Source organism: Streptomyces sp. CA-250714 (genome assembly GCF_050936705.1).
Taxonomy (GTDB): domain Bacteria; phylum Actinomycetota; class Actinomycetes; order Streptomycetales; family Streptomycetaceae; genus Streptomyces.
Genome location: NZ_JBNJMI010000002.1, coordinates 1469908 through 1582694 on the forward strand (window position 1 = coordinate 1469908; position 112787 = coordinate 1582694).

At 71.1% G+C, this 112787-nt stretch carries 108 protein-coding genes, 1 pseudogene and 1 riboswitch (1 of these 110 running past the window's edge); of the genes and pseudogenes, 47 read left to right on the forward strand and 62 right to left on the reverse strand.

Annotation, left to right across the window (positions count from 1 at the left end):
- The first annotated feature begins 61 nt into the window (after positions 1-61).
- Complete coding sequence (locus ACQEU8_RS25475) at positions 62-898, forward strand: hypothetical protein (protein WP_433104952.1); 837 nt, start codon at positions 62-64, stop codon at positions 896-898.
- 39 nt (positions 899-937) lie between these two features.
- On the opposite strand, the gene ACQEU8_RS25480 is transcribed toward ACQEU8_RS25475, so the two are convergent.
- The 4 genes from ACQEU8_RS25480 to ACQEU8_RS25495 form a co-directional block, all read right to left on the reverse strand.
- Positions 938-1177: a chaplin gene (locus tag ACQEU8_RS25480; RefSeq protein WP_433104954.1), complete on the reverse strand. Its 240-nt coding sequence runs from the start codon at positions 1175-1177 to the stop codon at positions 938-940.
- A 158-nt stretch (positions 1178-1335) separates the two neighbouring features.
- On the reverse strand, positions 1336-1974 hold the full coding sequence (locus ACQEU8_RS25485) for a response regulator (protein ID WP_433104956.1): 639 nt from the start codon (positions 1972-1974) through the stop codon (positions 1336-1338).
- A complete protein-coding gene (locus ACQEU8_RS25490) occupies positions 1967-3136 on the reverse strand; it encodes a GAF domain-containing sensor histidine kinase (protein ID WP_433104958.1) in 1170 nt (389 codons plus the stop codon). The genes ACQEU8_RS25485 and ACQEU8_RS25490 overlap by 8 nt, the downstream gene beginning before the upstream one ends.
- A 156-nt stretch (positions 3137-3292) precedes the next feature.
- Complete coding sequence (locus ACQEU8_RS25495) at positions 3293-5971, reverse strand: FHA domain-containing protein (protein ID WP_433104960.1); 2679 nt, start codon at positions 5969-5971, stop codon at positions 3293-3295.
- A 317-nt stretch (positions 5972-6288) separates the two neighbouring features.
- Here ACQEU8_RS25495 and serB point away from each other — a divergent pair, with 317 nt between their 5' ends.
- The gene (gene serB, locus ACQEU8_RS25500) at positions 6289-7530 is read left to right on the forward strand and encodes a phosphoserine phosphatase SerB (RefSeq protein ID WP_433104962.1); all 1242 of its coding nucleotides are present in this window, start codon (positions 6289-6291) and stop codon (positions 7528-7530) included.
- 112 nt (positions 7531-7642) lie between these two features.
- Here the strand turns inward: serB and ACQEU8_RS25505 are convergent, their stop codons facing one another.
- From ACQEU8_RS25505 to ACQEU8_RS25520, 4 genes are all read right to left on the reverse strand, one after another.
- Entirely contained in the window at positions 7643-8158 is a 516-nt protein-coding gene (locus ACQEU8_RS25505) for a SixA phosphatase family protein (protein ID WP_433104964.1), read from the reverse strand.
- A gap of 142 nt (positions 8159-8300) precedes the next feature.
- Positions 8301-8549 (reverse strand): hypothetical protein, encoded by a 249-nt coding sequence (locus ACQEU8_RS25510; protein WP_433104966.1) that lies wholly within the window; start codon positions 8547-8549, stop codon positions 8301-8303.
- 209 nt (positions 8550-8758) lie between these two features.
- Positions 8759-8875: an SGM_5486 family transporter-associated protein gene (locus ACQEU8_RS25515; RefSeq protein WP_433104968.1), complete on the reverse strand. Its 117-nt coding sequence runs from the start codon at positions 8873-8875 to the stop codon at positions 8759-8761.
- Between the two features lie 17 nt (positions 8876-8892).
- Positions 8893-10311, reverse strand: coding sequence for a CynX/NimT family MFS transporter (locus ACQEU8_RS25520; protein WP_433108705.1), 1419 nt, complete (start codon positions 10309-10311; stop codon positions 8893-8895).
- Positions 10312-10340: 29 nt separating this feature from the next.
- On the opposite strand from ACQEU8_RS25520, the gene ACQEU8_RS25525 reads away from it, so the two are divergent.
- A complete protein-coding gene (locus ACQEU8_RS25525; protein WP_433104970.1) occupies positions 10341-11051 on the forward strand; it encodes a FadR/GntR family transcriptional regulator in 711 nt (236 codons plus the stop codon).
- 41 nt (positions 11052-11092) lie between these two features.
- On the opposite strand, the gene fabI is transcribed toward ACQEU8_RS25525, so the two are convergent.
- Both fabI and fabG read right to left on the reverse strand, forming a co-directional pair.
- Positions 11093-11872 carry an enoyl-ACP reductase FabI gene (fabI, locus tag ACQEU8_RS25530; RefSeq protein WP_433104972.1) on the reverse strand — a complete coding sequence of 260 codons (780 nt, stop codon included), beginning with the start codon at positions 11870-11872 and terminating at the stop codon, positions 11093-11095.
- Between the two features lie 2 nt (positions 11873-11874).
- Complete coding sequence (gene fabG / locus ACQEU8_RS25535; RefSeq protein ID WP_433104974.1) at positions 11875-12579, reverse strand: 3-oxoacyl-[acyl-carrier-protein] reductase; 705 nt, start codon at positions 12577-12579, stop codon at positions 11875-11877.
- Positions 12580-12788: 209 nt separating this feature from the next.
- Here fabG and tyrS point away from each other — a divergent pair, with 209 nt between their 5' ends.
- From tyrS to ACQEU8_RS25550, 3 genes are all read left to right on the forward strand, one after another.
- Positions 12789-14207: a tyrosine--tRNA ligase gene (gene tyrS, locus ACQEU8_RS25540; protein ID WP_433104976.1), complete on the forward strand. Its 1419-nt coding sequence runs from the start codon at positions 12789-12791 to the stop codon at positions 14205-14207.
- A gap of 218 nt (positions 14208-14425) precedes the next feature.
- A complete protein-coding gene (locus ACQEU8_RS25545; RefSeq protein WP_433108707.1) occupies positions 14426-14815 on the forward strand; it encodes a DUF3099 domain-containing protein in 390 nt (129 codons plus the stop codon).
- A gap of 192 nt (positions 14816-15007) precedes the next feature.
- A complete protein-coding gene (locus tag ACQEU8_RS25550) occupies positions 15008-15253 on the forward strand; it encodes a hypothetical protein (RefSeq protein WP_433104978.1) in 246 nt (81 codons plus the stop codon).
- A 106-nt stretch (positions 15254-15359) separates the two neighbouring features.
- Here ACQEU8_RS25550 and moaA read toward each other — a convergent pair whose 3' ends face one another.
- The 3 genes from moaA to ACQEU8_RS25565 form a co-directional block, all read right to left on the reverse strand.
- Positions 15360-16349 carry a GTP 3',8-cyclase MoaA gene (moaA, locus tag ACQEU8_RS25555; protein ID WP_433104980.1) on the reverse strand — a complete coding sequence of 330 codons (990 nt, stop codon included), beginning with the start codon at positions 16347-16349 and terminating at the stop codon, positions 15360-15362.
- Between the two features lie 770 nt (positions 16350-17119).
- Entirely contained in the window at positions 17120-18766 is a 1647-nt protein-coding gene (locus ACQEU8_RS25560; RefSeq protein WP_433104982.1) for a solute symporter family protein, read from the reverse strand.
- Positions 18763-19200 carry a DUF485 domain-containing protein gene (locus ACQEU8_RS25565; protein WP_433104984.1) on the reverse strand — a complete coding sequence of 146 codons (438 nt, stop codon included), beginning with the start codon at positions 19198-19200 and terminating at the stop codon, positions 18763-18765. The genes ACQEU8_RS25560 and ACQEU8_RS25565 overlap by 4 nt, the downstream gene beginning before the upstream one ends.
- Before the next feature lie 257 nt (positions 19201-19457).
- Between ACQEU8_RS25565 and ACQEU8_RS25570 the strand changes: the two genes are divergently transcribed.
- Positions 19458-21008, forward strand: a complete 1551-nt coding sequence (locus ACQEU8_RS25570) for a S8 family peptidase (protein WP_433104986.1) — start codon at positions 19458-19460, stop codon at positions 21006-21008.
- A gap of 30 nt (positions 21009-21038) precedes the next feature.
- On the opposite strand, the gene ACQEU8_RS25575 is transcribed toward ACQEU8_RS25570, so the two are convergent.
- The 5 genes from ACQEU8_RS25575 to ACQEU8_RS25595 form a co-directional block, all read right to left on the reverse strand.
- Complete coding sequence (locus ACQEU8_RS25575) at positions 21039-21965, reverse strand: sterol desaturase family protein (protein ID WP_433104988.1); 927 nt, start codon at positions 21963-21965, stop codon at positions 21039-21041.
- A 100-nt stretch (positions 21966-22065) separates the two neighbouring features.
- Entirely contained in the window at positions 22066-23319 is a 1254-nt protein-coding gene (locus ACQEU8_RS25580; protein ID WP_433104990.1) for an amidohydrolase family protein, read from the reverse strand.
- Positions 23316-24599 (reverse strand): amidohydrolase family protein, encoded by a 1284-nt coding sequence (locus tag ACQEU8_RS25585; RefSeq protein ID WP_433104992.1) that lies wholly within the window; start codon positions 24597-24599, stop codon positions 23316-23318. The genes ACQEU8_RS25580 and ACQEU8_RS25585 overlap by 4 nt, the downstream gene beginning before the upstream one ends.
- A gap of 79 nt (positions 24600-24678) precedes the next feature.
- On the reverse strand, positions 24679-25563 hold the full coding sequence (locus ACQEU8_RS25590) for an SDR family NAD(P)-dependent oxidoreductase (protein ID WP_433104994.1): 885 nt from the start codon (positions 25561-25563) through the stop codon (positions 24679-24681).
- Positions 25563-26426: an acetoacetate decarboxylase family protein gene (locus tag ACQEU8_RS25595; protein WP_433104996.1), complete on the reverse strand. Its 864-nt coding sequence runs from the start codon at positions 26424-26426 to the stop codon at positions 25563-25565. The genes ACQEU8_RS25590 and ACQEU8_RS25595 overlap by 1 nt, the downstream gene beginning before the upstream one ends.
- 115 nt (positions 26427-26541) lie before the next feature.
- On the opposite strand from ACQEU8_RS25595, the gene ACQEU8_RS25600 reads away from it, so the two are divergent.
- From ACQEU8_RS25600 to ACQEU8_RS25615, 4 genes are all read left to right on the forward strand, one after another.
- On the forward strand, positions 26542-27219 hold the full coding sequence (locus ACQEU8_RS25600) for a TetR/AcrR family transcriptional regulator (protein WP_433104998.1): 678 nt from the start codon (positions 26542-26544) through the stop codon (positions 27217-27219).
- Positions 27220-27277: 58 nt separating this feature from the next.
- Entirely contained in the window at positions 27278-28333 is a 1056-nt protein-coding gene (locus ACQEU8_RS25605; protein ID WP_433105000.1) for a DEDDh family exonuclease, read from the forward strand.
- A gap of 25 nt (positions 28334-28358) precedes the next feature.
- A complete protein-coding gene (locus tag ACQEU8_RS25610) occupies positions 28359-29141 on the forward strand; it encodes an SURF1 family cytochrome oxidase biogenesis protein (protein ID WP_433105002.1) in 783 nt (260 codons plus the stop codon).
- Positions 29142-29489: 348 nt separating this feature from the next.
- Positions 29490-30269, forward strand: a complete 780-nt coding sequence (locus tag ACQEU8_RS25615) for an SDR family oxidoreductase (RefSeq protein ID WP_433105004.1) — start codon at positions 29490-29492, stop codon at positions 30267-30269.
- A 30-nt stretch (positions 30270-30299) separates the two neighbouring features.
- On the opposite strand, the gene amaP is transcribed toward ACQEU8_RS25615, so the two are convergent.
- From amaP to ACQEU8_RS25640, 5 genes are all read right to left on the reverse strand, one after another.
- A complete protein-coding gene (amaP, locus tag ACQEU8_RS25620) occupies positions 30300-30896 on the reverse strand; it encodes an alkaline shock response membrane anchor protein AmaP (RefSeq protein ID WP_433105006.1) in 597 nt (198 codons plus the stop codon).
- Positions 30897-30906: 10 nt separating this feature from the next.
- Entirely contained in the window at positions 30907-31647 is a 741-nt protein-coding gene (locus ACQEU8_RS25625; RefSeq protein ID WP_433105008.1) for a DUF6286 domain-containing protein, read from the reverse strand.
- The gene (locus tag ACQEU8_RS25630; protein ID WP_433105010.1) at positions 31644-32039 is read right to left on the reverse strand and encodes an Asp23/Gls24 family envelope stress response protein; all 396 of its coding nucleotides are present in this window, start codon (positions 32037-32039) and stop codon (positions 31644-31646) included. The genes ACQEU8_RS25625 and ACQEU8_RS25630 overlap by 4 nt, the downstream gene beginning before the upstream one ends.
- Before the next feature lie 4 nt (positions 32040-32043).
- The gene (locus ACQEU8_RS25635; protein ID WP_433105012.1) at positions 32044-32232 is read right to left on the reverse strand and encodes a hypothetical protein; all 189 of its coding nucleotides are present in this window, start codon (positions 32230-32232) and stop codon (positions 32044-32046) included.
- Positions 32233-32323: 91 nt separating this feature from the next.
- Complete coding sequence (locus tag ACQEU8_RS25640; protein ID WP_433105014.1) at positions 32324-32833, reverse strand: Asp23/Gls24 family envelope stress response protein; 510 nt, start codon at positions 32831-32833, stop codon at positions 32324-32326.
- Between the two features lie 208 nt (positions 32834-33041).
- Here ACQEU8_RS25640 and ACQEU8_RS25645 point away from each other — a divergent pair, with 208 nt between their 5' ends.
- Positions 33042-33842, forward strand: a complete 801-nt coding sequence (locus ACQEU8_RS25645; RefSeq protein WP_433105016.1) for a hypothetical protein — start codon at positions 33042-33044, stop codon at positions 33840-33842.
- 134 nt (positions 33843-33976) lie between these two features.
- On the opposite strand, the gene ACQEU8_RS25650 is transcribed toward ACQEU8_RS25645, so the two are convergent.
- The 5 genes from ACQEU8_RS25650 to ACQEU8_RS25670 all read right to left on the reverse strand — a co-directional run bounded on the left by ACQEU8_RS25650 (position 33977) and on the right by ACQEU8_RS25670 (position 39896).
- Positions 33977-34756: an enoyl-CoA hydratase/isomerase family protein gene (locus ACQEU8_RS25650; protein WP_433105018.1), complete on the reverse strand. Its 780-nt coding sequence runs from the start codon at positions 34754-34756 to the stop codon at positions 33977-33979.
- Between the two features lie 76 nt (positions 34757-34832).
- Positions 34833-35054, reverse strand: a complete 222-nt coding sequence (locus ACQEU8_RS25655) for a helix-turn-helix domain-containing protein (protein WP_019358282.1) — start codon at positions 35052-35054, stop codon at positions 34833-34835.
- A gap of 347 nt (positions 35055-35401) precedes the next feature.
- The gene (locus tag ACQEU8_RS25660; protein WP_433105020.1) at positions 35402-37000 is read right to left on the reverse strand and encodes an ABC-F family ATP-binding cassette domain-containing protein; all 1599 of its coding nucleotides are present in this window, start codon (positions 36998-37000) and stop codon (positions 35402-35404) included.
- A gap of 192 nt (positions 37001-37192) precedes the next feature.
- Positions 37193-38458, reverse strand: coding sequence for a hypothetical protein (locus tag ACQEU8_RS25665; RefSeq protein ID WP_433108709.1), 1266 nt, complete (start codon positions 38456-38458; stop codon positions 37193-37195).
- Between the two features lie 280 nt (positions 38459-38738).
- Positions 38739-39896: an alpha/beta hydrolase family protein gene (locus ACQEU8_RS25670; protein WP_433105022.1), complete on the reverse strand. Its 1158-nt coding sequence runs from the start codon at positions 39894-39896 to the stop codon at positions 38739-38741.
- Between the two features lie 335 nt (positions 39897-40231).
- Between ACQEU8_RS25670 and ACQEU8_RS25675 the strand changes: the two genes are divergently transcribed.
- The 9 genes and pseudogenes from ACQEU8_RS25675 to cobC all read left to right on the forward strand — a co-directional run bounded on the left by ACQEU8_RS25675 (position 40232) and on the right by cobC (position 50567).
- Positions 40232-41560, forward strand: a complete 1329-nt coding sequence (locus ACQEU8_RS25675) for an anion permease (RefSeq protein ID WP_433105024.1) — start codon at positions 40232-40234, stop codon at positions 41558-41560.
- Between the two features lie 18 nt (positions 41561-41578).
- Positions 41579-41791, forward strand: coding sequence for a hypothetical protein (locus ACQEU8_RS25680; RefSeq protein ID WP_433105026.1), 213 nt, complete (start codon positions 41579-41581; stop codon positions 41789-41791).
- Positions 41792-41929: 138 nt separating this feature from the next.
- A riboswitch (cobalamin riboswitch) is annotated at positions 41930-42114 on the forward strand.
- A 92-nt stretch (positions 42115-42206) separates the two neighbouring features.
- Positions 42207-43198: pseudogene (locus tag ACQEU8_RS25685) on the forward strand (cobalamin biosynthesis protein).
- Positions 43195-44772: a cobyric acid synthase gene (locus ACQEU8_RS25690; RefSeq protein ID WP_433105028.1), complete on the forward strand. Its 1578-nt coding sequence runs from the start codon at positions 43195-43197 to the stop codon at positions 44770-44772. Before ACQEU8_RS25685 ends, ACQEU8_RS25690 begins: the two are co-directional and overlap by 4 nt.
- Positions 44773-44830: 58 nt before the next feature.
- On the forward strand, positions 44831-46933 hold the full coding sequence (locus ACQEU8_RS25695; RefSeq protein ID WP_433105030.1) for a putative cobaltochelatase: 2103 nt from the start codon (positions 44831-44833) through the stop codon (positions 46931-46933).
- Positions 46933-47541: a cob(I)yrinic acid a,c-diamide adenosyltransferase gene (cobO, locus tag ACQEU8_RS25700; RefSeq protein ID WP_433105032.1), complete on the forward strand. Its 609-nt coding sequence runs from the start codon at positions 46933-46935 to the stop codon at positions 47539-47541. Before ACQEU8_RS25695 ends, cobO begins: the two co-directional genes overlap by 1 nt.
- 34 nt (positions 47542-47575) lie before the next feature.
- A complete protein-coding gene (locus tag ACQEU8_RS25705; protein ID WP_433105034.1) occupies positions 47576-48988 on the forward strand; it encodes a cobyrinate a,c-diamide synthase in 1413 nt (470 codons plus the stop codon).
- Entirely contained in the window at positions 48985-49461 is a 477-nt protein-coding gene (locus tag ACQEU8_RS25710) for a cobalamin biosynthesis protein (protein ID WP_433105036.1), read from the forward strand. The genes ACQEU8_RS25705 and ACQEU8_RS25710 overlap by 4 nt, the downstream gene beginning before the upstream one ends.
- Positions 49458-50567, forward strand: coding sequence for an Rv2231c family pyridoxal phosphate-dependent protein CobC (cobC, locus tag ACQEU8_RS25715; RefSeq protein ID WP_433105038.1), 1110 nt, complete (start codon positions 49458-49460; stop codon positions 50565-50567). The genes ACQEU8_RS25710 and cobC overlap by 4 nt, the downstream gene beginning before the upstream one ends.
- Positions 50568-50670: 103 nt before the next feature.
- Here cobC and ACQEU8_RS25720 read toward each other — a convergent pair whose 3' ends face one another.
- From ACQEU8_RS25720 to ACQEU8_RS25735, 4 genes are all read right to left on the reverse strand, one after another.
- Positions 50671-51078 (reverse strand): DUF1992 domain-containing protein, encoded by a 408-nt coding sequence (locus tag ACQEU8_RS25720; RefSeq protein ID WP_433105040.1) that lies wholly within the window; start codon positions 51076-51078, stop codon positions 50671-50673.
- Positions 51075-51830 (reverse strand): DsbA family oxidoreductase, encoded by a 756-nt coding sequence (locus tag ACQEU8_RS25725; protein WP_433105042.1) that lies wholly within the window; start codon positions 51828-51830, stop codon positions 51075-51077. Before ACQEU8_RS25725 ends, ACQEU8_RS25720 begins: the two co-directional genes overlap by 4 nt.
- A 28-nt stretch (positions 51831-51858) precedes the next feature.
- The gene (locus ACQEU8_RS25730; protein ID WP_433105044.1) at positions 51859-53313 is read right to left on the reverse strand and encodes a carboxyl transferase domain-containing protein; all 1455 of its coding nucleotides are present in this window, start codon (positions 53311-53313) and stop codon (positions 51859-51861) included.
- A gap of 233 nt (positions 53314-53546) precedes the next feature.
- On the reverse strand, positions 53547-54647 hold the full coding sequence (locus ACQEU8_RS25735) for an amidohydrolase family protein (RefSeq protein ID WP_433105046.1): 1101 nt from the start codon (positions 54645-54647) through the stop codon (positions 53547-53549).
- A 526-nt stretch (positions 54648-55173) separates the two neighbouring features.
- On the opposite strand from ACQEU8_RS25735, the gene ectA reads away from it, so the two are divergent.
- The 4 genes from ectA to thpD all read left to right on the forward strand — a co-directional run bounded on the left by ectA (position 55174) and on the right by thpD (position 58661).
- Positions 55174-55689, forward strand: coding sequence for a diaminobutyrate acetyltransferase (gene ectA, locus ACQEU8_RS25740; protein ID WP_433105048.1), 516 nt, complete (start codon positions 55174-55176; stop codon positions 55687-55689).
- A gap of 91 nt (positions 55690-55780) precedes the next feature.
- Complete coding sequence (gene ectB, locus ACQEU8_RS25745; RefSeq protein ID WP_433105050.1) at positions 55781-57049, forward strand: diaminobutyrate--2-oxoglutarate transaminase; 1269 nt, start codon at positions 55781-55783, stop codon at positions 57047-57049.
- Between the two features lie 138 nt (positions 57050-57187).
- A complete protein-coding gene (locus ACQEU8_RS25750; protein WP_209237934.1) occupies positions 57188-57589 on the forward strand; it encodes an ectoine synthase in 402 nt (133 codons plus the stop codon).
- 172 nt (positions 57590-57761) lie between these two features.
- On the forward strand, positions 57762-58661 hold the full coding sequence (gene thpD / locus ACQEU8_RS25755) for an ectoine hydroxylase (protein WP_433105052.1): 900 nt from the start codon (positions 57762-57764) through the stop codon (positions 58659-58661).
- Positions 58662-58777: 116 nt separating this feature from the next.
- Here the strand turns inward: thpD and ACQEU8_RS25760 are convergent, their stop codons facing one another.
- Entirely contained in the window at positions 58778-59842 is a 1065-nt protein-coding gene (locus ACQEU8_RS25760) for an aminotransferase class V-fold PLP-dependent enzyme (RefSeq protein WP_433105054.1), read from the reverse strand.
- 48 nt (positions 59843-59890) lie between these two features.
- Positions 59891-61399, reverse strand: coding sequence for an aldehyde dehydrogenase (NADP(+)) (locus tag ACQEU8_RS25765; RefSeq protein WP_433108711.1), 1509 nt, complete (start codon positions 61397-61399; stop codon positions 59891-59893).
- 174 nt (positions 61400-61573) lie between these two features.
- On the opposite strand from ACQEU8_RS25765, the gene ACQEU8_RS25770 reads away from it, so the two are divergent.
- The 5 genes from ACQEU8_RS25770 (at position 61574) to ACQEU8_RS25790 (ending at position 67007) form a co-directional block, all read left to right on the forward strand.
- The gene (locus ACQEU8_RS25770; RefSeq protein WP_433105057.1) at positions 61574-62344 is read left to right on the forward strand and encodes an IclR family transcriptional regulator; all 771 of its coding nucleotides are present in this window, start codon (positions 61574-61576) and stop codon (positions 62342-62344) included.
- Between the two features lie 118 nt (positions 62345-62462).
- Positions 62463-63440 (forward strand): hypothetical protein, encoded by a 978-nt coding sequence (locus ACQEU8_RS25775; RefSeq protein WP_433105059.1) that lies wholly within the window; start codon positions 62463-62465, stop codon positions 63438-63440.
- Positions 63441-63468: 28 nt separating this feature from the next.
- The gene (locus tag ACQEU8_RS25780) at positions 63469-64788 is read left to right on the forward strand and encodes a sensor histidine kinase (protein WP_433105061.1); all 1320 of its coding nucleotides are present in this window, start codon (positions 63469-63471) and stop codon (positions 64786-64788) included.
- Positions 64785-65444, forward strand: a complete 660-nt coding sequence (locus tag ACQEU8_RS25785; protein ID WP_433105063.1) for a response regulator — start codon at positions 64785-64787, stop codon at positions 65442-65444. The genes ACQEU8_RS25780 and ACQEU8_RS25785 overlap by 4 nt, the downstream gene beginning before the upstream one ends.
- Positions 65445-65534: 90 nt before the next feature.
- A complete protein-coding gene (locus tag ACQEU8_RS25790) occupies positions 65535-67007 on the forward strand; it encodes a penicillin-binding transpeptidase domain-containing protein (RefSeq protein WP_433105065.1) in 1473 nt (490 codons plus the stop codon).
- 58 nt (positions 67008-67065) lie between these two features.
- Here ACQEU8_RS25790 and ACQEU8_RS25795 read toward each other — a convergent pair whose 3' ends face one another.
- The gene (locus ACQEU8_RS25795; RefSeq protein WP_433105067.1) at positions 67066-68328 is read right to left on the reverse strand and encodes a hypothetical protein; all 1263 of its coding nucleotides are present in this window, start codon (positions 68326-68328) and stop codon (positions 67066-67068) included.
- Positions 68328-69323 carry a 5-dehydro-4-deoxyglucarate dehydratase gene (locus ACQEU8_RS25800; protein ID WP_433105069.1) on the reverse strand — a complete coding sequence of 332 codons (996 nt, stop codon included), beginning with the start codon at positions 69321-69323 and terminating at the stop codon, positions 68328-68330. Before ACQEU8_RS25800 ends, ACQEU8_RS25795 begins: the two co-directional genes overlap by 1 nt.
- A gap of 268 nt (positions 69324-69591) precedes the next feature.
- On the opposite strand from ACQEU8_RS25800, the gene ACQEU8_RS25805 reads away from it, so the two are divergent.
- The 3 genes from ACQEU8_RS25805 to ACQEU8_RS25815 all read left to right on the forward strand — a co-directional run bounded on the left by ACQEU8_RS25805 (position 69592) and on the right by ACQEU8_RS25815 (position 71809).
- Complete coding sequence (locus tag ACQEU8_RS25805; protein ID WP_433105071.1) at positions 69592-70452, forward strand: NAD-dependent epimerase/dehydratase family protein; 861 nt, start codon at positions 69592-69594, stop codon at positions 70450-70452.
- Positions 70453-70621: 169 nt separating this feature from the next.
- Positions 70622-70903 carry a GlsB/YeaQ/YmgE family stress response membrane protein gene (locus ACQEU8_RS25810; protein ID WP_433108713.1) on the forward strand — a complete coding sequence of 94 codons (282 nt, stop codon included), beginning with the start codon at positions 70622-70624 and terminating at the stop codon, positions 70901-70903.
- 429 nt (positions 70904-71332) lie between these two features.
- Positions 71333-71809 (forward strand): SSI family serine proteinase inhibitor, encoded by a 477-nt coding sequence (locus ACQEU8_RS25815; RefSeq protein WP_433105073.1) that lies wholly within the window; start codon positions 71333-71335, stop codon positions 71807-71809.
- 28 nt (positions 71810-71837) lie between these two features.
- Here the strand turns inward: ACQEU8_RS25815 and ACQEU8_RS25820 are convergent, their stop codons facing one another.
- Positions 71838-73064, reverse strand: coding sequence for a TerD family protein (locus ACQEU8_RS25820; protein WP_433108715.1), 1227 nt, complete (start codon positions 73062-73064; stop codon positions 71838-71840).
- A gap of 239 nt (positions 73065-73303) precedes the next feature.
- On the opposite strand from ACQEU8_RS25820, the gene ACQEU8_RS25825 reads away from it, so the two are divergent.
- On the forward strand, positions 73304-73963 hold the full coding sequence (locus tag ACQEU8_RS25825; protein WP_433105075.1) for a TetR/AcrR family transcriptional regulator: 660 nt from the start codon (positions 73304-73306) through the stop codon (positions 73961-73963).
- Here ACQEU8_RS25825 and ACQEU8_RS25830 read toward each other — a convergent pair.
- Complete coding sequence (locus tag ACQEU8_RS25830; RefSeq protein WP_433105077.1) at positions 73905-74573, reverse strand: class I SAM-dependent methyltransferase; 669 nt, start codon at positions 74571-74573, stop codon at positions 73905-73907. The genes ACQEU8_RS25825 and ACQEU8_RS25830 overlap by 59 nt on opposite strands.
- Before the next feature lie 54 nt (positions 74574-74627).
- Between ACQEU8_RS25830 and ACQEU8_RS25835 the strand changes: the two genes are divergently transcribed.
- Together ACQEU8_RS25835 and ACQEU8_RS25840 are read left to right on the forward strand one after the other, a co-directional pair.
- Complete coding sequence (locus ACQEU8_RS25835) at positions 74628-74843, forward strand: hypothetical protein (RefSeq protein ID WP_433105079.1); 216 nt, start codon at positions 74628-74630, stop codon at positions 74841-74843.
- Positions 74844-74894: 51 nt separating this feature from the next.
- A complete protein-coding gene (locus ACQEU8_RS25840; RefSeq protein WP_433105081.1) occupies positions 74895-75464 on the forward strand; it encodes a DUF1648 domain-containing protein in 570 nt (189 codons plus the stop codon).
- Here the strand turns inward: ACQEU8_RS25840 and ACQEU8_RS25845 are convergent.
- The 3 genes from ACQEU8_RS25845 to ACQEU8_RS25855 form a co-directional block, all read right to left on the reverse strand.
- Positions 75451-76998, reverse strand: a complete 1548-nt coding sequence (locus ACQEU8_RS25845; protein WP_433105083.1) for an MFS transporter — start codon at positions 76996-76998, stop codon at positions 75451-75453. The genes ACQEU8_RS25840 and ACQEU8_RS25845 overlap by 14 nt on opposite strands.
- Positions 76999-77192: 194 nt before the next feature.
- Positions 77193-78470 carry a YeeE/YedE family protein gene (locus tag ACQEU8_RS25850; protein ID WP_433105085.1) on the reverse strand — a complete coding sequence of 426 codons (1278 nt, stop codon included), beginning with the start codon at positions 78468-78470 and terminating at the stop codon, positions 77193-77195.
- Between the two features lie 572 nt (positions 78471-79042).
- Positions 79043-80704, reverse strand: a complete 1662-nt coding sequence (locus tag ACQEU8_RS25855) for a hypothetical protein (protein WP_433105087.1) — start codon at positions 80702-80704, stop codon at positions 79043-79045.
- A gap of 277 nt (positions 80705-80981) precedes the next feature.
- On the opposite strand from ACQEU8_RS25855, the gene ACQEU8_RS25860 reads away from it, so the two are divergent.
- The gene (locus ACQEU8_RS25860) at positions 80982-82901 is read left to right on the forward strand and encodes an endonuclease/exonuclease/phosphatase family protein (protein WP_433105089.1); all 1920 of its coding nucleotides are present in this window, start codon (positions 80982-80984) and stop codon (positions 82899-82901) included.
- A gap of 95 nt (positions 82902-82996) precedes the next feature.
- Here the strand turns inward: ACQEU8_RS25860 and ACQEU8_RS25865 are convergent, their stop codons facing one another.
- The 12 genes from ACQEU8_RS25865 to ACQEU8_RS25920 all read right to left on the reverse strand — a co-directional run bounded on the left by ACQEU8_RS25865 (position 82997) and on the right by ACQEU8_RS25920 (position 92854).
- A complete protein-coding gene (locus tag ACQEU8_RS25865; protein WP_433105091.1) occupies positions 82997-83938 on the reverse strand; it encodes an EI24 domain-containing protein in 942 nt (313 codons plus the stop codon).
- Between the two features lie 126 nt (positions 83939-84064).
- On the reverse strand, positions 84065-85057 hold the full coding sequence (gene dapD, locus ACQEU8_RS25870; protein WP_433105093.1) for a 2,3,4,5-tetrahydropyridine-2,6-dicarboxylate N-succinyltransferase: 993 nt from the start codon (positions 85055-85057) through the stop codon (positions 84065-84067).
- A 64-nt stretch (positions 85058-85121) separates the two neighbouring features.
- On the reverse strand, positions 85122-85700 hold the full coding sequence (locus ACQEU8_RS25875; RefSeq protein ID WP_433105095.1) for a TetR/AcrR family transcriptional regulator: 579 nt from the start codon (positions 85698-85700) through the stop codon (positions 85122-85124).
- Positions 85700-86020, reverse strand: coding sequence for a DMT family transporter (locus ACQEU8_RS25880; protein ID WP_433105097.1), 321 nt, complete (start codon positions 86018-86020; stop codon positions 85700-85702). Before ACQEU8_RS25880 ends, ACQEU8_RS25875 begins: the two co-directional genes overlap by 1 nt.
- Positions 86021-86140: 120 nt before the next feature.
- A complete protein-coding gene (locus ACQEU8_RS25885) occupies positions 86141-86470 on the reverse strand; it encodes a metal-sulfur cluster assembly factor (protein ID WP_209237910.1) in 330 nt (109 codons plus the stop codon).
- Entirely contained in the window at positions 86467-86970 is a 504-nt protein-coding gene (gene sufU, locus ACQEU8_RS25890; RefSeq protein ID WP_433105100.1) for a Fe-S cluster assembly sulfur transfer protein SufU, read from the reverse strand. Before sufU ends, ACQEU8_RS25885 begins: the two co-directional genes overlap by 4 nt.
- A 9-nt stretch (positions 86971-86979) precedes the next feature.
- Complete coding sequence (locus ACQEU8_RS25895; protein ID WP_433105102.1) at positions 86980-88236, reverse strand: cysteine desulfurase; 1257 nt, start codon at positions 88234-88236, stop codon at positions 86980-86982.
- Entirely contained in the window at positions 88233-88997 is a 765-nt protein-coding gene (gene sufC, locus ACQEU8_RS25900; RefSeq protein WP_099879447.1) for a Fe-S cluster assembly ATPase SufC, read from the reverse strand. The genes ACQEU8_RS25895 and sufC overlap by 4 nt, the downstream gene beginning before the upstream one ends.
- Positions 88998-89004: 7 nt before the next feature.
- Positions 89005-89331, reverse strand: a complete 327-nt coding sequence (locus ACQEU8_RS25905; protein ID WP_433105104.1) for a non-heme iron oxygenase ferredoxin subunit — start codon at positions 89329-89331, stop codon at positions 89005-89007.
- On the reverse strand, positions 89328-90509 hold the full coding sequence (sufD, locus tag ACQEU8_RS25910; protein ID WP_433105106.1) for a Fe-S cluster assembly protein SufD: 1182 nt from the start codon (positions 90507-90509) through the stop codon (positions 89328-89330). The genes ACQEU8_RS25905 and sufD overlap by 4 nt, the downstream gene beginning before the upstream one ends.
- A gap of 69 nt (positions 90510-90578) precedes the next feature.
- A complete protein-coding gene (gene sufB, locus ACQEU8_RS25915) occupies positions 90579-92000 on the reverse strand; it encodes a Fe-S cluster assembly protein SufB (RefSeq protein WP_433105108.1) in 1422 nt (473 codons plus the stop codon).
- On the reverse strand, positions 91997-92854 hold the full coding sequence (locus ACQEU8_RS25920) for a helix-turn-helix transcriptional regulator (RefSeq protein ID WP_433105110.1): 858 nt from the start codon (positions 92852-92854) through the stop codon (positions 91997-91999). The genes sufB and ACQEU8_RS25920 overlap by 4 nt, the downstream gene beginning before the upstream one ends.
- A gap of 217 nt (positions 92855-93071) precedes the next feature.
- Here ACQEU8_RS25920 and ACQEU8_RS25925 point away from each other — a divergent pair, with 217 nt between their 5' ends.
- The 4 genes from ACQEU8_RS25925 to ACQEU8_RS25940 all read left to right on the forward strand — a co-directional run bounded on the left by ACQEU8_RS25925 (position 93072) and on the right by ACQEU8_RS25940 (position 96215).
- Positions 93072-93998 carry an ABC transporter ATP-binding protein gene (locus tag ACQEU8_RS25925; protein WP_433105112.1) on the forward strand — a complete coding sequence of 309 codons (927 nt, stop codon included), beginning with the start codon at positions 93072-93074 and terminating at the stop codon, positions 93996-93998.
- Between the two features lie 28 nt (positions 93999-94026).
- The gene (locus tag ACQEU8_RS25930; protein WP_433105114.1) at positions 94027-94806 is read left to right on the forward strand and encodes an ABC transporter permease; all 780 of its coding nucleotides are present in this window, start codon (positions 94027-94029) and stop codon (positions 94804-94806) included.
- 67 nt (positions 94807-94873) lie between these two features.
- Entirely contained in the window at positions 94874-95884 is a 1011-nt protein-coding gene (locus ACQEU8_RS25935) for a COX15/CtaA family protein (protein WP_433105116.1), read from the forward strand.
- 10 nt (positions 95885-95894) lie between these two features.
- On the forward strand, positions 95895-96215 hold the full coding sequence (locus tag ACQEU8_RS25940; protein ID WP_433105118.1) for a hypothetical protein: 321 nt from the start codon (positions 95895-95897) through the stop codon (positions 96213-96215).
- A 143-nt stretch (positions 96216-96358) separates the two neighbouring features.
- Here the strand turns inward: ACQEU8_RS25940 and ACQEU8_RS25945 are convergent, their stop codons facing one another.
- The gene (locus ACQEU8_RS25945) at positions 96359-97318 is read right to left on the reverse strand and encodes a heme o synthase (RefSeq protein ID WP_433105120.1); all 960 of its coding nucleotides are present in this window, start codon (positions 97316-97318) and stop codon (positions 96359-96361) included.
- Positions 97319-97784: 466 nt separating this feature from the next.
- On the opposite strand from ACQEU8_RS25945, the gene tkt reads away from it, so the two are divergent.
- The 5 genes from tkt to pgl all read left to right on the forward strand — a co-directional run bounded on the left by tkt (position 97785) and on the right by pgl (position 104485).
- Positions 97785-99860, forward strand: a complete 2076-nt coding sequence (gene tkt, locus ACQEU8_RS25950; RefSeq protein ID WP_433105122.1) for a transketolase — start codon at positions 97785-97787, stop codon at positions 99858-99860.
- A 92-nt stretch (positions 99861-99952) separates the two neighbouring features.
- Complete coding sequence (gene tal / locus ACQEU8_RS25955; protein ID WP_433105124.1) at positions 99953-101071, forward strand: transaldolase; 1119 nt, start codon at positions 99953-99955, stop codon at positions 101069-101071.
- A 5-nt stretch (positions 101072-101076) separates the two neighbouring features.
- Positions 101077-102612 carry a glucose-6-phosphate dehydrogenase gene (zwf, locus tag ACQEU8_RS25960; protein ID WP_433105126.1) on the forward strand — a complete coding sequence of 512 codons (1536 nt, stop codon included), beginning with the start codon at positions 101077-101079 and terminating at the stop codon, positions 102610-102612.
- Entirely contained in the window at positions 102609-103724 is a 1116-nt protein-coding gene (gene opcA / locus ACQEU8_RS25965; RefSeq protein ID WP_433105128.1) for a glucose-6-phosphate dehydrogenase assembly protein OpcA, read from the forward strand. The genes zwf and opcA overlap by 4 nt, the downstream gene beginning before the upstream one ends.
- The gene (gene pgl, locus ACQEU8_RS25970) at positions 103721-104485 is read left to right on the forward strand and encodes a 6-phosphogluconolactonase (RefSeq protein ID WP_433105130.1); all 765 of its coding nucleotides are present in this window, start codon (positions 103721-103723) and stop codon (positions 104483-104485) included. Before opcA ends, pgl begins: the two co-directional genes overlap by 4 nt.
- A 52-nt stretch (positions 104486-104537) precedes the next feature.
- Here pgl and ACQEU8_RS25975 read toward each other — a convergent pair whose 3' ends face one another.
- Positions 104538-104993 carry a hypothetical protein gene (locus ACQEU8_RS25975; protein ID WP_433105132.1) on the reverse strand — a complete coding sequence of 152 codons (456 nt, stop codon included), beginning with the start codon at positions 104991-104993 and terminating at the stop codon, positions 104538-104540.
- Between the two features lie 296 nt (positions 104994-105289).
- Between ACQEU8_RS25975 and ACQEU8_RS25980 the strand changes: the two genes are divergently transcribed.
- Positions 105290-105886 carry a hypothetical protein gene (locus tag ACQEU8_RS25980; protein WP_433105134.1) on the forward strand — a complete coding sequence of 199 codons (597 nt, stop codon included), beginning with the start codon at positions 105290-105292 and terminating at the stop codon, positions 105884-105886.
- 41 nt (positions 105887-105927) lie between these two features.
- Here the strand turns inward: ACQEU8_RS25980 and pgi are convergent, their stop codons facing one another.
- From pgi to whiA, 7 genes are all read right to left on the reverse strand, one after another.
- Complete coding sequence (gene pgi, locus ACQEU8_RS25985) at positions 105928-107583, reverse strand: glucose-6-phosphate isomerase (protein ID WP_433105136.1); 1656 nt, start codon at positions 107581-107583, stop codon at positions 105928-105930.
- Between the two features lie 216 nt (positions 107584-107799).
- Positions 107800-108135, reverse strand: coding sequence for an RNA polymerase-binding protein RbpA (locus ACQEU8_RS25990; RefSeq protein WP_076971064.1), 336 nt, complete (start codon positions 108133-108135; stop codon positions 107800-107802).
- A gap of 266 nt (positions 108136-108401) precedes the next feature.
- Positions 108402-108632, reverse strand: coding sequence for a preprotein translocase subunit SecG (gene secG / locus ACQEU8_RS25995; protein ID WP_433105139.1), 231 nt, complete (start codon positions 108630-108632; stop codon positions 108402-108404).
- Positions 108633-108778: 146 nt separating this feature from the next.
- Entirely contained in the window at positions 108779-109555 is a 777-nt protein-coding gene (gene tpiA, locus ACQEU8_RS26000; protein WP_433105141.1) for a triose-phosphate isomerase, read from the reverse strand.
- 96 nt (positions 109556-109651) lie between these two features.
- Entirely contained in the window at positions 109652-110863 is a 1212-nt protein-coding gene (locus ACQEU8_RS26005) for a phosphoglycerate kinase (protein ID WP_433105143.1), read from the reverse strand.
- Positions 110864-110980: 117 nt separating this feature from the next.
- Positions 110981-111985, reverse strand: coding sequence for a type I glyceraldehyde-3-phosphate dehydrogenase (gene gap, locus ACQEU8_RS26010; protein WP_433105145.1), 1005 nt, complete (start codon positions 111983-111985; stop codon positions 110981-110983).
- Between the two features lie 199 nt (positions 111986-112184).
- On the reverse strand, positions 112185-112787 hold the 3' portion of the coding sequence (whiA, locus tag ACQEU8_RS26015) for a DNA-binding protein WhiA (RefSeq protein ID WP_016468208.1). Its footprint extends 375 nt past the window's final position; 603 of the gene's 978 nt are visible here — the last part of the coding sequence; its start codon lies off the right edge, out of view — the gene reads right to left on this strand; it ends in the stop codon at positions 112185-112187.

The window sequence follows — 112787 nt, forward strand, 5'->3', positions numbered from 1 at the left end:
CACATTCCCCAGGGGAAAACCTACGCCACCGTGTGCGAAGCCTGTTCCCTAGGCTTGGTTCATGCTCACAGAACCTCGCTCGGGGCGGCTGGCCGCCTGGGGAAACGCACTGCTCGCCGGACTCGTCTCGCCGGACGAGGCGGCCGAGCGCATCGCGGAACAGGATGCGCGGCACCGCGTAGTGCTGCCGGGGGACGACGGTGACCCGGTGGGGCTGACGCTGGCGCTGGGGCGGCTGCGGTCGCTGGGTGCCGTGGGGCTGCGGGTGGCGCTGCCGGTGCCCGGCCATCCGCTGGGGCTCAGCGGGCCGCCGGAGTTCAACGCGCGGGCGCTGGAGGCCGAGGAGGCGGTGCTGGTGTACGGCACCGCGCTCGGTCTGGTGCCGGAGGTGTACGAGGCGGGGCCGGCGGACGCGGATCCGGAGGACGTGCATACGGAGGTGCTGTGGGAGTGCCTGCCGGTGCGGGAGGCCCCGCCGGCCGATGTGCCCTCGCTCGCGGAGGCGGAGCGGGAGCTGGCGGAGGCGATGCGGGAGGCCACTCAGGTGCTGACGCGGCTCGATGTGGCGGGCTCGGGCCCGGTGGCCGACGCGGCGCTGGAGGCGTACCGGGCGCGGATGGAGGCGGGCCGGCAGCTGCTGGCGCCGGGCTATCCGCCGCGCGCTGTGCGGGTGCTGGAGCTGGCCCAGCGGGTGGGAGCGCTGGTCTCGATCGCGTACGGGGACGGGGGTGCCGCCGGTGACGGGAGGGAGCACGGGGGCGCGGTGAGCGCCGCGGAGATGGCGGCCCGCGCCGAGGCGCTGCGGCCGGTGGAGCGTACGGCGCGGCGGGCGCAGGTGGCCGCGTACAACGCCTATGCGGAGGAGCTGGAGCGGCGGCGGGAGGGCGGGCAGGCCTGAGCGGTGCCGCCCGCCCTCCCGGCGTGCCGGCCCCGCGGGTCAGTTGTGCGTGTGGTTGCCGAAGGCGGGGTTGAGGACGCCGACGACGTTGACCGAGTTGCCGGTGAGGCGCACCGGGACGTCGACCGGCACCTGCACCAGGTTGCCCGAGCCGACGCCCGGCGAGTTGACGGCCTTGCCCTGTGCGACGGCGCTGTCGGCGCACGCGGAGCCGGCCGAGGCGCCGGCGGCGACACCGGCGGCGGCGATGACGAGGGCGGCCTTCTTGGCGGTGTTCATGGGGGTTCTCCCTGTGGTTCTGCTGAACGGTGCCGCGGCCGACCGCCGCGGGCACGCCATGGAGAACGGAGCACCCGTCGCGAGGGTGCGCAGAAAAGATGACGACCACACGACGGTATGAATTGCCGTACGGAGGGGAACGCCTGGCCGGTTCCCCGTCAGCCCGTCACCCCGTGGCGGACCGCCCACAGGGCCGCCTGGGTGCGGTCGGCCAGGTCGAGCTTCATCAGGATGTTGGAGACATGGGTCTTGACCGTCTTCTCCGACAGCACGAGCGCGCGGGCGATCTCGCGGTTGGAACGGCCGTCGGCTATCAGGCCGAGCACCTCGCGTTCCCGCTCGGTCAGCGAGGGGCCGCGCCCCGCGGCACCGCTCTGGTCGTCGGAGAGCAGCGCCCCGGCGACCTCGGGTTGCAGCAGTACGTGACCGGCGTGCACCGAGCGGATGGCTCCGGCCAGCGCTTCGGGGTCGACGTCCTTGAAGACGTACCCCGCGGCACCGGCACGCAGTGCGGGGACGACGGTGCGCTGCTCGGTGAAGCTGGTGACGATCAGCACCCGCGCCGGGTTGTCGCGATCACGCAGCGTACGCAGCGCCTCGACGCCGTCGGTCCCGGGCATCTTGACGTCCATCAGGACGACGTCGGGTCGCAGCTCCTCGGCGCGGGCCACGCCCTCGGAGCCGTCCGACGCCTCCCCCACGACCTCGATGTCGTCCTGCACCTCGAGAAAGGTGCGCAGTCCGCGCCGTACGACCTGGTGGTCGTCGACGAGCAGCACACGGATCGGGTCAGCCACCGGGCACCTCCAATTCGACAACTGTGCCCTTGCCGGGCTCCGACTGGACGGTCAGCGTGCCGCCGACGCCGGAGGCCCGGTCGCGCATCGAGACGAGGCCGAGGTGGCGGCCCGCCGAGCGCACGGCGCCGGGGTCGAAGCCCGTGCCGTCGTCGGTGACGGTGAGGACGACGGACGGCCCGCGGCGGACGAGGGCGACGCGGACGTGCGTGGCGTCCGCGTGCCGCAGTGCGTTGTGCAGTGCTTCCTGGGCGACGCGCAGCAGGGCCTCCTCCTGTGCCGAGGGCAGCGCCCGGACGCCCTCGCACACGAAGTCCACCTCGGCGCTGTGCGCGCGGTCGAGGACCTGGGCCTGGGTGCGCAGGGTGGCGACGAGGCCGTCCTCGTCCAGTGCGGCCGGCCGCAGTTCGACGACGGCGGCGCGCAGTTCGTCGGCTGCCTCGCCGGACAGCCGGGCCACCTCGTGCAGTTCGGCCTTGGCGCGCTCCGGATCGCGGTCCACCAGGGCCGTGGCCGCCTGCGCCGTCAGCCGCAGGGAGAAGAGCTTCTGGGCCACCGCGTCGTGGAGTTCGTGGCCGATGCGGGTGCGCTCCTCGGCGATGGTCAGCTCACGGCTGCGCTCGTACAGCCGCGCGTTGGTGAGTGCGATGGCGGCGTGCTGGGCGAGCAGCCGCAGCAGTTCCTCGTCGTCCTCGGTGAAGGCGCAGGCCCGTTCCCTGGAGGCCGGGCGGCGCTGTTCCCGCGTGGCCGGGTCGCAGCGCTTGTTGGCGAGGAAGAGGGCGCCGAGCACCTGCTCGCCGTCGGCGATGGGCATGCCGAGGAAGTCGGCCATCGAGGGGTGCGCGGAGGGCCAGCCGCCGAAGCGGGGGTCCTTGCGGACGTCGGCGAGGCGCTGCGGGGTGGCGTCGTGCAGCATCGCGGCGAGGATGCCGTGCTGGCGCGGCAGCGGGCCGATGGCCTTCCACTGCTCCTCGCTGACTCCGGCGACGACGAACTGGGCGAAGCCGCCGTGGTCGTCGGGTACGCCGAGCGCCGCGTACTCGGCGTCGAGCAGGTCGCGGGCCGAGGCGACGATCGTCTGGAGGACGTCGCGCACCTCGAGCCGGCGGTTCATGGCGAGCAGCGCCGCACTGACCGCGGCGAGCCCGGAGCGGGGGACCATGCGATCACCGTACTCGCGCCGCCGCCGGCGCGGGATCGGGCCGCGGCCAGGGGCGGGAGGGTCCGGTGGACCTAGGTCCGACGTCCTACGGGCCCTCCCAAGCGCAGCAAAGGGGCCCCCTCATGCGAGGGAGCCCCTTCCCTGCGTTTCAGGCCCTCACTTGCGCATGATCTCCGGCTCGTGCCGCCGCAGCAGCCGGATGATGACGAAGTAGCACAGCACGCCCATCGCGACGAGGATGCCGATGTCCATCGTCCACTGGTCCAGCGAGTGGTCCCACAGCGGGTCGGTGTTGGTCGGGTCCTTGTCGTCCTGCGGCATCAGGCGCCCCAGCTCGATCGTCGTACCCAGGGCCGCCATCGCCCACCGGGACGGCATCAGCCAGGCGAGCTGCTCCACACCGGGGCTGTCGAAGAGCTTGAAGAGCACACCGGTGAAGACGACCTGTACGACCGCGAAGAGCACGAGCAGGATCATCGTCTTCTCGGAGGTCTTCACCAGCGAGGAGATGATCAGGCCGAACATCATCGAGGTGGCGCCGAGCGCGATCATCACCAGGGCCATCTCGATGGCCGGGTTGGAGGCGAGCAGGCCCTCCTCGGGAAGGTCGCGCGGGTAGAAGCCGACGACGCACATCAGCACGCCCTGGATCGCGGCGACCACGGCCAGGACGATCACCTTCGACATCAGATAGGCCGACCGGGACAGCCCGGTTGCCCGTTCGCGTTCGTAGATGACCCGTTCCTTGATCAGCTCACGCACCGAGTTGGCCGCACCCGAGAAGCAGGCGCCGATGGCGAGGATCAGCAGGATGGGACCGGCGTCGCCGTTGGTCTTGCGCGGTGGTGCCGTCAGTCCGTAGTCGGACGGCATCAGGGTGCTGACCAGGCCGAGGAGCAGCGGGGTGACGAAGGACAGCACCAGGAAGGAGCGATCCGAGGCGATCACCGAGACATAGCGTCTGATCAGCGTCCACAGCTGGCTGCCCCAGCTCTGCGGCTTCTGGAGCCTGGTCGGCTGCATCGCCTGCTGGTGTGCCGCGTACGGGTCCTGCTGCGGCATCTGCTGGTCGATGTCGGCCGCGTACATCTGGTAGTGCTGCGAGCCCTGCCAGCGACCCATCCAGTCGTAGTCGCGGTAGTTCTCGAAGGCGGAGAAGACGTCCGCCCACGAGTCGTAGCCGAAGAAGTTCAGCGCCTCCTCGGGCGGGCCGAAGTAGGCCACGCCGCCGCCCGGCGCCATCACCAGGAGCTTGTCGCACAGCTGGAGCTCGGCCACCGAGTGGGTGACGACCAGCACGGTGCGGCCGTCGTCGGCCATGCCGCGCAGCAGCTGCATCACGTCGCGGTCCATGCCCGGGTCGAGGCCCGAGGTGGGCTCGTCCAGGAAGATCAGCGACGGCTTGGTGAGCAGCTCCAGGGCGACGGAGACGCGCTTGCGCTGGCCGCCGGAGAGGGAGGTGACGCGCTTGTCCGCGTGGATGTCGAGCTTGAGCTCGGCCAGCACCTCCTCCACCCGGGCGTTGCGCTCGGCCTCGGCGACGTCGCCGGGGAAGCGCAGCTTGGCCGCGTAGCGCAGCGCGGTGCGGACCTTCAGCTCCTTGTGCAGGATGTCGTCCTGCGGGACGAGACCGATGCGCTGCCGCAGCTCGGCGAACTGCTTGTAGAGGTTCCGGTTGTCGTAGAGGACCTCGCCCACGTCGGCCGGGCGGTAGCCGGTGAGCGCCCGCAGCAGTGTGGACTTGCCGGAGCCGGACGGGCCGATCACGCCGACCAGCGACTTCTCGGGCACGCCGAAGGTGACGTTGTTGAGGATGACCTTGCCGCCGTCGACCTTCACCGTCAGATGGCGGGCCGAGAAGGAGACCTCACCGGTGTCGACGAACTCCTCCAGCCGGTCCCCGACCAGCCGGAAGGTGGAGTGGCCGACACCGACGATGTCCTGCGGCGTGATGGCGACCGTGCCCGAGCGGGGTATCGGCTGGCCGTTGACGTAGGTGCCGTTGTGGCTGCCGAGGTCGCGGATCTCGCAGCGGCCGTCGGGCGAGGCGTGGAACTCGGCGTGGTGCCGGGAGACCTGGAGGTCGGAGACGACCAGTTCGTTCTCCAGCGCACGGCCGATGCGCATCACCCGGCCGAGGGAGAGCTGGTGGAAGGTGGTCGGGCTGCGGTCGCCCGCGGGCTGCGGGGCCGCACCGCCCTGACCGCCCGGCATCCCGCCTCCGCCGGGTCCGCCCATGCCCTGCTGTGGCATGTGCTGCTGCGGCGGCTGCTGCGCGTACTGCTGCGGCGGTGCCTGCTGCATCTGCTGCGGCATCTGGGGCTGCTGCTGCCAGCCCGGGGGTGGCTGCTGGGGCTGCTGACCCCAGCCGGGACCCCCCTGGCCGCCGACCTGCGGCTGCTGGGTCGGGGCGCTGTGCTGGGCGGCGGCCTGCGCCGCCTGGGGCTGCCCGTGCTGCTGATGCTGACCCTGCTGCTGCGGCGCCGTCTGACCGCCGTACATGTCGGCAACCGGCGCCTGGCCACTGCCGGCCCCGCCGGAGAAGCCGAGCCGCGGGCCGTCGGTGGCGTTGCCCAGATGGACGTTCATGCCGGGGGCGAGCTCCAGCTGCTGGATCCGCCGCCCTTGCACATACGTACCGTTGGTGCTGCCGTGATCCTCAATGACCCAGGCGCGCCCTCCCCAGCGCACCGTGGCATGCCGCCAGGAAACCCTGGCGTCCTCGATCACCACGTCGCCCTGCGGATCGCGGCCGAGGGTGTAGGCCCTGGACTGATCCAGCGTCCAGGTCTGTCCGTTCAATTCCAGTACGAGTTCCGGCACTCCATGCCCCACAAAGTTGTCCCCCGAGGTACCCCCTTCGGAGAGGGAGTCTAGGGATGGCGAACATCGTGAGGAACTATTTCAGGCTCGGCCGCCGGACAGGAAGCCGGGCCAGCGCTAGGGACCAGGCTGTGACCGTTCTGGCCAGGGAATGTCGGAGAGAAAGGGGCCTCGCTGCGGATGCCCCCACGGATCGCCACCGATCACGACTGATACGGACAAGAGTGGTGCGCGGCGGACACGGAGCGCAGGTGGGGCGGGTACGGCGCACGGACGCGGTCGGGCCCCGACAGGGCTGACGGGCCTGGCGGCGGTAGTGTGAGAGGACCATGAGCACACCTGTGGCGCACCCTCCGTCGTACGCCGAAACCCCGACCCTGCTGGTCAAGATTTTCGGCAAGGACCGGCCCGGCATCACCGCCGGCCTCTTCGACACCCTGGCGGCCTTCGCCGTCGAGGTCGTCGACATCGAGCAGCTCGTCACCCGTGGCCGCATCACGCTGTGCGCCCTGGTGACGTCACCCACCACCGGCACCGGCACCGAGGGGGAGCTGCGCGCGACCGTGCACAGCTGGGCGGAGTCGATGGGGCTGACCGCCGAGATCATCTCCGGTACGGGCGACAACCGGCCGCGCGGCGTCGGTCGTTCGCACGTCACCGTGCTGGGCCACCCGCTCACCGCGGAGTCGACCGCCGCCATAGCGGCCAGCATCACCTCCACGGGCGGCAACATCGACCGCATCTTCCGGCTCGCCAAGTACCCGGTCCTCGCCGTGGAGTTCGATGTCTCGGGTACGGAGACGGCGTTGCTGCGTACCTCGCTGGCGCTGGAGGCGGCGAAGTACGGCGTCGACGTGGCCGTTGTCGCCTCGGGGCTCCAGCGGCGGGCGCAGCGGCTGGTGGTGATGGATGTGGATTCCACCCTCATCCAGGACGAGGTGATCGAGCTGTTCGCGGCCCATGCGGGCTGCGAGGCGGAGGTCGCCGAGGTGACGGCGCGGGCGATGCGCGGCGAACTCGACTTCGAGGAGTCGCTGCACGCGCGGGTCGAACTGCTGGCGGGGCTCGATGTGTCGGTGGTCGAGAAGGTGCGCGAGGAGGTGCGGCTCACTCCGGGGGCGCGCACCCTGATCCGTACCCTCAAGCGGCTCGGCTTCCAGGTGGGCGTCGTCTCCGGCGGCTTCACGCAGGTGACGGACGCGCTTCAGGAGGAGCTGGGGCTGGACTTCGCCTCCGCCAACACGCTGGAGATCGTCGACGGCAAGCTGACGGGAAAGGTCACCGGGGAGATCGTGGACCGCGCGGGCAAGGCGCGGCTGCTGCGGCGGTTCGCCGACGAGGCGGGGGTGCCGCTGGCGCAGACCGTCGCCATCGGTGACGGCGCCAACGATCTGGACATGCTCAACACCGCGGGGCTCGGCGTCGCCTTCAACGCCAAGCCCCTGGTGCGGGAGGCCGCTCACACCGCGGTGAACGTGCCGTTCCTGGACACGGTGCTCTATCTACTGGGCATCACGCGCGAAGAGGTCGAGGCCGCGGACGGGCCCGAGAAGCCCTTCGAGAGGGTCTGAGCTCCCTCCCGACGGCCCGGCCTCTGGACGGCCGGACGTTTCGCGCCCGACCGGCTCGCGCTCTCCGCCGACGAGCTCATAGCTGCCGACGAGCTCGTAGCTGGCGACGGCCTCATTCGTGCGGCGACCAGAAGTGGGTCAGCTCCGCGCTGCCGGGCTGCACCGATTTCCACGAGCCGGTGTACCGCAGGATGGCCACCGCCGCCGTGGGGAAACCGCGGGCCATCCGCTCCTGCGCTTCCTGGTCGGCGGCCCCGGCGAGCACGTCGGCGACCGACTGCATACCGGGGTTGTGGCCGATGATCAGCAAGTCCCGCACTTCGTCGGCGACTTCGTTGATGACCTCGATGATCTGGCCGGGCGGCGCCTCGTAGAGACGCTCCTCGTAGACCGTCTTGGGCCGCTGTGGGAGATGTGAGACGACCAGCTTCCATGTCTCGCGGGTGCGGGTCGCTGTCGAACAGAGGGTGAGTTGCGGGGTGATGCCCTGACCGGCGAGCCATTCGCCCGCCGCTGGGGCGTCCAGGCGGCCTCGCTCCGCGAGGGGCCGCTCGTGATCCGCCACCTGGGGCCAGTCCGCCTTGGCGTGCCGGAGAAGGACGATACTGCGGGGCACATCGACGCTCATGTGTCCCAGCTTCGCATGAAACCCGCTGACAGGCGCGGGGTGTTGGACGGTCGGTCCCCCATGGGTGACGGACGGTGATGCACCGCTCACCCGGCACCGCTCCCCTCACCGCTCCCCGTCACCGGGACGGCTCAGCCCGGCCTCAGCCCGTGAGGGAACCCCACAGATGGGTGAGGAAGGACAGCAGCGGGCTGTCCGCGGCACGCTGGGCTGCGTCCGCCTGTCCCCCGCCCATCAGGAGGACCAGCAGCAGGGCGAAGCCGAGTATCGGGAGCAGCACTCCCCACCAGGGCAGCCGCGTCTGTGCGACGTCCGACTGCCTCGGTCGTGCGGCGCCCTGGGCCGGGCGGTTCCTGCTCCGGTCCGATGTCAGGTGCGCGGGGGCCGTCATGGGCTTCGCCTCCGGATTCCGTGGGCCTTGCTCGTTCTCGTATGCCTCGACGGTACGGAGGACGGGAGAGCGATCCCATCCGGTGAGCCACCCAGTTACCCCTGACGCCAACCCCCTAGGGGATGGTGGTGCCAGCTACACCCCCGGGCGGACTCCCGACGGACGACAGACGGGCGACCGGCGGGACCCGGCGGGGGTGCGGAGCGGTGTCAGCCGGCGGCGATGCTGGCGATCACACCGATGACGACGGTGACGGCCATCATCGCGCCGAAGATCATCAGCAGCTTCTTCTGCGGTTCCGGGGGGTTCGGTTCGAGCACTGGCATGTGAGCCAGTGTCGCACTCAGCGTCCTTCCTCGATGACCCGGTCCCTGCCCGCCAGCAGCCCCGTCGCCATCTGCGCGAACATCAGCAGGGCCATCAGCAGGAGCGGCAGGTGCCAGTCACCGCTGAGGTCGTGCAGCGAGCCGACGAGCAGCGGGCCCGGGATGGAGATGAGATAGCCGGTGCTCTGCGCGAAGGCGGAGAGCTTGACGACCCCGGCGTTGGACCGGGAGCGCATGCCGATCATGGTGAGGGCCAGCGGGAAGGCGCAGTTGGAGACGCCCAGCACCAGGGCCCACGCCCAGGCACCGGCGGCGGGGGCGAACCACAGGCCCGCGTAGCCGACCAGGCCGCAGACGCCGAGGGCGAGCACCAGCGGGCCCTGATGCCGCATCCGGGCGGCCAGCTTCGGCAGGACGAAGGAGAGCGGGACGCCCATGCCCATCGTCACCGCGAGCATCACACCGGCCGCCGAGGCGGAGACCCCGGCGTCCCGGAAGATCTGCGGCAGCCAGCCCATGGTGATGTAGGCGGCGGACGCCTGGAGGCCGAAGAAGACAGCGAGCGCCCATGCGGTGGGCGACTTGGTCATACGCAACGCGGGCGCACCGCCCCCGCGCCCCCCGGAGCCGCCCCGTACGGAGCCGGAGCCCGCCTGCGTACGGCCCCTGGTGCGGGACTCGGTGGTGGCCTCGCCCTCGACGGTCTGTTCGGGCACGGCCTCCTGTACGGCCTCCGGCTCGGGGGTGTGGGCCGCACGGTGCCGGGAGACCACTGCCCACGGGACGACGGCGACGGCGGCCAGCGCCGCCCAGCTGCCCAGGCCGACCCGCCAGCTGCCGCCGAGCGCGTCGGTCATCGGCACGGTGACGGCTGCGGCGCCGGCCGTGCCCAGGGCGAGCGCCATCGAGTAGAGCCCGGTCATGGAGCCGACCCGGTCGGGGAACCAGTGCTTGACGATGACGGGCATCAGGACGTTGCTCACCGCGATCCCGGCGAGGGCGAGCGCGGTGGCGGCGAGGAAGGTGGCCGTGCCGCCCGCCAGTGGCCGCAGGGCGAGGCCGAGGGTGATGGCGACCATGCCGGCCAGCACCACGGGGGCCGGGCCGCGGCGGCGGGCCAGCCGGGGGGCGAGACCGCCGAAGACGGCGAAGCACAGCGGCGGCACGGAGGTCAGCAGCCCCGCGACGGTGCCGCTCATGCGCAGTCCGTGCCGTACCTCCTCCAGCAGCGGACCGAGCCCGGATATGGCGGGGCGCAGATTGAGCGCCGCGATCACCATTCCGGCGGCGATCAGACCGAACAGCCAGCGGGGCACCGCGGGGCCCGCGGCAGCGGGGTCGGGGGTCGGGGCCTGGGTCCCGGTGGGGCGCTCGGGGACGGTACGGGTCCCCAGATCGGTAGCGGGTGCGAAGTTCCTGCTGTCGTCGTCTGCCATTGCCATGCGACCCATCATAGAATCATGGGATGAATACTGCCCAACCAATTGATCCGCCCTCGCTCCCCGCGCTCTCCGCCCTGCACCGCGCCCCCCTGGCCGCCCAGGTGATCGCGACACTGCGGCAGCAGATCACCTCCGGGGAGTGGCCGGTGGGCAGCCGTATCCCGACCGAGCCGGAACTGGTCGAGCAGCTCGGCGTGGCCCGCAACACGGTGCGGGAGGCGGTGCGCGCCCTCGCGCACAACGGGCTGCTGGACATCCGGCAGGGTTCGGGCACCTATGTGGTGGCGACCAGTGAGCTGGCCGGGGTGATGCACCGCAGATTCGCGGGCGCCGATCTGCGGCATGTGGCGGAGCTGCGCTCCGCGCTGGAGACGGCGGGCGCGCGGCTGGCGGCACGCCGCCGTACGGACGCCGACGTGGAGCAGCTCGACGGGCTGCTGGCGCGGCGCGAGGCGGCCTGGGACTCGGGGGACGTCGAGCACTTCATCGACGCCGACCGGAGCCTGCACATGGGCGTCGTCTCCGCCTCGCACAACGAGGTGCTGGCAGCGCTGTACGCCGACCTCGGCGAGGTGCTGCGGGCCTACCTCCGGCAGGACGTGGGCGAGGAACTGCGCCCGGAGAACTACATGGACCACACCCGGCTGCTGGATGCCATCCGCGCCCAGGACGCGGAGGCCGCCTCCGAAGAGGCGGCCTCGCATACGGCGGAATGGGGCGACGGCGCGCTGTAGCCGTCCGGCGGCTCCCCCATGGGTGTATGCCGCTCGTTCGGTCAGGCGCCCATCATGTGGACGCCGCCGTCGACGTGGACGATCTCTCCCGTGGTCTTGGGGAAGAAGTCCGAGAGCAGGGCCACGACGCCGCGGCCGGCCGGCTCGGGGTCGGTCAGGTCCCAGCCGATGGGGGCACGGGTGCTCCACACGTCGGACAGTTCCTCGAAGCCAGGGATGGACTTGGCGGCCATCGACTTGATCGGGCCGGCCGAGACCAGGTTGCAGCGGATGTTCTTGTGCCCCAGGTCGCGCGCGAGGTAGCGGGAGGTGGCCTCCAGCGCGGCCTTGGAGACGCCCATCCAGTCGTACTTCGGCCAGGCCAGCTGCGCGTCGAAGTCCATGCCGACGACGGAACCGCCGCGCTTCTCCAGCAGCGGCAGCAGCGCCATCGTCAGCGACTTGAGCGAGTACGCCGAGACCTCGACGGCCGTGGCGACCGACTCCCACTCGGTGTTGAGGAAGTTGCCGCCGAGCGCGTCCTGCGGGGCGAAGCCGATGGAGTGCACGACGCCGTCGAGCGCGGTGTCGTCGCCGAAGTGCTCGACGACCTTCGCGGCGAGCCCGTCCAGGTGCTCCTTGTTCTGCACGTCCAGCTCGATGACCGGCGCCTCCTTGGGGAGCCGCTTGGCGATGCGCTCCACCAGTGACAGCCGGCCGAAGCCGGTCAGTACGACCTCGGCGCCCTCCTCCTGGGCGACCTTTGCCGCGTGGAAGGCGATCGAGGAGTCGGTCAGCACGCCGGTGATCAGGACGCGCTTTCCAGCGAGGATTCCGCTCATGTTCAGTGACCCATGCCCAATCCGCCGTCCACGGGAATGACGGCTCCGGTGATGTACGCGGCCTCGTCGGAAGCCAGGAAGCGGACCGAGGAGGCGACCTCCTCCGGCGCGGCGTAGCGGCCCAGCGGGACCTGCTTGACGATGTCCTCGCGCTGTTCGTCGCTGAGCGCGCGGGTCATGTCGGTGTCGACGAAACCGGGCGCGACGACGTTGCAGGTGATGTTGCGGGAACCCAGCTCGCGGGAGAGCGAACGGGCGAAGCCCACCAGACCGGCCTTGGAGGCCGCGTAGTTGGCCTGGCCCGCCTGTCCCATCAGTCCGACGACCGAGGAGATCAGCACGATACGGCCCTTGCGGGCGCGCAGCATGCCGCGGGAGGCACGCTTGACCACCCGGAAGGTGCCGGTGAGGTTGGTGTCGAGCACCGAGGTGAAGTCGTCCTCGGACATCCGCAGCAGCAGCTGGTCGCGGGTGACACCCGCGTTGGCGACGAGTACCTCGACCGCGCCCTGCTTCTCCTCGATCTCTTTGTACGCCTGCTCCACCTGCTCCGGCTCGGTGATGTCGCACTTGACGCCGAGGAAGCCCTCGGGCGGCTCTCCGGAGCGGTAGGTGACGGCGACCTTGTCGCCTGCCTCGGCGAAGGCACGGGCGATGGCGAGGCCGATGCCGCGGTTCCCTCCGGTCACGAGCACTGAGCGGCTCACTGTGTGACCACCCTTTCTGCTTCTGCTGTCGCGGTCTGTCGCAAAGAGAACCTATCCGGCGCCGCCAGGTCACGAGCACTCGGGCACGGACAGGGGCACCTGCGGCCTCCTGTGGAGTCCCTACAGAAACGCCGAGGGCGATCGGTGTCGGTGCGGGCGCATAGACTTCCCGTGACCGTATTCAGCAACCACCACACCAGGACAGTGACGTGACACGCCTCGGCGACTCCGTACAGCGCGCCAGTGAGCTGCTGGCCCAGGACCTCTCCTCCGACACCAACGTCGAGCGACTGCTCGCGGAGACCGGGGCGCGGCGCTATCTGGACCTGAGCGATCTACCGGCCGAGGAGCAGGCCGAGCTGATCGGGGCGCGGTCGGTCGAGCTGCTGCCGTCGGTGGAGAAGCTCGCCGAGCGGATCGAGGAACGCGCGGCCCAGGGCAAGGGCCTGCACATCAAGCTGGGCATCGACCCGACGGCGGCGGATGTGCACCTGGGGCACACGGTGCCGATGATCGTGCTCAGCCGCTTCCAGCGGATGGGCCACGATGTGACGCTGATCATCGGCGACTTCACCGCCAAGATCGGCGACCCCTCGGGGCGTACGGCCGAACGTCCGCCGCTGACCGACGAGGACATCGCGCGGAACCTGTCCGGCTACCAGGAACAGGTGCGGCCCTTCTTCGACTTCGAGAAGGTGCGTTTCGCGCACAACAGCACATGGCTGGCCCCCTTCACGCTGCCGAAGCTGCTGGGACTGCTGGCACAGGTTCCGGTCTCCTCCCTGCTCCAGCGCGAGGACTTCCGCAACCGGCTCTCGGAGGGCTCGGGGCTGACGATGTCCGAGCTGCTCTACCCCGTCGCGCAGGCCCTCGACTCCGTCGAGCTGGACTGCGACGTGGAGCTGGGCGGTGTCGACCAGCTGCTCAACCTCCAGATGGGCCGCCGGGTGATGGAGGCGTACGGGCAGCAGCCGCAGCTCGTGGTCACCATGCCGCTGGTCGAGGGCACGGACGGCTCCGGCGCCAAGATGTCCAAGTCCAAGGGCAACTACGTGGGCCTGGGCAGCGCGCCCGACGAGGTGTTCGGCAAGATCATGTCGATCCCCGACCGGCTGATGGTCCCCTACCTGCGGGCCTGGACCGAATGGACGGACGCGGAGATCGAGCAGGCCACGGCCCGGATCGCGGCGGGTTCGCTGCACCCGATGGATCTGAAGAAGGTCCTGGCGGGCGAGGTCGTCGCGGCCCTGCACGGCGTGCCCGCTGCGATGGCGGCCCGTGCCCACTTCGTGGCGCAGTTCTCCAAGAAGTCCTTCTCCGACGTGGACACGCTGCCCTTCGTGACGGTGGCCGAACACGGCGAGGAAGGCGTCGCCGCGGTGCTGACGAAGGTCCTGGAGTTCACCCCGAGCGCGTCGGCCGCCCGCAGGATCGCCAAGCAGAACGGGCTGCGGCTGATCGTCGAGAAGGGCGGTCAGGAGCAGCAGGCCGTCGTGCTCTCCGAGGCGGAGGCGCTGCGCCCGCTGGCCGAGGTCGCCCGGGAGGCGGTGGCCGCGCAGGCAGGCGGCGCGGCCGACGCTGTGTACCTGAAGGCGGGCCGCAAGGTCGCCGAGATCCGCGGTCTGTGACGGTGCGCGGCGGGCCGGCGGGCCATGTCGTACCCGGCTCTCCAGCCGGGGTACGCAGCCTGCCGGACCCGCCGTGCCGCCGTCGTACGCAGGACGGCCGGTCCGGTACGCGCAGCGCCCCGGTCTCGTAGCGGACGCATCCGGGGCGTACCGTGGAAAACGTCCGGATCTCCGTGCAAGGCCACGGAGAACGGCAGGTGAGCAGGTGGTGGAATGTGATGCGGAAGCAGCACCAGCCGGAGGTTTTCCGGATCACCGGGGCCCGTCAGGGGCTGCAGGAGGATGTGCGCGGGAGGCAGCGCCGCTATGTGATCTCCATGCTGATCCGCACGGTTGCCGTCCTGCTCACAGTGGTGTTGTGGAACGTCCAGCGTCCGCTGGCGGTGGGGACGCTGGTGCTCGGACTGATTCTTCCGTACATCGCGGTGGTGATCGCCAACGCGGGCCGGGAGAACGCTCCTTCCGCTCCCCCGACGGTGCTGGCCACTCCTCCGCGCGAGCCGCTGGAAGGCTCGCGGGTGACGAAAGCGGAGGGGGAGACCGCCCCCGAAGAGGCTCCGGAAGGGGCTGAGTCGGCCCCGAACGGCACATCGAGCGACCGCAGTTGATCTGGCTCTTCGCACAAAGCTCAAGAAAACCTCAGATCAATCCTGCGGTTCCGGTGCACTGCGGCCGCTCCCGCATGCCATACTTCATGTGCGCTCCGCATCCCCCGTCGGAGCGATGGACCGACGCCGGGCGGCTCCCCCCGTGGCTGCCCGGCGTCGCTTAATGTCCGGACGGTGAGGGAAGATGGGGGCGTGATCCCTTCCGCCTCCCCCTCCGCCGAGGGGCCCGACACCCCGATCTGCTCCGCCAAGGGCTGCCGTGAGCCGGCCGTGTGGGTGCTCGCCTGGAACAACCCGAAGCTGCACACCCCCGAGCGCCGCAAGACCTGGCTGGCGTGCGAGGAGCACCGCGAATATCTGTCGAAGTTCCTCGGCGTCCGCGGCTTCCTGAAGGACACCGTGCCCCTGGCGGAGTGGGAGTCGGCCGACGGGGCGTAGGGCTTGTGCGGGATCAGCCGCTGACGGGGCTTTTGTCCCGGATCAGTCGCTGAGCGGGAGCTTGGGCTTACCCCGGATCAGCCGTCGGCCGGGCCTTTGTCCCGGATCAGCCGCCGATCGCCGACATCGGGCGCTGCGGCTGGACGAACGAGGGGTCGTCGATCCCCGCTCCCGCCTTCTTGCCCCACATCGCCTTGCGCCACAGCGCCGCGACCTCCGCGTCGGAGGCGCCGCCGCGCAGCGCGCCCCGCAGATCGGACTCCTCCGTGGCGAACAGGCAGGTGCGCACCTGTCCGTCCGCCGTCAGCCTGGTGCGGTCACAGGCCCGGCAGAACGGCCGGGTGACCGAGGCGATGACGCCCACCCGCTGCGGGCCGCCGTCCACCAGCCACCGCTCGGCCGGGGCCGAACCACGCTTCTCCTGCCCCTCCGCGGTGAGGGTGAAGCGGGTACGCAGCGACGCCAGGATGTCACCGGCGGTGATCATGCCTTCGCGCTGCCAGCCGTGCTGGGCGTCGAGCGGCATCTGTTCGATGAAGCGGAGCTCATAGCCCTCTTCCAGCGCCCACGCCAGCAGGTCGGGGGCCTCCTCGTCGTTGAACCCCGGCATCAGCACCGCGTTGACCTTCACCGGCGTCAGGCCCGCGTCCCGTGCCGCGGCCAGGCCGCGCAGCACATCGGCGTGCCGCTTGCGGCGGGTCATGCGCTGGAACGTCTCCGGGTCCAGGGTGTCCAGCGAGACGTTGACCCGGTCCAGACCCGCCTCGCGCAGCGCCTCCGCGGTGCGCTCCAGACCGATGCCGTTGGTGGTCAGCGACATCCTGGGGCGGGGCTCCAGCTCCGCGCAGCGCGCCACTATGCCGGTCAGCCCCGGGCGCAGGAGGGGCTCGCCGCCGGTGAAGCGGACCTCGGTGACGCCGAGGTCGGTGGTGGCGATGCGGATCAGACGGACGATCTCGTCGTCCGTCAGCAGCTCGGGTTTGGCGAGCCACTGCAGGCCTTCTTCCGGCATGCAGTACGTGCAGCGCAGGTTGCAGCGGTCGGTCAGCGAGACGCGCAGGTCGGTGGCGACCCGGCCGTAGGTGTCGAGCAGCATGCTGACGGGCCTCCCAGGTGCGTGAGCTGCTTCGCAGCGTAGGTCACGCCTGTGACATTCGAACAGCGCCAATTGTTACCCCCTCGCACCTGAGAGGGCCCCACCGCTTGAGGGCCCGCATCCGCGGGGGGCGCCGGGGGTGGGTGGGGACCGGAGCGAGGGTGGGGTGGCGCTGGGAGGGCGGGGAGGGGTGGTCGCGGCGCAGGGTGGGTGGGTGGGGGGTGGGGGTTGGGGGACGGCCCCCCGCCTGCCGCCGGGCCCGGCTGGCTTGTGGGGGCACGCCCCCTTTGTATTTCGGCTGCCGCCGACAGGTCGTGTCGGGGGGCTCCGCCCCCCAACGGCCCCCCGCTAGGTGGGCTTCGCCCCCCTAGGACCCCCCTTCCGCAAGACCGCCACCTATTGACGTAAGAGCAGACCGCTTCAGGGCTACTGCCCTTTGTCTGCGGGTGGCGCCCATATCTGGGGTTGGAGCAATGGGCGCTCTCATCCACCCCAGATATGGGCGCCACCCGCAGCGAATAGTCCTGGAGCAGGGGCGGAGGACGAATTGTCCAGACGGAGGCATTGGGTCGGGGGGGGCTCCTAGGGGGGCGGAGCCCCCGTAGCGGGGGGCAGTTGGGGGGCGGAGCCGCCCCAACGCCCGTCCGGCGAGGACCGGGGGTTTGGGGGCAGCGCCCCCAACACGAGAGGGGACCCGGGGGTGGGGCCCTCAACCCACCACCCCCACCCACCCGGCCCAACTACGTACCCGGTTACAACCGGCGGAGCCCTCAGTGGGCGCCCACGCCCGTCATGGAGCGCACCTCCAACTCGGCGTACTTGGCGCCGCCAGCGCCCTCATCCTTGGAGACCAGCGACCCGACCCACCCGAGCAAGAACCCCAGCGGAATGGAGATGAGCCCCGGATTCTCCAGCGGGAACCACGCGAAATCGGCGTCGGGGAACATGGAGGTCTCCTTGCCGGTGACCACCGGCGAGAAGAACACCAGCACCACCGACGAGAGCAACCCACCGTAGATCGACCACAAGGCACCCGCGGTGGTGAAGCGCTTCCAAAAAAGGCTGTACAGCAGCGTGGGCAGGTTCGCGGAAGCGGCGACCGCGAAGGCCAGGGCGACCAGTCCCGCGACGTTGAGCTTGCCCGCGAAGATGCCCAGCCCGATGGCGACGGCGCCGATGATGACGGCGGAGACGCGGGCCGCCTTGACCTCCTCCTTCTCGCTGGCCCTGCCCCTGCGGATGACGTTGGCGTACAGGTCGTGGGCGAAGGAGGACGAGGAGGCGAGCGTCAGCCCGGCGACGACCGCGAGGATGGTGGCGAACGCGACCGCGGAGATCATCGCCAGCAGCACGGCGCCGCCGGTCGAGTCCGCGCCGCCGCCGATCTCCTGGGCGAGCAGTGGTGCCGCGGTGTTGCCCGCCTCGTTGGAGTCGGTGATCGTCTTCGGGCTGAGCAGCGCGGCGGCGCCGAAGCCGAGCGCGATGGTCATCAGGTAGAAGACGCCGATGATGCCGATGGCCCAGTTCACCGACTTCCGGGCCGCCTTGGCGGTGGGCACGGTGTAGAAGCGGATGAGGATGTGCGGCAGCCCGGCGGTGCCGAGGACGAGCGCGATGCCCAGCGAGATGAAGTCGATCTTCGAGGTCGTCGTGACGCCGTACTTCAGTCCGGGTTCGAGGAACGACGCGCCCTTCCCGCTGTTCTCGGCGGCAGCGCCGAGCAGTGAGGAGAGGTTGTAGTTGAACTTGTGGAACACCAGGACGGTGATGATGACCGTGCCGCCGATCAGCAGGCACGCCTTGATCATCTGGACCCAGGTGGTGCCCTTCATACCGCCGATCGTCACGTAGAGGATCATGATGACGCCGACGAAGACGACGATCAGGTTCTTGCCCACCTCGCCTGTGATGCCCAGCAACAGCGCGACGAGCGCCCCGGCGCCGACCATCTGGGCGAGCAGGTAGAAGATCGAGACGACGATGGTGGAGACGCCGGCCGCGGTCCGGACGGGGCGCTGCCGCATCCGGTAGGCCAGTACGTCGCCCATGGTGTAACGGCCGGAGTTGCGCAGCGGTTCGGCGACCAGCAGCAGGGCCACCAGCCAGGCGACGAGGAAGCCGATGGAGTAGAGGAATCCGTCGTATCCGGCCAGCGCGATGGCTCCGGCGATGCCGAGGAACGACGCGGCCGACATGTAGTCGCCGGAGATGGCCAGCCCGTTCTGGAAGCCGCTGAACTGCCGCCCACCTGCGTAGAAGTCGGTGGCGTCCTTCGTTTTGCGGCCTGCCCAGACGGTGACGGCGAGGGTGGCGACGACGAAGAGGGAGAAGAGGGTGATGATCAGCGGGCGGTGCTCGCTGGCGCCGTCGGCCGCCAGCTGGGTGGCGGGCGCCGCGAACTGGTGGGTGAGACTCATGCGTCGTCCTCCTTGCCGGTGAGCTCGCCCTTGTCCTTGCCGAGGCGGTCGGCCTGGTGGCCGATCCCGCCGCCGGCGGCCCGCTGGAGGTTCTCCGCCTCCAGCCGCGTCTTGAGCGCTTCCGCCTTGGGGTCGAGCTTGGCGGCGGCGAACCGCGAGTACCACCAGGCGATCAGGAAGGTCGTCAGGAACTGCGCGAGACCGAAGACGAAGGCGACATTGATGTTGCCGACGACCTTGGTGCCCATGAACCCGCCCGCGTAGTTGGACAGCAGGACATAGAGCAGGTACCAGACGATGAATCCGACGGTGAGCGGGAAGACGAACGAACGGTAGCCGCGCCGCAGCTCACCGAACTCGGCGCTGTGCTGCACGTCCGTGTAGTCCCGGGGGCCCGGGGGGCCGGAACTCGCGTGCTCTGGGGCGGTGTCCACAGTGACTCCAGACGGAACGTGAGGAACGTGTTGGGGGACGGTACGGAAGAAATTGTGACCCACGTCTCAATAGACGCACAGTGCGCGCATCGTAGATCGTGTGTCGGCCCGACAACAGGGGTCGGTAGTTGAAACGGATAAGACCGATCACGGTTGTGCACAGCCTTCGGACTTTCTTCATCAATCCATTGCAGTTACCTGGCCCACAGGGATAACTTCCGTCGTCTGTGGACAACTTCAGACGACATGGAGACCGCATGGATTCGAGACCATCCAGACGGCGGCGCGCCCTCGCGGTGCCGTTGGGACTGGTACTGACCGCCTCCCTCGGTCTGGCGGGCGCGGCTGCCGCGAACGCGCAGACCACCGAGAGGGCCGCAGCCGCTGACGCGGCGCCCAAGGCGAAGTCCGGCGAGAAGCTCAGCTACATCGTCAACACCGAAACCGGCGGCGGTACCGTCGAACGGGTCAAGAAGGAAATACGTGAGGCTGACGGCAAGGTCGTCGCCACGTATCAGAAAATAGGCGTCATCGTCGCGCACTCCAGCAACCCGGAGTTCGGCGAGACGATGCGCGCGGTCGACGGCGTCGACTCTGCGGGTGCCACCCGCACCGCCCCGCTCAAGGCCGCCACCACCACCGAGGTGGGCAAGCCGGACTTCGTCAAGGAGCCCAAGGCGAAGTCCGCTCTGGCGAAGGCGAAGGCCAAGGAGCAGGAGCCGCTGGAGTCCCTGCAGTGGGACAAGCGGGCCATCAAGGCCGACAAGGCAGCCAAGGTCGACGAGGGCAGCAGGAAGGTCACCGTCGGCGTCATCGACACCGGTGTGGACGACACCCACCCGGACCTGAAGCCCAACTTCTCCGCGAAGCAGTCCGCGAACTGCGTCGGCGGCAAGGCCGACACCACGCCCGGTGCCTGGCGTCCGTACAACCCGGACGGGGACTACCACGGCACCCACGTCGCGGGCATCATCGCCGCTCCCCGTAACGGGGTCGGTATCGCGGGCACCGCGCCCGGCGTGAAGATCGCCTCTCTCAAGGTGAGCGAGCCGGAGACCGCGCTGTTCTACAGCGAGGCCGTCGTGTGCGCGATGGTCTACGCGGCCGACCACGGCATCCAGGTCACCAACAACAGCTACTACGTCGACCCGTGGCTCTACAACTGCGACGACCAAGCGGACCAGAAGGCCATCGCCGAGTCGGTGCAGCGTGCCATCAGGTACGCGCAGGGCAAGGGCGTCACCACCGTCAGCTCGGCGGGCAACTCCTCGCACGACCTCGCGGCGAGCGAGATCGTGGACGAGACCAGCCCGGACGACAGCACGCCGGTCAAGCGCACGATCAACCCGGCCACCTGCCCGGACGTGCCGACGATGCTGAACGGTGCGACCTCCGTCTCCTCGACGGGTCCTGAGGATCTGAAGTCGTACTACTCCAACTACGGCCGGAACCAGATCGACGTCACGGCTCCCGGCGGTGACCGGTCGTTCCAGACGCCGGAGGAGCCCGCCAAGGACGGCGGCGTGCTGTCCACCATGCCGAACGGCGAGTACGCCTACCTCCAGGGCACCTCGATGGCCGGACCGCAGGTCGCGGGCGTGGCGGCGCTGCTCAAGAGCAAGCACCCCAAGTCCAGCCCGCAGGAGATCTCCTGGCTGCTGAAGGCGCAGGCGCAGACCCTGCCCTGCCCGGAGAAGTACGACCCGGGCAACCGCGGCACCTACGCCGCGAAGTGCACCGGTGTGAAGGGCAACAACAGCTTCTACGGCCACGGGCTCGTGGACGCGCTGGCGGCCGTCACCAAGTGACGACCGCCGGCTGTTGAGGCAGCCCCGCTGTCAGGACAGCTGCCGTGAGGGGCCGGACCGCGAATCCAGCGGTCCGGCCCCTTCCGTCGTGTGCCCGCCCGGGCCGGCGGGCTGCGCGGTGTCCGTGGCCGGCTGCCAGCCGGGGCCGTGGAAGATCCGCCCGGCACGCTCGCGCCAGCCGCGCGCCGCGCGGAGGTCGCGGGCGATGGCCGCGTACTCGTGGGTGGCGACGCGCAGCGGGTTGTAGGTCTTGATGTTCTTCGTCAGCCCGAAGACACAGGCGTCGGTCTCCGGCACGAACGAGCCGAAGAGCCGGTCCCAGACGATCAGGATGCCGCCGAAGTTACGGTCCAGATAGCTGCCCTGCGAGGCGTGGTGCACCCGGTGGTGCGAGGGCGTGTTGAAGACGAACTCGACGGGCCGGGGCAGCTTCCCGATCCGCTCGGTGTGGATCCAGAACTGGTAGACGAGGTTGGTGGAGGAGCAGAACGCGAGGGCCGCCGGATGGACGCCGCAGGCGATCATCGGCACGTAGAACGGCCACACGGTCCAGGTCGTCCACGGCTGGCGCAGCGCGGTGGTGAAGTTGAACTTCTCGCTGGAGTGGTGCACGACGTGGCAGGCCCACAGGATGCGGATCACATGGTGGCCACGGTGCGACCAGTAGTAGAAGAAGTCCTGCGCGAGCAGCATCAGGGGCAGGGTCCACCAGAGGATCGGCACGCGCAGCGGGGTGAGTTCGTAGATCGCCGCGTAGATCGCGACGATCGGTATCTTCCACAGCGCGTCGAACACCAGGCTGCCGAGCCCCATGGTGATGCTGGTCGCGGCGTCCTTCACCTCGTACCCGGCGGAGTCTTCGTCCGGATGCAGCCGGTAGCTCACCATTTCGATGACGGTGAGCAGGACGAAGGCGGGGATGGACCACAGGACGACATCGGGCAGGCTAGACGGCATGTCAGCAAGGTAAAGCCGGTGACGGCGCCGCGCCAGGGGTTGTTACCGCCGGGTATGAAGTTCTTGCGTCACCCGCGCAAGGCTCCCTCGTCTCGCTGCCTCACCACACCCGCACGCTCCCTCCCGGCGCGAAGGCGGGGCTGGTGGCGTCGGCCGGGACCTCGGTCAACGGTTCGGCGATCTCGGCGACCGTGGGGCCGACCCGGGCGGCGATCGGGTCGAGCAGCCCCGCGTCGAACCCGTACACCCGCGCCGCGTTGCCCCCCACCATGGCGGCGACCTCCTCGCGCGGCAGCCCCGCGAAGGCGATCCGCAGTCCCTCCCGTGAATAGGGCTGGGTGCCCTCGTCATGGGGGTAGTCGCTGCCCCACATGATCTTGTCGCGGCCGATGCGCTCCCGCAGCGGCACCTCGTGCGGACGCATGAAGCTCGCCCCGACGAAGCAGTTCTCCTGCCACACCGCGCTGGGACGCCGCCCCATGGCCTCAGCGAGACCGGCGCCGAACTTGGACTCGGCGGTGGCAGCCGACCGGCCCGCCGCTGAGACCAGCCGCTCGTGGTAGTAGTCCAGCATCTCCAGCACGCCGGGAATCCATCCGGACCCCTGTTCGGTCAGCACGAGCCGCAGCGAGGGATGGCGGCGGAAGGCCCCGCCGAAGATCAGATGCCACAGGGCGCGATGCGAGAACCACGTCGTCTCCACCATGAAGACGGCACGTGCGGCGGGCTCGTCGCCCAGCGGCGGTGAGGCGGAGCCGCCGTGGTGGTTGACGGGAACGTCCAGTTCCGCGCAGACGGCCCACAGCGGGTCGTAGACCTCCGAGTACAGTTCGGGGATCCCGGAGCCCGGCGGTGCGCCCGGCAGCAGTACGCCACCCGTCAGCCCCGCATCGCGGGCCCAGCGCACTTCGCGTACGGCCTCCTCGACATCGTTGAGGAGAATCTGTGCGACACCGGCCCGCCGTCCCGGCGCCTCGGCGCAGAAGTCGGCCAGCCAGCGGTTGTGGGCGCGCAGCCCGGCCCAGCGCCGGTCCAGATCCTCCCGGGTGGGCACGGGCGCCATCAGGGAGGCGGACGGGAAGAACGGCGGGATGGTGTTGGGGAAGACGACCTCGGCGACGATGCCGTCGGCCTCCATCTCGGCCAGCCGCCGCTCGGAGTTCCAGTTGCGGTCGGCGGTGTCGGCGAGCAGGTCCTCGTACGGGTTGACGTAGTCGGCCGCCCAGGCGTCGAAGTCGTCGTGGTACCGCTGCGCCAGATACGGCTTGTAGTCGAGGAGGTCGGCGCCCGCGTGGCAGTCGGCGGAGATGACGGTGTAGCGGTCGGCGGCGCTGTGGCCGGTGTCGGTGCTCATGGTGCGTCCACCCCCACGAACGGGAAGTCGGCTCCGGTCAGCCAGTGCCGGCCCGTCTCGCGGGCGCGGCGCCAGGACTCCTCCACCGGCCGCTGGTCGGCGGGCTGCCCCAGCTCGGCGGGGGTGGGGCCGATCCGGCGGGCGAGCGGTGCCAGCGCCGCGGTGTCGAAGCCGAACACCTCGGCCGCCGCCTCGCCCAGCATCCGGCGCGTCTCGGCCACCGGGATGTCGTGGAAGGTGTCGCGCAGCCACTCCCGGGTGCGGGGCCAGGTGCCCTCGGGGTGCGGGAAGTCGCTGCCCCACAGGATGTTGTCGACGCCGATCTCGTAGCGCTGGGCCAGCTCGCGCCGCTTGGTGTTGGTGGCGCAGACGAAGACCTGCCGGTCGAGGTACTCGTGCGGCGGGCGCTTCAGCTCGGCGAACGGCGAGAGTTTCTTGCCGCCGTGCGCACCCAGATAGAGCCGGTCCATGAACCACAGCAGGTTCGGCAGCCACCAGCAGCCGGACTCGGCGACGCCGAACCGCAGCCCCGGGTGCCGCTCGAACGCGCCGGACCACAGCAGGAACCACAGCGGGCGCGCCGGCCACCAGGTGACTTCGCTGACGTAGATGCCCAGATGGTCGCCGTACTCGTGGCGGGGTGCGGCACCCGAATGAGTGACGACCGGCATGGCCGTCTCCGCCGCTGCCGCCCACACCGGGTCGTAACGGCGGTCGTGGTAAGGGGCTTTGTCCACCCACATGGACGGGATCATCAGCGCCCCCAGTCCGGATTCTCGCGCGCGGTGGATCTCGGCGACAACGCGTTTCACCTCGCCGGTGACCGGTAAGAGGGCGACGCCGCAGTGCCGTTCGGGGTGCGCGGAGCAGAACTCGGCCAGCCAGCGGTTGTGCGCCTGTGCGCCGGCCATGCCCAGCTCAGGGTCCTGGTCGCCGCTCAGGCCCAGGCCGACGCCGAAGGGGGCCGCGGTGCCACTGTCGACGGCGTCGGCGTCCGGGAAGACCACCTCGCCTGCCACCCCGTCGCCGTCGAGCTCTTTGACGCGCTGCGCCGCGTCCCAGCCGCCGCGCAGCCCCTCCTCGTTGTCCTCGAACCACTTGCGGGCGAAGGTCTCGTTGCGGATGCCGAGGCGGGTGGACTCCTCGATCCGGGCGTCGCGCTGGGCGAGGAAGTCGTCGAACTCCCGGTGGAACTTGCTCTCCAGGTAGGGCCGGTACCGCTCGGTGGGCAGTCCGGCGTGGCAGTCGGAGGAGATGATCAGGTACGGGTCGTCACTCACGGAAGACACCTCAGTCCAGTACGCTGCAACCCCCCGGGGGACAACCCCCGTACCCCCCGGCCGAATCACAGCTGGGCTCTCAATCCAGTACGAAGCTCTCCAAATAGCCCGGGTTTGCGCGCTCCAGCATGGAGCGGGCGCGGGCGCGGATCTGGGCGTCGCTGTGCTCGCTGGGAGGGAGCATCCAGAAGCTGTCGTTCCGGATGCCCGCCACGACGAGTTCGGCGACGTCCTCGACGGGTGTGAAGCGCACCTCCTGCCCGGACTCGCGCATGGCCGCCTCCCACTGGTCGAGTGTGCGGTAGGGCGTCCTGCGCGGGCGGGTCTTGGCGTAGCGCGCCGGGCGGTTGCGGTACGACTCCCACAGGCCGGTGCGCAGCATGTGCGGGCCGGGGAAGAGCACCGAGGCCCCGACCGCCGCGGACTCGGCGCGCAGGTGGGCGTAGAGCGATTCGGTCATGGTGACCACGGCCGACTTGGTCACCGCGTACACCGACGCAGTGGGCAGCGGCGCGATTCCGCCGTCACTCGACGAGGTGTTGACGACATGTCCGGGCTCGCCGGACTCCAGCATGCGGGGCACGAACGCCCGGATGCCGTGGAAGACGCCCCAGACGTTTACCGCGAACGCCCATTTCCAGTCGTTGAGTTCGTGCTCCCACATCCGGCCCTCGGCCCCGGAGCCGACGCCCGCGTTGTTGCACAGCACATGAACGGCGCCGAACGCCTCCCAGGCGGCCTCGGCCAGCGCCTCGACCGAGTCGGGCTCGCTGACGTCGGTGATGTGCGCCAGCACCCGCGCACCGTCAGCGCGCAGTTCACCGGCGGCCTTCTCCAGCGGGGCGCGCTCCACATCGGCGAGGACGACATGCAGTCCCTCGGCGGCGAAACGGCGCGCCATGGCGAGGCCGATGCCACTGGCGGCGCCGGTGACGACAGCCGTCTGGCCCGCGTACAGCCGCATCAGGCGCTCCCCTCCGCTGTCGCGCCTGCCTGCTGTACGGGGACGGCTGTCTGCTGCGGCGGTGTGTGGGCCGTCGGTGGAGGTGCGTCGTGCGCCTGTGCCGCGTCGTCGTAGCGCTGGTGGACGTAGGGCAACAGGGCCTCGGCATCGACGCGTTGGGCGACCCGGCCGCGCTGGTCGCCGGTCTTCTCGCCGAGGGTGATCTCGACCAGCCGCCGTACGGGCAGATCGGCCACCGGGTCGTACGGCGAATCGCGCAGGGTGACCTCGCCGGTGACGGACTCCAGTCTGCGGACCTTCTCATGGCGCAGGCAGTGCACCAGCAGGGGGTCGCCGTCGAAGCCACTGCCGTCCACGGCGGGCAGGAACTTGAAGTAGAAGTCGAGCTTGCCGGTGGGCTCCGGCAGCGGGAGGGCCGCGCCCACCGTGCCGGTGACCTCGACGAAGGTGATGCCGTGCCGGGCAAGGCTCGCCCGTACCGTGCCGTGCGGGCCGCGCTCCAGTGTGACGTCGCCGAGCTTCTTGGGTTCGCCGAAGACCTCGCGGCCGCCGATGAGGGCGCGCTCATGGGTCATGGGCATCACCAGCGGGTACCAGCCGTCGGTGCCCGCATGGCGCGCTGCCACGGCAACGGAGCCCGCGCCCAGCGGAAATCCGGGCAGCTGCACCTGGCTGATGTTGGCCCGCATCAGGGGGCGTTCGGCGGGTTCGAGGGGCGGCGGGAGCACGGCGGCCACCGCGTCGGGATCGGTCTCCCAGACGGCCAGCACACCGGTGGACCAGATGTCGGGGAGCTCGGCGCCTGCCTTGCTCGCCCGCCTGATCTCGGTCTCGTCGCGTGGGCCGTACCGGACACGTGCCATCTGCGACACCTCCAAGGGACAGCGCATCGGACAGCGCTGCGGCTTGCGTCTGTAACACCGTTACAGCAGACTCCGCGAAGGGTGAAGAGACATGCACCGGCCAGAATGGGGAAACATGCCGAGCCCGCAGCCCAGCGCCGACCCGCAGCCCACCCGGTCCCCCCTCACCCGGGAAGCGGTACTGGAGGCCGCCGCATCCCTGGTGCAGCAGCACGGCCCGCAAGCACTCACCATGCGCAGGCTCGCCGCCGAACTCGGCACCGCCGTGACCGCCATCTACTGGCATGTGGGCAACCGCGAGTCGCTGCTGGAGGCACTGGTCGAGCGGACCGTACGGGAGTTGGGCGAGATCCGGGCGTACGGCAGGACGCCGCAGGCCCGGATGGTCTCCATCGCGCGCACGCTGCGGCGCGAACTGCTGGCGCGGCCCCACCTGATCGCGATGGTGCACGAACGCGGCCTGACGGAACGGATGTTCCTCTCCGCGCAGCGGGCGCTCGTGAGGGAGGCGCACGCCGCCGGGCTGCGCGGGGCGCGCGCGGCGGAGGCGGTACGCGCCGTGCAGTTCTCGGTCGTCGGTCACGTCCTGGTCGAACGCAACCGGGAGCGCGCCCCTGTACAGTCCCCCGGCGAGCCGGAGCTGTGGCAGAGCGACCAGGAGACGGACGACCCGGCGCTGGTGCGCGCACTGGCCACACCGCCGGATGCCGGAAAGGTGTTCGCATCGACGATACGGGCGCTGGTCGACGGCCTGCTCCAGGTGCCCGATTCGCCCGCACAGCTGGAGCTTTGAGGCTTCTCCAGCGGCTGCTGCGGAGCGCTGTCAGTACCGACCCGTATTCTCTGTGACCATGCTCGAAGACCAGACGGCACGCACGGATGGGTCGTCCGCGCGCATCCCCGCGCAGCCCGCCGCCGACACCCGGCCACCCCTCAGCTGGCCGGCCGGATACCCGGACGGCTACGCGGTGGTGGACGTGGAGACCACCGGCCTCGCACGGGACGACCGGATAGTGTCCGCAGCCGTCTACCGCCTGGACGCACGCGGCGAGGTCCAGGACCACTGGTACACACCCGTCAATCCGCAGCGCGACCCAGGCCCCACGTGGATCCACGGGCTGACGGCCGAAGCCCTGGCCGACGCGCCGCTCTTCGAGGAGATCGCCGACGACTTCGCCACCCGGCTGGCGGGCCGGGTGCTGGTCGCACACAACGCCATCTTCGACTGGTCGATGATCGCGCGGGAGTACGCACGGGCCAAGCGCGAGGCCCCGGTGCGCCAGCGGCTGTGCACCATCGCACTGTCCAAGGAGCTGTCGCTGCCGCTGCCCAACCACAAGTTGGAATCCCTCGCCGCGCACTACGGCGTCATCCAGCAGCGGGCACACCACGCGCTGGACGACGCGCGGGTGCTGGCCGAGGCGTTCCGCCCCAGCCTCCATCTGGCGGCGCGGCAACAGGTGCGGCTGCCGCTGCTGGCGTGCCAGCCGCTCAGCGAGTGGTCCGACGCGGTGGTGCCGCGCCGTGCCGGAGGCGGGGCGAGCACCGGATCCGGCTCCCGCTCGTACGGGCACGGGTACGGCACCTGGCGCCCCTCACGGAAACGCCCCGCCTGCCCGTATCCGAACCCGGGGCGGTACGAACCGGAGGGGCGGCTGGTGCAGGGGATGCGGGTGGCCATCTCCGGCGACACCTCCGTGGACCGGGAGCTGCTGGAGGACCGGGCCATCGAGGCGGGGCTGCACATCGCGAGCAGCGTCTCGCGGCTGACCAGTCTCCTGGTCACCAACGATCCGGACTCCCCCACGTCGAAGGTGGTGAAGGCCCGCACCTACGGCACACCCGTCATCGACGAGGCCGCCTTCACGCAGCTCCTCCAGGATGTGGCCCCCGCTCCGGAGGGCTGAAAGGCGCGGGGTACCGTCAGTAGGCGTGTACCGCTTCCTGTTGTCCCGGCAGTGGGTGATCCTCACCCTGCTCGGCCTCGTGCTGATCCCCACGATGATCGAGCTGGGCTTCTGGCAGCTGCACCGTCATGAGAACCGGGTCGCGCGCAACGAGGAAGTGGCCGCGAGCCTGGCGGCACCCACCGTGCCGGTCACCGAACTGACCGGGAAGGGCCGGGAGCCCGCCGACGACGACAAGTTCCGTACGGTCACCGCGCGCGGGACGTTCGACACCGCGCACGAGGTCGTCGTCCGGCACCGTACCGGCCCGGACCGCGACACCATCGGCTACTTCGTCGTCACCCCGCTCATCCTGGAGGACGGCTCGGCGATCCTCGTCAACCGTGGCTGGATCCGCGCCGACCGCGATCTGACCGGCTTCCCGAAGGTGCCCGCGCCGCCGAAGGGCCGGGTCGGTGTCGTCGGGCGGATGATGCCCGACGAGACCACCGAGGCCAGCGGCATCAAGGACACCAAGGGCCTGCCCGACCGCCAGGTCATGCTGATCAACAGCCGCAAGCAGGCCGGGGAAGTGGGCCGCCCCATGCTGGGCGGCTTCATCCAGCTCACGAAGATCTCCCCCAAGCCGGCGGGCAAACAGCCCGAGGTGCTCCCCGAGCCCGACCACAGCGGCATCGGCCCTCATATGGCCTACGCCATCCAATGGTGGCTGTTCACCGCCGCCGTACCGGTGGGATGGATCATCCTCGTCCGCCGCGAAGCCGCAGAGCGGCGGGGGGCGTCGGACGTTGTGGCTGAGGCCGCCTGAGCTTCCGCCGGACCCTCGCCGTCGTGGTTCCCCGCCGTTGCGGCGGGAAAGTGTTCGGGGGCTTCGCCCCCGACCCCCCGGCCTCCCGTTCGGGCTTCGCCCCCTGCGTTCGGGTTCGCCCCCGACCCCCGATCGGGCTTCGCCCCTTGGGGCGCGGAGGCAGAGCCCCCAGCACATCTGTCTGCCGCGCCGGGGCGGAGCCCTCGGCACCGCGCGACCGGGGTTGTGGGGGCGGAGCCCCCACAACCCTTTCCGCCGCGACGGCGAGCAACCACGATGGCGAGGGTCCGGCGGCAGAAGCGGACTCCGCAACAACAACGTTCGCAGCCGTCAGGCAAACTGCAGGGCATGGACCTTGGACTATCAGAGCGCGTCTATGTGATCACCGGCGGCACCCGGGGGCTCGGGTTCGCCACTGCTGCTCAACTGCTCGCCGAGGGGGCGCGTGTTGTCGTCACCGGGCGGTCGGAGAAGTCGGCCGAGGAGGCGGCGGCGCAGCTCGGGGTGGAGGCGTCGGGGGCGGAAGGCCGGGCGCTCGGCGTCGCTGCCGACAACGCGGACCCGGAGACTCCGGCACGGGTGATCGCGGCGGCCCGGGAGCGGTTCGGGCGGTTCGACGGCATCCTCGTCAGCGTCGGCGGCCCGCAGGCAGGCGTGCCCGCCGACCAGCTCACCGACGAGCAGTGGCAGACGGCCTTCGACAGCGTCTTCCTCGGCGCCGTACGTCTGGCGCGCGCGGCTGCCGGCGAGCTCGGCGAGGGCGGGGTGATCGGCTTCGTGCTCTCCGGCTCCGTCCGCGAGCCGATTCCCGGGCTGACCCTCTCCAACGGACTGCGTCCGGGCCTGGCGGGGTTCGCCAAGAGCCTCGCCAATGAGCTGGGCCCGCGCGGTATCCGGGTGCTGGGGCTGATGCCGGGCCGGATCGGCACCGAGCGGATGCAGTACCTCGACTCCCTCTCCGGCGACGGGGACGCCGCCCGCGAACGCAACTCGGCGGGCATCCCGCTGCGCCGCTACGGCACTCCGGAGGAGTTCGGCCGGACGGCGGCCTTCGTGCTCTCCCCCGCCGCCTCGTATCTGACCGGGGTGACGCTTCCGGTGGACGGCGGGGCACTGCACGGGATCTGAGCGCCGCGCGCCCCGGGGTTTCCCCGACCGTCAGCTCACCCGCTCCGCGCGGTGCCGGGCGGCGCGCATTCTGACCTCGGCCGGGAGGGCTTCCAGTCCGGCCGAGGTCACCGCGTGGGCGATGGCCTCGCGGCGGAGCCGGTGCACCGCGGGCCCCGGCTCGGCGCGCGCGGTCAGCACCAGCCCGATACGGGCCCGGGGCTGGCGGCGCCGGCCCGTGAGTACGACCCGCGCCCGGTCGACGCCCGGCTGGGACTCCGCCTCCGCCTCGATGACGTCCTCCATGGCGCGCCCCCGCAGCACCGCGCCCTCACCGTCCCGGCTGTCGATCAGCACCTCGTCCAGCCGCTGCGACCGCAGCTGCGCCAGCAGCCACCACAGGCACAGCAGGAACAGCACGGCCAGGACGGCGAGGGCCACCGGCCACCACCAGCCCTCGTCGGTCCACCGGGTACGGTCGGCATCGCTGAGCACCACATCCCGGGGCCGGTCCCACGGCCAGCCGGACGGCATGGTGACACCCCAGCGGCGGGGCAGGTCCAGGCCGGCGAACAGCACGGCCAGGCCGAGCGCGAGCAGCACCAGCCCGAGCAGTGCGATCAGCACCCGGTTCACGGTCCGCAGCATCGCCCTCGCCTCACCGTCGTTTCGCCGGACGTCGTACGTGGACGGACAGGCCCGGCCGACTGGCCAGACCCAGCTGTCCGATGCCTTCCCGGAGCGCGCCGTCCAGATCACCGCGTACCTCGTCCAGGTCGCGGAAGTGCGCTGCCGCCCGGGCGCGTACCTTGCGGCGGGTGACGGTGACCCGTACCGACTGCACGCCCGGGACCTCCATCGCCCGGTCCCGCAGCACCAGCGCCGCGGCCGACCGTTCCAGCCCGGCGCGCACCTGCGGAACGTCCGGCCGCATCGTCAGCAGCGACCGCTGCCCCGGGGTGAGCGCCAGCACCAGCAGCCACAGTCCGAGCGCGGCGAGCGCGGCGGCGCCCGCCAGCATGAAGGTGTCGTCGAGGCGACGGGTGGCCAGCTCGTCGGTGAGAGTGCGGCGCCAGGCCATGCCCGCTCGGCCGGCGCGTACGGAGGACACGTCGTACAGCAGGATGCCGATCCCGGCGAACAGCAGCAGCGCCGCGATGCCCGCCGGCGCCCTGCGCACCGACCAGAACCGCCCCGCCTTCCCCCCGCCCGCGCCCGGTCCGCCGTCCGCGCCGGGGGGTGCCGCCTCGGAGCCGGGGTGCTCGGGGGTGGGTGGCTCCGGTGGCTGGGGGGTCCTGGGCGCCTCGGGGGGCTTCTCCAGCGTGGTGCCGGAACCCTGCCCCGCTCCTGGTTTCCGTGCGGCCGGACGGGGGTCGTCCGTATCGCCTTCCCGCGTCACGTCACCCTCCCGGAGCCGCCCTTCAGATGCGCCGAGTGCAGCCGCTCGATTTCGAGGGCCACGTCCGGCACGTCCATGCCGACCAGTTCGCCCACCCGCGCGATGACGCGCCGGCGCACGGCGCCGCACTGCGCGCCGACGTCCGAGGGGTAGCCCAACTCCAGCCCCAGCCGCACCCGGGCCGTCCGTTCCCGGACAGTGACCGACGTACGGCGGACGGAGCGGCGCACCGGCGGCCCGCCCGTCGGCCTGCCCTCCCCTTCGCCTGCCCCTTCACCTGTCCCTTCCCCGCGCAGCGCCTCCCGCGCCGCCTGGGCCGCGACCTTGGCGACCACGCGGTCGGCGATCCGGATCGCCCCGCGCTCACCCGCGGAAACCTGCGTATCCGTCACGGAGTCACCTGCGGCGCTCGCTGTCCCGGCCGCGGAAGAACTCGCCCGCGTCCAGATCCCCGTCCAGGAACCTGCCCACCAGGAAGCCGACGGCCCCCAGCGCCGCCACCAGCACGAAGGCTCCGAAACCGCCGAAGTACCCGGCGAAGCCCAGCGCCAGGCCGGCGATCAAGCCGACAAAGGCCATGCTCATCGTGCGCTCCTTCGCTCGGCACCGCGGCAGGGCGCGCGGCGCGCGATCACTTCGCCAGGGGTTCCGTCACCGCCCACCGCGACGCTGTCGCTCATTGGAGGCGGGGCCGTTCCTGGCCCTCTTCCTCTTCCTCCTCCTCGTCCGGCAGCTTCACATCGCTCACCGCGATGTTGACCTCGACCACCTCGAGGCTCGTCATCCGCTCGACGGCCGAGATCACGTTCTCCCGCACGGAGCGGGCCACATCCGAGATCGACACTCCGTAGTCGATGACGATCTCCAGATCGAGCGCCGTCTGCACCTCGCCGACCTCGGCCTTGACCCCGCGCGTGACCGACCGGCCGCCGCCGGGCACCCGGTCGCGGACGGCACCGAACGTACGGGCCATGCCGCCGCCCATCGCATGGACACCGACCACATCGCGGGCCGCCATGCCCGCGATCTTCTCGACCACGCCGTCGGCAATGGTGGTGCGGCCGCGGGAGCCCGCGGGCGACAGCCCACCGATCCGGCGCGGCTGCTCGGTCGTGCCACCGGCCGGCTGGTTGGCCGTGCTCGCGCTGCGGCTTTCGGAGCGGGCGGACGTACTGGTCTCGGACATCTCTGCGCCCCTTTCGGAGGTTCGAAGCGGCCTGCCGCTCCGCTGCTCACCGTAAGCACGGCCCGGTGTGCGCCGCTCGCGCAGCTCCGGCACGCACCGCCGAGCGGGTGACTACGGCGCCCGTACGCCGTGCGGCGCGCGAGGCGGCACCACCGACGCGGAAGGTTCTCTTGCGCGACGGCAGCGAAAGCGAAGGGAAGTGCACGCCATGACGGCGCAACGGCTGACCCGGGCAGTACGCCAGCAGCTCGGTCTGGGGCGGCACCTGCCGCTGGGCGAGGCGGCGGACGGCGCCTGGGTGACGGAGGAGGCAGCCGTCGCCGTACTCGACCGATCGGTGCGGTCGGTGCCTGGCGTACGGCTGAGCGCGCTGCGGGTGGAGCTCACCAGTCCGCGGGCTGCCGTCGAGCCCGCCGTCCCGCCACCGCCCGGCGCCCTGCCGCCGGGTCCGCTGACGCTGACCGCCGAGCTGGCGTCCCCCGCCGACCGGCCCGTTCCCGCCGCCGCGGACGATGTACGGCAGGCCCTGCTGGCCGCCGCCGAGCAGGAGTTGGGGCTCGCGCTGGAGAGCGTGGATCTGCGGGTCACCGAGCTGGTGGAGACGGCGGCCCCCGGACCGGCCGCGGGCGACGGGCCCGAATCCGGGCGGGTGTCCGACGCGGGCGCTTCCGGGTCCGACACGGAGGCGTCCGGGTCGGCCGGGGCGGCCCACCAGGACGCGGCCGACCGGGTCGCCCGCGCCGTGCTCGCCGTCGAGGGCGTGGCCCGGCTCGCCCCCGTGGTGGGCCCGGCCCTCTCCCGCGTCGCCGCAGGACCGGCAGTCAGCGCCGTCCAAATCGAGGGCGACCCGAAAGAAGGCCGCTGTCACGTCCTACTCCAACTGGGCGTCTCCCCCACCCGCCGCGCCCTCGACACCGCCAGCGCGGCCAGTGCTGCGGCACGCAATGCGCTGGGTGCCGCCGGCAAGGTGACGGTCGCCGTACTGGTGACCGCCATCGAGCGGGTGTGACGTGGGAGCGCGCCCCGAAGGGGCGCGGGGAACTGCGCGACCAGCCACAACGCAGCCGCAGCCCGCGGACGCCAGCCAGGGGCACCCCCTCACCGGAACAACGGAGGGGCGAGCCAAAGGGCGCCGGGCAAGCCCTAGTCGGCGAGCCCCGCGAGATCGCGGAGGCGGCGGGCCTGGGCAGCCCTCTCAGCGGCGCGCTGTTCCTCATACGTACGCGCACCCGCGCCGGCGAGCAGCGCCTTCGTCTCGATGACCGCGTCGCGGGGCGCGGAGAGCAGGGCCGCGGTCAGATCGGTGACGGCGCCGTCGAGTTCCCCGGCGGCGACGACCAGATTGGCGAGCCCGACGCGCTCGGCCTCGTCGGCATGGACGAAGCGTCCGGTCGCGCAGATTTCGAGGGCGCGCGCGTAGCCGACCAGGCCCACCAGCGGGTGGGTACCGGTCAGATCGGGGACCAGCCCCAGGCTGGTCTCCCGCATGGCGAACTGCACGTCCTGCGCGCACACCCGCAGATCGCAGGCGAGTGCGAGCTGGAACCCGGCGCCGATGGCATGCCCCTGGACCGCCGCGATGCTGATGAGGTCGGGGCGGCGCCACCAGGTGAACGCCTGCTGGTACTCCGCGATGGCGGCGTCCAGTTCCTCGTCGGTGTCTCGCGCGAGTTCCAGGAAGGACCGCTCACCGGGGAAGCCCTCGGGCTCGAACGCCTGGCGGTCGAGCCCGGCGGAGAAGGACTTGCCTTCGCCGCGGAGCACGACGACCCGGACCGTCCCCGGCAGCACGCGTCCCGCCTCGGCCAGTGCCCGCCACATGGCAGGCGTCTGCGCGTTGCGCTTGGCCGGGTTGGTGAGGGTGACCGTGGCCACCTCACCGTCGGCGGCGACGTGCACGCCGTCCTGGTTGAGCAGGGTCATCGAGGTTCCTCCGGTGGTTACCCAGCAGTATGGTCAACCGAAGAGTAACCACCGAAGGGAACGCCCGAAAGCCTCCTCAGGAGGAGCTCGACTTCTTGCCTCGGGTCGCTCCACCGCGTCCGCGCAGGGTTACACCCGACTCGCTGAGCATCCGGTGCACAAACCCGTAGGAACGGCCCGTCTCTTCGGCCAGCGCCCTGATACTGGCTCCGGAGTCGTACTTTTTCTTGAGGTCTGCCGCGAGCTTTTCGCGCGCGGCGCCGGTCACCCGGCTGCCCTTCTTCAGAGTCTCGGCCACCCGTGCCTCCTCGTGGGAAGTGCGCTCTGTGACTCTCATGATCACCCCTCCCCCCACTTCTGGCCACCCATTCGGCAAGGTCTTCATGAGCAGCTTGGGAACTTGTGCACGCCACGATTGCTCCGGAGCAACCGATTCCGTCCGCATGCATATGCACGTGCACGACCCGTTCCGAGTCGGGATGGTGCGCTGATCCGCAGGTCAGCGGCGCAATCGCGAAGTGAGCAGTTCCCCCGGGCGGCTCCTGCCACGAACACCCGGCGCAGCCGTGAGGCCGCGCCGGGGTACGAGCCGTACTCACTCAGATGAAGGATCAACCGTCGGCCGAATGATCCATCTCGGATGGATCAAGCAAGGGCGACGAGGTCCGCGTACTCCTCGCCCCACAGGTCCTCGACACCGTCCGGCAGCATGATGATGCGCTCGGGCTGGAGCGCCTCGACGGCGCCCTCGTCGTGGGTGACCAGCACGACGGCCCCGGTGAAGGTGTGCAGGGCGCCGAGGATCTCCTCGCGGCTGGCCGGGTCGAGGTTGTTGGTCGGCTCGTCCAGCAGCAGCACATTGGCCGAGGAGACGACGAGGGTGGCCAGCGCCAGCCGGGTCTTCTCGCCGCCGGAGAGCACCCCGGCGGGCTTGTCGACGTCGTCGCCGGAGAAGAGGAAGGAGCCCAGCGTCTTGCGGATGTCGACCAGGTCCATGTCGGGCGCTGCCGAGCGCATGTTCTCCAGCACCGTGCGGTCCGGGTCGAGCGTCTCGTGCTCCTGCGCGTAGTAGCCGAGCTTGAGTCCGTGCCCGGGGACGACCTTGCCGGTGTCGGGCTCCTCGACTCCGGCCAGCAGCCGCAGCAGCGTCGTCTTACCGGCGCCGTTGAGGCCGAGGATGACGACGCGGGAGCCGCGGTCGATGGCCAGGTCGACACCGGTGAAGATCTCCAGCGAGCCGTAGGACTTGGACAGGTCCTCGGCCATCAGCGGCGTCCTGCCGCAGGGCGCCGGGTCGGGGAAGCGCAGCTTGGCGACCTTGTCGGCCTGGCGCTCGCCCTCCAGCCCGGACAGCAGCTTCTCGGCGCGGCGGGCCATGTTCTTGGCGGCGACCGCCTTGGTGGCCTTGGCGCGCATCTTGTCGGCCTGGGAGTTGAGCGCGGCCGCCTTCTTCTCGGCGTTGGCCCGCTCGCGGCGGCGCCGCTTCTCGTCGTCCTCGCGCTGGGTGAGGTACTGCTTCCAGCCCATGTTGTAGATGTCGATGGCCGACCGGTTGGCGTCCAGGCAGAACACCTTGTTGACCACCGTCTCCACGAGATCGACGTCGTGGGAGATGACGATGAGGCCGCCGCGGTAGGTCTTGAGGAAGTCGCGCAGCCACACCACCGAGTCGGCGTCGAGGTGGTTGGTCGGCTCGTCCAGCAGCAGGATGTCGGCGTCCGAGAAGAGGATGCGGGCGAGCTCGACGCGGCGCCGCTGACCGCCGGAGAGGGTGTGCAGCGGCTGGCCGAGCACCCGGTCGGGCAGGCCGAGGCTGGCCGCGATGGTGGCGGCCTCCGCTTCGGCCGCGTAGCCGCCCTTGGTGAGGAACTCGGTCTCCAGGCGCTCGTACTTCTTCATCGCCTTCTCGCGGGTGGCGCCCTTGCCGCCCGCGATGCGCTCCTCGTTCTCCTGCATCTTGCGCAGCACCACGTCCAGGCCGCGGGCGGAGAGGATGCGGTCGCGGGCGAGTACATCGAGGTCGCCGGTGCGCGGGTCCTGCGGGAGGTAGCCGACCTCGCCGCTGCTGGTGATGGTGCCGGCGGTGGGCGTGGCCTCACCCGCGAGGCACTTGGTGAGGGTGGTCTTGCCGGCGCCGTTGCGGCCCACGAGGCCGATGCGGTCGCCCTTGGCGACGCGGAAGGTGGCCGACTCGATGAGGACACGGGCTCCGGCGCGCAGCTCGAGACCGGTGGCGGTGATCACTGGAGAACTCCAAGGCAGGACTGTGGACGTGCGTACGGCGGAAGTGCGGGAGCGGCGTACGCACGCCTAATGCACGAGGAGATGAGGCATGAGAGCCAGTCTACCGGCGCCGGGCAAACGCTTTTCCGGGATGCGGGCGGACGCTCGACAGCGCCTGCGGCATGCCTGTGCGGGCGCCGGGGGGCGGCGCGGTCACTCGCCGCCGGTGTGGACCTGGAAGGCGGCTCGCCGTACGGCCTTGGCCAGCGCGGGGTCCGGATGGGCCGCCGCGAGCGCCACCAGGACCTGCACGGTGCGCGGGTGGCCGGTCGCGCGGACGTCCTCGAGCAGCTTGGGCACCGAACCCTGTACGGCGGTGCCCAGGTGGTCGACCAGCAGCCGCTCCTCGCCGTGGTCGGTGACGGCTGCCGCGGTGTCCACCCACAGCCAGGTCGCCTCCTGCCGGGTGAGGACGCCGGGGGCGCCACCGGCCAGGTCCTCCGGGTCCATGCCCGCCTGCTCGGCGAGCCACAGCAGCGCGTAGGGACGCAGGGTGGGCTCCTGCGCTGCTTCCTGCACGGCTTCCTCGGCAGGCGCGCCCACCACCCGCAGCGCCTCGAAGGCAAGCCCCCGGATGAGCGCGTCCTCGCCCCTGGCCGCCTCCAGCAGCTCGGTGACGGCCGGTCCGGTGGGGCGCGCGGCGAGCCAGGCGCGGTACTCGTCGCGGGCCGGACCCGGGGTCATCCGGGCGCAGCCGCGCAGCATCTCCTCGGCGGACTGCTCGATGTTGCCGGCCGGGCTCTGGGCCGCGACGCAGATCTGCTCCAGCTTGGTCCACACCGCCCAGTTGCCGAGCGGGGTGAGGACGGCGGAGCCCTGCCGTACGCCGGTCTCCTCGGCGGGGTCCTCGTCCGGGCAGCGGGTCAGCGCCCCGACCGCGGAGAGCCCGTCCAGCGCCCAGTCGAGCAGCCCGGGCAGGGCGACGCCGACCATCGCGCGGCTGGTCTCCTGCTCGCGTTCGGCGCGCAGCTCGGCGATGCGCTGCGCGAGCAGATCGTGCAGCAGCGAGAAGGTGACGGGGCCGCCGGAGAGGTGCATCACGGAGAGGAACTGCGGCACCGCCTCGACGATCTCCGCGACCAGGCTCTGCTCGTGCGGCAGCGGCGCGGGGTGGGCCAGCGACCAGGCGTCGAAGAGGGCGACCCAGCCGCGCAGTACGGCGCTGTCGTCCCGGTCCCAGGCACGCAGCCGCCAGCCGGCGCGGGCGGTGTCGCCGTGCAGTTCGATGAGGCCGGCCAGCTTGGCCCGGTCCCAGTGCGTACGCACCAGCGGAACGGTCATCCGCAGGGATTCGGCCGCCCGTTCCGCCTCGGCGCCAGGCTGCGGGGAGCGGCCGGTCCCGGCCGCCCAGCGGGCGACGCGGACGGCATCGGCGAGGCAGGCACGCGCGTGCCGGGCGAGCTGGTCGCGGGGCAGCACACCGTCCGGGGGCGGTGGCGTCCTGGCGGAGCGCCTGGTCGTCACAGTGCGCCGGGCGGCGGCGACGGGCTGTCGGGGGACGAGGCGGAGCCGGTTGTCCCCCGGGGTACGGGACGTCGTCACAGGAGCAGTCTTCACGCTGCGCCGTTGAAACCCAAACCTGGGGTGCCCTTTCCGGTCGTTCGCCTTCTCCGGCCGGGCGTACGCGGGGGCTTGAAAAGGGCTCAGCGTGACATGCCCTCACATGGGCCCGCGGCCGGCGGCCTCACATGAAGCTGTCTCACATGAAGGGCGTGAGGAAGCGGCGCAGCTTCTCCTCGTAGCCGTGCGGGTCGGCGTTCCACATGGCGGCGTGCGGGGCGTGCGGGACCTTGTGCAGGGAGACGAGCTTCGGGCGGTGGGCCGCCAGCGCGCGGGAGCTGTCCCAGGGGGCGATGGTGTCCGCTGGGCCGTGCAGCAGCAGCGCCGGCACGGTCAGCTTCGCGGGGTCGACCAGCGCGGCGTCGCGCCCCTCGGGGAGTCCGGCCCGGCCCTGGACGGCGCGGACGACCAGCGGCAGCAGCGCGCGGGGGGTGCCTCGGGAAAGCGCCAGGGCACGCACGGTGCGCGGCCAGTCGAGTACGGGCGAGTCCAGTACGAGGCCGGCCACCCGGTCCCGCAGCGGGGAGTTGGCGGCGGCGTGCAGGGCCATGGTGGCGCCGCTGGACCAGCCGTGCAGGATCACCCGCTGGGCGCCGTGCTGGACCGCGTAGCGGATGGCGGCGTCCAGGTCCCGCCATTCGGAGTTGCCCAGGTGGCCGATGCCGTCGAGGGGCGGGGGCGCACCGGCGTCGCCCCGGTAGGCGATGTCGAGCACCGGGACGCTGTACCTCCGGTAGAACGGGAGCAGCGTCAGTGGGTGCTCGCGGGTGGCGCCGAGGCCGTGCACGGTGATGACCCAGGCGTTGCGGTCGCCGGGCATGAACCAGGCGGGCAGCGGGCCGAGTTCACCGGGGATCTCGACGTCGGCGTACTCGGCGCCGAGGGCTTCACCGGGGGTGCCTACGTACACCTGCGGGGTGAGCCGTACGGTGGCACCGGCGCTGAGCCGGCCGCGGTCGATGCGGCGCAGTTCCCGTACGACGGCGTGCGGGCGGGGTTCGGCGGCCGTCTCGTCCTCCAGCACCGGCCCGACGACGGCGTGGATACCGCGTCCGGTCAGTCCGTAGACACCGGGCAGCCGGGCCGCCAGGGAGCGGGTGACGGAGATCCGGCTCTCGTCGTGGGAGTGCACGGTCAGCCGGGTGCCCTCGAAGCCCGCGGTGGGCCTGCTGCCGCCGTCGCTCCGGGGGCGCGGCGGGCGCAGCGCGGCGTCGGCGGCGTACCGTCCGGCCGCCAGGGTGGCCGCGCCGGTACCGAGCACGGAGGTGGCGGCCAGTGCCGCGGTTCGCAGACGCATCCTTGTCAGTGTTGACGCGATCGGGCGTGCGAAACCAGCGGGGCGGGCCGGGAGGGTGACGCCCGGCCGGGGGAATCGGGGCCGGTTCGCCGGGGGAATCGGGGCCGGGTCGGCACGCGGCGACGGGGCGTCAACCGGCGTGGCGCCATTGGAAATTGGGGGCACGGCATCACACCCTGTTGGCTTCGCGGAGCCTCCGCCCCTACGGTGTGATCTGGCCCACACAACAGGTGTCAGGGGGCGACACTTCGATGCCTGCCCCAGTTCACCTTCCGTTCACTCGCCGTCTTTACGTTCACGACGTCATTGCCCCTCGAACTGATTGTGCCTGGTGAATGGAACACATCACGCTTCTCATCGGGATCGTGATCGTCACGGCCTTGGTGTTCGACTTCACGAACGGCTTCCACGACACCGCCAACGCCATGGCGACGACCATCTCCACCGGGGCACTGGCTCCTCGGGCGGCGGTGGCCATGTCCGCGGTCCTCAACCTCCTCGGTGCCTTCCTGTCCATCGAGGTGGCCAAGACCATATCTTCGGGAATCATCGATGAAGGCTCCGGCATCCAGCCCGAAGTGATCTTCGCAGGGCTGGTCGGCGCCATCATCTGGAACCTGCTGACCTGGCTCGCCGGGCTGCCCTCCAGCTCCTCGCACGCACTGATGGGCGGACTGATCGGCGCGACGCTCGCCGCCGTCGGCACCGGCGCGGTCAACGGCGACGTCGTCGTCATGAAGGTCCTCATCCCGGCGCTCGCCGCGCCGCTGGTCGCGGGCATCGCCTCGGTCTGCGCCACCCGGCTGACCTACCGGGTCGCCCGGCACGCCGACGAGCAGCGGACCGCCAAGGGCTACCGCGCCGGCCAGATCACCTCGGCCGCGCTGGTCTCCCTCGCGCACGGCACCAACGACGCCCAGAAGACCATGGGCGTCATCACGCTGGCCCTGGTCACCGGCGGCGCCCTGGCGCCCGGCGCCGACCCGCCGGTATGGGTGATCGCCTCGGCCGGGTTCGCCATCGCGCTGGGCACCTACCTCGGCGGCTGGCGCATCATCCGCACCATGGGCAAGGGCATCACCGACATCCAGCCCCCGCAGGGCTTCGCGGCCCAGACCAGCGCGGCGGCCACCATCCTGGCCTCCTCGCACATCGGCTTCTCCCTCTCCACCACGCATGTGTGCTCCGGCGCCGTGATGGGTTCGGGGATCGGCCGCAAGGGCGGCGTCGTGCGGTGGGGAACGGCGGGCCGGATGTTCATCGGCTGGGGGCTCACCCTTCCCGCGGCCGGCGGGGTCGCGGCCGCTGCCGCGCTGCTGGCCGAGCAGGGCGACTGGGGCGTGACCACGGTGGCCGTGCTCACCGTCGTGCTCTGCGGCGCCATCTGGCTCCGCTCCCGGCGCGCGCCGGTGGACCACACGAACGTCAACGAGGTCGAGCCCGCCGTGGCCGCGCAGGCCGCGGAGATCCCGAGCCCGGCCGCCGAGCCGGAGCCGCAGCCCGAGTCCGAGCCCGCCGGGGTGGTCACCAACGCCATCCGGGCCGTCTCCCCGCCCCCGCCGCCGGCGGGAGTGAGCGCGGCCGGTGTTGCCGCGGAGGAGACGACGGCGGCCGAGCCCGCGCATTCGACCGGCCGCCCCGCGTCGGCGAGCAGCTTCAGGTAAGCAGAAGGGGATCACCGCATGAACATCGACTGGGCCTCGCTCGGCCAGGTCTTCGGCGTCAGCCTGGCGGCGACGGTGGGACTCGTCGGCGTCTTCACCCTCGGCATCGTCGCCGGCTCCCCCCGCACCGCGGGCTCCGCACCTTCGGTGCTCGCCCGTACTGGTGCGTATGCCTGCTATGCCGTGTGCCTGGCGGCGGTGGCGTACGGGATCTACCTGATCGCGGCGTAGCCGTAAGGGGGCCCGGGGGGCTACGCCCCCCCGGCCCCCTTTCTTTTTCCGCCGCAGCGGCGAGAAGCCACGACGGCGAGGGTCCGGCGGCATAAGGGGACGGCCGCAAGCACCACGTCCGGCTTGCCCGCCGCAGGTCAAACGTGGTGGACTGCCGGTGCCAAACGGCGGCATGGGGAGGAAGCCGGTGCGAATCCGGCGCGGTCCCGCCACTGTCACCGGGGAGCGCCGCGCTCAACGAAGCCACGGCCCATGCGGGCTGGAAGGCGAGGGCGGTGTGGATCCGGGAGCCAGGAGACTCCCGCCGCCGGTCGAGTCGAGCCAGGGCGCGGACCCTGAGTGAGGACACTGCCATGCGTGGCCCTGCCCCCATACCTGCTGCCGTTGTGGATGCGTGCGCCGGATCCGTCGGCTGATGCGGAGCCGTGACGTCCATGTGTGCGGCACGCTGCTGGGGTTCGCAGCCGACGCGCTGCTCGGTGATCCACGGCGCGGCCACCCTGTCGCCGTCTTCGGCCGGGCCGCCGCAGCACTGGAGCGCCGCATGTGGCGCGACCACCGGGGTGCGGGCGCGCTCTATGTCGCCCTCTGCGTGGGAGGCGCCGCCGCAGCGGCCCGCGGACTGACTACGGCGAGCGCCGGGCGCAACCCCGCGCGCGCCGTGGGGCGTTCACCGGTGCCGGGCATCGCGCTGACCGCCGTCGCCGCGTGGGCCGTGCTGGGGGGTACGTCGCTGACCCGCGAGGCCCGGGCCGTGGCCGCCGCGCTGGAGGCGGGGGACCTGGAGCTGGCGCGCGAGCGGCTGCCCGCGCTGTGCGGGCGCGACCCGCAGCAGCTGGACGCGCCGGCGGTGGCCCGCGCCGTGGTCGAGTCGGTCGCGGAGAACACCTCGGACGCCGTGGTGGGAGCGCTGGTGTGGGGAGCGCTGGCGGGCGTACCCGGGCTGGTGGGCTTCCGCGCGGTCAACACCCTGGACGCGATGGTCGGGCACACCTCCCCCGGCACCGCAGATTCGGCTGGGCCGCCGCGCGGCTGGACGACGTGGCGGGCTGGCCCGGGGCGCGGCTGACCGCCGTACTGGCCGCGCTCGCCGGACCGGACCCGCGCGGTGCCGTCCGCGCCTGGCGCTGTGACGCGCACCGCCACCCCAGCCCCAACGCCGGGCCCGTGGAGGCGTCGTTCGCGGGCGCGCTCGGGGTGCGGCTGGGCGGGACGCTCTCGTACGGCGGGCGGGTGGAGCACCGGCCCGTTCTCAACGCGCCCGGCCGGGCCGTCCGCACGGCGGACATCGAGCGGGCTGTGCGGCTGTCGCGCCGGGTAGGACTGTTGGCGCTGGCCACGAGCTGTCTGGTGGGTACGGCAGTACGCCGCCGCGGGCGGGGCCGCGGTATGGGAGGGGTGCGGTGAGCGCGCGTACGGGAGGCGGGCTGCTGGTCGCCGGGACGACCTCGGACGCCGGCAAGAGCGTGGTGACGGCGGGCATCTGCCGCTGGCTGGCCCGCAAAGGCGTGCGGGTGGCGCCCTTCAAGGCGCAGAACATGTCGCTCAACTCGTACGTCACGCTCGACGGCGCGGAGATCGGCCGGGCGCAGGCCATGCAGGCGGCTGCCGCACGGGTCGAGCCGAGCGCGTTGATGAACCCGGTGCTGCTGAAGCCGGGCGGCGACCGCACCAGTCAGGTCGTACTGCTGGGCAAGGCCGTCGGCGAGATGTCGGCCCGGGGATACTTCGGCCGCCACACGGAGGGCAGCGGCGACGTACGGCACGGGGGGCGTGCGGAGCTGCTGGAGACCGTCGCGGGCTGTCTGGAGGAGCTGCGGAGCACCCATGACGCGGTCATCTGCGAGGGCGCGGGAAGCCCCGCCGAGATCAATCTGCGGCGCAGCGACATCGTCAACATGGGGCTGGCGCGCGCCTGTCGGCTGCCGGTGCTGGTGGTCGGCGACATCGATCGGGGCGGGGTGTTCGCCTCGCTCTTCGGTACCACGGCACTGCTGGCGCCGGAGGACCAGGCGCTGCTGGCGGGCTACATGGTCAACAAGTTCCGCGGCGACGTCTCACTGCTGGAACCCGGCCTGAAGATGCTGCACGGCCTGACCGGGCGGCCCACGCTCGGCGTACTGCCGTACCAGCACGGGCTGGGCATCGACGAGGAGGACGGGCTCCGGGTCTCGCTGCGCGGGACCGTACGGGAGTCCGCCGTCGCGCCCCCGCACGGTGCCGATGTGCTGCGGGTCGCTGTGCTGCCGGTGCCGCTGATGTCCAACTTCACCGATGTGGACGCGCTGGCTGCCGAACCCGGTGTGGTGGTGCGGTTCTGCGACCGCCCCGAGGAGCTGGCCGACGCCGACCTGGTGGTGGTGCCCGGCACCCGGGGCACGGTCAAGGCGCTGGAGTGGGTACGCGCGCGTGGGCTGGCCGCGGCGCTGGCGCGGCGTGCGGCCGAGGGGCGGCCCGTGCTGGGCATCTGCGGCGGCTACCAACTGCTGGGCGAGCGTATCGAGGACGAGGTCGAGTCGCGCGCGGGTGTGGTGGACGGACTCGGACTGCTGCCGGTGCGGGTGCGGTTCGCCAGGGACAAGACGCTGGCCCGCCCGCACGGGCTCGCGCTGGGTGAGCCGGTGGAGGGCTACGAGATCCACCACGGGGTGGCCGACGTGCACGGTGGTGAGCCGTTCCTGAGCGGCCCCGAGGGTGCTGCGCTGGACGGTTGCCGGGTCGGCACCGTGTGGGGCACCCACTGGCACGGCTCGCTGGAGTCGGACGGCTTCCGCCGCGCCTTTCTGCGCCGGGTCGCCGCCGACGCGGGCCGCGCCTTCGAGCCGGCGCCCGACACCCGGTTCGCCGCACTCCGCGAGGAACAGCTGGACCGGCTGGGCGACTTGGTCGAGGAGCACGCGGACACGGCGGCGCTGCTGCGGCTCATCGAGGACGGCGTGCCCGAGGGGCTGCCGTTCGTACCGCCGGGGGCGCCAGTGTGACCGGCCCGCACTCCGCCGCCCCTGATGCACCCAAGCCACTCGAAGGAGTGACCGTCGCGTGACGACCCCCTATCCCTTCACCGCCCTCGTCGGCCAGGCGGACCTCCAGCTCTCGCTGCTGCTCAACGCCGTCTCCCCCGCCATCGGCGGCGTGCTGGTGCGGGGTGAGAAAGGAACGGCCAAGAGCACGGCCGTCCGGGCGCTCACAGCGCTGCTGCCCGGCGTCGACGTCGTGCCCGGCTGCCGGTTCTCCTGCGACCCCTCCGCGCCCGACCCCGCCTGCCCGGACGGCCCCCACCAGGGCGCCGGCGCTGCCGAATCCCGCCCGGCCCGCATGGTGGAGCTGCCCGTCGGCGCCTCGGAGGACCGGCTGGTGGGCGCACTGGACATCGAACGGGCGCTGTCGGAGGGCGTGAAGGCGTTCGAGCCGGGTCTGCTGGCGGACGCGCACCGGGGCGTGCTGTACGTGGACGAGGTCAACCTCCTGCACGACCACCTGGTGGACCTGCTGCTGGACGCCGCCGCCATGGGCGCCTCCTATGTGGAGCGCGAAGGCGTCTCCGTACGGCACGCCTCCCGGTTCCTGCTGGTCGGCACGATGAACCCGGAAGAGGGCGAGCTGCGCCCGCAGTTGCTCGACCGGTTCGGGCTGACGGTCGAGGTGGCCGCCTCCCGCGAGACGGACGAGCGGGTGGAGGTCGTACGGCGGCGGCTCGCCTACGACGACGACCCGGAGGGCTTCGCGGCGCGCTGGGCGGACGACGAGCAGCAGCTGCGCGAGCGGATTGCCGCAGCCCGGGCACTGCTGCCCCAGGTGCGGCTCGGTGACGCGGCGCTCCGGCAGATCGCCGCCACCTGCGCGGCGTTCGAGGTGGACGGCATGCGGGCCGACCTCGTGATGGCCCGTACGGCGACGGCGATGGCGGCCTGGGCGGGGCGTACCGAGGTGGAGTCGGCGGATGTGCGGCAGGCGGCGCTGCTGGCACTCCCCCACCGGCGGAGGCGCAATCCGTTCGACGCGCCGGGCCTCGACGAGGACAAGTTGGACCAGACGCTGGAGGAGAACAGCGGCCAGGACGAGGGCGGCCCGGAGCCGGAAGGGCCGGACGACAACGGCCCCGACGACGGCGGGCCTGACGGCGGCCCGGACGGCGGCGGGCTGCCGCCGCAGGGCGCTCCGCAGGACGATGCCCCGCTCGAAGGTGCCCCACCCGAGCCCTACCTCCCCGAGCAGACCGACCGGTCGGTCACCGAAACCCCCTCCCCCGGCCAGCCCGAGCCCGACCCGCAAGCCCCCGCTGCCGCGCAGCAACCCACCGCTCCCGCCGGCGAACCGTTCAAGGCGCGCACCCTCACCGTCCCCGGGCTCGGCGAGGGTGCGGCCGGGCGGCGCTCGCGGGCCCGCACGGCGCACGGCCGTACGACAGGGTCGCGCCGCCCGCAGGGGGCGCTGGGCAGGCTGCATCTGGCGGCGACCGTGCAGGCGGCTGCCCCGCACCAGCACACTCGGGGCCGGCGCGGCAGCGGTCTGGTGGTGCGCAGGGACGATCTGCGGGAGGCCGTACGGGAGGGCCGCGAGGGCAATCTGGTGCTGTTCGTGGTGGACGCCTCAGGGTCGATGGCGGCGCGGCAGCGGATGAGCGCCGTCAAGGGGGCGGTGCTGTCGCTGCTGCTGGACGCCTACCAGCGGCGGGACAAGGTCGGCATGGTGACGTTCCGGCGCGGCGAGGCGGAGGTGGCGCTGCCGCCCACCTCGTCGGTGGACGCGGCGGCGGCCCGGCTGGAGTCGCTGCCGACCGGTGGGCGTACGCCGCTGGCGGCGGGGCTGTTGCGGGCCCGCGAGGTGCTGAGGGTCGAGCGGCTGCGGGACCCGGCGCGGCGGCCGCTGCTGGTCACGGTCACGGACGGGCGCGCGACGGGCGGCCAGGAGCCGCTGGTGCGGGCCCGGCAGGCGGCGCGGCTGCTGGCGGCCGACGGCACCGCTTCGGTGGTCGTGGACTGCGAGGCGGGGCACGTGCGGCTCGGGCTGGCCCGCGAGCTGGCCGCGGAACTGGGCGGCAGCGCCGTCACGCTGGACGAGCTGCGTGCGGACGCCGTGACGGAACTCGTCCGCAGCACAACCGATTCACGTAACGCAGGGCACGCAGGGAGGGCGGCGTAATGCCGAAGGGACAGCCGAGCGTCGTACCGCAGGACGGTCTCACCACGCGTCAGCGGCGCAACAGGCCGCTGGTGGCGGTCCATACAGGCGTCGGAAAGGGCAAGTCGACGGCCGCGTTCGGGCTGGCGCTGCGGGCCTGGAACCAGGGTTGGCCGATCGGGGTGTTCCAGTTCGTCAAGTCCGCCAAATGGAAGGTCGGCGAGGAGCGCGCGCTGCGGGTGCTCGGCGACTCCGGCGAGGGCGGCAGCGTGACCTGGCACAAGATGGGCGAGGGCTGGTCGTGGATCCAGCGCAACGTCCAGGACGGTGAGATGAGCAGCGAGGCGGCGGCCCGCGAGGGCTGGGAGCAGGTCAAGCGCGACCTGGCCGCCGAGACGTACCGGCTGCTGGTGCTGGACGAGTTCGCCTATCCGATGCACTGGGGCTGGGTGGACGTCGAGGAGGTGGTCGCCGTGCTGCGGGACCGTCCCGGTACCCAGCATGTGGTCATCACCGGGCGGAACGCGCCGCAGCAGCTGATCGACGCCGCGGACCTGGTCACCGAGATGTCGAAGGTCAAGCACCCGATGGACGCGGGTCAGAAGGGGCAGAAGGGCATCGAGTGGTGACGGCTGCCGCTGAGCGCTGCTGGAGGGCCGCCACGTGATCCGGGTACCGCGGCTGGTGGTCGCGGCGCCGTCCTCCGGGAGCGGCAAGACGACGGTGGCGACGGGGCTGATGGCCGCGTTCGCCGGGCGCGGGCTGGCCGTCTCCCCGCACAAGGTCGGCCCCGACTACATCGATCCCGGCTACCACGCGCTGGCGACCGGCCGTCCCGGCCGTAACCTGGACGCGTATCTGTGCGGTCCCGAGCGGATCGCACCGCTGCTGGGCCATGCCGCCCGGGGCGCGGATCTCGCCGTGGTCGAGGGCGTGATGGGGCTGTACGACGGCGCTGCGGGGCAGGGCGGGCTGGCGTCGACGGCGCATGTCGCCAAGCTGCTGCGCGCTCCGGTGGTGCTGGTGGTGGACGCCTCGTCGCAGTCGCGCTCGGTGGCCGCGCTGGTGCACGGTTTCGCCTCCTGGGACCCCGAGGTGCGGGTCGCGGGAGTGGTGCTCAACAAGGTGGGTTCCGACCGGCACGAGGAGCTGCTGCGCGAGGCGCTGGATGGCTCGGGGGTGCCGGTGCTGGGCGTACTGCGCCGTACGAAGGTGGTGCGGGCGCCCTCCCGGCATCTGGGGCTGGTGCCGGTGGCCGAACGGCGCGCGGAGGCAGTGGAGTCGGTGACGGCGCTGGCGGAGCGGGTGCGCGAAGGGTGCGACCTGGACGCGCTGCTGGCGCTGGCGCGGCAGGCTCCGCCGCTGCCAGCGGAGGCGTGGGACCCGGTCGCCGAGGTGGGGGCCGAGCCGGTGGCCGGGGCGCCGCGCGTGGCGGTGGCGAGCGGGGAGGCGTTCACCTTCTCGTACGCCGAGCACGCCGAGCTGTTGCGGGCTGCGGGCGCCGAGGTCGTCGGCTTCGATCCGCTGCGGGACGAGGCGCTGCCGCACGGCACGGCGGGGCTTGTGATCGGTGGGGGCTTCCCGGAGGTATACGCTCCGGAGTTGGCCGAAAATCGACCCCTGCGGGAGCAGATCGCGGCCTTCGACGGGCCGGTCGCGGCCGAGTGTGCCGGGCTGCTGTATCTCGCACGGGAGTTGGACGGCAAGCCGATGTGCGGCGTACTCGACGCGCGGGGGCGGATGGCCGAGCGGCTGACGCTGGGCTACCGCGAGGCGGTGGCCGTCGCGGACAGCGCGCTCGCCGAGGCCGGCACCCGGGTGCGGGGGCACGAGTTCCACCGCACCGAACTGCTGCCGGGTGCGGGGCAGGTGCCCGCGTGGGGGCTGGTGCGGCCCGAGCGGCGCCCGGACGGGTTCGTCCAGGGCAATGTGCACGCCTCCTACCTGCATGTGCACTGGGCGGCTGCGCCGCGGATGGCGGCACGGTTCGTGGCGCGCTGCGCGGGACGCGGGGATGCGGAGAACGGAGCTGCCGGAGCGGGGAACGGGTCTCCCGGAGCGGGGAACGCGGCATGAGCGCGTTCGGCGCCGGTACGGGGCAGGGGCCGCGCGTGGTCACCGTCGGTGTGGGCACCTGCGCCGGTGTGACGGCTGAAGAGGTGCTGGAACTGGTGCGGAGTGTGCTGACCGCCGCGGGGCTCGCGGAAGGTGACGCGGCGGCGCTGGCGACCGTCCAGGCGCGGGCCGAGGAGCCGGGGCTGCTGGCGGCGGCACGGAAGTTGGGCCTGCCGCTGATCGCCTACGACGCACGGACGCTGGCCCGCGTACGGGTGCCGCACCCCTCGGACTTCTCCCGTACGGCCGTGGGCACGCCTTCCGTCGCCGAGGCGGCGGCACTGCTGGCGGGTGGCGGAGGCAGCGGACCGGCCGCACAGGGAGGGGCTCCGGTGTTGCTGGTGCCGAAGACCAAGGCACGGGCGACAGCGGGGGCTCCCGTGCGCGTCACCGCTGCCGTCGCCGCCGTCGCCGTGCCGGGGAGAGAGCCGTGAACGCGGACGGAACCGCCCTGGGCGAGGCCCTGCGGCACCACGGGGACGTGGAAGTGCGGGGCGCCGGAAGCGGATTGACCGACCTGGCCGTCAACGTCCGTACCGGAACTCCCCCGGTGTGGCTGCGAGAGCGGCTGGCCACCTCGCTGACGACACTGGCCGCCTATCCGGACAGCTCTGCGGCGCGCCGTGCGGTGGCCGAGCGGCACGGGCTGCCGGAAGACCACGTACTGCTGACGGCGGGCGCGGCAGAGGCGTTCGTCCTGCTGGCGCGCGCCATATCCGCCCGCCGCCCGGTTGTGGTGCACCCGCAGTTCACCGAACCCGAGGCGGCACTGCGGGACGCGGGGCACCAGGTGGAGCAGGTGCTGCTGCGGCCGGGGAACGGCTTCCGGCTGGAGGCGGACGCCGTACCGGCGGAGGCGGATCTGGTGGTGGTCGGCAACCCGACCAACCCGACCTCCGTGCTGCACCCCGCAACAGACCTGGCCGGGCTCGCCCGTGCGGGGCGCACCCTGGTCGTGGACGAGGCGTTCGTGGACGCGGTACCGGGGGAGCGGGAGTCGCTGGTGCCGCTGTTGGGACAGCTGCCGGGCCGGACGGTCGTGCTGCGCAGCCTCACCAAGACCTGGGGCCTGGCCGGACTGCGTATCGGCTATGTGCTGAGCGACCCCGGGACCGTGCGCGCACTGGCGCATCAGCAGCCGCTGTGGCCCGTCTCGGCCCCGGCGCTGGTGGCGGCCCAGGCGTGCAGTACGCCTGCCGCACTGGCCGAAGCCCAGCAGGCGGCCCGGCAGTTCGCGGCGGACCGCGACCATCTGCGGGAGCGGCTGGCACAGCTGCGTACGGCCGGGATACGCGAGGCGACACCCACCCCGGAAGGGCCCTTCCTGCTGCTGGAGCACCCGCGTGCGGCGGCGCTGCGCGCCCGGCTGCGCGAGTTGGGCTTCGCCGTACGGCGCGGGGACACCTTCCCCGGGCTCGGGCGGCAGTGGTTCCGGATGGCGGTACGGGACCGCTCGACGACCGACCGGTTCGTGGGGGCGCTGCACCACGCGCTGGAGACGCTGGACGCCGCGCACGAGCACACGGCGGACGAGCATTGACCGGAGCGGCCACCGTGCCGCCGCCCCCACACGGCACACTGCGGCGAGGCGTGACGACGACGGTCACACTCGCTACGGCGCTTCCACCCCAGCCGGACCGGCTTCAGCGGCGCTTCCCGTGTGCCGAGCGCCACTGCCGTACGGCGCTCTCCACGTCGAAGGGGACGAGGCGATGGGGCGGGCCCTCCGGAGGGCGGCGGATCGCTTCGTCGATCCTGGCGTTGATCTCGCTGAGGATCGAGCGCACCTCGGCCTCCGAGCGCGCCTCTGCGGCCCGCTCCCGGGCTTCCTGCGCGTCTTTGCGGAGCGCGAGGGAGGGCGGCAGATAGGAGAGGTTCTCGTCGCGCATCTTGCGCTCGACCCACCACTGCTCGGTGTACGGCTTGTCGAGGCCGGGCAGCGGTTTTCCGGCGCCGGGGAGGTCGGCGAACTCGCCGCGCTCCTCGGCCTCCCGGATCTGCCGGTCGGCCCAGCTCTCGAAGCTGACTCCTGGGGGCTTGCGTTCGGTCACGGCGCGTCCTCCGTGCGGTGTGCGGGCACCTCGCAGGTCCCATCGTCACACGCCGCTCCACCGTGCTGCCCGGCTGGGCCGGATCCGGCCGCCACCTGGACGAGTCCGCCCGCTGCCGCGTACGCCTGCTCCAGCGCCTGGGTGAACACCTCGGCGGGCTGGCCGCCGGAGACACCGAAGCGGCGGTCCAGCACGAAGAACGGCACGCCGGTGGCGCCCAGCGCTGCCGCCTCGCGCTCGTCGGCGCGTACGTCCTCGGCGTAGGCGTCCTCGTCGGCGAGGACCCGGCGGACCTCGGCCTCGTCCAGTCCGGCGCCGGTGGCGACCGAGACGACGGTCTCCGGGGCGCCGAGGGGCAGCAGTTCGGCGAAGTTGGCGCGGTAGAGGGCGTCCAGCAGCGCGGTGTGCACGGCCGGGCCCTGCCGCTTGGCGTGGTGCAGCAGGCGGTGCAGCGCGAAGGTGGATCCGTTCATCAGGCGGCCGGACGCATAGCCGAGGCCCTCGCCGTGCGCGGTCTCGGCAACCCGCGCCTCGGCCGCTTCGGCCTGCTCGGGCGTGAGGCCGTACTTGTCCGCCAGGAGCCTGGTGACCGGTAGCCCGGTCGGCGCGCCCGCGTCCGGGTCGAGTTCGAAGGAGCGGTGCACCACCTCCACCTCGTCCCGGTGGGCGAAGGCCGCCAGGCCCTTCTCGAACCTGGCCTTCCCGATGTAGCACCAGGGGCAGGCGATGTCGGACCAGATCTCTACGCGCATGTCCGGTCGAACCGCCACCGCGCACCGGCTATTCCCCGTCGCCCCGGCTGCCCTGGCCGCCCTGACCGCCCGGCACCGTCCCGGTGACGCCGGGTGTCCTCGCCGCGCCGTACGCCGTCTCCACCACTGCGCGGGCCACCCCCAGTTCGACGGCGTCCTGGGGGCGCAGCCGCAGCTCCTCGGCGGTCTGTGGCACCTGCTCGGAGTCGCGCTTGAGAATGGCGGCGGCCAGTTCCGGGGCGATGACGGAGAAGTAGCTGTCCGGGGTGACCCACAGCCTGCCGGGAGCGGCCAACGCGAGGGCGCCGCCCGAGCCGCCCTCGCCGATCAGCAGCGAGGTGACCGGCACGGTGGCCTCGGCGACGGCGGTGAACACCTCGGCGATGGCGGGCCCGGCACCCGCCCGCTCGTCCTCGGGGCCGTTGGCGGCGCCGGGTGTGTCGATCAGGGTCAGAACGGGGATACGCAGCCGGTCTGCCATCCGGACGAGCCGCGCGATCGTGCGGTATCCGGCGGGCCGGGTCGGGGTACCGCACTGCGCCGCGTAGGCGACCGTGCGCCCGTCGTGCAATCCGAATCCGCACAGCACGCCCGGGTCGGTGCCCGAGCAGCGGTCGCCACTGATCTCCTCGCGTTCCGTGAAGTAGGCGTCCAGATAGGCGGCAGCCCGGGGGCGGGCCGCAGCGCGGGCGCGTGCGACGGCTTCCGTACCGCTGTCGGGCAGCCGGCCGCAGGCGGTCGGACCTGGCAGCGCGTACGGCACCGGTGCGGGGTCTGCCTGTGCCGCACCGGTACCCGGACCGGTGCTCGTCCCGGCGAGCAGGGTGAGCAGGGTGAGCCAGCGGGCGAGGACGGTGGGGAGTTCCGCCTCCGGCACGATGCGATCGATGTGACCGGCCTCGTACTGGGCCTCCACGGTGTACGCGGAGGGGTCGGCCGCGCGCGGACGCACACGCGAGCCGGCGAACGCCGCCTGTGCGCCGGGCAGGCCCAGCACCACATCGGCGCCCGCGGCGAGGGTGGCCCAGCCGCCGCCTGTCGTGGGGTCGCGGACGACCGCGAGCTGCGGCAGTCCCGCGGCGCGGGTCAGCGCGGTCTGCCGGGTCACCCGCTGTAGCTGGACGAGGGCGCGCATGCCCTCCTGCATCCGGCTCCCCCCGGTGGCCACCAGCGTCACCACGGGCAGCCGCCGCTCACGCGCCTGGGCGTGCGCCGCCTCGATACGGTCACCGGTGCGCTCTCCCAGCGAGCCGCCGAGGTACCCGAACTCGAAGCAGAGCAGCACCGCCTCAATGCCGCCGACCCGCCCTGTGCCGCACACCACGGATTCGGGCTCCCCGGTGCGCTGCTGAGCCTTTTTGCGCATCTCGTCATATCCGGGCCAACCCAGCGGCCCGTCCGCCGCCGCGGGCCGCCCCTCCGGGGCGTGCAACTCCGTGAAGCCGGTCGCCAGCTGGGCCAGCACCGTACGCGCTGTAGTCATACGTCCAGCCTGCGACACGGAGGCTGCCGTGCGCACCAGTGGCTTGTCCGGCAGCTCTTGCGTACCCGGCATGGGGCGCTGCGCTTGCCAGCCCTGCGCCTCTGGCGCAGACCTCCCAAGCGCAGCAAGGGGACGCGGACTCGCGCCCCGTAAGGGGCGCGGGGAACTGCGCGACAAGCCACAAACGACCCGCAGCCTGCAATCAACAGCAAGGGGCACCCCCCCCCAGCAATTCAACGCACCACCCGCCCCCGCAAAACCACCCGACTCGGCGCCTCCAGCACCCGCACATCAACACGCGGATCACTCTCATAAACAACGAAATCCGCAGGCGCCCCCTCGGCCAGACCAGGCCGCCCCAGCCAATCGCGGGCCCCCCATGTGCCGGCCGACAACGCATCCAGCACCGGTATCCCCGCCTTGACCAGCTCCCCGATCTCCTGCCCGACCAGCCCATGCGCGAGGGAGCCACCCGCGTCGGTACCGGTGAAGACGGGGATCCCCGCCTCCCACGCGGCCCGCACAGTGTCGTACCGGCGGGCGTGCAGCTCCCGCATATGGGCCGCCCAGCGCGGGAACTTGGCCTCGCCGCCCGCCGCGAGGGCCGGAAAGGTGGCGATGTTGACCAGGGTGGGCACGATGGCGACGCCGCGCTCGGCGAAGAGCGGAATGGTCTCCTCGGTCAGCCCGGTGGCGTGCTCGATGCAGTCGATGCCCGCCTCGACCAGGTCCTGCAGCGAGTCCTCGGCGAAGCAGTGCGCGGTGACGCGAGCGCCTTCCTCGTGGGCCGCCGCGATGGCCTCCTCGACGGCCCAGCGCGGCCAGCAGGAGCTCAGATCGCCCTCTTCGCGGTCGATCCAGTCGCCGACGAGCTTGACCCAGCCGTCGCCGCGCCGTGCCTCGCGGCGTACGTACGCGGTCAGGTCGCCGGGCTCGATCTCATGGGCGTAGTTGCGGATGTAGCGGCGGGTACGGGCGATGTGGCGCCCGGCGCGGATGATGCGGGGCAGATCGTCCCGGTGGTCGATCCAGCGGGTGTCGGAGGGCGACCCCGCGTCACGCAGCAGCAGCGCACCCGCCTCCCGGTCGGTGAGCGCCTGCTTCTCGCTGGTCGAGTCGTCGACGGGGCCGTGCGCGTCCAGTCCGACGTGGCAGTGCGCGTCCACCAGGCCCGGCAGCACCCAGCCGGTCAGAACGGCGGGATCGGCACCGCCGCCGGGCCCGGCCGGCCGCTCGTAGGTGACGCGTCCGTCGACCACCCACAGCTCGTCCCGTACGTCCTCGGGCCCGACCAGCACCCGCCCCTTGATGTGCAGACTCGCGCGCTCGCTCATATCCGCACTGTACGAGTGCCCGGCGTGGCGCCGTCCAGGGCACGTCCCCTGGGCCGGCGGGACGGCGGAAGGCGGTTGCGTGAACATTGGCGGGACCGAAAGCGAAGAAGGAGCTCTGCGGATCCGCAGAAAAGGCGGACAGGCCCTAAGCTCCGGCTTTACGATGCAATCCGGGCCGCTTTTCCGGCACAGGCGCCCGTATTCTTCTGCCCGCTCTCCGTCGGCTCAAACGCCAAGATTTCGTTAGCTTCATCGCAGCTCCGGGGTGCAAATCTCCGGTGGATCACACGGCTGTTATCGGACTGTGACGCATCCAACAGGTCGGCCGCTATACACGGACATATCCGCTTAAGCGGGAGCCCAGCGCAGCGGTCCAGCGCGCCCGCTCGCCCGCGCGCGATAACACAGACCACCCCGCTCCCGTAACCCCTCACGCCCGTGCAGTTTTGGATTCTGCTGGGTAAGTTGAATTCACATGACCGCCGCACAAGCAGACCATGCACGTGCCCCTAGAGGATTTCTCGAAATGCCGGAGGGACTGAAGCTCGACACACCCCGTGTGGACGACGGAGCCGCGATCTGGCGCATCGCCCGCGACTCGAAGACCCTCGATCTGAACTCCTCGTACAGCTACCTGCTGTGGTGCCGCGACTTCGCCGCCACCTCGGTCGTGGCCCGCGACGGCGCGGGCGAGCCGGTCGGTTTCATCACCGGCTACGTACGGCCCGAGCAGCCGCGCACCCTCCTCGTCTGGCAGGTCGCCGTGGACGAGGCGGCCCGCGGTCGCGGACTGGCCGCGGCGATGCTGGACGGGCTGACGCTCCGCGTCGCCGAGGAGTACGGCATCGACACCGTCGAGACCACGGTCACTCCGGACAACACCCCCTCCAACCGGCTGTTCACGTCCTACGCGCAGCGCCACTCGGCCGCGGTCGCCAAGGACGTGCTGTTCGACGCCGCTCTCTTCCCGGAGGACGGCCACCTGCCGGAAGTGCTGTACCGGATCGGTCCGGTCGTGTTTCCCGGCGCATCGAAGCGCTGACGTATACGGCCGCACACCCGCGGGTAGGCACCGTCGCCGACCGCCCATATCCAGACTTTCTTCCCACGCGACTCACTCCCTGGAGCAAGCTGTGACCATCACCCAGCCGGACCTCAGCGTCTTCGAAACCGTGGAATCGGAGGTGCGCAGCTACTGCCGTGGCTGGCCGACCATCTTCGACCGGGCGCAGGGTGCGCACATGTACGACGAGGACGGCCACACCTACCTCGACTTCTTCGCCGGAGCGGGCACGCTCAACTACGGCCACAACAACCCGGTGCTCAAACGGGCCCTGCTGGACTACCTCGAGCGTGACGGTGTGGTGCACGGACTGGACATGTCCACCAGCGCCAAACGCTCGTTCCTGGAGACCTTCCAGGAGCTGGTCCTCAAGCCGCGCGACATGAACCACAAGGTGATGTTCCCGGGGCCGACCGGCACCAACGCCGTCGAGGCGGCGCTGAAGCTGGCCCGTAAGGTCAAGGGCCGCGAGTCGATCGTCTCGTTCACCAACGCCTTCCACGGCATGTCGCTGGGCTCGCTGGCCGTCACCGGCAACGCCTTCAAGCGCGCCGGCGCCGGCATTCCGCTGGTGCACGGCACCCCGATGCCGTTCGACGACTATCTCAACGGCGCCACCGAGGACTTCGTCTGGTTCGAGCGGCTGCTGGAAGACCAGGGCTCGGGCCTCAACAAGCCCGCTGCCGTCATCGTCGAGACGGTGCAGGGCGAGGGCGGCATCAACGTCGCCCGTGCCGAGTGGCTGCGCGCCCTGGCCGACCTGTGCGAGCGGCACGACATGCTGCTGATCGTCGACGACATCCAGATGGGCTGCGGCCGCACCGGCGCCTTCTTCTCCTTCGAGGAGGCGGGCATCAAGCCGGACATCATCACGCTGTCGAAGTCCATCGGCGGCTACGGGATGCCGCTGGCGCTCACCCTGTTCAAGCCGGAGCTGGACATCTGGGAGCCGGGCGAGCACAACGGCACCTTCCGCGGCAACAACCCGGCCTTCGTCACCGCGACCGCCGCGCTCCAGACCTACTGGGCCGACGGCCAGATGGAGAAGCAGACGCTCTCCCGCGGTGAGCAGGTCGAGGCCCAGCTCAAGGCCATCGCCGAGGAGCATGCCGACGAGGTCGCCGACTACCGCGGCCGTGGCCTGGTGTGGGGCCTGGAGTTCCACAACAAGAGCCGCGCCACCGCCATCGCCCGGCGCGCCTTCGAACTGGGGCTGCTCATCGAGACTTCGGGTCCGGAGAGCGAGGTCGTCAAGCTGCTGCCCTCGCTGACCATCACGCCCGATGAGCTGGACGAGGGGCTGCGCATTCTGGCGCGGGCTGTCCGCGAGACCGTCTGACCCCCATGTCGTGGCCCGTCCCGGCTTCCCGCCGGGACGGGCTTCGTCCGTAATGGACACAGTAGGAACGGGCTTCGTCCGTAATGGACATAAAGCAGCCTCTTCCGTAAGGGACACAGAGAAAGGCACCATCAGACCGTGATCGTTCGTTCCTTCAAGGACATCGAGAACACCGACCGACACGTCAAGGCGGCGTCGGGCACCTGGGAGAGCAAGCGCATCGTTCTCGCAAAGGAGAAGGTGGGCTTCTCCCTGCACGAAACGGTCCTCTACGCGGGCACCGAGACCTCGATGTGGTACGCCAACCACATAGAGGCCGTGCTCTGCGTCGAGGGCGAGGCGGAACTGACCAACGACGAGACCGGCGAGAAGCACTGGATCACTCCCGGCACGATGTACCTCCTCGACGGGCACGAGAAGCACACGATGCGCCCGAAGACCGACTTCCGGTGCGTGTGCGTCTTCAACCCGCCGGTCACCGGCCGGGAAGACCACGATGAGAACGGCGTCTACCCGCTGCTCACCGAGCCTGACGACTGAGCCGAAGGCTGAGCGGCGACGCGCCGCAGCACCGTCGCGCCGAAGCGCCCACGTGCTGACACGCTGAGGCAACCGCCCTTCGTGACTGGGGACCGTTCGCCGGTCCACTTCGGCCGTCTCGGCCGTTTCGCCAAGTGAACAGGGCCGTACGAGAGGAGAGGAAGGCACTTCCATGACCACCGCACCCGAGCGCACCGCCGACCTGTACCCGACTCGCGGGACCACCGAGGTGGCCATCCCGCGGATGGACCCCGTCGTGTGGTCCGAACCGGGTACGCCGGGGCCTATTGAGGCCGCGGATCTGGCGGGCTTCGAGCGGGACGGGTTCCTCGCCATCGACCAGCTCATCGGGCCGGACGAGGTCGATGTGCTGCGCGCGGAACTGGAACGGCTCACCTCGGATCCGGAGATGCGTGCCGATGAACGCTCGATCGTCGAGCCGAAGTCGCAGGAGATCCGGTCCGTGTTCGAGGTGCACAAGATCAGCGAGGTCTTCGCACAGCTGGTGCGTGACCCGCGCGTCGTGGGCAGAGCACGGCAGATCCTGGGCTCGGACGTCTACGTCCACCAGTCCCGGATCAACGTCAAGCCGGGCTTCGGCGCCACGGGGTTCTACTGGCACTCCGACTTCGAGACCTGGCACGCGGAGGACGGTCTGCCCCGGATGCGGACCGTGTCGGTCTCGATCGCGCTGACGGAGAACTACGACACCAACGGCGGCCTGATGATCATGCCGGGGTCGCACAAGACCTTCCTCGGCTGCGCGGGCGAGACGCCGAAGGACAACTACAAGAAGTCGCTGCAGATGCAGGACGCGGGGACGCCGACGGACGAGTCCCTGACCAAGTTCGCCGAAGCACACGGCATCAAGCTGTTCACGGGCAAGCCGGGGTCGGCGACCTGGTTCGACTGCAACTGCATGCACGGAAGCGGTGACAACATCACTCCGTACCCGCGGAGCAACGTGTTCATCGTCTTCAACAGCGTCGAGAACCAGGCAGTGGAACCCTTCGCAGCGCCGGTCCGCCGCCCGGAGTTCATCGGGGCGCGGGACTTCACGCCCGTGAAGTGACACATACGCCCGTGACGTGACACGCCCTGTGCCCCCTTGTACGGGGACCGAGCGGGGGCGGGACCGGACGCGGTCCCGCCCCCGCGCCGTATCTGCTCGGCCGGTGCCGTATGTGCTCAGCCCGCAAGGAGGTTGAGCAGCCGGTCCACATCCTCCTCGGTGTTGTAGAGGTGGAAGGCCGCGCGCAGATTGCCCTCCCGGTCCGAGGCCGACACCCCGGCGGCCGCCAGCCTGCCGACGGTGTGCCCGAGACCGGGCACCGCGACGATCGCCGAGTCACCCGGCACCGGTTCGTATCCGCGGCCCAGCCCCGCGACCTCCTTGCGGAACCGCGCGGCCAGCGCCCGGTCGTGCGCCCCGATCGCCTCAGGGCCGCCCAGCTCCTCGACCAGTTCGAGGGAGCGCACGGCGCCCAGATACGGCAGGAACGGCACCGATTCCTGATATGCCCGCGCGTCCGGTGCGAGCCGCGCGATCGGGCCGTAGCAGTCGTCCCAGGGCGAGGCCCCCGCCACCCAGCCCGCGTGCAGCGGCAGGACCGCACGGTCGCGCTGCGCCTGCGCCGAGACGACCAGGAACGACGCACCGCGTGGGCACAGCAGCCACTTGTACGCGCCGCACACCACGTAGTCGTAGTCGTCGGCGCTGAACGGCAGCCAGCCCGCCGCCTGCGTCACATCCAGCAGCACCCGCGCGCCGGCAGCGCGCGCGGCCGCCCGTACGGCGGGCAGATCGGCGATACGGCCGTCCGCCGACTGCACCGCGCTGAGGGCCACCAGCGTGGTGGAGGGCCGCACCGCGTCCGGGAGTTCGGTGAGGGGCACGGTGCGCAGCGTGATGTCGTCGCGCACCGTGAACGGGTTGACGACGGAGCTGAAGTCGCCCTCGGGCGCGAGGACTTCGGCGCCGGAGGGGAGGGAGGCGGCGATCAGTCCGGTGTGCGTGGACACCGCGCTGCCCGCCGCCACTCGGGCCGCCGTCGTGCCGGCGATCCGTGCGAACGCCGCGCGCGCCTTGTCGACTTCCGCGTAGTAGACCGCCTGATCGATACGGCCTGCGGACATTCCGGTTACGGCCTCGGCGACCGCCGCTGCCGCGCGGGCGGGGAGGAGGCCGTGGGAGGCGGTGTTGAAGTAGGTGACCTCGGGCTTGAACTCGGCGGCGAGCACACGTGGATCCATCCCGCCAGTGTCGCGGGGCGGCTGCCGCCGGTCCACCGGGTTATGCCCTCACTCGCGGACCCCGTCCACCCTGCGCGGCAGTCCGAGCGGGTTGCCGTCCCGCAATTCGGGCGGGAGCAGGGCCTCCGGTGTGTTCTGGAAGGCGACCGGCCGCAGCCAGCGCTCGATCGCGGTGGCCCCCACGGAGGTGGAGGTCGACGTGGTGGCCGGGTACGGCCCTCCATGGTGCTGGGCCGGAGCGACGGCGACCCCGGTGGGCCATCCGTTCACCAGCACCCGCCCCGCGACAGCCGTGAGCCGCTCGACCAGCGAGGCGGCGCCCTCGCTGCCGGCCGCCTCGTCCGTACCGAGATGCACGGTGGCGGTGAGGCTGCCGGGTACCCGCGCCAGCACCGCTTCGGCCTCCGCCTCGTCCGCGTACCGGACGGCGACGGTCACCGGGCCGAAGCACTCCTCCAGCAACAGCTCGTGCTCGTCGCCCAGTTCGCGGGCCGAGACGGTGAACAGCCCGGGCCGCACGGTCCGTTCCTCGTCACCGGCCCCGGCGACGACCGGCGCCTCGACCCGTTCGAGTGCCGCCCGCTCGGCGACGCCCGCCAGGAACGCCTGCCGCATCCGGTCGTCCAGCAGATGGCCGGGGGCCGTGCCGCGCAGGGTCTCGGAGAGCTTGTCGAGCATCCGGTCGCCGTCCTGCCCCTCCGGGACCAGGACGAGGCCGGGCTTCACGCAGAACTGGCCAGTGCCCAGCGTCGTGGAGCCGCCGAGTCCCTCGCCGATCTGCTCGGCACGCTCGGCGACGGCCTCGCGGGTGATCACCACGGGGTTGAGGGAGCCGAGTTCACCGTGGAACGGGATGGGCCGGGGCCGCGCTGCAGCCGCGTCGAAGAGGGCACGGCCGCCCTTGACGGAGCCGGTGAACCCGGCGGCGGACACCAGCGGATGCCGCACCAGTTCGACGCCCGCCTCGAATCCGTACACGACGGAGACCACGTCCTCGGGCAGCCCCGAGTCCACGGCGGCGGCCCGCAGCGCGGCCCCGCACAGTGCGGAGGTGGCGGGGTGGTCGGGGTGCGCCTTGACCACGACGGGGCAGCCGGCGGCGAGCGCGCTGGCGGTGTCGCCGCCGGGGACGGAGAAGGCCAGCGGGAAGTTGGAGGCGGCGTAGACGGCGACGACCCCGATCGGCAGCTTGTAGCGGCGCAGATCGGGACGGGGCGGGGTGAGCGTGGGGTCGGCGTGGTCGATGATGACGTCGAGGTAGCCGCCGTCCTCGATCTCGTCGGCGAAGGCCCGCAACTGCCCTGTCGTACGGGCGAGTTCGCCGATCAGCCGGGGCTCGCCCAGCGCGCTCTCGGCGTCCGCCGTCGCGACGATCCGCTCTCCGTCGGCTTCGAGCCGCTTCGCGGCAGCGCGCAGGAAGGCCGCGCGGACCACCCGGTCGGCGAGCGCGGGGAGCGTCTCGTGCGCGGCCCGTACGGCGGCGTCCACATCGGCCGCCGTGGCCTCGTCGGCGACCTGTTCCCGCTGCTTTCCGGTACGGGGGTCGACGCTCCACACTGGTACTGCTGCTGCCACCGGAGTCCTCCTGGTCCTGCGGATCCGATCGCCTACAGGCGTTCCGCGCGGCTTTCGTGGCCCTGCGGAGCCGTCTTGTTCGGTATGCTGAACAACGTCCCTGTAGGTGAATTCCTTTGGGACTGTAGGTCTGCTCGAACAGAGGGGTCAAGGTCGATGTCGGGTACCGAGGCGGGGGGTTCGCAGGTCAAGTCGGCCGTGCGGACGGTGGAGCTGCTGGAGTTCTTCGCGGGGCGGCCCGGGATGCATACGCTCGCCGCCGTCCAGGAGGCGGTCGGCTATCCCAAGTCGAGCCTCTACATGCTGCTGCGCACCCTGGTCGACCTCGGCTGGGTGGAGACGGACGCCACCGGCACCCGGTACGGGATCGGGGTGCGGGCGCTGCTCGTGGGGACGTCGTACATCGACGGCGACGAGGTGGTGGCCGCTGCCAAGCCCACCTTGGACCGGCTCTCGGACGACACCACGGAGACCATCCACCTGGCGCGGCTGGACGGCACCAACGTCGTCTACCTCGCCACTCGCCAGTCCCAGCACTATCTGCGCCCGTTCACCCGCGTCGGACGGCGGCTGCCCGCGCATTCGACCTCGCTGGGCAAGGCACTGCTGGCGACGTATCCGGACGAGCAGGTGCGCAAGATGCTGCCCGAGACCCTGGCTCAGCTCACCGAGCACACCCTCACCGACCGCGAGCAGCTGATCGAGGAGCTGCGACTGGTGCGGGAGCAGGGATATGCCGTGGACCGCGAGGAGAACACACTGGGGCTGCGCTGTTTCGGCGTGGCCATCCCGTACCGCACTCCGGCGCGGGACGCCATCAGCTGCTCGGTGCCGGTGGCCCGGCTGACACCGGCGCACGAGCAGATGATCAAGGACGCGCTGTTCGACGCGCGGGACCGGCTGATGCACGCCACCCGCACGCTCTGACGCGTCCGCACGCCTCCCTGCGCCTCCACCCAGCGAGCAGCCCCCTCCGTCGCGCGGCGGAGGGGGTTCGTCGTACAGCAGGACGTCCCGTTCCCGCCGGGCGGGGAGCGTGGTGGCCATGGAGAGAGCAAGAACCGTCCTCGCCACCGTCACGGTCGCCGCCTGCCTGCCGTATCTGACCCTGAAGGCCGGCTGGCTGTCGGGCGGGCAGGCCGGCATCCCGCAGGGGAGCCCGCTGCTCGACGGCGGCGCCACCATGTGGATCCTCAACGCGCTGACCGTCGCCATGGACGGCACGGTCATCCTGCTGGTCCTCGCCCTCACCCGCCCCTGGGGGCGGCGACTCCCCGGCGCCGTACTCGCCGTGCCCCTGTGGATCGCCTGCGGGCTGTTCGGCCCGATCGTGGTCGCCTTCCCCGTGCAGACGCTCTACGGGGTGCTGGGCGGGGGCACCGGCGGCGGTATGGACAGCGGAGCCGATGAGCTGCTGGACAGCTGGGTGTGGACTCTCGTCTACACCGGATTCACCGTGCAGGCCCTCGCCCTGGGTGCGCTGTTCGTGCTCTATGTACGCGACCGCTGGGGCACACTGCTGCGCTCCCCGCTCCACCCAGGCGCTGCGGAGCACAACAGTGCCCATCCATGGCACCGATACGGACTCGCCGCAGCTGTGCTCGTGGCGCTTCCCTCCGTTGGGGGGCAGGCGGTGCAGCTGGCAGACGACAGTGCCGACAGCCGGATCGTCGACGCGACGTTCCTGCTGTACGTGATTCTCACCGTCGCAGCAGTCGCACGGTTGCTGCGTACGGGCGGGGCGAGGGACCGCGGCACGGCCCGGCTGTGGCCGACGCTGGCCGTCGCCTGGACCGGCTCCGGGGTGCTGGCGTGCTGGGGCGGCTGGCTGCTGCTGGGGGCGCTCTCGGGCGGCGGCCGGACGCTGGGCCAGGAGGTGAGCGCCGGGACGCTGCTGGCCTACTCTTGCCAGGCGCTCGCCGGGCTGCTGCTCGCGGCGCTGGGCGCCCAGCAGTTGCGCCGCCGAGCGCGACAGCTGACGCCCCGCCCGGCGCCCGGTGCGGCAGTGCGGCAGCACGCCTGAGAGCGCGTACACACAGCGGGGGGACGGCATGACGGAACGGCCACCGGGCCGCGGCAGGGTGCGGACGCTGGCGCTGCGCTGGGTGCATCTGCTCCAGGGCGGTGCGCTGCTGATGCCGTTCTATCTGCTGACCACTGTCGGCATCGGCGTCGTACGCCCCGATATGGCCCAGTTCCTCAACCGTGAACCAGGCCCGCAGTTCCTGGCGTTCGGGCTCTCCCTCCCGCTGGTGGCGGTGTCCGGACTGATCCCGGTGCTCAGGGCGCTGGAGTCCGCCGCGGCCCGTACCCTGTGCGAACTCCCCGGCGGCACCCTCGCACTGGGGCCCGCCGATTCATGGGCGGCCAGACGCCGCTCGGCGGTCTGGTTCACGCTGCACGTGGGCCTCGGCGGGATGGTGAGCGGGGCTTCGCTGGCGGTCCCGCCGATGGCGGTCGTCCTGCTGGTCCTCCCGCTCTTCCCGGCGCTGCAGGACGAACAGTGGGCGTGGCCGTGGGACCACGACGGCAGCGCGCTGTGGACGGCGCCGGTGGCCGGGCTCGCGCTGCTCGCGGGCCTGGTGGCGGCCGTCCGCGGGGCGGGGGCGCTGCTGGCGCGGTGTGCGCCCGTACTGCTGGGGCCGACGCCCGCTGACCGGCTCGCTGCCGCCGAGCGCCGGGCCGCCGATCTGGCGGTCCGCAACCGGCTGGCGCGCGAGCTGCACGACTCGGTCGGGCACGCGCTCAGCACGGTGTCGCTCCAGGCGGGCGCCGCACGCCGGGTGCTGGACGGCGACCCGGAATTCGTACGAGAGGCGCTGACGGCGATCGAGGAGACCAGCCGGGGCGCCGTCGCGGAGCTGGACGCGGTGCTCGGGGTGCTGCGGGCCGGGGAGAGCGCCCCGGCGGCCGGGCCCAGCCTGGCGGCGGGACTGGACGCGCTGGTCGCCCGCACCCGCGCCACCGGAACCGAGGTCCGGCTGCGGGTCGACGACGCGCTCGGCCCTCTCGCACTGCTGGAAGCGCAGGTGTCGGCCGAGTCCTTCCGCGTCGTACAGGAGGGGCTGAGCAACGCACTGCGGCACGCGCCGGGCGCCGCCGTGGACGTCCGGCTGGAGCGGCAGCACTCCCCGGAGGGCGAACTGCTGGCGGTGACGATCGAGAACGCGGCGGACGGGGCGGCTGCCGCCCGGCCCTCGGGCGGGCGGGGTCTCGCCGGGATCGCCGAGCGTGCAACCCTGCTGGGCGGCACCGCGCGGGCGGGCAGCGAGGAGGGCGTATGGCGGCTGACGGCCCGCCTGCCGCTGGCCCCGGCAGTACGGTCGCACAGTGCGGCACGGAACAGCACCGGACAGGAGAGCACTCCATGACAGCGGCGCCCTTGCGGGTCCTTCTCGCGGACGACGAGCGCATGGTCCGTACGGCGCTGCGCGCGATCCTGGCGAGCGAGCCCGGGATCGAACTGGTGGGCGAGGCGGCGGACGGCGACGAGGCGGTCTCCGCGGTCCGTGAACTGCGCCCGGACGTGGTGCTGATGGACGTGCGGATGCCGCGCGTGGACGGCATCCGCGCCACGGAGCACCTGGTGCGGAGCATGGGCGAGGAGGCGCCGCGCATTCTGATCCTCACCACGTTCGAGAACGACAGTTATGTCTACGACGCGCTGCGGGCCGGCGCCCACGGCTTCCTGCTGAAACGGGCCACGGCCGAGGACCTGGTCGCCGGTGTGCGGCTGGTGGCGCGCGGTGAGTCGCTGCTGTTCCCCGCCGCGGTCCGCGCCCTGGCGGCCCACCACGCGCGGGACCGCCGCGCCGAGGCGCTCACCGCGCGGCTCACCGACCGGGAGGCTGCGGTCCTGCGGCTGATGGCCCAGGGGCTGACCAACGCGGAGATCGCCGCAGACCTCACCGTCAGCATGGCGACCGTGAAGACCCACGTCGCCGGCGTACTGGCCAAGCTGGGTGCCCGGGACCGTACACAAGCGGTCATCCTGGCCTACGAGAACGGTGTCGTCACCCCGGGCTGAGACAGCCGTCACCTGGGCGGGAGATGAGAATGTCCTGAGAAGTCCCCTCAGCAGGAACCCACGCCGCCCCCGGCCGCGTTCTCGTACGGGATGAACAGGACGATCAGGCGTGCGGGCACCGTCACGCTGCTGCTGGTGATGGCGCTGCTGCTGCGGCTCACCTGGATGCAGATGGCGCACGGTGAAGCCCTCGCGGACAGCGAAAAGAACCGACGGAACACCATCGAGCAGTACGCGCAGCCGTTCGGTGACATATACGTGGGCGGCGAGCCGGTCACCGGCTCGAAGCGCTCCAAGGACGGCGGTGACCTGCGCTACCAGCGCACCTACACCGACGGCCCGCTCTACGCGCCCGTCACCGGCTACGCCTCGCAGGTGCGTGGTGCCACCCAGCTCGAGGGCATCTACCAGGACGTGCTCGACGGCACCGACGACCGGCTCAAGAGCCCGTTGGACCTGCTGACCGGCGAGCAGGCCAAGCCCGGCAACATCCTCACCACCATCGACCCGCACGTGCAGCGCGCCGGGTTCAACGCGCTGGGCGGCAAGAAGGGCGCCGCGGTGGCGATCGACCCGGACAACGGCGAGATCCTCGGCGCCGTCAGCACCCCGTCCTTCGACCCGTCCACTATCAGTGGCAGCGGCGCGGACGACACCGCGGCCTGGAAGAAACTGACCGCGCGCAGCGGCAACGACAAGACCGACGACAAACCCACCCTCAACCGCGCACTGCGCCAGGCCGTACCGCCGGGCTCGACGTTCAAGCTGGTGGTGGCCGCGGCGGCGCTGGAGGACGGGCGGTACGAGTCGGTGGACGAACCGACCGACAGCCCCGATCCGTACACCCTCAAGGGCACCTCGCAGGTGCTGGAGAACGAGAACAAGTCGGCGCCCTGCGAGAACGCCTCCTTGCGGACCGCGCTGCGCTACTCGTGCAACAACGTCTTCGCCAAGCTGGCGACCGACCTCGGCGCGAAGAAGCTCCGCGAGCAGGCCGAGAAGTTCGGCTTCAACGACGCTGAGCAGGACGTGCCCGTCCGCGCCGCCAAGAGCAACTTCCCCGCCAAGATGGACGAGGCGCAGACCGGGCTGTCCGGCATCGGGCAGTTCGAGGTCACCGCCACCCCGCTCCAGATGGCGATGGTCTCGCAGGCCATCGCGGACGACGGCAAGCTCGTCGACCCGCACATGGTCTCCCGGGTGCAGGACGCGGGCGGGCACACGCTCCAGTCGTACCAGGACCCCGGCTCGCACCGGGTGATGAGCGAGCGCACCGCCGAGCAGCTGCAATCGGCGATGGGCACGGTGGTGGACAAGGGCACCGGCAGCAACGCGAAGATCGACGGCATCACGGTGGGCGGCAAGACCGGTACGGCCCAGCACGGTGTCGACAACAGCGGTACGCCGTACGCCTGGTTCACCTCCTACGGCGAGACCGACCCCGGCAAGAAGGTCGCCGTGGCGGTCGTGGTGGAGGACTCGGACGCGGCCCGCGCCGAGGTCAGCGGCAACGGGCTGGCGGCCCCCATCGCCAAGAAGATGATGGAGGCCGCACTGCGGTGATCCGGCCGGGGGCTGCGTTGATCTGCCCCGCGGGGTGCGCTGATTCGGCTGGCGGGCCTCACACCTGCTCCGCGAGCGCCTTGGCCACCGCGGCGAGGTCCTGGTCCGAGGCGAGCCCTGCGTGGTAGAGCCGAAGTTCGGTGGCGCCGAGCGCCCGGGCGTGTGCGGCGTCCTCGGCGAGCGTGTGCGGGCTGCCGCCCATGCCGGAGACGACGGTGAAGTTGGCGGCGAGCGTGACTAGCGGGCCGCCGTGTGCGGCGAACGGCCGCAGGACTTCGCCGCGTTCGGCGCCGCCCTCGGGGCCGCCGGGGCAGGGGACGACTACTCCGTCGGCGTGGCCGAGCACATCGGCGGGACGGGTGCCCGCGTTGGCGCCCGTACGGTGCGGGGCCGGATCGGCGTGCAGGAGCACCCGGAAACGGTCGGGCGCCGCCTCCTGCCGTACCGCCGCGACCGTCTCGCGCTGGAGGCGGCCGGCCGCCGCGTCCCGCCACCCTGCGACCAGGGCCGCGGTCTCGGCGCCGAGCAGCGCCTCGATCGCGGACCACTCCCCCGCCCGTCGGCGCTCCCCGGTCTCTGCGGTCTCCCCGGTCTCTGCTGGCGGCGCTGTGGTGCGCTCGCCCCGCCAGACCGGTTCCAGGGCGCGCCGCACCGCGTCCCGCAGCCGCTCCGGGTCGCCGCCCAGGGACGCGTAACCCTCCTCGCACACCTCGCAGAAGCACAGCGACATCAGCGCGGCCGCGGCACCGTCCAGGGGCACTCCGCCGATCTTGTCGTGGGCGTGCAGATGGGCGAGCCCGTACCAGCCGCAGGACTCCAGTTCGGTGCCGCGGGTTCCGGTGCCGGGCCGTACGGCTGCCTCGGCCGCCAGCGCGACGGCGTAGGCCCGCACCTCCGGGCGCGCGATGCACGGGGCCCACGGGTAGCGGTCGCCGTAGGCGTTGCGGACGCTGGTGTGCGGAAAGTCCTCGCCCAGCCGGGAGTTGTGGGCCAGCACCACCCAGGAGTGCACCTCCAGCCCCGCCTCGGCCAGCGCACGGGCAGCTTCCGCGTACGGCCCGTCCGGATCGTCGCAGGCCACCCAGTCCTGTGGGTACGGGTGCGGGGCGTCGTGCCGCCAGCGGGCGGGGTCGGGCGGGTAGAGGACGGCCGAGTGCCGAGCCGCGACGACGCGGTGCCGCGGGTGACGCGGGGTCAGGGCGCGGGTGGAGTGGTAGGCGGAGGCCAGGGTGACCTGCTGGATGCCGAGCGCCGCGAGCCGGCCCGGCGCCTCCGGATCGCCGACCACGTCCCAGGGGTAGAGGAACGCCGCCGCCCGCATCAGCGCGCCCTCCCGGCCTCCGCCGAGGCGGTTCCCACGGGTGCCGCGGCGGCCAGCTCCAGACCCCGATCCAGCAGCGCGGCCAGCTCCTTGACATGGCCGGGCGCGGGGTCGGACAGCGGCGGGCGCACCCCGCCGACGTCCAGACCGCGCAGCCGTACCCCCGCCTTGACCAGCGAGACGGCGTAGCCGCGGCCCTGGTTGCGGAGTTCGACGAACGGTACGTAGAAGCCGTCGAGCAGCGCCCGTACCGTCGCCTCGTCTGCGGTGGCGAGCGCCCGGTGGAAGGCGAGGGCGATCTCGGGTGCGAAGCAGAACACGGCGGAGGAGTAGAGGGAGACGCCGAGCCCCTGGTAGGCGAGCCCGGTCAGCTCGGCGGTGGGCAGCCCGTTGAAGTATCTGAAGTCCCCGTCGAGTCCGGCGCAGCGGACGGCGGTGATGATGCGCTGCATCAGGTCGGGGTCGCCATGGCCGTCCTTGAGGCCGACGATGCGCGGGTGACGGGCGAGGCGTACGACGGCCTCGGGAGTGAACAGGGCGTTGTCGCGCTGGTAGACGATGGTGGGCAGCGAGGTGGCTTCCGCCAGCCGGGTGTAGTGCCGCACCAGCCCGGCCGGGTCGGCCACCACCAGGTACGGCGGCATCGCCAGCAGCCCGTCGGCGCCCGCCGCTTCGGCCCGGCGCGCGAACTCGCGGGCGAGCGCGGGCCCGTAGCCGACGCCCGCCAGCACCGGCACCCTGCCGTCCGCCTCCGCCACGGCCGCGGCCACGCACTCGCCGAACTCGTCCGGCGCGAGCGCGTGGAACTCGCCGGTGCCGCAGCACGCGAAGACGGCCCCCGCGCCCGCCGCCACACCGCGCCGCACATGTGCGCGGAAGGTGTCGAGGTCGACGGAGCCGTCGGGCGCGAACGCCGTCACGGGGAAGAAGAGCAGTCCGTCGAGCCGCTCGGTGAGCGACGTCCCGGGGGCCGTGGAGGACGAGGACGAGGGCATACGGAGCTCCTTGCGAGCCGGGACGGGCGGGCGGGTGCGAGGTGCGCCCTCCAGTCGTGCACTCTTCTGACGTACGTCCATATTCCTGAACGGTGGTCACGCTAAGGCAGCAGCGCACCACCGGTCAAGCACGAACACCCCTACCGGAGCGCCGACTTCACCGCACACAGGAGCGCCCGGCCCGGAGCACCGCTCTCTTGACGGGCCTGGGGGCACTCCATAGCGTCTCCCCATATATGAACCTCATCCACGGATGGAGATCGCCGTCATGTCCGAGAGCCCCTCGGCGGAGCCAACCGGCCGCACTGTCCTGCTCACCGGCGCCGCCGGCGGCCTCAGCACCCTGATGCGCGGACTGCTGCCCTCCTACGGCTACACGCTTCGGCTGCTGGACATGCGCCCCGTCGAGGGCGAGCCGGACGCCCTGGTACTGGACTTGAGCAGCGCGGACAGCGACGCGCTGCGCGCAGCCGTACGCGGCGTGGACGGGATCATCCATCTGGCGGGGATCTCACTGGAGTCCACCTTCGAGAAGATCCTCGACGCCAACATCCGTGGCACGTACGCGCTTTACGAGGCGGCGCGCGCCGAGGGCGTACGCCGCATCGTCTTCGCGTCCTCCAACCACGCGGTCGGCTTCACCCCGGTGCCGGGCGACGGAAAGGGCACGGCCGGCGAGGGCGGGGCCGCCGCGATCCCCGTGGACACGCCCCGCCGGCCCGACACCTTCTACGGGCTCTCCAAGTGTTTCGGCGAGGACCTGGCACAGCTCTACTGGGACCTGCACGGCATCGAGACCGTCTCCGTCCGGATCGGCTCCTGCTTCCCCGAACCGACCTCCGTGCGGATGCTGTCCGTGTGGATGAGCCCGGCCGACGGTGCCCGCCTCTTTCACGCGGCGCTCACCGCGGAGAACGTCGGCCACACCGTCGTCTACGGCTCCTCCGCCAACACCCGGCTGTGGTGGGACCTCAGCTCGGCCCGCGCCCTGGGATACGAACCGCGCGACGACTCCGAGCCCTACGCGGCCGAACTCATCGCCGAGCACGGCGAGTTGGACCCGACCCGGCCCGACCAGGCGCATCTGGGCGGCCACTTCTGTACGAACCCGCCGATGTGGCCTCGCTGAGGGGGAGCTGAAGGGAGTACCGGGAAAGCCGGATCCAGCAGGCATGATGGGGCCGCAACCGATCAGCCACGGGGAGGCTCCACCCATGCTCGCCACACCGCTCGCCCACCTCGCTCCGCTCACCCAGCTCGCCGACTCGGACAACTCGGGCTCGAACCCGCTCTCCGAGCTGGCGCGCTCCGGAGTGCTGAGCTGGATCATCCTCGGCCTGGTCGCGGGTACGGTGGCCAAGATCCTGCTGCCCGGCCGCGATCCGGGCGGCCTGGTGGGCACCGTCCTCATCGGCATCGCCGGCGCCTTCATCGGCGGCTGGCTCTCGGCCACCTTCCTGGACCGCCCGATAGCCAACAACGTCGTCGACCCCGGTCTCTGGGTCGCCGCCATCGCCGGCTCCCTCGTCCTGCTGGTCGTCTACCGGCTGCTGTTCGGCCACTCGCGCGATCGCCGCTGAGTGGGGGTCGTCGGACGTGAGGGTTGCGGCTGTCGCCATGCCGCCGGACCCCCTCCGTTGTGGTCGCTCGCCGTTGCGGCGGGAAGAACTTCCTGTCCCTCACCAGCCTTCGGCGGGGTAGAGACCCCAGGTCGAGGGTTTCCCTCCGGCGCCGGTGGGGGCGGGGGTTCGGGGGTCAGAGCTGGTGGGTGGTAGAAACGCGGAGTATTCATCCATCGCGTGGAAGGAGGCGCCATGTCGTCCAAGCGTCGGCGCAAGAAGAAGGCTCGCCGCAACAACGCGGCCAACCACGGCCGTCGGCCGCAGTCCTGAGTGCGGCTCCCCGCGTGCCGCACGGCGCGCGGGGAGCCCCCAGACGGTTCGCCGCCGGGTGCGCCGCGGCGCGGCAGCGCCCCGTATCTTCCCGGCACCCGGCCTCGTTAGGAGGCCGTGAGCACTCGAATCTCCAACCGGCACCTCGTCCGCACCGCCATGGCCGCCGTGGCCCTGGCCGTGCCGCTGCTGGCCGTACAGACCGCGCCTGCCGTCGGCGCCGCGAGCGCCACCACCGATGGCAGCCACAGCAGCCACGAGCGTGACCGCAAACCCGATCGCAAGAAGAAGACCCAGGGCGTCTTTCTGAGCATCTCCGGCTCCAAGAAGGCCACGATCCGGGGCGTCCTGCTCCAGTGCGAGCCCTCTCCGCGCGGGCGCCATCCGAAGGCCGCCGAGGCGTGCGCCGCGCTCGACAAGGCGCGCGGCAACCTCTCCGCTCTGCCCCGCAAGCGCGGCAACTGCACCATGCAGCACGCCCCGGTGACCGTCGCCGCATACGGCAGCCACCGGGGGCAGGCCGTCCACTGGAAGAAGACGTTCCCCAACGCCTGTGCCATGCACCGCGCGACGGGCCCCGTCTTCGATTTCTGACCCTCCGGACGCCGCCGGGTGCCGTGGACTACAGCGCCGCGGCGCCCGGCTTCACCATTCCGCGCACCGTGCGCGAGTCGACGTACTCACCGAGCGCCGTCATCTCCCATTCGCCGGAGAACTGGCGGATGAACTTGGCCATCAGGACGCCCGTCCGGGGCTCGGACTGGGTCAGGTCGAAACGGACCAGTTCCGCGCCGGCGCCGTCGAGCAGCCGGCAGTACGCCTTGGCGACATCCGTGAACTTCTGGCCCGAGAAGGAGTTCACGGTGAAGACCAGCCCCGTCACCTGCGGCGGAATGTCGCCGAGGTGGACGGTGATCACCTCGTCGTCCCCCGCGCCCTCGCCCGTGAGGTTGTCGCCCGAGTGCTGGATGACGCCACCGAGGATGGCGAGCTTGCCGAAGTAGCAGGAGTCGATCTTCTTGCGGTTGGCGTCGTAGGCGATCACCGAGGCGTCGAGGTCGATGTCCTTCGCCCGCCCTCCCGCGCGGAACACCGGCTCCCAGCCGAGCCCCATACGGACCGAGGTGAGCAGCGGCTTGCCTCCCTTGACCAGCGAGACCGTCTGGTTCTTCTGGAGGTTGACCCGGCCCTTGTCCAGGTTGATCTTCCCAGCCCCGGCGCCCGCGGCGGCCGGAGCCGAAGGGGCGGCGGGCGCGGACGGGGCCGAGGGAGCCGCGGGAGCCGAGGGGGCCGCGGGGGTGGAGACAGCGGGCGCGGGTGGGGCGGTGGGTGCTGCGGGAGCGGCCGGGGCCGCCGGGGCGGCGGGCTCCTCCACGCTCACGCCGAAGTCCGAGGCGATACCGCCCAGCCCGTTGGCGTACCCCTGTCCGACGGCACGGACCTTCCAGGAGTCGTTCCTGCGGTAGACCTCCACCACCAGCAGGGCGGTCTCGGCGCCCAGCTGCGGAGGGGTGAAGGTGGCGAGCACCGCGCCGGTCGCGGCGTCGCGGACCGTGGCGGTGGGCTCGGTGCCCGCGAAGGTGGCCCCGGGGGCGTCGAGGCTCGCGGTGACGACGACCTTGTCGATCCCGGCGGGCACCGCGCCGGTCTCCACCGTGATGGTGTCGGTGGCGCCGCTGCTGTGCGTCACGCCCGGAGCGGTGGGCTGGTTGTAGAAGACGAAGTCGTCGTCGGAGCGGACCTTGCCCTCCGGGCTCAGCAGCAGTGCCGAGACGTCGAGCTTGCTGGGTGCGGTTACGTCCACCGCCACGCGCTGTGCGGCCAGCGGCAGATTGGAGCCAGGAGTCATTGCGGTCATGCCGGGGGTAACGACTGGCAGCGCTTTGCGGTTCCTTTGCCGTGCCCGCATTTCGCCGGTGGCCTGGGTCTTCGCCGTGGATCCGGTTGCCGACGCCGACGTTCCGGTTCCTTGCGCCCCACGGTCCGCCCCGGCCGGGCAGTACGGTGAAGTAGACTGTTCTGTTTACCGCAGGTGTGCTGATACGGGCCGGTGTGCGGGCCCGTAGGCCGAAGGAGCCGGAGGCGGAGATGACGACGGAGGCGAAGCCGGGAGCTGCGGCACCGCAGGAGCTGACCCCCGGTGCGCGGAAGATCCTGGACGCGGCGAGCGCCCTGTTCTACGAGCGCGGCATCACGGCCGTGGGGGTCGACCTGATCGCCAAGGAGGCGGGCACCACCAAGAAGACGCTCTACGACCGGTTCGGCGGCAAGGACGCCCTGATCACCGCGTATCTGCGCGAGCGTGATCAGCGCTGGCGCGCCTGGCTGACCTCATGGGTGGACGACCACGCCGCCGACGGCCGGGCCGCCGAGCAGCTGCTGGCCACCTTCGACGCGCTCGCGGAGTGGATGCGCCGGCACAACCCGCGCGGCTGCGGCTTCGTCAACGCCGCCGCCGAACTGCCGGACCCCGCGCACCCGGGACGCCAGGTGATCAGCGAGCAGAAGCGCTGGCTGCGCGGCTATCTGTACGAGCTGTCCGTCGCGGCCGGCGCGGACGACCCCGGCCGGCTGGCCGACGAACTGGCACTGCTGCACGAGGGAGCCACGGTGCTGCGCGGCCTCGCGGTCATCGACCGACCAGTCGGTACGGCGCGTGCACTGGCCGAGCAGGCCCTGGAGCGCGCGCTCACCCGTCCGCGCGCCGCCGGGCCACCAGTTGCAGACGCTCGGCCCGATGGCCGTTGAGGGTGGGCGACGTGCCGGCCTTCTCCTCGACCACCGCGAAACCGTGGTCGGCCAGCAGGCCCCGTAGCTGCTCAGCCGGCAGATGCCGGAAGAGGCCGCCGTCCTCCGTGGTGAACGTCCCGTACGGGCTGTGCGGTGCGGTCCTGTTGTGCTGCTCGTAGCGGGCCACGTTCCGCTCGTCGCGCTGGAGCGGCACCTCGCTGACATACAGCACGCCGCCCGGCCGTAGCAGCCGCGCGAGCTCGGCCAGCGTCGCGCCCTGTGCCGCGTCGTCGGGCACGCAGGTCAGGACGGCGAACAGCAGCGCGGCGTCGTACGACCCGTCCCAGTCGGGCAGCGGCAGTTCGACCTGGTGGCGGAGCGCCAGCCGCGGGTGCTCCCGCAGCCCGCGCTCGATCATCGCGTACGAGGGGTCGACGCCGACGACATGCGCGTACCCCAGTTCCCCGAGCTCTGCCGTGAGCCGGCCGTACCCGCAGCCGTAGTCCAGAATGTGCGCGGTGCGCGGCACATGGGTGGCGAGCAGGTCGGGGTCGAGGGAATGCGTGAACGTCTTCGTCGCGCCGTCGGCCTCCCAGAAGCCGTGCACATCAGGACGGACACCAGCCATGGCCAGACAGTACCCCGAGGTGCGTCACCACGACCGCTGACGCAGCCTGGAAGTATGAGCGCGCTCGTCGTCGTCCACCCGCCCGCCCCAGGCGGCGGTCGCCGCGTCACCGCGCGCGGCGAGACGCTGGGGACGGCCTACGGCCTGACCGACCTGATCGAGTACCTTGCCCGCGCGGGCCTGGACATCGCCACCGTCGATCTCTACGACGACTCGGTCATCGAATGGCAGGGCGGCAACCATCTGGTCTGGGGCCGCGAGGTGGAGTGAGCGCCGCATCGGGGGTCAGCAGAGCGCTCAGACGACACGGGGAGGCGAGCGGTGCGCGGGGACGGGGACGGACAGGCGGCCGGCGGGGCGGGGTTCCCCTGGCTGTGGCTGCTGCCGGGGCTGCTGGTGCTGGCGGGGCTTCTGCTGTGGGGAATCGTGGCCTACCCCGACCTCCCGGCGAAGGTGCCGCAGCACCTCGGCAGCGACGGCATCGACCGATACGCGGACAAGTCCGTGGGCAGCGTCTTCGTGCCCGTCTTCGTCCATGCGGGCGCACTGGCACTGCTGGCCGGGACGGCCTGCGCCACGCTGCGCATCACGCCCCTGTCCGAACTCCCGCCGGAGCAGCGTGGTTCAAGCCTGGTCAACCGGCCGAAGACCCGGGAAGGCGCCCGGCGCGTCGCCCGGGCGCAGCTCTTCCTCGCCTGCTGCCTGGGGCTGACACTGGCCGTCGTGTGCAGGGTGATGTGGAGCACCGCGCCGCAGGCGAAGGACGGGCCGCAGACCGGGACGCTCGTCCTCGCCCTGCTGCCGGTCGCCCTGGGCACGCTCGCTGTGCTGTGGACAGCCCTCCAGGACCGGATGCGGGGCGACGGGCGGGAGCGGCCTACCGCCGGCTGACCTTCTCCGTCTGCGCCTGCAGGGTCTGCAGGTCGCGGCTGGTGGAGATCAGCTCCTTGGCCTCCTGCTCCGTACTGACCATGGGCTGCGAGCCGTGCAGCGGGACACCGGCGCTCTCCGGCATGAAGCGGACGGCGAGCAGGCCGATCAGCCCGCTGACGATCAGATAGCCGCCGGGCACCAGATCGTTGTGCGTCAGGCTGACCAGCCCCTCGGTGGCCAGCGGCGTGGTACCGCCGAAGGCGGCGACGGAGAAGTTGAAGCCGATGCCCATCGCCGCGTAACGCACGCTCGTGGGGAAGAGCGCGGGCAGTGTGGCCGCCGACGGCGCGGCGAACCCGGCCAGCAGGGTGGCCAGGATCAGCACGCCGATCCCGGGCAGTACCCAGCCGTCCGAGCGGATCAGCAGGAAGGCGGGGAGAGCCAGCACGATCTGCCCGATGGCTGACCAGCGGTAGACCGGGCGCCGGCCGACGTGGTCGCTCAGCCGGCCGATGAAGGTGATGAGCACCACCACCCACACCATGCCGACGAGTACCAGCAGATCGGAGGTGGTGCCTGCCCGGCCCAGGACTTCGGTCTGATACGTCGGCAGGTAGCCGGTGACCATGTAGTTGGTCACGTTGTAGAGCAGTACCAGGCCGATGCAGATGAGCAGCGGCTCCCAGTGCCGGCGCAGGATGGTACGGAACTCGTGCCGCTCGGCCTCCCGCTGGGCGACCGCCTGTTCATGCTCGTCCAGTTGCTGCTGAAAGGCCGGTGACTCCTCCAGCTTGAGCCGCATGTACAGCCCGATCAGGCCCAGCGGCCCGGCGATCAGGAACGGGATGCGCCAGCCCCAGGCGAGCATCTGACCGTCGGACAGCGCCAGGTTGAGCAGCGTGACGAGTGCCGAACCCAGGGCGTAGCCGACGAACGTCCCGAAATCGAGCCAGCTGCCGAGGAATCCGCGCCTGCGGTCGGGCGAGAACTCCGCGATGAAGGTGGTGGCTCCGCCGTACTCACCGCCGGTGGAGAAGCCCTGGAGCATCCGCGCGACGAGCAGCAGGATGGGTGCCGCGATCCCGATGGTGGCGTAGCTGGGGATGAAACCGATCAGGAAGGTGCCGAACGCCATCAGGATCATCGTCGCGGCGAGCACCTTCTGCCGCCCCAGCTTGTCGCCGAGCGGCCCGAAGAAGAGCCCGCCGAGCGGACGGACGACGAAGGCAGCGGCGAAGGTCGCGAACGAGGCCAGCAGTTGCGCCGCGTCGGAGGCCCCCGGGTAGAAGACCTTGCCGATGGTCGCGGCCAGATAGCTGTAGACCCCGAAGTCGAACCATTCCATGCAGTTGCCGAGCGCGGAGGCCGTGACCGCCCGCTTGAGCATGGGCTCCTCGACGACCTGGACGTCCTCCTTCGTGAAGGGACGGCCTTTGCGGCGCAGCCTGTGCGCCAGTTCGTCGCGGACCTGACGGGGCAGCTCGGCGACCGCCCGCGGCACGTTCCGGGCCGCCACCTCGCCCCCCGGCTCTCCCTTGGGGCTCTCACTCACGTCGGCATTCACACCCTTTGTTCCGTATAGCCGAAAGGCCGGACCTGCCGATCGTACGGAACGGCCGAAGCGGATCACGGCAGCGGGTTACCGGACTCGCCGCGTCTTACACGAGCCCGGTCCGCCGTCCTCGGGCCACGCCCGCCGGGTCGCGCGCGCGGACACGCCCGCCGGGTACGCGCGCGGAGGGGCCGTCAGCAGACGCCGTCCCCCGGCTTCGGGTTGGCCAGCCCCGCATACGGACGCAGCCGCAGCCCGACCCAGGTGCCCGCCAGCGCGACAGCGGCCCAGATCCAGCCGTGCAGGCTGCCGGAGGCGATACCGGCCAGATACGCGCCGATGTTGCAGCCACCCGCCAGCCGCGCACCGATCCCCATCAGCACCCCGCCGAGCACGGCCGCGCCCGCGGTCCGCCACGCAACGCCCTTGTGCAGCGTCCACACGCCGCCCGCGGCTGCCGCGACGGCCGCGCCGATCATGATGCCGATGTCGGTGAGGCTGGTCTTGTCGGCCAGCACAGGACTGGCCAGCGCCGTGGCGTTCTGCGGCTCCTGCCAGTACGCCCAGCTCTCGGGCGAGCCACCCAGCGCGCCCACGATCTTGGCACCCCACAGTGCGAAGGCGCTGGTCACCCCCCAGCTGCCGCCCGAGACGAGCAGCACCGCTGCACCGAGCACGGCGAGCACCAGGGCCCCGGCCGCCAGCGGCCAGGAGCCCCGCACGACACGGGCGAGCGCACCACGCGCGGTCGGGGCCGCCCCCACCGGCGGCGGATTGCGCCGGGCCTGGACCCGGCGCGAGACCAGGACGACCAGCGCGAGCAGCAGCAGCGTCAGTGCGAGGGAGCCCGGCCAGCCCAGATGGTCGGAGAAGAGCACCGGCTCGAAGGCGGGCAGATCCTTCCAGAGTCCGTACTGCCAGGCGGCGAGGGTCGAGCCGGCGACGAAGCCGCCGAGCGTCAGCACGATGGTGCTCTGCCCGGAGCCGACGGCGAACAGCGTGCCCGAGGCGCAGGCGCCGCCGAGTTGCATACCTACGCCGAAGAGAAAGGCGCCCAGCAGCAGCGCGGCTCCCAGCGGTCCGCCGCTGGGTGCGGGCGCGGCGCCGAACAGTCCGGTGCCGGTGCCGATGATCAGCGCGAAGAGGGTGGCTGTCGTACCGAGCAGCAGCGTGTGCGCCCGGAGCCCGGTGCCATTGCCGACGGCGATCAACTGCCGCCAGGCGGAGGTGAATCCGAACCGGGAGTGGAAGAGCCCGACACCGAGGCCGATACCGAGCAGCAGCAGGACACCGGACTTGGCGCCGTGCGCCGACCACACATATCCGGCCAGCGCCACTCCGAGCACCAGCGCGGCACCGAGCGGTACCCACCGCACGGCAGGCGCGGCCGGCGCTTCGGGCGCGGGCGCCGAGGTGGGAGCGGGACCTGCCGGCGTGGGGCGGGTGTGTTCAGGGGGAGAAGCGGTCGTCACAGAAGTCTCCGTGCGAGTACGAGCGGAAAGGGGCACGGCGACGGCGGACTTCCCCGGTACGGGCGTGTCCCAGGCACAGACGAACTGGACCCGGACAGCGATGCAGCCGCGCCATCAGTGATGCGGGCGGCGGCAACAGAGCGCGTCGTCAACGCTCCACGCGGTGGCCGCGAAGAGCGTGAGGGCAAGCGCCAGCAGGCACGCGGGTCCGGACATAGATGCAACGGTAAACGAAACGGCGGACCGCCTTCCGGTCATCTCGCGCAGCGAGACGACGGCTGAGACGTTGCGTACCCGGCGCGGGGGACGCGCCCCGAAGGGGCGCGGGGAACTGCTCCCCCAGCCTCCGGCCGGGAGGTACCCCCAAAGCCACAACAAACCCGCAGCCCGCAGACGTCAGGCAGGGGCACCCCCTGACCGGCACAACGGAAAGGCCCGGACAAGATCCGCCGGACACGCCCTGGGCGGGAGGGCCCTTCAAGGGCGTGGTCACTCGACGGGAGGGGCCCCTCAGCGGGAGGGGGCCCTCAGCGGCGCGGCCCCTCCAGCGGCAGCGCCTCCGCGGCAGCGAATCAGCGGGAGCGGGCCTTGAAGGCCGCCTTGCGGGCCTCCTTGGCGACCCGCTTGTCCGGATGCACCCGCCCCATGGTCTCCAGCACATCCCCGGTGGCGGGATGCTCCACCCGCCACGCCTTGTCGAAGAAGCCCGTGTGCTGGTCGACCAGACCCCGCACCAGCTCCCGCAGTTCGTCCGGCTCGCCTGCCGTCGCGACCTGCGCGGCAATGGTGTCGATGGTCAGCCAGAACACCATCTCCTCGTCCGGCTGCGGCACATCGCGAACGCCGCGCTCGGCGAGCCAGACCCGGGCGAGCCCGCCCAACTGCCGGTCGTCCAGCACCTCGCGCAGCGCGGGCTCGGCCTCCGGCCCGGCGAGCGAGAGGGCCTGCTGGCAGGCGAGGCGACGGACGGGCGCCCCCTCGTCGCCCCCGCGCGCCGCCGCCAACAGCTCACGCGCGGCGGCCAGAGTGCCACCGTCCTTGTCCGCCCCGTCGGCCGCGGCCCGCGCCGCGAACCACGTCTCGATCTCGCTCTGCGCGTTCTCCTCCGTATAGACCGGCAGGGCGGCAAGCAACTGCTCGGCCCCCGCACCGGCGAGGTCACCCACCGCGGGCACCTCCAGCCCGGCCTCCCGCATCCGCTCGCGTACGCCGTACAGGCCGAGCGGGGTGAGCCGCACCATGCCGTAGCGCGAGACGTCCTCCTCGTCGAGGTCGACGCCCAACTCCTCGGCGCCGTGGCCCTCTTCGCCGCCTTCGCCCTCGTCACCGTCGGCGGCCTCACGGGTGAGGGCCTCGTCCACCGGCTGGTAGGCGACCAGCCCGGTCGGCTCCAGCATCCGGAACTGTTCGTCCAGCCGCATCATCGCGGTCGAGACCTCTTCCAGCACCTCGTCGGTGGGCTCGTCCATGCCTTCGGGCACGGTCATCGAGGCGGCCAGCACGGGCAGCGGCACCATCGAGCCGGCGGCGACGGCGGGGTCGGTCGCGGTGAGCAGGTAGAGGTTTCCGAGGGCGCTGTCGAGCGCTTCGGTCTCCTCCTCCGGGTTCCAGTCCATGGCGTCGAGGTCGATGGCGTCCGGGTCGATCTCCCCGTTCTCGCCGATCGCGCCCTCGATACCGCCCAGCAGTTCCTCGAAACTGGGTGTCGCGGCGTCCGCGAGCACGGTCTCCAGGCCGGTACGCCACAATTCGAGGATTTCGTCGGGGGCGGGTACGGAGGCGTCGGGGTCGCCGGTCAGACCGCCCAGTTCGGCGTCCGGCGTGGCCACGCCCACCGGTTCGTCGCTGCTGGGGGAGATCTCACCGTCCGCTCCCGCGCCGGATGCCGCTCCATCCGCGCCGCCGTCGGCCTCGTCGGACTCGTCACCAACCTCGTCTTCGTCTACGACCAACAGCCCGGTGTCCACCGCGAAGTTCCACGCGTCGGCGGCCAGCGCCGGGGCCTCCTCGTCACCCGTCAGACCGAGGTGCGTGGCAGCCTCCTTCAGCTGTTCGGAGAGGAGTTCACCGCCCGCTCCCACCGGAATGCCCGCGCCCGCGGGGCCGCCGGCGCGCGCCCAGCGGGTGAGCTCCACAGCGCGCGCCAGCAGCGGTGCGGCCAGTGCGTCCCGCGCCAGTTCGGCATCGGAGGGCAGCCGTACGGGCGGCAGGGTGGGACGGTCGTCACCGGTCATGTGCGGGTTCATCTCCTACGGGTCCTACGGATTGCCGGACGGTGCGAGGACCCAGCGTAAACGGGTTCTGTCCCCCGGTGCCCGAATCGTGCACCGGCCACGTAACGCGGAGGTGGCCCGGAAGTGATGCTCTGCTCATCAGCGCTGTCACGTCCTTGACAACTGCCGTTGGCCCGCCATGCTTTACGCGCGTAGAGAATGCCAGCGCAGAACTGCCCGCGTGGCGCATGCCCGCGTGGAGACGTCAGTGTTCCCCCACGTACTCCGGAGGCCCTCCGTGCCGTCCCCTTCGTCGTCCCGCTCGCTGTCCCGGCTGACCAGGAGCGCGACGCTCACCGTCGCCGCCGTCTGCTGCACGCTGCTCGTCCTGCCCGCGTCCTCGGGTGCGGCAGCCCCGGCCTCCGCCACGGACACCGCGGCGGCGCCACGTATCCACGACATCCAGGGCAGAACCCGGCTGTCCCCGTTCGCCGGGCAGCGCGTCGCCGGCATACCCGGAATCGTCACGGGTGTACGGGACTTCGGCGACACTCGTGGCTTCTGGCTCCAGGACCCGCGCCCCGACCGTGATGCGGCCACCAGCGAGGGGATCTTCGTCTACACCGCGAAGAAGAGCCCCGGCGTCTCGGTCGGGGACGCCCTGCGGGTGACCGGGAAGGTCCAGGAGTACTACCTGGGCGGCAAGGAGCTGGGCAGCCAGTCGATCACCGAACTGACCGAAGCGTCCTGGGAAGCGGCGGACACCGTCGGGCGCGGCAAGCTCCCGGACGCGGTGCGGCTCTCCGCGCGCTCGGTGCCGAAGGCGTACGCGCCCGACGCGGATGGGGGTCCCCCCGGATCCGGAGGATTTGGGGGAGGCAGCATCGAGGACCGTACGCTGCGGCCGAACCGGTACGCGCTGGACCGCTACGAGTCGCTGGAGGGCATGCGGGTCTCGGTCCGCGATGTACGGGTCACCGGGCCCACCTCCCGCTACCACGACCTGTGGGCGACCACCGACCCGAAGCAGAACCCCACCCCGCGCGGCGGCACCCTCTACGGCTCGTACGAGGAGCAGAACGGCGCCCGCGTGAAGGTCTCCTCGCTCCTCCCGCCGGCCGAGCACCCCTTCCCCAAGGCCAATGTGGGCGACGAGCTGCGCGGTACCACCGAAGGCCCGCTGGACTTCGAGCAGTTCGGCGGCTACACGGTGCGCGCCACCACGCTCGGCGAGCACCGGGACAACCACCTGAAGCGCGAACGCACGCGCAAGCAGCGCCCGGACGAACTGTCTGTGGCGACGTACAACGTCGAGAACCTCTCCCCCAAGTCCGAGCCCGCCAAGTTCGAACGGCTGGCCGAGGGGCTGGTCACCAACCTCTCCTCGCCCGACATCGTCACCGTCGAGGAGGTCCAGGACAACACCGGCCCGGACGACGACGGCACGGTCGCCGCCGACAAGACGCTGAAGACGCTGACCGAGGCGGTCAGAAAGGCGGGCGGGCCCTCCTACGAGTGGCGCCAGATCGACCCCGCGGACAAGGCCGACGGCGGCCAGCCCGGCGGCAACATACGCGTCGCGTTCCTCTACAACCCCGAGCGCGTCTCCTTCACCGACCGCCCCGGCGGTGACACCACCACCCCGGTCAAGGTCGAGGGCAAGGGCGGCAAGCCCGCACTGTCCGCCTCGCCGGGCCGGATCGCGCCGCAGGACGAAGCATGGAAGGCCAGCCGCAAGCCGCTGGCGGGCGAGTTCCGCTTCCGGGGCCGTACGGTGTTCGTGGTCGCCAACCACTTCAGCTCCAAGGGCGGCGGCGACCTGGACGGCGACCAGCCGATGGAGGGCCGCTTCCAGCCGCCCGCCCGGCACTCGGAGCCGCAGCGCGTCCAGCAGGCCAAGCTGCTGAACGGCTTCGTACGGGACATCCGGGCCGTCGACCCGAACGCCCTCGTCGTCGCGGGCGGCGACTTCAACGACTTCCCGTTCTCACCCGCCCTCAAGGCCCTGCGCTCCGGCCACGCCCTGACCAGCCCCATGGACCGGCTACCCGAGAACGAGCGCTACGGCTATGTCTTCAACGGCAACTCGCAGGCCCTCGACCACCTGCTGACCAGCCCGGGCGCCGGACGGCCCGATTACGACATCGTCCACATCAACTCGGAGTTCACCGACCAGACCAGCGACCACGACCCGTCGGTGGTCCGTATCCGGCGGTAGCCGGTGCGCGCCCCGAAGGGGCGCGGGGAACTGCGCGACCAGCCACGACGCACCGGACGACGCAAACGCGCCCAAGCCGCAACGGCGGGTAGGCGTCAGCCCCGACCGGGCTGACCGTACGGCGGCGGGGGCGCCCCGTACGGAGGCGCGGCGGCGGGCCGGCCCGGCGCCCCGTACGGGGAAGGCGGCGCCCCGTACGGGTTCGGCGCCCCGGAGCCGACGCCGGGCCCCGCGCCAGGGCGCCCCGCGCCGGGAACACGCTGGCCGGGCCCTCCCACGCCGGAGGCGCCCGCGGGGCGGGTCCCCATAAGGTCCCGCACCAACAGCGTCGCCCCCGCAACAGCCCCCGGCATCAGCGGAACGGCCAGCAACGGCACCAGGAAGGCCAGCGCCAGCGGCACCCCGAAACCCAGCGCCAGCGCCTTCCGCCGCCGCAGCAGCACCAGCCGCTCCTTCACCGGGACGCCGCGGCGTTGCAGTCCGACCGAGGCGAGCTCCACCGTGAGGAAGAAAGCGGAGACGCAGATACCGAGCACCGGAACGACGGTCTGCCCGACGAACGGCACAAAGCCCAGGAGGAACAGCGGAATCGTGAACAGCAGCGTCCGGAAGAGGACGTAGACGCTGTCGCACAGCGCGATCCACAACTCACGCCACAGTGGGTGGTCGACGGTGCCCTCGGGCAACCCGCCCTCGCTCTCCTCCACCTTCTCCGAGAGCTTCTCGTAGAACGGCTCACCGATCAGCAGCGCGACGGCGGCGAAGGTCACCACCGCCAGCATCAGCACCCCGATCCACAGCATGACGGCGAAGGCGCCGCGGGTCAGTGCCCGTCCGGTCGAGTCCCAGTCGTCGGCGAAGGGTGTGGCCCAGGCAGCGATGTCGTCGGCGTAGAAGCCGAGCACCGTGAGGGCCGCCGCGTAGAGGACAAGGGTGATCAGGGCGGGCAGCAGCCCGTACCCGAACCACCGTCCGTGGGTGAGCACCCACCGCTGTCCCTGCCCCAAGTACCGCAGCCCGGCCCCAAGATCACGCATGCCCGCAAGCCTACGGCCTACGGGCATATGTGCGGGACGGCAGCTACCGGCGCCTTCCCGATCGGTTGCGCATTTGTGACTGTTCAGCGTCAAGCCGACCGGGCGCGCCGACGGGCGGCCGGCTGCTCAGTTGTGGCTGTGCAGCGCCTCGTTGAGACCGCCCCAGGAGCCGCTGCGCTGGAGCGCCTCGACGGTGCCGGTGACCGAGTTACGGCGGAACAGCAGGTTGTTGGCACCGGACAGCTCCAGCGCCTTGACGACCTTCCCGTCCGGGAGGGTGACGCGGGTGCCGGCCGTGACGTACAGACCGGCCTCCACCACCGAGTCGTCACCGAGCGAGATGCCGACGCCCGCCTCGGCACCGATCAGGCAGCGCCGGCCGATGGAGATGACCTGCTTGCCGCCGCCGGAGAGCGTGCCCATGATCGACGCGCCGCCGCCGAGGTCGGTGCCGTCACCGAGGACGACGCCCGCGCTGATCCGGCCCTCGACCATGGAGGTGCCCAGGGTGCCGGCGTTGAAGTTGCAGAAGCCCTCGTGCATCACCGTGGTGCCCTCGGCGAGGTGCGCGCCGAGCCGGACCCGGTCCGCGTCACCGATGCGTACGCCCGTGGGTACGACGTAGTCGGTCATCCGCGGGAACTTGTCCACGCTGGTCACGTTCAGATACGCACCCGAGGCCCGGGCGGCGAGGCGGACCTCTTCCACCTTGTCCACCGGCACCGGACCGAGGTTGGTCCAGGCCACGTTGGCCAGGTGGGCGAACTGTCCCTCGAGGCTGAGGCCGTGCGGCTTGACCAGCCGGTGGCTGAGCAGGTGGAGCCGCAGATAGACGTCGTGCGCGTCCAGCGGCTTGTCGTCCAGGGAGGAGATGACCGTACGGACGGCCACGACCTCGACCCCGCGGCGGGGGTCCTCGCCGAGGGCCTGCGGCGCGCTCTCGCCGAGCAGCTCAGCGGCGCGCTCGGCGCTCAGCCGCTCGCTTCCGGCGGGACCGGGCTCGGCGACGAGCTCCGGCCGCGGAAACCAGGTGTCCAGTACGGTGCCGTCGGCGGTGACGGTGGCGAGCCCGGCGGCGACGGCGCCGGTGGTGCTGGGAGAGGTGGGTGCTTCGGTCATACCTCGAACGCTATCCGGACTCGGCCCGCGATGACGAACCCGGTCCACAGGTCGGGCGGCGGCGCTATGAGCTCTCACTGTCCGTGCCCGTGCCCGTACCCGGATCGCCGACGACCCGGGCGAGCGCCGAGCGGACCTCCGCCCGGTCGAAGGGCCGGTCGGTGAGCAGGAACTGCAGCAGCAGGCCGTCGATGAGCGCCGCCAGCGCCCGCGCGGTGACGGGGTCGTCGGTGTGCCGGCCGACCACCTCGACCCAGTCGTCGATCCAGGCCGCCGCGACCGGCTGAAGGGGCGGGCGACGCAGCGCGGCCAGATACAGCTCGTACTCCAGCCGGATCCGCCCGTGCGCGCCCGAGGCGTACTCCTCCAGGATCCTTGTCAGCGCGTCCAGCAGCGGCTCGTCGCCCGAGAGTTCGCTGTCCCAGTTCTCGATCGCCGACTGCGGCCCGCAGGTGACCTGCTGCAGTGCCGCGACGAGCAGATCGTCCAGGCTCGCGAAGTGGTACGTCGTCGAGCCGAGCGGCACATCGGCCTCGGCCGCGACCGAGCGGTGGCTCAGCGCCGTGATGCCTTTCAGCTCGACCAGCCGGATCGCGGCATCGATGATCCGCTGCCGCCGCTCGGGGTCGTATCGCCGCCTCATCAGTGCGCTCCTCCCATATTCAGCACCACGACCCCCGCGATCACCAGCAGTATCCCGAGGACCTTCGCCGCGGTGACGGCCTCCCCGATGAACACCATGCCGATCAGCGCGATGGCCGCCGTCCCCGCCCCGGACCAGATGGCATAGGCGGTGCCGACGGACATGCTCTTGAGGGTCTGCGCGAGCAGCACGAACGCCACCAGATAACCGACCGCCGTGACCAGCGAGGGCACCAGCTTGCTGAAGCCGTCGCTGTACTTCATCGCCGTCGTCCCCAGCACCTCGGCCAGTATCGCTCCCGCCAACATCACATACGCCATACGTACGAGCGTACACAACGTTGCGTACGACCGTACACACGATTTCTCCGCGCATGCGAACGGCCGCGTACCCGAGGGGTACGCGGCCGTCGCTGACGTACGGAAACAGTGCGCGGGAACTCAGACGTTGAAGCCCAGCGCCCGGAGCTGTTCGCGGCCGTCGTCGGTGATCTTGTCGGGGCCCCACGGGGGCATCCAGACCCAGTTGATCTTCAGTTCGTTGACGATGCCCTCGGTGGCCGAGCGCGCCTGGTCCTCGATGACGTCGGTCAGCGGGCAGGCCGCCGAGGTGAGCGTCATATCGATGGTGGCGATGTTCGAGTCGTCGATATGGATGCCGTAGACCAGGCCGAGGTTGACGACATCGATGCCCAGCTCGGGGTCGACGACGTCCATCATCGCCTCGCGGACCTCGTCCTCGCTCGCGGGCTTGGTGGTCATCTCGGTCATGCGGTCTTCTCCTTGGCCGAGTCGGCTTCGGTCCCCGGCGGCTGCGTCGTCGCATCCGCCTCGCTGAACGCCTTCGACGTCGCGTCCTTCCACGCCATCCAGCTCAGCAGCGCGCACTTCACACGCGCCGGGTACTTCGAGACCCCGGCGAACGCCACGGCGTCCTCCAGCAGGTCCTCCATCTTGTCGTCCGGCTCCAGCTGGCCCTTGGACTGCATCAGCTCAAGGAAGGTCTCCTGGATCCTGCGGGCCTCGGCCAGTTCCTTGCCGACCAGCAGCTCGTTCAGCACCGAGGCGCTGGCCTGGCTGATGGAACAGCCCTGGCCCTCGTACGACACGTCCTCGATGGTGTCGCCGTCGTACCGCACACGCAAGGTGATCTCGTCACCGCACGTCGGGTTGACGTGGTGCACCTCGGCGTCGCCCTCGCGCAGCCCACGCCCGTGCGGGTGTTTGTAGTGGTCCAGGATCACTTCCTGGTACATCGAGTCCAGCTTCACCGACAGCCCCTAAGCGAAGAAATTCCGTACGTGCCCCAGGCCGTCCGCCAGGGCGTCCACCTCGGCGGGCGTGGAGTACAGATAGAACGACGCTCGCGTCGTCGCGGGAATTCCGTACCGCAGGCAGACGGGGCGGGCGCAGTGGTGGCCGACACGCACCGCGATGCCCTGCTCGTCCAGGACCTGGCCCACGTCATGCGGGTGGATGTCACCCAGCGTGAACGAGATCGTGGCCCCGCGGTCCTCGGCCGTGGCGGGGCCGATGATCCGCAGGTCCGGGATCTCCTGGAGCCTGCGTACCGCGTACTCGGTCAGCGCGTGCTCGTGCTGCTGAATACGGTCCATGCCGATCGCGGTCAGATAGTCCACGGCCGCACCCAGCCCGACCGCCTGGGCGACCGGCGGGGTACCCGCCTCGAACTTGTGCGGCGCCGGAGCATACGTCGACGAGTGCATCGTGACGGTCTCGATCATCTCCCCGCCGCCGAGGAACGGCGGCAGGTCGTTGAGCAGCTCCTGTCGCCCCCACAGCACGCCGATGCCGGTGGGGCCGCACATCTTGTGCCCGGTGAAGGCCACGAAGTCGGCCTGGAGCGCCTGTACGTCCAGCACCATGTGCGGGGCCGCCTGCGAGGCGTCCACCACGACCAGCGCACCCACCTCCTGGGCCCGCCGCACGATGTCCTCGACGGGGTTGAAGGTGCCCATGATGTTGGAGACGAGGGTGAGCGCGACCACCTTGGTGCGCTCGGTGATCAGCTCCTCGATCCCGGCCATGTCCAGCCGGCCCTCGTCGGTGAGGCCGAACCACTTCAGCTTCGCGCCGGTGCGCTGCGACAGCAGCTGCCACGGAACGATGTTGGAGTGGTGCTCCATCTCCGTGATGACGATCTCGGTGTCCCGCTCGACGCGGTAGGGCTCATCGGCCCAGCCGAGCATGTTCGCCACCAGGTTCAGCGACTCGGAGGCGTTCTTGGTGAAGATCACCTCGTCTCGGCTGGGCGCGTTGATGAACGCGGCGACCTTGTCGCGCGCGCCCTCATAGAGCGCCGTGGCCTCCTCGGCCAGCACATGCACGCCTCGGTGGACGTTGGCGTTGTGCTTCTCGTAGTAGTCGGCCAGGGCGTCGAGCACCTGCGTCGGCTTCTGCGAGGTGGCGGCGTTGTCCAGGTAGACGAGCTTCTGCCCGTCGTGCACCAGGCGGTCCAGGATCGGAAAGTCCTTACGGATCGCCTCGGTGTCCAGCAGGCCCGGGAGCTGTGTCACGCAGTGGCACCACCCTTCACGTACTCCTCGTAGCCCTCTTCCTCCAGCTTGTCGGCCAGCTCGGCACCGCCGGACTCGGCGATCCGGCCCTTGGCGAAGACATGCACGAAGTCGGGCTTGATGTAACGCAGGATGCGCGTGTAGTGCGTGATCAGCAGGGTGCCGACCTCGCCGGACTCCCGGACGCGGTTGACGCCCTCGGAGACGACGCGCAGCGCGTCCACGTCGAGACCGGAGTCGGTCTCGTCCAGGATCGCGATCGCGGGCTTCAGCAGCTCGAGCTGCAGGATCTCGTGGCGCTTCTTCTCACCGCCGGAGAAGCCCTCGTTGACGTTCCGCTCGGCGAACGCCGGGTCGATCGAGAGGCGCTCCATGGCCTCCTTGACCTCCTTGACCCAGGTACGCAGCTTGGGGGCCTCGCCGCGGATGGCGGTGGCGGAGGTGCGCAGGAAGTTGGAGACGGAGACACCGGGGACCTCGACCGGGTACTGCATGGCGAGGAAGACGCCCGCGCGGGCGCGCTCGTCGACGGACATCTCCAAGACGTCCTCGCCGTCGAGCTTCACGGAGCCGCCGGTGACGGTGTACTTCGGGTGGCCCGCCAGCGAGTAGGCCAGCGTGGATTTGCCGGAGCCGTTCGGGCCCATGATCGCGTGCGTTTCGCCCTGCTTCACGGTCAGGTCGACGCCGCGCAGGATCTCGGTGGGGCCGCCCTCGGTCTCGACGGAGACGTGCAGGTCGTTGATCTCAAGCGTTGCCATGGGGACTTCAGGACTCCTGTGTGACGGAGACGAGCACATCGTCCCCTTCGATCTTTACGGGGTACACGGGGACGGGGCGGGTGGCGGGCAGTCCGGAGGGCTTACCGGTCCGCAGGTCGAAGCGGGATCCGTGCAGCCAGCACTCGATGGTGCAGTCCTCCACCTCGCCCTCGGAGAGCGACACATTGGCGTGCGAGCAGATGTCGTTGACGGCGAACACCTCACCCTGGGTGCGGACGAGGGAGACCGGGACGCCGCCCAGCTCCACCCGCAGCGGGGTGTCCTCCTCCAGCTCGCTCAGCGAAGCCGCTTTGACGAAGCCTTCCTCGCTCATGAGACCGACGCCTCCAACTCCGCCTCGATCCGGGCGATGAGGCGCTCCTCCACGTCCGGCAGGCCGACCTGCTGGACGAGCTCGGCGAAGAAGCCGCGCACCACCAGGCGGCGCGCCTCGCGCTCGGGAATGCCGCGTGCCATCAGATAGAAGAGCTGCTCGTCCTCGAACCGGCCGGTCGCCGAGGCGTGACCGGCGCCGACGATCTCGCCGGTCTCGATCTCCAGGTTGGGCACCGAGTCGACCCGCGAGCCGTCGGTGAGCACCAGGTTGCGGTTGAGCTCGTAGGTGTCGGTACCGGTGGCCTCGGCGCGGATGAGCACGTCACCGATCCACACCGCGTGTGCGTCGTCGCCCTGGAGGGCGCCCTTGTAGGCGACGTTGCTGCGGCAGTTGGGGGTGTCGTGGTCGACCAGCAGCCGGTGCTCCTGGTGCTGCCCGGCGTCGGTGAAGTACAGCCCGTACAGCTCGGCCTCGGCGCCCGGGCCGCCGTAGCTGACCCGCGGGTTGAGCCGCACCAGGTCGCCGCCGAAGGTGACCACGACTGACTTGAACGTCGCGTCCCGGCCGACCAGCGCGTTGTGCTGCGAGCAGTGCACGGCGGTGTCGTCCCAGTCCTGGACGGACACGACGGTGACCTTGGCGCCGTCACCCACGACGAACTCGACGTTGGCCGAGCGCACGGTGTCCCCGGTGTGGTCGATGACGATGACCACCTCGGCGAAGGCGCCGATGTCGAAGACGGTGTGCCCGTAGGTGACACCGCCCTCGCCGTGCAGGTTGACCCGCACCGGCTCGGCCAGCACCGCGTCCTTGGGCACCGTGATGACGGCGGCCTTCTCGAACGAGGAGAACGCCTGGGCCGCCACCCGGTCCACCGGCTTGCCGGCCCGGCCGACGCGCGCGTCGTCCCTGGACACCTTCTCGACGGTGACGCCGTCGGGCGCCGACACCTCGGTCTTGACCGTGCCGGTCGCCTGCGCCGTGCCGTCGTGCAGGCCCTTGAGCCGGTCCAGAGGAGTGAACCGCCACTCCTCCTCCCGGCCGTGCGGCACCGGGAAGTCCGCCACGTCGAAGGACGGCGGCGCGCTCATCCTCGTGGCGGTGGTGGACTCTGCGGCCACCGCGATGGCTCCGGTGGTGTTGGACCCGACCGGAATGTTCTGGGCCTCAGCCATGGCTGTCGTGTTGCTCGCTTTCTTGGTCAAAAAGGGTGCTGCCTCACAGGGAACCGACGGCGGAGGGCGTCAGCCCACCGCGCCTTCCATCTGGAGCTCGATCAGCCGGTTGAGCTCCAGCGCGTACTCCATGGGCAGCTCCTTGGCGATCGGCTCGACGAAGCCGCGCACGATCATCGCCATCGCCTCGTCCTCGGACAGCCCGCGGCTCATCAGGTAGAAGAGCTGGTCGTCGCTGACCTTGGAGACGGTCGCCTCGTGGCCCATAGTCACGTCGTCCTCACGGACGTCGACGTAGGGGTAGGTGTCGGAGCGCGAGATGGTGTCGACCAGCAGCGCGTCGCACAGCACGTTGGACTTGGAGCCCTCGGCGCCCTCGCCGATCTCGATGAGACCGCGGTAGGAGGTGCGGCCGCCGCCCCGGGCCACCGACTTGGAGACGATGTTCGAGGAGGTGCGGGGGGCCATGTGGACCATCTTGGCGCCCGCGTCCTGGTGCTGGCCCTCGCCCGCGAAGGCGACGGACAGCGTCTCGCCCTTGGCGTGCTCACCCATGAGGTAGACCGCCGGGTACTTCATCGTCACCTTGGAGCCGAGGTTGCCGTCGACCCACTCCATGGTCGCGCCCTCGTAGGCCACGGCGCGCTTGGTGACCAGGTTGTAGACGTTGTTCGACCAGTTCTGGATCGTCGTGTAGCGGCAGCGGCCGCCCTTCTTGACGATGATCTCGACGACGGCCGAGTGCAGCGAGTCCGAGTTGTAGATCGGCGCCGTGCAGCCCTCGACGTAGTGCACGTAAGCGTCCTCGTCGACGATGATCAGCGTCCGCTCGAACTGGCCCATGTTCTCGGTGTTGATCCGGAAGTAGGCCTGGAGCGGGATGTCGACGTGCACGCCCTTCGGCACGTAGATGAACGAACCGCCCGACCACACCGCGGTGTTCAGCGCGGCGAACTTGTTGTCACCGGCCGGGATGACCGTGCCGAAGTGCTCCTGGAACAGCTCCGGGTGCTCGCGCAGCGCGGTGTCCGTGTCCAGGAAGAGGACGCCCTGCTTCTCCAGGTCCTCACGGATCTGGTGGTAGACGACCTCCGACTCGTACTGCGCGGCGACACCGGCGACCAGGCGCTGCTTCTCCGCCTCCGGGATGCCGAGCTTGTCGTAGGTGTTCTTGATGTCCTCGGGCAGGTCGTCCCAGGTCTGGGCCTGCTTCTCGGTGGACCGGACGAAGTACTTGATGTTGTCGAAGTCGATGCCCGACAGGTCCGAGCCCCAGTTCGGCATCGGCTTCTTCTCGAAGAGCTTGTGGCCCTTGAGCCGCAGCTTGAGCATCCAGTCGGGCTCGTTCTTCTTCCCGGAGATGTCGCGGACGACATCCTCGGAGAGGCCGCGCTTGGCGGCTGCGCCCGCGGCATCGGGGTCGGCCCAGCCGTACTCGTACTTGCCCAGCCCCTCAAGCTCGGGGTGAGCAGTCTCCGTAGGAGCGGTCATGCGGGGTTCCTCCCGGCCTCGTTCGCATTGGTGGCGTTGCTGGTGTTGCTGGTGGTCTTGGGCGGTTGTGCGGGGGTTCTGGCTGCCGGGGGCTTGGCCGCGGCGGTCTTCGGGTGCTGGTGCGTTCCGGGAATGAACGTCGTGCACACTCCGTCGCCGTGTGCGATGGTCGCCAGACGCTGGACGTGCGTGCCGAGCAGCCGGGAGAAGACCTCCGTCTCCGCCTCGCACAGTTGCGGGAACTGCTCGGCGGTGTGGGCCACCGGGCAGTGGTGCTGGCAGAGCTGCTCACCGGCTTGCGCGGGCGCGGCACGCGCGGTGGCAGCGTACCCGTCCTCGGACAGCGCACGCGCCAGCACCCGCGCCCTGTCCTTCTGCGGCACGCTCTCCAGCGCCTCGCGGTACCTCTCCGCCTGCGCCTCGACACGGGCACGAGCGAAGGCCGCGACCGCCGCCTCCCCGACCTCTCCGCCGCCCGCTGAATGGGCGATCCACCGCAGGGCGTCGGCGGCCAGCTGGTCGTACGCCTGGTCGAAGGCGTCCCGGCCGCAGTCCGTCAGGGCGAAGACCTTGGCGGGGCGCCCCCTGCCGCGTGAGCCGTAGACCCGCTTGGCGCGGGCCTCGACGACGCCCTCGGCGACGAGCGCGTCGAGATGACGGCGGACGGCGGCCTGGGTCAGCTCCAGACGCAGCGCCAGCTCGGCCGCGGTGGACGGACCGTGGTCGAGAATGGAGCGCGCGACCTTGTTCCTCGTGCCGTGCTGTTCATCCTGTGTCGTCGACTGTGGCGTCGACGACTGTGCTGTTGTAGAGGGCCCCGACGTGGGGGCGGCGCCGGTGGCCTGTGCGGCCATCGGTCGGTCCTCCCGAGCCTGCTCCCTCTTTTTCACAACGTCATTGTTGCTTAATTCGGCTGACCCCGGCAAGCGATGGTCGTGACCAGCCCCAATGGGGTGCATCACGTAAGGCAGACCTAACCAGGAGGGGTCCGCCCAGGTCCGTACAGCCTGCCGCAGGAGCCCGTACGGCCCGCCGGACGAGTGACGCTGCCCGCTCCTTAGACTGCCCTGCATGCGAAGTTCAGCGGCTGTGGAAGTCGCCGGGCTGGTGAAGCGGTACGGCAGCAGGACCGCCGTCGACGGGCTCGATCTGACCGTCGCGCGGGGCACCGTCACCGCGTTCCTCGGCCCCAATGGAGCGGGTAAGACCACCACCATCGAGACCTGCGAGGGCTACCGCCGGCCGGATTCCGGCACCGTACGGGTGCTCGGCCTGGACCCGGCGACCCAGGGCGCCGCGCTGCGGCCCCGGATCGGGGTGATGCTCCAGAGCGGCGGGATCTACCCCACGGCACGCGTCGAGGAGACGCTGCGCCATATGGCGACGCTGCACGCGCACCCGCTGGATGTGACCGCGCTGATCGAACGCCTCGGCCTGGGCGGCTGCGGCCGCACCCCGTACCGCAGGCTCTCCGGCGGCCAGCAGCAGCGGCTCGCGCTGGCGCTGGCCCTGGTCGGCCGCCCCGAGCTGGTCTTCCTCGACGAGCCGACCGCCGGGCTCGACCCGCAGGCCAGGCGCGCCACCTGGGACCTGGTCCGCGACCTGCGGGCCGACGGCGTGACCGTAGTGCTGACCACCCACTACATGGACGAGGCCGAGGAGCTGTCCGACGACGTCGCCATCGTCGACGGCGGCAAGGTCATCGCCCAGGGCGCACCCGAGGTGCTGTGCAAGGGCGGCGCGGAGAACACGCTGCGCTTCGCCGGACGGCCGGGACTCGATCTGACGTCGCTGCTCAAGGCCCTCCCCGCGGAGACCGTCGCGGTCGAGCTCACCCCGGGCAGCTACCGCCTCACCGGCACCGTCGACCCCCAGCTGCTCGCCACCGTGACCTCCTGGTGCGCCCAGAACGGGGTCATGCCGGACCGCATCTCGGTGGAGCGCCGAACGCTGGAGGACGTCTTTCTGGAGTTGACGGGGAAGGAGCTGCGGTCATGAGGACCCGCCCCTGGAAGGAGCTGCGGTCATGAGTGGCACAGGGACCGCCGGGACCTACGCGCCCGCGCCCGGTGCCGCGCCGCTGTCCCGCATGGTGCGGGCACAGGCGTGGCTGGAGACCCGGACGCAGCTGCGCAACGGTGAGCAGCTGTTGCTCACCGTCATCATTCCGACGCTGCTGCTGGTGCTCTTCAGCGCCGTGGACATCGTGGACACCGGCAAGGGCTCGCGGGTCGACTTCCTGGCGCCGGGGATCCTGGCGCTGGCGGTGCTCTCGACCGCGTTCACCGGGCAGGCCATCGCCACCGGCTTCGAGCGCCGCTACGGCGTGCTGAAGCGGCTCGGCGCCTCGCCGCTGCCCCGGTGGGGGCTGATGACGGCGAAAACCTGTTCCGTCCTGGTCATCGAGGCCCTCCAGGTACTGCTGCTGACCGTGGTGGCGCTCGCGCTGGGCTGGTCCCCGCACGGCAACCCGGCGACGGTGCTGCTCCTGCTGCTGCTCGGTACGGCGGCCTTCTCCGGGCTCGGCCTGCTGATGGCCGGGACCCTCAAGGCGGAGGCGACGCTGGCGGGGGCCAATCTGGTCTTCATCCTGCTGCTGGTCGGCGGCGGCGTCATCGTCCCGCTGGACAAGTTCCCGGACGCGGCGCAGAGCGTGCTCCAGCTGCTGCCGATCTCCGCCCTCTCCGACGGCCTGCGCGACGTGCTCCGGCACGGGACCGGAGTGCCGTGGGGCGATCTGGGTGTGCTGGCGGTGTGGGCGGTGCTGGGGCTGGGCACGGCGGCGCGCTTCTTCAAGTGGGAGTGAAGGCCTGCCAGGCTCGGTAGGGAGGCCCTCGTGAATGCGCGCACAAGCGGCGCCCTACCATGGCTCCGTGCCGAAACTGCTCGAACTCGTACGTAATCCCATCGCGTACATCGCCGCGCGCTGGACCCCCTCGCCCCGCACCGTGGAGCGAGCGGCCTTCATCTCGCTGCTGATGAGCATCGTCATCGTGGTCACCGGCGGGGCCGTGCGGCTCACCGGTTCGGGGCTGGGCTGCGACACCTGGCCCAAGTGCACCGATGACAGCCTCACCACCACCTCCGCGATGGGCATCCACGGTGCCATCGAGTTCGGCAACCGCATGATGGCCTGGGTGGTCTCCGCCGCGGCGGGCTGGACCATCATCGCCGTACGGGCGGCCAAGCCCGCCCGCAAGGGGCTGAGCAGGCTGGCCTGGTCGCAGTTCTGGGTCATCATGAGCAACGGCGTCGTCGGCGGCATCACCGTGTGGGTGAAGCTGAACCCGTTCGTCGTCGCCGGCCACTTCCTGGCCGCGACCGCACTGCTGACCGTCACCACCCTCACCTGGCTGCGCGCACGGGAGGGCGACGCGCCGCCCCGTCCGCTGGTGGGGAAGCCCGTCAAGAAGCTCGTCCACGCGCTGACGTTCTTCGCGGCCTGTCTCATCGTCGCCGGCACCGTCGTGACCGGTTCGGGGCCGCACGCGGGTGACAGCAGTGATGTGAAGCGGATGCCGGTCGCCGTGGAGCTGGCGACGCAGACGCACGCCGTCTTCGCCTGGATCGTGATCGCCCTGACCGTGCTGCTGTACGTGGGCCTGCGCGTCATGGACGCGCCCATGAGCACCCGGCGCACCGCGCGCACTCTGCTGCTGGTGCTGCTCGGACAGGGTCTCATCGGATATGTGCAGTACTTCACCGATCTGCCCGAGCTGCTGGTCGGCCTGCATCTGCTGGGCTCGACCCTGGTGTGGATCGGGGTGCTGCGGGTGGTGCTGTCCACACGCGAGCGGGGGCTCCCGGTGGCGGCGCCGGGCGCTGCCGCTGCCGCAGAATCCGCTGCGGCTCCCCCTCTCGCCGGTTCGGCTACCCGCCGGTAGCATCTGCCTCATGGCAGCAGACAGCAGCAAGCGGGCGGCCCGGCTCGCCAAGCAGATCGGCGCTTTCACGCGGCGGCACGGCGGCAGCGCCGAGGCGCAGATCGCTTACGTGGGCCAGGTCGGTTTCCGTATCTCCCTGGTCGGCGCGGACGGCACCTGGGGCGACCTGATGGCGCCCTCCAAGGACGTCGCGGAGGAAGCCGTCCAGGCCTCCTCCGATGTCACCCTCCACGAGAGCTTCGACGGGGAGATGGCCGAGCACGTGCGGACCGGCCCCTACGAGTGGGAGCGCATGGCCGGCATCCAGCTGGGCGGCCCGGCGAACAAGTAGCTCCGCCCATTCCGCCCGGCAGAACACCCGGCAGAAATGGAGAGGCCCCTCCCACCCAGGAGGGGCCTCTCCATTTACGGCCTCGGCAAAGCGCCGCTCTCAGCGAAGGAAAGCGCAGCTCTCAGCGGGCGAAAGCGCCGCTCTCAGCGGAGGAACGGGTCGATGGCCACTGCCGCGAAGACCAGCGACACATAGGTGATCGACCAGTGGAAGAGCCGCATCTCCTTGAGCTTGGGCCCCTTCAGACCGGCACGGGCGCGAGCCCGCAGGGCGTGCGCCTCCCAGAGCCACAGTCCGCCCGCCAGCACCGCGACCAGCGGGTAGAACCAGCCGACGTAGCCCAGCGGCCACAGCAGCAGGGAGACGAGAACCATCACCCAGCTGTAGACGACGATCTGGTTGGCGACGACGACATTGCCGGCGACGGCCGGGAGCATGGGCACGCCGACCCGCTTGTAGTCCTCCGTGACCTTCATGGACAGCGGCCAGTAGTGCGGCGGCGTCCAGAAGAACATCACCAGGAAGAGGATGACGGCGGCCCAGCTGACCTCGTTCTTCACCGCTGACCAGCCGATGAAGACGGGCAGACAGCCGGCGATACCGCCCCACACGATGTTCTGCGAGGTGCGCCGCTTGAGAAGCATCGTGTAGACGACGACGTAGAAGAGGAGCGCACCCAACGACAGCGCGGCGGACAGCCAGTTGACCAGCAGCCCGAACAGCAGGGTGGAGACGATCGCCAGGCTGATGCCGAACACCAGGCACTCGCGCGGGCTGACCATTCCGGTGACGACGGGGCGCCGCTCGGTGCGGTGCATCAACGCGTCGATGTCCCGGTCGATGTACATGTTCAGCGCGTTGGCGCCGCCCGCGGACAGATATCCGCCGAGGCAGGTGATCAACACGAGCCAGAGATCCGGAACGCCCTGGGCCGCGAGGAACATGACCGGGACGGTGGTCATGAGGAGCAGCTCGATGATCCGCGGCTTGGTCAGCTCGATGAACGCCTTTACGCGGGCACCGAGCGGCCGGTGACCGCTGGGCTCCAGCGTCCCCGCAGGACGGGATTCGACGGCCGTCACGGACACCCCTGATCGCCTCATAAAGAACCAGCGAACCCGCGCGGGCGCACGGAAAGAAAAGGTGCAGGCCCGCATCAAGCTCGCGCGTACCACGCCACTTTAGACGTTGGCGATATCTCCCCAGTCATGGGGGGTCACCGTGTTGGCCGCGGGCCCGGTGCCGCATCAGGAGGCCCCTCCCGGGGTGTGTGGCGGGTCCGGTCCGGGGCAACCGGGCCGTGTTCGACGGGCGGATCGGGGGAACAGACGTCAGCCTGGGAGTGGTGCTCCGGCGCCGCGGCCGCCAATCGATGGGAATAGCAACTATCTCGTCGTCGTTTCCGGAACGTTCTCGCGGTTGTCGGCCGTGGCCCGGGGTCGTCGCCCGGTGACGACCACAGAGTGAACGGTCGAAAAGTCGCACGTCCCGGCAGAGGTACGCTCGACACCGCCCGGTGAGCGCACACACACCGGCCATCGAACATGTGGAGAGGAGCCCTGACGCAGGGTGAGCACCAAGCCGACCACCACAGACCTTGAGTGGACCGACCTGGACCAGCAGGCCGTGGACACGGTTCGAGTCCTGGCCATGGATTCCGTGCAGAAGGTCGGTAACGGCCATCCCGGTACGGCCATGAGCCTGGCCCCCGTCGCGTACCTGCTCTACCAGAAGCTGATGCGCCACGACCCGACCGACCCGGACTGGACCGGCCGTGACCGCTTCGTCCTCTCCGCAGGCCACTCAAGCCTGACCCAGTACATCCAGCTCTTCCTGGCCGGATACGGGCTGGAACTGGACGACCTCAAGGCCTTCCGTACCTGGGGCAGCCGCACCCCCGGCCACCCCGAGCACGGGCACACGGCGGGCGTCGAGACGACGACCGGGCCGCTGGGCCAGGGCGTCGCCAACGCGGTCGGTATGGCGATGGCGGCGCGCTACGAGCGCGGGCTGTTCGATCCGGAGGCGGCCGAGGGCGAGTCCCCGTTCGACCACACCGTCTGGGTCATCGCCAGCGACGGCGACCTGGAGGAAGGCATCTCCGCCGAGGCGTCCTCGCTCGCCGGCCACCAGAAGCTCGGCAACCTGATCGTGCTGTGGGACGACAACCACATCTCCATCGAGGGCGACACGGCGACCGCGTTCTCCGAGGACACGCTCAAGCGGTACGAGGCGTACGGCTGGCACGTACAGCGCGTCGCCCAGCAGGAGAACGGCGACCTCGACCCGAAGGCGCTCCACCAGGCGCTCAGGACGGCGCAGGCCGAGACCGAGCGCCCCTCTTTCATCGCGATGCAGTCCATCATCGCCTGGCCGGCCCCCAACGCGCAGAACACCGAGGCGGCGCACGGCTCGGCGCTGGGCGAGGAAGAGGTCGCGGCCACCAAGCGGGTGCTGGGCTTCGACCCGGACAAGCACTTCCACATCTCCGACGAGGTCCTCTCGCACGTCCGCAAGGCGAGCGACCGCGGCCGCGCGATGCAGGCCGAGTGGGAGAAGCGGATGGCCGTGTGGCGCTCCGCCAACCCGGAGCGCGCCGCCGAGTTCGACCGGATCCGGGAAGGCCGGCTGCCCGAGGGCTGGGAGAAGGCGCTGCCCGTCTTCCCCGCGGGCGAGTCGGTGGCCACCCGTAAGGCGTCCGGCAGCGTGCTCAAGGCGCTGGGCCCGGTCATCCCCGAGCTGTGGGGCGGTTCGGCCGACCTCGCGGGCTCGAACAACACCACGTTCGCCACGACCTCGTTCCTGCCGGAGGGCAACCCGCTGCCGGGTGCCGACCGGTACGGGCGTACGGTGCACTGGGGCATCCGCGAGCATGCGATGGGTTCGACGATGAACGGCATCGCGCTGCACGGCAACACGCGGGTGTACGGCGGAACGTTCCTTGTCTTCTCCGACTACATGCGTCCGGCCGTCCGGCTCGCCGCGCTGATGAAGGCGCCCGTCACATACGTGTGGACGCACGACTCCATCGGGCTGGGCGAGGACGGTCCGACGCATCAGCCGGTCGAGCACCTCTCCGCGCTGCGCGCCATTCCCGGCCTCAACATCGTCCGCCCGGCGGACGCCAATGAGACCTCGACGGTGTGGGCCGAGATCATGCGCCGGCACAGCAGCAAGCCGGCGCCGCACGGCATCGCGCTGACCCGGCAGGGTGTGCCCACCTACGAGGCCAACCCGGCCGCGGCCAAGGGCGGTTACGTGCTGCTGGAGGCCGAGGGCGGTCACCCGCAGGTGATCCTGATCGGCACCGGTTCGGAGGTGCAGCTCGCCGTCGAGGCGCGCGACCGGCTCCAGGCGCAGGGCGTACCCACCCGGGTCGTCTCGATGCCGTGCCTGGAGTGGTTCGAGGAGCAGGAGCAGTCCTACCGGGACAGCGTGCTGCCGCCGGACATCAAGGCGCGCGTCGCCGTCGAGGCGGGCGTGGGTCTGACCTGGCACCAGTACGTGGGTGAGGCCGGCCGGATCGTGTCGCTGGAGCACTTCGGTGCCTCCGCGGACGGCAAGGTCCTCTTCCGGGAGTTCGGTCTCACCGCCGAGGCCGTGCACCTGGCGGCGAAGGAGTCGCTCCAGGCGGCCGCCCGCTGACAGCCCGAGGGCTCCGGGCGGCCCGCCATTCGGTGGCCGCCCGGAGCGCCCCGACAAACCACAAGCCAACAAGCACAGGAGATGCGAACCCCATGACAGACGCACTGAAGCGCCTCTCCGACGAAGGCGTCGCGATCTGGCTGGACGACCTGTCGCGCAAGCGCATCACGTCGGGCAACCTCGGCGAGCTGATGGACGAGCAGCATGTGGTCGGCGTGACGACGAATCCGACCATCTTCCAGAAGGCGATCTCGGCGGGCGACGGTTACCAGCAGCAGGTCTCCGATCTGGCGGCCCGCCGGGTCTCGGTCGAAGAGGCCGTCCGCATGATCACCACCGCGGACGTCCGGGACGCCGCCGACATCCTCCGCCCGGTGCACGACGCGACCGGCGGCAAGGACGGCCGGGTCTCCATCGAGGTCGACCCGCGGCTGGCGCACAACACCAAGGCCACCATCGCCGAGGCCCGCCAGCTGGCCTGGCTGGTGGACCGGCCGAACACCTTCATCAAGATCCCGGCCACCGAGGCCGGTCTGCCCGCGATCACCGAGACGATCGGCAAGGGCATCAGCGTCAACGTCACGCTTATCTTCTCGCTGGAGCGCTACCGCGCGGTCATGGACGCCTACATGGCGGGCCTGGAGAAGGCCAAGGGCCTGGGCATGGATCTGTCGCAGATCCACTCCGTGGCCTCGTTCTTCGTCTCCCGCGTCGACACCGAGTTCGACAAGCGGCTCAAGGCCCTCGGCACGGACGAGGCCAAGTCGCTGAAGAGCAAGGCGGCCATCGCCAACGCCCGGCTCGCCTACCAGGCGTACGAAGAGGTCATCGCCTCCGACCGCTGGCAGGCCCTGGAGAAGGCCGGTGCCAACCAGCAGCGTCCGCTGTGGGCCTCGACCGGCGTGAAGGACCCGGAGCTGCCCGACACGCTGTACGTCACGGAGCTGGTCGCGCCCAACACGGTCAACACCATGCCGGAGGCCACCCTGCAGGCCGTCGGCGACCACGGCGAGATCAAGGGCGACGCGGTCCGCGGCAGCTACGAGGAGGCCCAGGCCGTCCTCGACAGCATCGCCAAGCTCGGCATCTCCTACGACGACGTCGTCAAGGTGCTCGAGGACGAGGGCGTCCAGAAGTTCGAGGACTCCTGGAACGAACTGCTCAAGTCCACCGAGGCCGAGCTCCAGCGCCTGGCCCCGAAGGAGGCGTAACCGAATTGAGCAGCGCGAGCGGCACAGCCAACCCGCTGCGTGACGCTCAGGACCGACGGCTCCCGCGCATCGCGGGACCGTCGGGCCTGGTGATCTTCGGCGTCACGGGCGATTTGTCACGGAAAAAGCTGATGCCTGCGGTTTACGACCTCGCCAACCGCGGGCTCCTCCCACCGGGCTTCTCCCTCGTCGGCTTCGCCCGGCGCGACTGGGAGGACGAGGACTTCGCCCAGGTCGTGCACGACGCGGTCAAGGAGCACTCCCGCACCCCCTTCCGCGAGGAGGTCTGGCAGCAGCTCGCCCAGGGCATGCGCTTCGTCTCCGGCGAGTTCCACGACGACCAGGCGTTCGAGACGCTCCGGTCCACCATCGACGAGCTGGACAAGTCCCGGGGCACCGGCGGCAACTTCGCCTTCTACCTCTCGGTGCCGCCCAAGTTCTTCCCCACCGTGGTCTCCCAACTCAAGAAGCACGGCCTCTCCGACGCCGGACCCGACTCCTGGCGCCGCGCCGTCATCGAGAAGCCGTTCGGCCATGACCTGAAGTCAGCGCAGGAACTGAACTCCGTCATCCACGAGGTGTTCCGGGCCAGCGAGGTCTTCCGGATCGACCACTACCTCGGCAAGGAGACGGTCCAGAACATCCTGGCCCTCCGCTTCGCCAACACGCTGTTCGAACCGCTGTGGAACCGCAGCTACGTCGACCATGTGCAGATCACCATGGCCGAGGACATCGGTATCGGCGGCCGCGCCGGCTACTACGACGGCATCGGCGCCGCCCGCGACGTCCTCCAGAACCATCTCCTCCAACTGCTCGCCCTGACCGCCATGGAGGAGCCCACCTCCTTCGCCGCCAAGGCGCTGCTGACCGAGAAGCTCAAGGTCCTCAACTCCGTACGGCTGCCGAAGGATCTGGGCAAGTACACCGTGCGCGGCCAGTACGCGGAAGGCTGGCAGGGCGGCGAGAAGGTGCCCGGCTATCTGGACGAGGAGGGCATCGACCCCAACTCCAGGACCGACACCTACGCCGCGATCAAACTGGAGATCGACAACCGGCGCTGGGCCGGCGTCCCGTTCTATCTGCGCACCGGCAAGCGGCTGGGCCGCCGCGTCACCGAGATCGCGGTGATGTTCCAGCGCGCCCCGCACTCCCCCTTCGACGCCACCGACACCCAGGAACTGGGCCAGAACGCGCTGGTCATCCGCGTCCAGCCGGACGAGGGCGTGACGATCCGGTTCGGCTCGAAGGTGCCCGGCACCCAGATGGAGATCCGGGACGTGACGATGGACTTCGCCTACGGCGAGTCCTTCACCGAGACCAGCCCCGAGGCGTACGAACGCCTCATCCTCGACGTCCTGCTGGGCGAGGCGAACCTCTTCCCCCGGCACCAGGAAGTCGAACGGTCCTGGGAGATCCTCGACCCGATCGAGCAGTACTGGGACACCCAGGGCAAACCCGAGCAGTATCCCGCCGGCACCTGGGGACCCCAGGCCGCCGACGAGATGCTCGCACGCGACGGACGGATTTGGCGGCGGCCATGAACATCGACCTGACGGACACCACGTCCAGCCGCATCAACGCCGAACTGGTCAAGGCGCGCCGTTCCCTCGGCTCGCCTGCCATGGGCATGGTGCTGACCCTCGTCATCGTCACCGACGAGGGCAACCACTACGACGCGCTCAAGGCCGCCAGCGGCGCCTCCAAGGAGCATCCCTCGCGGATCCTCGTCGTCGTACGCCGCCCCGGCCGCTCCCCCCGCGACCGGGCACAGCACCGGCTCGACGCCGAGGTCCGGGTCGGCGGCGACGCCCGCGAGGCGGGCTCCGGGGAAACGATCATCTTGCGGCTGCACGGCGAACTCGCCTCCCACGCCCACAGCGTCGTCCTGCCGCTGCTGCTGCCGGACGCCCCGGTGGTCGTGTGGTGGCCCGAGGACGCGCCGGAGAACCCCGCCGAGGATCCGCTGGGCAAGCTGGCGCAGCGGCGGATCACCGACGCCGCCGCGACGGAGGACCCGGTCGGTGCGCTCAGCCTGCGTGCCAGCACCTACGCGCCCGGCGACACCGATCTGTCCTGGACCCGTATCACCCCCTGGCGCAGCATGCTGGCCGCCTCGGTCGACCAGAAGCAGACGACCATCAACGCGGCCGTCATCGAAGGCGAGGAGTACAACCCCTCCAGCGAACTGCTCGCCCTCTGGCTCGCCGAACGGCTGCGGGTCCCCGTCGAACGCCGGATCTCCGAGGGCCCCGGCATCACCGGCGTACGGCTGGAGACCGCCGAGGGCCAGATCTGCCTCGACCGCGCCAACGGCGCCCTGGCCGAACTCGCCGTCCCCGGCCAGCCCGACCGGCACGTCGCCCTCCAGCGGCGCAGCACGGCCGAGCTGCTCGCCGAGGAGCTGCGGCGGCTCGACCCGGACGAGGCGTACGCCGAAGCCGTCCGCTTCGGCATCAACAAGATCTCCGGCCCCGACCCGGCCCACCCGACCCCGGCCGCCCCGGCGCCTGCCCCGGCGGAGACTTCCGCGACGACGGAGGGCCAGGAGCCCACCACTTCGCAGCCGGCGGCCAAGTCCGCGGCGGGGAAGCCTGCGGCGGCGAGGTCGAAGTCCCGCTCGAATCCGGCGAATTCGAAGAAGGCCACGAAGTGAGCAGCGCCGGCCGCGAGGTGCTTGTGCACCCCGACAAGGAGGCGCTCGCCCAGGCCGCGGCAGCACGGCTGACCACACGCCTGACCGAAGCGCAGGCAGCGCGCGGCACCGCGTCGGTCGTGCTGACCGGGGGCCGCAACGGCAACGCCCTGCTGGCCGCGCTCGCCGCCTCCCCCGAGGCGCGGGAGCGCATCGACTGGTCACGGCTGGACGTGTGGTGGGGCGACGAGCGGTTCCTCCCCGAGGGCGACCCCGAGCGCAACCACACCCAGGCCCACGAGGCCCTACTGGACACGGTGCCGCTGGACCCCGCGCGGGTGCATGCGATGCCGCCGTCCGACGGCCGCTACGCGGGGGACGCCGAGGCGGCTGCCGAGGCGTACGCCACGGAGCTCGCCGCCGCCGCGGGCGCCGACCCGACGGCGCGGGTTCCCGCCTTCGACGTGCTGCTGCTGGGTGTCGGTCCCGACACCCATGTCGCCTCCCTCTTCCCGGAGCACCCCGCTCTGCGGGAGACCGAGCGCACGGTCGTCGGCGTCCACGGGGCGCCCAAACCGCCGCCCACCAGGCTGTCGTTGACTCTGCCCGCGATCCGTGCCGCGGAGGAGGTGTGGCTGCTCGCGGCGGGGGAGGACAAGGCCGACGCGGTCGCCTTGGCCCTCTCGGGGCCCGGCGAACTCCAGGCCCCGGCCGCCGCCGCGTACGGCCGCTCCCGCACCCTCTGGCTCCTCGACACCCCCGCAGCCTCCCGCCTCGCATAGGGCCCCGCCGCCAATGGCGGGGCCCTCTCACTTTCCACACGGCAACTTCTTCTCAACCTCGGGCATGGCTGCCTGCACCTGAGAACAGCAGATCCAGGCGGCTGCGGGACGGTGCGCGTACGGCCGCCCGGATGGCAGCCGCCTTGGCCTGATCCTCGTCTGTGAACAGGACGTTCGTCCCCAGAAGGGCCGTCATCTCCGCGCGGAGGCGGCGGACCAGTTGTGTGCTGTGGCGGTGCCAGGCGGCGCGGCGGTGGCCGAGCCCTGCCCGGACCTCCCAGCCGCGCAGCCCGCCGCGCAGCCCGCCGCGCGGGGAGAAGGTGGCGGGCCCCTGCCGGCCCGGCGCCCATGGAGCGGAACCTCCGCCGCCCGTCACGGCGTCGGTGGCCTCGTCCGCCAACTGCCCCGCCGCGCGGGCGTCCGGGCCGAGGTGTCGTTCGAGGTAGCGGGCGGCCCGCCGCTTCGCCGTCCCGGAATGCGCCAGGTCCGGTCCTGTCCCACCACTCATGGCCTCCCCCTTCGCTCGTCAGCGCTCCGCACTCGGTGTGTGCGGTCACGCTGCGCATCGTAGGGCGGGCCCGACTCGCCCTGCTGAGGACGCGGGCGGCCGCGGGGCGCCGACTTCCGCCTGGATTCGGGCTTCGCGCGGCAATCGGTCGCGGAGCCCGTCAACCGATCGGGTGAACGGGCTCGGTCTCCCGACGGAAGCCGATCTCGTCCACCGAGGCGAATCGGCGGGCCCGGCGCGCCGGAAGACTTTCGAGGAGGACAGAGGAAGACATCCGTGCCCCTCGAGGAGCTGTCATGACGACTTCAGCCACCGCTCCGGTGTCGCCCCCCTCACCCCTGCCACCGGCCCGCTGGGCCGTGTGGGCGGCCTGGGCCGCGCCGTTGGGTGTGCTGCCGTCCGCGATCTGGCGCGCCGTGGGCGCGCTCGGCGGGGAGGGACACACCGGGGCCGAATCCAGCTACATGCTGGTGCTGAGCGTGCTCAGCGTGGGGCTGGCGTTTCTGACGGTCGGCCTGGTCAGCGGCTGGGGAGAGCGGTTCCCCCGCTGGGTGCCGTTCGCCGCCGCGCGTCCGGTGCCCGCGCGTGCCGTTGTGCGCGTGGCGCGGGCCGGTGGGGTGCTCCTCGTACTCCTCACGGCATACGCGGTGCTCAACCTCGTCTTTCACTTCGTCGACGAGGGGCCGAGGGTCATCGAGCAGGAACGGGAGTACGAGCAGCCGGAGGCATGGGTGGGATATCTGTATCTGCCCGGCGCCGCCTGGGGGTTCCTCGTCCTCGCCGTGGCCCGGGACTACGCCCGGCGGATGAGCGGCACGCACCGGGGCACTCTCCGGTCAAAGGGCACCTTCCGGACGGAGCCCGAGGGCGGCCCGCTCGCGGACCGCCCATGAGCTCGCATCCGTGAGCTCGCCCCCATGAGGAGCCGGCGCCCTCAGGCCGTGCGCCCCCGCAGCGAGCGGTAGCGGTCGACCAGCGCCGAGGTCGAGGCGTCCAGGCCCGGCACCTTCGCGCCCTCGGTCAGGGCGGGTTCGATGCGCTTGGCGAGGACCTTGCCGAGTTCGACACCCCACTGGTCGAAGGAGTCGATGTTCCAGACTGCGCCCTGTACGAACACCTTGTGCTCGTACAGGGCGACGAGCTGGCCGAGCACGGAGGGAGTCAGCGCGGAGGCCAGGATGGTGGTCGTGGGCCGGTTGCCGGGGAACGTACGGTGCGGCACCTGGGCCTCGGGAACGCCCTCGGCGCGCACCTCCTCCGCCGTCTTGCCGAAGGCGAGGGCCTGGCCCTGGGCGAAGAGGTTCGCCATCAGCAGGTCGTGCTGGTCACGCAGGTCACCGAGTTCGGCGATCGGGTCGGCGAAACCGAGCAGGTCGGCCGGGATCATCTTGGTGCCCTGGTGCAGCAGCTGGTAGTAGGCGTGCTGGCCATTGGTCCCGGGGGTCCCCCATACGACGGGCCCGGTCTGCCAGTTGACGGGGCTGCCCTCGCGGCTGGTCGACTTGCCGTTGGACTCCATGTCCAACTGCTGGAGGTAGGCGGTGAACTGGGACAAGTAGTGGCTGTAGGGCAGTACGGCGTGCGACTGGGCGTCGTGGAAGTTGCCGTACCAGATGCCCAGCAGCCCCAGCAGCATCGGCGCGTTGGACTCGAAGGGCGCGCTGCGGAAGTGCTCGTCCACGAGGTGGAAGCCGGCGAGCATGTCACCGAAGCACTCGGGCCCGATGGCCACCATCAGGGCGAGCCCGATGGCCGAGTCGTACGAGTAGCGACCGCCGACCCAGTCCCAGAACTCGAACATGTTGTCCGTGTTGATGCCGAACTCGGCGACTTTCTCCGCATTGGTGGAGACGGCCACGAAGTGCTTGGCCACGGCTGCCTCGTCGCCGCCCAGCCCGCTCAGCAGCCAACTGCGCGCCGCCTTGGCGTTGGTGATGGTCTCGATCGTCGTGAACGTCTTGGAGGCGACGATGAACAGCGTCTCGGCCGGGTCCAGATCACGGACCGCCTCGTGCAGGTCCGCGCCGTCCACGTTGGAGACGAAGCGGAAGGTCATGTCCCGCCGGGTGTACGGGCGGAGTGCCTCGTAGGCCATCTTCGGGCCGAGGTCGGAGCCGCCGATGCCGATGTTGACGATGTTCTTGATGCGCTCGCCGGTGTGGCCGCGCCAGTGGGCCTCGCGGATCTTGCCGGCGAAAGTGCCCATCCGGATGAGGACTTGGTGCACCTTGCGCATCACGTTCTCACCGTCCACCCGGACGGTCGCCGACTCGGGGGTGCGCAGGGCGGTGTGCAGAACGGCGCGGTCCTCGGTGACGTTGATCTTCTCGCCGTCGAACATCGCGTCCCGCAGCCGGGCCACGCCCGTCGCCTCGGCGAGTTGCCGCAGCAGGCGCAGCGTCTCGTCGGTGACCAGGTTCTTGGAGTAGTCGATGTGCAGGTCGCCGACCCGTACGGTGTAGCGCTCGGCGCGCTCCGGGTCGTCCTCGAACAGCCGCCGCAGGTGCGTGAGCCCGAACTCGTCGCGGTGCTTGGAGAGCGCCTGCCACTCGGGCAGGTGGTCGAGTCGGGTGCGGCCTTCAGCGTTCATCAGGGAAACCAGCCCATTCCTCTCGTAACGAACCCCGCCGTCTCCAAACCTAGACGATGAACGACGAGCGCGCTTCAGCGCATGGGGCGCGTTTCCGGGATGGGGCTACGCCTGTCTGCCGTCCGCAGGATGCAGGTTTCCCGCGCCCCTGACGGGGCGCGGTCCCGCACTCCGCTGCGCCCCACCACGGGGCGCGCGAACTCCGTGCGGAAAGCCCTAGATCTCGCCCCTGAGCTTGGCGAGCGCTTCGGCGAGGATGGCTTCGCCGTCCGCGTCGCTGCGCCGTTCCCGCACATAGGCGAGGTGGGTCTTGTACGGCTCGGTGCGCGGGGGGTCCGGTGGGTTGTCCCGGTCCTTCCCGGCTGGGAAGCCACAGCGCGGACAGTCCCATGTGTCCGGGATCTGCGCGTCGCTGGCGAAGCTCGGCTGGGTCTCATGCCCGTTGGAGCACCAGAAGGAGATGCGGAGGCGGGGCGCGGACTCGCCTCGCTCGGCCTCCCCCATCGGCCCCGCTCCGACCCGGCTGCCCCGGATCGCGTTGCCACTTGCCACGGTCGTAACTCCCTGCCTCACGGTGCCACGGAGCGTCGGCACTGCGCGCTCCGCTGCGAGCGCCCTAGTGTACGTAGGGCCCAACGCGCGCCCGGTGACCGGAGTTACTGCGTCGGTACCGGACGCGGACCCTCATGATAGGCAGGGGGTGCAACACCCTGTCAGCCGTTGTGCAGGCGGCAACTGGCGAACGCCGTGCCCCGGCGGCGGATAGACGGCAGATCGGACCGGTACGCCGCCCGGTCCTGATCCGTACGACGTGACGCTCAGTTGTTGAACTTCATCAGCAGGCCGAGCACGACGATGATGGCGAACCACACCAGACCGACGACGACCGTGATCCGGTCGAGGTTGCGCTCGGCGACCGACGAGCCACCGACGGAGGACTGCATACCGCCGCCGAACATGTCGGAGAGGCCGCCGCCCTTGCCCTTGTGCATCAGCACCAGCAGCAACAGCAGGGCACTGAAGACGATGAGGGCGATTGAGAACCCCATGACCACGGCTGGACCAACTCTCTCGGATCGTGGCTGGACACTTAACGTTACGAACGCTTACGGGGGCCGGAGCTCAGGCCCGGCCCCCGCAAGACTACGACGGGCTGCGGCCCGGCGTCACACGCTGCTGATCACCCGCTGCCGGCTCACTGGTCCCGGAAGCGGACGATCTTGACGAACTCCTCCGCGTCCAGCGAGGCGCCGCCGACCAGCGCGCCGTCGATGTCCGGCTGCGCCATGATCTTGGCGACGTTGCCCGCCTTGACGGAGCCGCCGTACTGGATGCGGACCTGCTGCGCGGTGTCCTCGTCGTACAGCTCGGCCAGCCGGCCGCGGATCGCGCCGCAGACCTCCTGGGCCTCCTCCTCGCCGCAGACCTTGCCGGTGCCGATGGCCCAGACCGGCTCGTAGGCGATGACCAGCTCGGCCACGGCCTCGGCGGGGACACCATCGAGGCCGCCGTCGACCTGGGCGAGGGTGTGGCTCACGTGGTTGCCCGCCTCGCGGACCGCCAGCTCCTCACCGACGCACAGGATCGGGGTCAGCCCGTGCTTGACCGCGGCCTTCACCTTGGCGTTGACGATCGGCTCGTCCTCGCCGTGGTACTGGCGGCGCTCGGAGTGGCCGATGGCGACGAAGGTGCAGTTGAGCTTGGCCAGCATCGGGGCGGAGATCTCGCCGGTGTAGGCGCCCGACTCGTGCGCCGAGAGGTCCTGCGCTCCGTACTTGATCCGCAGCTTGTCGCCGTCGACCAGCGTCTGGACGGAGCGCAGGTCGGTGAAGGGCGGCAGGACCGCGACCTCCACGGCTTCGTAGTCCTTGTCCGTCAGCGCGAAGGCGAGCTTCTGGACGTGGGCGATGGCCTCGAGGTGGTTGAGGTTCATCTTCCAGTTGCCCGCCATCAGCGGGATACGGGTTGCCATACCCCTCCTTCCTTGTTCGCTTCTCCGCCCGCGCGGCGCAGTGCGAGTTTCGTAGTTGTCTGCGGCCCGGCAGCCGCGCGTGCGACGCTCACGGCGTCAATCCTCCAGTGCGGCCAGGCCGGGAAGCGTCTTGCCCTCGAGGTATTCGAGGCTGGCGCCACCGCCGGTCGAGATGTGTCCGAACGCGTTCTCGTCGAAGCCCAGCTGACGGACCGCGGCAGCGCTGTCGCCGCCGCCGACGACCGTGAAGGCCGGGGAGTCGAGCAGCCCCTGCGCGACGGCCTTGGTGCCCTCGGCGAAGTCCGGGTGCTCGAAGACGCCCATCGGACCGTTCCAGAAGACGGTGGCCGCGTCGGCGAGCTTCGCGGCGTAGAGCTTACGGCTCTCCGGGCCGATGTCCAGGCCCTCCAGCTCCGCGGGGATGGCGTCCGCGGCCACGACCGTCGGGTTCGCCGGTGCCTTGGTCTTCAGATCGGGGAACTCCGCGGCCGCCAGTACGTCCACCGGCAGCACGAACTCCACGCCCAGCTCCTCGGCGCGCTCCAGATAGCCCTTGACCGCGGGCAGCTGGTCCTCCTGGAGCAGCGACTTGCCAACCTCGTAGCCCTTGGCCTTGAGGAAGGTGTAGGCCATGCCGCCGCCGATCAGCAGCCGGTCGGCCTTGCCCAGCAGGTGGTCGATGACGCCGAGCTTGTCGGAGACCTTGGCGCCGCCCAGGACCACGGCGTACGGCCGCTTGACGTCCTCGGTGAGCTTCTTGAGCACGCCGACCTCGGTGGCGATCAGATACCCCGCGGCGTGCGGCAGTCGCGCCGGGAGGTCGTACACGGAGGCGTGCTTGCGGTGCACGGCGCCGAAGCCGTCGCTCACATACGCGTCGGCGAGCGCGGCCAGCTCGTCGGCGAAGGCGCCCCGCTCGGCGTCGTCCTTGCTCGTCTCGCCGGCGTTGAAGCGGAGGTTCTCCAGCAGCGTGACCCCGCCGTCGGCGGTTCCGCCGACGGTGGCCTTCGCGCTGTCCCCCACGGTGTCGGTCGCGAACGCGACCTGGCTGCCGAGGAGTTCGCCGAGCCGCTGCGCGACGGGCGCGAGCGAGAACTGCGGCTCCGGGGCGCCCTTGGGGCGGCCCAGATGGGAGGCCACGACCACACGCGCGCCACTCTCGGCGAGCTTCTGGATCGTGGGGACGGCGGCCCGGATCCGGCCGTCGTCGGTGATGGTGTCCCCGTCGAGCGGGACGTTGAGGTCGGCACGGACGAAGACCCGCTTGCCGGACACGCCCTCACCGACGAGTTCGTCGATCGTCTTCATGGATGGCTCCTGGTTCGGTCCCGGGGCAGCGACCCGGGGATTACGCAGCAAACGCGGCACGGGACAGGGCTCGTGCGCGGCGCACGAGCCCTGTCGTTCACCTCGGTCCGCCCGGGTTCAGAGCTGAGAGCCGACGTAGGTGGTGAGGTCGACCAGCCGGTTGGAGTAGCCCCACTCGTTGTCGTACCAACCAATGATCTTGGCCTGGTTGCCGTCGACCATGGTGAGGGAGGCGTCGAAGGTGCAGGACGGCGGCTGGTTGACGATGTCCGAGGAGACGATCTGGTCCTCGGTGTACTCGACGATGCCCTGGAGCTGGCCCTCGGCGGCCTTCTTGAAGGCGGCGTTGACCTCGTCCTTGGTGGTCTCGCGCTTGAGCTCCAGCACCAGGTCGGTGACGGACCCGGTGGGGACCGGGACGCGCATGGCGATGCCGTCCAGCCGGCCCTTGAGCTGCGGGAGGACCAGCGCGGTGGCCTTCGCGGCACCGGTGGTGGTCGGGATGATGTTCTCGGCGGCGGCCCGGGCGCGGCGCAGGTCCTTGTGCGGGAAGTCCAGGATGCGCTGGTCGTTGGTGTAGGCGTGCACCGTGGTCATCAGACCGCGCTCGATGCCGAAGTTCTCGTCCATGATCTTCGCCATCGGCGCCACACAGTTGGTGGTGCAGGAGGCGTTGGAGAGCACGTGGTGGTTGGCGGCGTCGTACTTGTCCTCGTTGACGCCCATCACCACCGTGATGTCCTCTTCCTTGGCCGGAGCCGAGATGAGGACCTTCTTGGCACCGGCGGCGAGGTGCTTGGCCGCGTCCTCGCGCTTGGTGAAGATGCCGGTGGACTCGATGACGATGTCGGCGCCCAGCTCGCCCCAGGGGAGCTTCGCCGGGTCCTTCTCCGCCATCGTCTTGAACGTCTGCTTGCCGACCGTGATGGTGTCCTCGGTGTGGCCGACCTCCTGCTGGAGGCGGCCCAGCACGGTGTCGTACTTGAGCAGGTGCACCAGGGTGGCGTTGTCGGTCAGGTCGTTGACACCGACGATCTCGATGTCCGCACCCTGGTTCAGCAGCGCGCGGAAGTAGTTACGACCGATACGGCCAAAGCCGTTGATGCCTACGCGGATCGTCACGAACCGATCTCCTCGCTAGGTACGCCGGTACGGACACCGGCGAGGGCTGTTTGGGATGTCCCCGACCGAGTCCGACCCTACCTCTCCATCGGGGCGGGGCTCACATCGACCGGGCGGGCGGAACCGGGCGGCTCAGTCGAGCGCGGGGCGGCTCAACCGACCGTCTCCGCAGTCGGATCAGCCGACCATTCTCCCTCGGTCAACCGACCATTTCCTCGGTCAGATTGGACTCGGTTCCGGGGATGCCGAGGTCCTGTGCGCGCTTGTCGGCCATGGCCAGCAGCCGCCGGATCCGGCCCGCCACCGCGTCCTTGGTCAGCGGCGGATCGGCGAGTGCGCCCAGTTCCTCCAGCGAGGCCTGCTTGTGTTCCATCCGCAGCCGCCCGGCCGCTGCCAGGTGCTCCGGCACCTCGTCGCCGAGGATCTCCAGCGCGCGCTGCACCCGGGCGCCGGCGGCGACGGCGGCGCGGGCCGAGCGGCGCAGATTGGCGTCGTCGAAGTTGGCGAGCCGGTTGGCGGTGGCCCGCACCTCGCGGCGCATCCGCCGCTCCTCCCACGCCAGCACCGACTCATGGGCGCCGAGGCGGGTCAACAGCGCGCCGATGGCGTCACCGTCCCGGACGACGACCCGGTCCACTCCGCGCACCTCGCGGGCCTTGGCGGCGATCTGGAGTCTGCGCGCCGCGCCGACGAGAGCCAGCGCCGCCTCCGGGCCCGGGCAGGTGACCTCCAGCGAGGAGCTGCGCCCCGGCTCGGTCAGCGAACCGTGCGCCAGGAACGCGCCGCGCCAGGCGGCCTCCGC

Coding starts and splice junctions, on each gene's coding strand:
- sufB (WP_433105108.1), bottom strand. CDS start 92,000: ATGACCGCTCCTACGGAGACTGCTCACCCCGAGCTTGAGGGGCTGGGC.
- ACQEU8_RS25600 (WP_433104998.1), top strand. CDS start 26,542: ATGCCGAGCCCGCAGCCCAGCGCCGACCCGCAGCCCACCCGGTCCCCC.
- ACQEU8_RS25940 (WP_433105118.1), top strand. CDS start 95,895: ATGGCAGCAGACAGCAGCAAGCGGGCGGCCCGGCTCGCCAAGCAGATC.
- ACQEU8_RS25475 (WP_433104952.1), top strand. CDS start 62: ATGCTCACAGAACCTCGCTCGGGGCGGCTGGCCGCCTGGGGAAACGCA.
- ACQEU8_RS25505 (WP_433104964.1), bottom strand. CDS start 8,158: ATGAGCGTCGATGTGCCCCGCAGTATCGTCCTTCTCCGGCACGCCAAG.
- ACQEU8_RS25780 (WP_433105061.1), top strand. CDS start 63,469: ATGACGGAACGGCCACCGGGCCGCGGCAGGGTGCGGACGCTGGCGCTG.
- ACQEU8_RS25635 (WP_433105012.1), bottom strand. CDS start 32,232: ATGAGCATGGCCTTTGTCGGCTTGATCGCCGGCCTGGCGCTGGGCTTC.
- ACQEU8_RS25615 (WP_433105004.1), top strand. CDS start 29,490: ATGGACCTTGGACTATCAGAGCGCGTCTATGTGATCACCGGCGGCACC.
- sufD (WP_433105106.1), bottom strand. CDS start 90,509: ATGGCTGAGGCCCAGAACATTCCGGTCGGGTCCAACACCACCGGAGCC.
- ACQEU8_RS25830 (WP_433105077.1), bottom strand. CDS start 74,573: ATGGCTGGTGTCCGTCCTGATGTGCACGGCTTCTGGGAGGCCGACGGC.
- ACQEU8_RS25800 (WP_433105069.1), bottom strand. CDS start 69,323: ATGCCCTCGTCCTCGTCCTCCACGGCCCCCGGGACGTCGCTCACCGAG.
- ACQEU8_RS25515 (WP_433104968.1), bottom strand. CDS start 8,875: ATGCCAGTGCTCGAACCGAACCCCCCGGAACCGCAGAAGAAGCTGCTG.
- ACQEU8_RS25785 (WP_433105063.1), top strand. CDS start 64,785: ATGACAGCGGCGCCCTTGCGGGTCCTTCTCGCGGACGACGAGCGCATG.
- ACQEU8_RS25770 (WP_433105057.1), top strand. CDS start 61,574: ATGTCGGGTACCGAGGCGGGGGGTTCGCAGGTCAAGTCGGCCGTGCGG.
- ACQEU8_RS25575 (WP_433104988.1), bottom strand. CDS start 21,965: ATGCCGTCTAGCCTGCCCGATGTCGTCCTGTGGTCCATCCCCGCCTTC.
- moaA (WP_433104980.1), bottom strand. CDS start 16,349: ATGCTGCTCGACACCTACGGCCGGGTCGCCACCGACCTGCGCGTCTCG.
- ACQEU8_RS25760 (WP_433105054.1), bottom strand. CDS start 59,842: ATGGATCCACGTGTGCTCGCCGCCGAGTTCAAGCCCGAGGTCACCTAC.
- ACQEU8_RS25650 (WP_433105018.1), bottom strand. CDS start 34,756: ATGACCCTGCTCAACCAGGACGGCGTGCACGTCGCCGCCGACGGTGAG.
- ACQEU8_RS25920 (WP_433105110.1), bottom strand. CDS start 92,854: ATGGCCGCACAGGCCACCGGCGCCGCCCCCACGTCGGGGCCCTCTACA.
- secG (WP_433105139.1), bottom strand. CDS start 108,632: ATGGGGTTCTCAATCGCCCTCATCGTCTTCAGTGCCCTGCTGTTGCTG.
- ACQEU8_RS25560 (WP_433104982.1), bottom strand. CDS start 18,766: ATGAGTCTCACCCACCAGTTCGCGGCGCCCGCCACCCAGCTGGCGGCC.
- ACQEU8_RS25945 (WP_433105120.1), bottom strand. CDS start 97,318: ATGAGGCGATCAGGGGTGTCCGTGACGGCCGTCGAATCCCGTCCTGCG.
- ACQEU8_RS25580 (WP_433104990.1), bottom strand. CDS start 23,319: ATGAGCACCGACACCGGCCACAGCGCCGCCGACCGCTACACCGTCATC.
- ACQEU8_RS25570 (WP_433104986.1), top strand. CDS start 19,458: ATGGATTCGAGACCATCCAGACGGCGGCGCGCCCTCGCGGTGCCGTTG.
- ACQEU8_RS25480 (WP_433104954.1), bottom strand. CDS start 1,177: ATGAACACCGCCAAGAAGGCCGCCCTCGTCATCGCCGCCGCCGGTGTC.
- ACQEU8_RS25640 (WP_433105014.1), bottom strand. CDS start 32,833: ATGTCCGAGACCAGTACGTCCGCCCGCTCCGAAAGCCGCAGCGCGAGC.
- fabI (WP_433104972.1), bottom strand. CDS start 11,872: ATGAGCGGAATCCTCGCTGGAAAGCGCGTCCTGATCACCGGCGTGCTG.
- ACQEU8_RS25820 (WP_433108715.1), bottom strand. CDS start 73,064: ATGACTCCTGGCTCCAATCTGCCGCTGGCCGCACAGCGCGTGGCGGTG.
- ACQEU8_RS25825 (WP_433105075.1), top strand. CDS start 73,304: ATGACGACGGAGGCGAAGCCGGGAGCTGCGGCACCGCAGGAGCTGACC.
- sufC (WP_099879447.1), bottom strand. CDS start 88,997: ATGGCAACGCTTGAGATCAACGACCTGCACGTCTCCGTCGAGACCGAG.
- dapD (WP_433105093.1), bottom strand. CDS start 85,057: ATGACCGAAGCACCCACCTCTCCCAGCACCACCGGCGCCGTCGCCGCC.
- ACQEU8_RS25545 (WP_433108707.1), top strand. CDS start 14,426: ATGCGGAAGCAGCACCAGCCGGAGGTTTTCCGGATCACCGGGGCCCGT.
- ACQEU8_RS25680 (WP_433105026.1), top strand. CDS start 41,579: ATGAACATCGACTGGGCCTCGCTCGGCCAGGTCTTCGGCGTCAGCCTG.
- ACQEU8_RS25590 (WP_433104994.1), bottom strand. CDS start 25,563: ATGCGGCTGTACGCGGGCCAGACGGCTGTCGTCACCGGCGCCGCCAGT.
- ACQEU8_RS25880 (WP_433105097.1), bottom strand. CDS start 86,020: ATGGCGTATGTGATGTTGGCGGGAGCGATACTGGCCGAGGTGCTGGGG.
- amaP (WP_433105006.1), bottom strand. CDS start 30,896: ATGCTGCGGACCGTGAACCGGGTGCTGATCGCACTGCTCGGGCTGGTG.
- ACQEU8_RS25885 (WP_209237910.1), bottom strand. CDS start 86,470: ATGACCGAGATGACCACCAAGCCCGCGAGCGAGGACGAGGTCCGCGAG.
- ACQEU8_RS25520 (WP_433108705.1), bottom strand. CDS start 10,311: ATGGCAGACGACGACAGCAGGAACTTCGCACCCGCTACCGATCTGGGG.
- ectA (WP_433105048.1), top strand. CDS start 55,174: ATGCCGGAGGGACTGAAGCTCGACACACCCCGTGTGGACGACGGAGCC.
- ACQEU8_RS25525 (WP_433104970.1), top strand. CDS start 10,341: ATGAATACTGCCCAACCAATTGATCCGCCCTCGCTCCCCGCGCTCTCC.
- ACQEU8_RS25790 (WP_433105065.1), top strand. CDS start 65,535: ATGAACAGGACGATCAGGCGTGCGGGCACCGTCACGCTGCTGCTGGTG.
- ACQEU8_RS25775 (WP_433105059.1), top strand. CDS start 62,463: ATGGAGAGAGCAAGAACCGTCCTCGCCACCGTCACGGTCGCCGCCTGC.
- serB (WP_433104962.1), top strand. CDS start 6,289: ATGAGCACACCTGTGGCGCACCCTCCGTCGTACGCCGAAACCCCGACC.
- thpD (WP_433105052.1), top strand. CDS start 57,762: ATGACCACCGCACCCGAGCGCACCGCCGACCTGTACCCGACTCGCGGG.
- opcA (WP_433105128.1), top strand. CDS start 102,609: ATGAACATCGACCTGACGGACACCACGTCCAGCCGCATCAACGCCGAA.
- ACQEU8_RS25795 (WP_433105067.1), bottom strand. CDS start 68,328: ATGCGGGCGGCGGCGTTCCTCTACCCCTGGGACGTGGTCGGCGATCCG.
- ACQEU8_RS25710 (WP_433105036.1), top strand. CDS start 48,985: ATGAGCGCGTTCGGCGCCGGTACGGGGCAGGGGCCGCGCGTGGTCACC.
- cobO (WP_433105032.1), top strand. CDS start 46,933: ATGCCGAAGGGACAGCCGAGCGTCGTACCGCAGGACGGTCTCACCACG.
- ACQEU8_RS25875 (WP_433105095.1), bottom strand. CDS start 85,700: ATGAGGCGGCGATACGACCCCGAGCGGCGGCAGCGGATCATCGATGCC.
- ACQEU8_RS25725 (WP_433105042.1), bottom strand. CDS start 51,830: ATGCGCGTAGAGATCTGGTCCGACATCGCCTGCCCCTGGTGCTACATC.
- pgi (WP_433105136.1), bottom strand. CDS start 107,583: ATGAACGCTGAAGGCCGCACCCGACTCGACCACCTGCCCGAGTGGCAG.
- ACQEU8_RS25975 (WP_433105132.1), bottom strand. CDS start 104,993: ATGAGTGGTGGGACAGGACCGGACCTGGCGCATTCCGGGACGGCGAAG.
- ACQEU8_RS25490 (WP_433104958.1), bottom strand. CDS start 3,136: ATGGTCCCCCGCTCCGGGCTCGCCGCGGTCAGTGCGGCGCTGCTCGCC.
- ACQEU8_RS25835 (WP_433105079.1), top strand. CDS start 74,628: ATGAGCGCGCTCGTCGTCGTCCACCCGCCCGCCCCAGGCGGCGGTCGC.
- ACQEU8_RS25980 (WP_433105134.1), top strand. CDS start 105,290: ATGACGACTTCAGCCACCGCTCCGGTGTCGCCCCCCTCACCCCTGCCA.
- ACQEU8_RS25730 (WP_433105044.1), bottom strand. CDS start 53,313: ATGACTACAGCGCGTACGGTGCTGGCCCAGCTGGCGACCGGCTTCACG.
- ACQEU8_RS25595 (WP_433104996.1), bottom strand. CDS start 26,426: ATGGCACGTGTCCGGTACGGCCCACGCGACGAGACCGAGATCAGGCGG.
- ACQEU8_RS25925 (WP_433105112.1), top strand. CDS start 93,072: ATGCGAAGTTCAGCGGCTGTGGAAGTCGCCGGGCTGGTGAAGCGGTAC.
- ACQEU8_RS25510 (WP_433104966.1), bottom strand. CDS start 8,549: ATGACGGCCCCCGCGCACCTGACATCGGACCGGAGCAGGAACCGCCCG.
- ACQEU8_RS25605 (WP_433105000.1), top strand. CDS start 27,278: ATGCTCGAAGACCAGACGGCACGCACGGATGGGTCGTCCGCGCGCATC.
- ACQEU8_RS25805 (WP_433105071.1), top strand. CDS start 69,592: ATGTCCGAGAGCCCCTCGGCGGAGCCAACCGGCCGCACTGTCCTGCTC.
- ACQEU8_RS25930 (WP_433105114.1), top strand. CDS start 94,027: ATGAGTGGCACAGGGACCGCCGGGACCTACGCGCCCGCGCCCGGTGCC.
- tpiA (WP_433105141.1), bottom strand. CDS start 109,555: ATGGCAACCCGTATCCCGCTGATGGCGGGCAACTGGAAGATGAACCTC.
- ACQEU8_RS25735 (WP_433105046.1), bottom strand. CDS start 54,647: ATGAGCGAGCGCGCGAGTCTGCACATCAAGGGGCGGGTGCTGGTCGGG.
- ACQEU8_RS25675 (WP_433105024.1), top strand. CDS start 40,232: ATGGAACACATCACGCTTCTCATCGGGATCGTGATCGTCACGGCCTTG.
- ACQEU8_RS25905 (WP_433105104.1), bottom strand. CDS start 89,331: ATGAGCGAGGAAGGCTTCGTCAAAGCGGCTTCGCTGAGCGAGCTGGAG.
- ACQEU8_RS25855 (WP_433105087.1), bottom strand. CDS start 80,704: ATGACCGGTGACGACCGTCCCACCCTGCCGCCCGTACGGCTGCCCTCC.
- ACQEU8_RS25865 (WP_433105091.1), bottom strand. CDS start 83,938: ATGCGTGATCTTGGGGCCGGGCTGCGGTACTTGGGGCAGGGACAGCGG.
- ACQEU8_RS26005 (WP_433105143.1), bottom strand. CDS start 110,863: ATGAAGACGATCGACGAACTCGTCGGTGAGGGCGTGTCCGGCAAGCGG.
- ACQEU8_RS25645 (WP_433105016.1), top strand. CDS start 33,042: ATGACGGCGCAACGGCTGACCCGGGCAGTACGCCAGCAGCTCGGTCTG.
- ACQEU8_RS25670 (WP_433105022.1), bottom strand. CDS start 39,896: ATGCGTCTGCGAACCGCGGCACTGGCCGCCACCTCCGTGCTCGGTACC.
- tal (WP_433105124.1), top strand. CDS start 99,953: ATGACAGACGCACTGAAGCGCCTCTCCGACGAAGGCGTCGCGATCTGG.